This window comes from Acidianus manzaensis, from assembly GCF_002116695.1.
Taxonomy (GTDB): Archaea; Thermoproteota; Thermoprotei_A; order Sulfolobales; family Sulfolobaceae; genus Acidianus; species Acidianus manzaensis.
On sequence record NZ_CP020477.1, the window covers coordinates 2,242,501 to 2,357,843 of the forward strand.

The 115,343-nt window shown below is 30.1% G+C and carries 116 protein-coding genes and 4 tRNA genes (2 of these 120 only partly in view); 65 read left to right on the forward strand and 55 right to left on the reverse strand.

All coding sequences use genetic code 11. The annotated features are described in order from the left end of the window. From B6F84_RS11705 to B6F84_RS11715, 3 genes are all read left to right on the forward strand, one after another. Positions 1 to 293, forward strand: the 3' portion of a protein-coding gene (locus tag B6F84_RS11705; protein WP_148692404.1) for a conjugal transfer protein. 121 nt of this gene lie to the left of the window's left edge; the window shows 293 of its 414 coding nt (coding positions 122-414); its start codon lies beyond the left edge, outside the window; it ends in the stop codon at positions 291 to 293. A 247-nt stretch (positions 294 to 540) separates the two neighbouring features. Continuing rightward, positions 541 to 735, forward strand: coding sequence for a helix-turn-helix domain-containing protein (locus B6F84_RS11710; protein WP_148692405.1), 195 nt, complete (start codon positions 541 to 543; stop codon positions 733 to 735). A gap of 62 nt (positions 736 to 797) precedes the next feature. After that, entirely contained in the window at positions 798 to 1,991 is a 1,194-nt protein-coding gene (locus B6F84_RS11715) for an AAA family ATPase (RefSeq protein ID WP_236748959.1), read from the forward strand. Positions 1,992 to 2,202: 211 nt separating this feature from the next. On the opposite strand, the gene B6F84_RS11720 is transcribed toward B6F84_RS11715, so the two are convergent. Beyond that, positions 2,203 to 3,099 (reverse strand): ABC transporter substrate-binding protein, encoded by an 897-nt coding sequence (locus tag B6F84_RS11720; RefSeq protein WP_148692406.1) that lies wholly within the window; start codon positions 3,097 to 3,099, stop codon positions 2,203 to 2,205. Between the two features lie 192 nt (positions 3,100 to 3,291). Between B6F84_RS11720 and B6F84_RS11725 the strand changes: the two genes are divergently transcribed. Beyond that, positions 3,292 to 4,710 carry an APC family permease gene (locus B6F84_RS11725; RefSeq protein WP_148692407.1) on the forward strand — a complete coding sequence of 473 codons (1,419 nt, stop codon included), beginning with the start codon at positions 3,292 to 3,294 and terminating at the stop codon, positions 4,708 to 4,710. A gap of 24 nt (positions 4,711 to 4,734) precedes the next feature. Here the strand turns inward: B6F84_RS11725 and sdx are convergent, their stop codons facing one another. From sdx to B6F84_RS11740, 3 genes are all read right to left on the reverse strand, one after another. Further along, the gene (sdx, locus tag B6F84_RS11730) at positions 4,735 to 5,064 is read right to left on the reverse strand and encodes a sulredoxin (RefSeq protein WP_148692408.1); all 330 of its coding nucleotides are present in this window, start codon (positions 5,062 to 5,064) and stop codon (positions 4,735 to 4,737) included. Positions 5,065 to 5,512: 448 nt separating this feature from the next. Next, on the reverse strand, positions 5,513 to 6,076 hold the full coding sequence (locus B6F84_RS11735) for a hypothetical protein (protein ID WP_148692409.1): 564 nt from the start codon (positions 6,074 to 6,076) through the stop codon (positions 5,513 to 5,515). A gap of 37 nt (positions 6,077 to 6,113) precedes the next feature. Then, on the reverse strand, positions 6,114 to 6,557 hold the full coding sequence (locus tag B6F84_RS11740; RefSeq protein ID WP_236748960.1) for a hypothetical protein: 444 nt from the start codon (positions 6,555 to 6,557) through the stop codon (positions 6,114 to 6,116). Between the two features lie 491 nt (positions 6,558 to 7,048). On the opposite strand from B6F84_RS11740, the gene B6F84_RS11745 reads away from it, so the two are divergent. Next, positions 7,049 to 8,041: a hypothetical protein gene (locus tag B6F84_RS11745; protein ID WP_148692410.1), complete on the forward strand. Its 993-nt coding sequence runs from the start codon at positions 7,049 to 7,051 to the stop codon at positions 8,039 to 8,041. Positions 8,042 to 8,242: 201 nt separating this feature from the next. On the opposite strand, the gene B6F84_RS11750 is transcribed toward B6F84_RS11745, so the two are convergent. Beyond that, positions 8,243 to 9,052: a DMT family transporter gene (locus B6F84_RS11750; RefSeq protein WP_148692411.1), complete on the reverse strand. Its 810-nt coding sequence runs from the start codon at positions 9,050 to 9,052 to the stop codon at positions 8,243 to 8,245. Positions 9,053 to 9,123: 71 nt separating this feature from the next. On the opposite strand from B6F84_RS11750, the gene B6F84_RS11755 reads away from it, so the two are divergent. Beyond that, entirely contained in the window at positions 9,124 to 9,378 is a 255-nt protein-coding gene (locus tag B6F84_RS11755; protein ID WP_148692412.1) for a hypothetical protein, read from the forward strand. On the opposite strand, the gene B6F84_RS11760 is transcribed toward B6F84_RS11755, so the two are convergent. From B6F84_RS11760 to B6F84_RS11785, 6 genes are read right to left on the reverse strand one after another with little or no spacing between them, the layout of a single operon-like run. After that, the gene (locus B6F84_RS11760) at positions 9,370 to 10,104 is read right to left on the reverse strand and encodes a glycosyltransferase (RefSeq protein WP_148692413.1); all 735 of its coding nucleotides are present in this window, start codon (positions 10,102 to 10,104) and stop codon (positions 9,370 to 9,372) included. The genes B6F84_RS11755 and B6F84_RS11760 overlap by 9 nt on opposite strands. A gap of 49 nt (positions 10,105 to 10,153) precedes the next feature. Beyond that, entirely contained in the window at positions 10,154 to 11,215 is a 1,062-nt protein-coding gene (locus B6F84_RS11765) for a nucleotidyltransferase family protein (RefSeq protein ID WP_148692414.1), read from the reverse strand. Continuing rightward, a complete protein-coding gene (gene glmS, locus B6F84_RS11770) occupies positions 11,212 to 12,981 on the reverse strand; it encodes a glutamine--fructose-6-phosphate transaminase (isomerizing) (RefSeq protein WP_148692415.1) in 1,770 nt (589 codons plus the stop codon). Before glmS ends, B6F84_RS11765 begins: the two co-directional genes overlap by 4 nt. Positions 12,982 to 13,000: 19 nt before the next feature. Beyond that, positions 13,001 to 13,957, reverse strand: a complete 957-nt coding sequence (gene mvk / locus B6F84_RS11775) for a mevalonate kinase (RefSeq protein ID WP_148692416.1) — start codon at positions 13,955 to 13,957, stop codon at positions 13,001 to 13,003. Continuing rightward, positions 13,950 to 15,104, reverse strand: a complete 1,155-nt coding sequence (locus B6F84_RS11780; protein ID WP_148692417.1) for a threonyl-tRNA synthetase editing domain-containing protein — start codon at positions 15,102 to 15,104, stop codon at positions 13,950 to 13,952. The genes mvk and B6F84_RS11780 overlap by 8 nt, the downstream gene beginning before the upstream one ends. Further along, a complete protein-coding gene (locus tag B6F84_RS11785; protein WP_148692418.1) occupies positions 15,101 to 16,366 on the reverse strand; it encodes an MBL fold metallo-hydrolase in 1,266 nt (421 codons plus the stop codon). The genes B6F84_RS11780 and B6F84_RS11785 overlap by 4 nt, the downstream gene beginning before the upstream one ends. A 56-nt stretch (positions 16,367 to 16,422) precedes the next feature. On the opposite strand from B6F84_RS11785, the gene B6F84_RS11790 reads away from it, so the two are divergent. Then, complete coding sequence (locus B6F84_RS11790) at positions 16,423 to 16,776, forward strand: nascent polypeptide-associated complex protein (RefSeq protein ID WP_148692419.1); 354 nt, start codon at positions 16,423 to 16,425, stop codon at positions 16,774 to 16,776. Here B6F84_RS11790 and B6F84_RS11795 read toward each other — a convergent pair. Next, positions 16,748 to 17,461 carry a helix-turn-helix domain-containing protein gene (locus B6F84_RS11795; protein ID WP_148692420.1) on the reverse strand — a complete coding sequence of 238 codons (714 nt, stop codon included), beginning with the start codon at positions 17,459 to 17,461 and terminating at the stop codon, positions 16,748 to 16,750. The two genes, B6F84_RS11790 and B6F84_RS11795, sit on opposite strands and share 29 nt — an antisense overlap. 39 nt (positions 17,462 to 17,500) lie before the next feature. On the opposite strand from B6F84_RS11795, the gene B6F84_RS11800 reads away from it, so the two are divergent. The 4 genes from B6F84_RS11800 (at position 17,501) to B6F84_RS11815 (ending at position 20,569) form a co-directional block, all read left to right on the forward strand. Continuing rightward, positions 17,501 to 17,576 (forward strand) — tRNA-Pro (locus B6F84_RS11800). A 46-nt stretch (positions 17,577 to 17,622) separates the two neighbouring features. Further along, positions 17,623 to 17,695: transfer RNA gene (locus tag B6F84_RS11805), tRNA-Ala, on the forward strand. A 126-nt stretch (positions 17,696 to 17,821) separates the two neighbouring features. Beyond that, positions 17,822 to 18,835, forward strand: a complete 1,014-nt coding sequence (locus B6F84_RS11810; RefSeq protein ID WP_148692421.1) for a pyridoxal-phosphate dependent enzyme — start codon at positions 17,822 to 17,824, stop codon at positions 18,833 to 18,835. A gap of 210 nt (positions 18,836 to 19,045) precedes the next feature. Further along, on the forward strand, positions 19,046 to 20,569 hold the full coding sequence (locus B6F84_RS11815) for an ammonium transporter (protein ID WP_148692422.1): 1,524 nt from the start codon (positions 19,046 to 19,048) through the stop codon (positions 20,567 to 20,569). Between the two features lie 95 nt (positions 20,570 to 20,664). Here B6F84_RS11815 and B6F84_RS11820 read toward each other — a convergent pair. From B6F84_RS11820 to B6F84_RS11835, 4 genes are all read right to left on the reverse strand, one after another. Next, positions 20,665 to 20,738: transfer RNA gene (locus tag B6F84_RS11820), tRNA-Ala, on the reverse strand. A 5-nt stretch (positions 20,739 to 20,743) separates the two neighbouring features. Next, positions 20,744 to 21,226: a phosphate-starvation-inducible PsiE family protein gene (locus tag B6F84_RS11825; RefSeq protein WP_236748961.1), complete on the reverse strand. Its 483-nt coding sequence runs from the start codon at positions 21,224 to 21,226 to the stop codon at positions 20,744 to 20,746. Next, on the reverse strand, positions 21,196 to 22,449 hold the full coding sequence (locus B6F84_RS11830; RefSeq protein ID WP_148692423.1) for an arginine deiminase family protein: 1,254 nt from the start codon (positions 22,447 to 22,449) through the stop codon (positions 21,196 to 21,198). The genes B6F84_RS11825 and B6F84_RS11830 overlap by 31 nt, the downstream gene beginning before the upstream one ends. 57 nt (positions 22,450 to 22,506) lie before the next feature. Then, positions 22,507 to 23,160 (reverse strand): ParA family protein, encoded by a 654-nt coding sequence (locus B6F84_RS11835; RefSeq protein WP_148692424.1) that lies wholly within the window; start codon positions 23,158 to 23,160, stop codon positions 22,507 to 22,509. A 710-nt stretch (positions 23,161 to 23,870) separates the two neighbouring features. On the opposite strand from B6F84_RS11835, the gene B6F84_RS11840 reads away from it, so the two are divergent. Continuing rightward, on the forward strand, positions 23,871 to 24,149 hold the full coding sequence (locus B6F84_RS11840) for a hypothetical protein (RefSeq protein ID WP_148692425.1): 279 nt from the start codon (positions 23,871 to 23,873) through the stop codon (positions 24,147 to 24,149). Here the strand turns inward: B6F84_RS11840 and B6F84_RS11845 are convergent. Beyond that, entirely contained in the window at positions 24,135 to 26,426 is a 2,292-nt protein-coding gene (locus B6F84_RS11845) for an MMPL family transporter (RefSeq protein WP_148692426.1), read from the reverse strand. The genes B6F84_RS11840 and B6F84_RS11845 overlap by 15 nt on opposite strands. Before the next feature lie 209 nt (positions 26,427 to 26,635). Between B6F84_RS11845 and B6F84_RS11850 the strand changes: the two genes are divergently transcribed. The 4 genes from B6F84_RS11850 to B6F84_RS11865 are packed head-to-tail and all read left to right on the forward strand — an operon-like array spanning position 26,636 to position 29,336. Then, on the forward strand, positions 26,636 to 27,949 hold the full coding sequence (locus B6F84_RS11850; protein WP_187152694.1) for a glycosyltransferase family 4 protein: 1,314 nt from the start codon (positions 26,636 to 26,638) through the stop codon (positions 27,947 to 27,949). Positions 27,950 to 27,956: 7 nt separating this feature from the next. After that, entirely contained in the window at positions 27,957 to 28,490 is a 534-nt protein-coding gene (locus tag B6F84_RS11855; protein ID WP_148692428.1) for a hypothetical protein, read from the forward strand. A gap of 45 nt (positions 28,491 to 28,535) precedes the next feature. Beyond that, positions 28,536 to 28,952, forward strand: a complete 417-nt coding sequence (locus tag B6F84_RS11860) for a universal stress protein (protein ID WP_187152695.1) — start codon at positions 28,536 to 28,538, stop codon at positions 28,950 to 28,952. Between the two features lie 30 nt (positions 28,953 to 28,982). Continuing rightward, positions 28,983 to 29,336 (forward strand): hypothetical protein, encoded by a 354-nt coding sequence (locus tag B6F84_RS11865; protein WP_148692430.1) that lies wholly within the window; start codon positions 28,983 to 28,985, stop codon positions 29,334 to 29,336. Between the two features lie 105 nt (positions 29,337 to 29,441). On the opposite strand, the gene B6F84_RS11870 is transcribed toward B6F84_RS11865, so the two are convergent. Continuing rightward, positions 29,442 to 29,531 (reverse strand) — tRNA-Thr (locus B6F84_RS11870). A gap of 86 nt (positions 29,532 to 29,617) precedes the next feature. On the opposite strand from B6F84_RS11870, the gene B6F84_RS11875 reads away from it, so the two are divergent. Beyond that, positions 29,618 to 29,806: a hypothetical protein gene (locus B6F84_RS11875; RefSeq protein WP_148692431.1), complete on the forward strand. Its 189-nt coding sequence runs from the start codon at positions 29,618 to 29,620 to the stop codon at positions 29,804 to 29,806. A gap of 2 nt (positions 29,807 to 29,808) precedes the next feature. Here B6F84_RS11875 and B6F84_RS11880 read toward each other — a convergent pair whose 3' ends face one another. From B6F84_RS11880 to thrS, 3 genes are all read right to left on the reverse strand, one after another. After that, positions 29,809 to 30,495: a nucleotidyltransferase family protein gene (locus B6F84_RS11880; RefSeq protein ID WP_148692432.1), complete on the reverse strand. Its 687-nt coding sequence runs from the start codon at positions 30,493 to 30,495 to the stop codon at positions 29,809 to 29,811. Between the two features lie 188 nt (positions 30,496 to 30,683). After that, complete coding sequence (locus B6F84_RS11885; protein WP_148692433.1) at positions 30,684 to 31,139, reverse strand: methylated-DNA--[protein]-cysteine S-methyltransferase; 456 nt, start codon at positions 31,137 to 31,139, stop codon at positions 30,684 to 30,686. Beyond that, positions 31,136 to 32,767, reverse strand: coding sequence for a threonine--tRNA ligase (gene thrS, locus B6F84_RS11890; protein ID WP_148692434.1), 1,632 nt, complete (start codon positions 32,765 to 32,767; stop codon positions 31,136 to 31,138). The genes B6F84_RS11885 and thrS overlap by 4 nt, the downstream gene beginning before the upstream one ends. 41 nt (positions 32,768 to 32,808) lie before the next feature. On the opposite strand from thrS, the gene B6F84_RS11895 reads away from it, so the two are divergent. From B6F84_RS11895 to sucD, 4 genes are read left to right on the forward strand one after another with little or no spacing between them, the layout of a single operon-like run. Beyond that, entirely contained in the window at positions 32,809 to 33,744 is a 936-nt protein-coding gene (locus B6F84_RS11895) for a UDP-N-acetylglucosamine--N-acetylmuramyl-(pentapeptide) pyrophosphoryl-undecaprenol N-acetylglucosamine transferase (RefSeq protein ID WP_148692435.1), read from the forward strand. After that, the gene (locus tag B6F84_RS11900; protein ID WP_236748962.1) at positions 33,737 to 34,414 is read left to right on the forward strand and encodes an endonuclease III domain-containing protein; all 678 of its coding nucleotides are present in this window, start codon (positions 33,737 to 33,739) and stop codon (positions 34,412 to 34,414) included. Before B6F84_RS11895 ends, B6F84_RS11900 begins: the two co-directional genes overlap by 8 nt. Next, complete coding sequence (locus tag B6F84_RS11905; RefSeq protein WP_148692436.1) at positions 34,401 to 35,414, forward strand: succinate--CoA ligase subunit beta; 1,014 nt, start codon at positions 34,401 to 34,403, stop codon at positions 35,412 to 35,414. The genes B6F84_RS11900 and B6F84_RS11905 overlap by 14 nt, the downstream gene beginning before the upstream one ends. Then, positions 35,411 to 36,250 (forward strand): succinate--CoA ligase subunit alpha, encoded by an 840-nt coding sequence (sucD, locus tag B6F84_RS11910; RefSeq protein WP_148692437.1) that lies wholly within the window; start codon positions 35,411 to 35,413, stop codon positions 36,248 to 36,250. Before B6F84_RS11905 ends, sucD begins: the two co-directional genes overlap by 4 nt. A gap of 6 nt (positions 36,251 to 36,256) precedes the next feature. On the opposite strand, the gene B6F84_RS11915 is transcribed toward sucD, so the two are convergent. Next, positions 36,257 to 36,454, reverse strand: a complete 198-nt coding sequence (locus tag B6F84_RS11915) for a hypothetical protein (protein WP_148692438.1) — start codon at positions 36,452 to 36,454, stop codon at positions 36,257 to 36,259. A 77-nt stretch (positions 36,455 to 36,531) separates the two neighbouring features. After that, positions 36,532 to 37,059 carry a hypothetical protein gene (locus B6F84_RS11920; protein WP_148692439.1) on the reverse strand — a complete coding sequence of 176 codons (528 nt, stop codon included), beginning with the start codon at positions 37,057 to 37,059 and terminating at the stop codon, positions 36,532 to 36,534. A 73-nt stretch (positions 37,060 to 37,132) separates the two neighbouring features. Here B6F84_RS11920 and B6F84_RS11925 point away from each other — a divergent pair, with 73 nt between their 5' ends. Together B6F84_RS11925 and B6F84_RS11930 are read left to right on the forward strand one after the other, a co-directional pair. Beyond that, positions 37,133 to 37,846, forward strand: a complete 714-nt coding sequence (locus B6F84_RS11925) for a purine-nucleoside phosphorylase (protein WP_148692440.1) — start codon at positions 37,133 to 37,135, stop codon at positions 37,844 to 37,846. Between the two features lie 3 nt (positions 37,847 to 37,849). After that, positions 37,850 to 39,088, forward strand: a complete 1,239-nt coding sequence (locus B6F84_RS11930) for an HD domain-containing protein (protein ID WP_148692441.1) — start codon at positions 37,850 to 37,852, stop codon at positions 39,086 to 39,088. On the opposite strand, the gene mvaD is transcribed toward B6F84_RS11930, so the two are convergent. After that, positions 39,061 to 40,038, reverse strand: coding sequence for a diphosphomevalonate decarboxylase (gene mvaD / locus B6F84_RS11935; protein ID WP_148692442.1), 978 nt, complete (start codon positions 40,036 to 40,038; stop codon positions 39,061 to 39,063). The genes B6F84_RS11930 and mvaD overlap by 28 nt on opposite strands. Beyond that, positions 40,028 to 40,984: a phosphomevalonate kinase gene (locus B6F84_RS11940; RefSeq protein WP_148692443.1), complete on the reverse strand. Its 957-nt coding sequence runs from the start codon at positions 40,982 to 40,984 to the stop codon at positions 40,028 to 40,030. Before B6F84_RS11940 ends, mvaD begins: the two co-directional genes overlap by 11 nt. A gap of 37 nt (positions 40,985 to 41,021) precedes the next feature. On the opposite strand from B6F84_RS11940, the gene B6F84_RS11945 reads away from it, so the two are divergent. From B6F84_RS11945 to B6F84_RS11955, 3 genes are read left to right on the forward strand one after another with little or no spacing between them, the layout of a single operon-like run. Beyond that, positions 41,022 to 41,636: a hypothetical protein gene (locus B6F84_RS11945; RefSeq protein ID WP_148692444.1), complete on the forward strand. Its 615-nt coding sequence runs from the start codon at positions 41,022 to 41,024 to the stop codon at positions 41,634 to 41,636. Positions 41,637 to 41,649: 13 nt separating this feature from the next. Continuing rightward, the gene (locus B6F84_RS11950) at positions 41,650 to 41,934 is read left to right on the forward strand and encodes an Sso10a family chromatin protein (protein ID WP_148692445.1); all 285 of its coding nucleotides are present in this window, start codon (positions 41,650 to 41,652) and stop codon (positions 41,932 to 41,934) included. Next, the gene (locus B6F84_RS11955; RefSeq protein WP_148692446.1) at positions 41,934 to 42,464 is read left to right on the forward strand and encodes a hypothetical protein; all 531 of its coding nucleotides are present in this window, start codon (positions 41,934 to 41,936) and stop codon (positions 42,462 to 42,464) included. The genes B6F84_RS11950 and B6F84_RS11955 overlap by 1 nt, the downstream gene beginning before the upstream one ends. A gap of 1 nt (position 42,465) precedes the next feature. Here B6F84_RS11955 and B6F84_RS11960 read toward each other — a convergent pair whose 3' ends face one another. After that, the gene (locus B6F84_RS11960) at positions 42,466 to 43,062 is read right to left on the reverse strand and encodes a 7-cyano-7-deazaguanine synthase (protein ID WP_148692447.1); all 597 of its coding nucleotides are present in this window, start codon (positions 43,060 to 43,062) and stop codon (positions 42,466 to 42,468) included. Positions 43,063 to 43,429: 367 nt separating this feature from the next. Here B6F84_RS11960 and lrs14 (B6F84_RS11965) point away from each other — a divergent pair, with 367 nt between their 5' ends. Both lrs14 (B6F84_RS11965) and B6F84_RS11970 read left to right on the forward strand, forming a co-directional pair. Next, positions 43,430 to 43,813 (forward strand): Lrs14 family HTH-type transcriptional regulator, encoded by a 384-nt coding sequence (gene lrs14, locus B6F84_RS11965; RefSeq protein WP_148692448.1) that lies wholly within the window; start codon positions 43,430 to 43,432, stop codon positions 43,811 to 43,813. A 62-nt stretch (positions 43,814 to 43,875) separates the two neighbouring features. Further along, positions 43,876 to 44,133: a sulfurtransferase TusA family protein gene (locus B6F84_RS11970; RefSeq protein WP_148692449.1), complete on the forward strand. Its 258-nt coding sequence runs from the start codon at positions 43,876 to 43,878 to the stop codon at positions 44,131 to 44,133. Here the strand turns inward: B6F84_RS11970 and lrs14 (B6F84_RS11975) are convergent. The 3 genes from lrs14 (B6F84_RS11975) to B6F84_RS11985 all read right to left on the reverse strand — a co-directional run bounded on the left by lrs14 (B6F84_RS11975) (position 44,116) and on the right by B6F84_RS11985 (position 46,142). After that, on the reverse strand, positions 44,116 to 44,451 hold the full coding sequence (gene lrs14 / locus B6F84_RS11975) for an Lrs14 family HTH-type transcriptional regulator (protein WP_148692450.1): 336 nt from the start codon (positions 44,449 to 44,451) through the stop codon (positions 44,116 to 44,118). The genes B6F84_RS11970 and lrs14 (B6F84_RS11975) overlap by 18 nt on opposite strands. 176 nt (positions 44,452 to 44,627) lie before the next feature. After that, entirely contained in the window at positions 44,628 to 45,170 is a 543-nt protein-coding gene (locus B6F84_RS11980) for a hypothetical protein (protein WP_148692451.1), read from the reverse strand. A 177-nt stretch (positions 45,171 to 45,347) separates the two neighbouring features. Further along, a complete protein-coding gene (locus tag B6F84_RS11985) occupies positions 45,348 to 46,142 on the reverse strand; it encodes a helical membrane plugin domain-containing protein (protein WP_148692452.1) in 795 nt (264 codons plus the stop codon). Positions 46,143 to 46,190: 48 nt separating this feature from the next. Here B6F84_RS11985 and B6F84_RS11990 point away from each other — a divergent pair, with 48 nt between their 5' ends. Continuing rightward, positions 46,191 to 46,508, forward strand: coding sequence for a PIN domain-containing protein (locus B6F84_RS11990; protein ID WP_148692453.1), 318 nt, complete (start codon positions 46,191 to 46,193; stop codon positions 46,506 to 46,508). Here B6F84_RS11990 and B6F84_RS11995 read toward each other — a convergent pair. Beyond that, positions 46,489 to 47,031 carry a thioredoxin family protein gene (locus B6F84_RS11995; protein WP_148692454.1) on the reverse strand — a complete coding sequence of 181 codons (543 nt, stop codon included), beginning with the start codon at positions 47,029 to 47,031 and terminating at the stop codon, positions 46,489 to 46,491. The two genes, B6F84_RS11990 and B6F84_RS11995, sit on opposite strands and share 20 nt — an antisense overlap. 106 nt (positions 47,032 to 47,137) lie before the next feature. Here B6F84_RS11995 and B6F84_RS12000 point away from each other — a divergent pair, with 106 nt between their 5' ends. Next, on the forward strand, positions 47,138 to 47,470 hold the full coding sequence (locus B6F84_RS12000; RefSeq protein WP_148692455.1) for a YidH family protein: 333 nt from the start codon (positions 47,138 to 47,140) through the stop codon (positions 47,468 to 47,470). Here B6F84_RS12000 and B6F84_RS12005 read toward each other — a convergent pair. Next, the gene (locus B6F84_RS12005) at positions 47,467 to 48,390 is read right to left on the reverse strand and encodes a sodium:calcium antiporter (RefSeq protein WP_148692456.1); all 924 of its coding nucleotides are present in this window, start codon (positions 48,388 to 48,390) and stop codon (positions 47,467 to 47,469) included. The two genes, B6F84_RS12000 and B6F84_RS12005, sit on opposite strands and share 4 nt — an antisense overlap. Before the next feature lie 389 nt (positions 48,391 to 48,779). Between B6F84_RS12005 and B6F84_RS12010 the strand changes: the two genes are divergently transcribed. From B6F84_RS12010 to B6F84_RS12020, 3 genes are read left to right on the forward strand one after another with little or no spacing between them, the layout of a single operon-like run. After that, on the forward strand, positions 48,780 to 49,553 hold the full coding sequence (locus B6F84_RS12010) for a winged helix-turn-helix transcriptional regulator (RefSeq protein ID WP_148692457.1): 774 nt from the start codon (positions 48,780 to 48,782) through the stop codon (positions 49,551 to 49,553). 53 nt (positions 49,554 to 49,606) lie between these two features. Next, the gene (locus B6F84_RS12015) at positions 49,607 to 50,458 is read left to right on the forward strand and encodes an SMP-30/gluconolactonase/LRE family protein (RefSeq protein ID WP_236748963.1); all 852 of its coding nucleotides are present in this window, start codon (positions 49,607 to 49,609) and stop codon (positions 50,456 to 50,458) included. A 9-nt stretch (positions 50,459 to 50,467) separates the two neighbouring features. Further along, positions 50,468 to 51,088, forward strand: coding sequence for an ArsR family transcriptional regulator (locus B6F84_RS12020; RefSeq protein WP_148692458.1), 621 nt, complete (start codon positions 50,468 to 50,470; stop codon positions 51,086 to 51,088). Here B6F84_RS12020 and B6F84_RS12025 read toward each other — a convergent pair whose 3' ends face one another. Next, the gene (locus B6F84_RS12025) at positions 51,089 to 51,490 is read right to left on the reverse strand and encodes a PadR family transcriptional regulator (RefSeq protein ID WP_148692459.1); all 402 of its coding nucleotides are present in this window, start codon (positions 51,488 to 51,490) and stop codon (positions 51,089 to 51,091) included. A gap of 854 nt (positions 51,491 to 52,344) precedes the next feature. Here B6F84_RS12025 and B6F84_RS12030 point away from each other — a divergent pair. Further along, entirely contained in the window at positions 52,345 to 52,971 is a 627-nt protein-coding gene (locus B6F84_RS12030) for a hypothetical protein (protein WP_148692460.1), read from the forward strand. A 32-nt stretch (positions 52,972 to 53,003) separates the two neighbouring features. Here the strand turns inward: B6F84_RS12030 and B6F84_RS12035 are convergent, their stop codons facing one another. Both B6F84_RS12035 and B6F84_RS12040 read right to left on the reverse strand, forming a co-directional pair. Then, on the reverse strand, positions 53,004 to 53,273 hold the full coding sequence (locus B6F84_RS12035; protein ID WP_236748964.1) for a hypothetical protein: 270 nt from the start codon (positions 53,271 to 53,273) through the stop codon (positions 53,004 to 53,006). Positions 53,274 to 53,278: 5 nt separating this feature from the next. After that, positions 53,279 to 54,487, reverse strand: a complete 1,209-nt coding sequence (locus B6F84_RS12040; protein WP_148692461.1) for a YeeE/YedE thiosulfate transporter family protein — start codon at positions 54,485 to 54,487, stop codon at positions 53,279 to 53,281. Between the two features lie 277 nt (positions 54,488 to 54,764). Here B6F84_RS12040 and B6F84_RS12045 point away from each other — a divergent pair, with 277 nt between their 5' ends. Beyond that, a complete protein-coding gene (locus B6F84_RS12045; protein ID WP_148692462.1) occupies positions 54,765 to 55,289 on the forward strand; it encodes a hypothetical protein in 525 nt (174 codons plus the stop codon). Here B6F84_RS12045 and B6F84_RS12050 read toward each other — a convergent pair. The 4 genes from B6F84_RS12050 to B6F84_RS12065 all read right to left on the reverse strand — a co-directional run bounded on the left by B6F84_RS12050 (position 55,279) and on the right by B6F84_RS12065 (position 60,687). Beyond that, positions 55,279 to 56,760, reverse strand: a complete 1,482-nt coding sequence (locus tag B6F84_RS12050; protein ID WP_148692463.1) for a thiamine pyrophosphate-binding protein — start codon at positions 56,758 to 56,760, stop codon at positions 55,279 to 55,281. The two genes, B6F84_RS12045 and B6F84_RS12050, sit on opposite strands and share 11 nt — an antisense overlap. 308 nt (positions 56,761 to 57,068) lie before the next feature. After that, a complete protein-coding gene (locus tag B6F84_RS12055) occupies positions 57,069 to 58,259 on the reverse strand; it encodes an MFS transporter (RefSeq protein ID WP_148692464.1) in 1,191 nt (396 codons plus the stop codon). Between the two features lie 360 nt (positions 58,260 to 58,619). Continuing rightward, complete coding sequence (locus B6F84_RS12060) at positions 58,620 to 59,450, reverse strand: DMT family transporter (RefSeq protein WP_236748965.1); 831 nt, start codon at positions 59,448 to 59,450, stop codon at positions 58,620 to 58,622. A 25-nt stretch (positions 59,451 to 59,475) separates the two neighbouring features. Beyond that, positions 59,476 to 60,687, reverse strand: a complete 1,212-nt coding sequence (locus tag B6F84_RS12065; RefSeq protein ID WP_236748966.1) for an MFS transporter — start codon at positions 60,685 to 60,687, stop codon at positions 59,476 to 59,478. Between the two features lie 179 nt (positions 60,688 to 60,866). Here B6F84_RS12065 and B6F84_RS12070 point away from each other — a divergent pair, with 179 nt between their 5' ends. Then, positions 60,867 to 62,315 carry an ABC1 kinase family protein gene (locus B6F84_RS12070; RefSeq protein ID WP_148692465.1) on the forward strand — a complete coding sequence of 483 codons (1,449 nt, stop codon included), beginning with the start codon at positions 60,867 to 60,869 and terminating at the stop codon, positions 62,313 to 62,315. On the opposite strand, the gene hsp14 is transcribed toward B6F84_RS12070, so the two are convergent. Then, complete coding sequence (hsp14, locus tag B6F84_RS12075; RefSeq protein WP_187152696.1) at positions 62,296 to 62,667, reverse strand: archaeal heat shock protein Hsp14; 372 nt, start codon at positions 62,665 to 62,667, stop codon at positions 62,296 to 62,298. The genes B6F84_RS12070 and hsp14 overlap by 20 nt on opposite strands. Before the next feature lie 310 nt (positions 62,668 to 62,977). Here hsp14 and B6F84_RS12080 point away from each other — a divergent pair, with 310 nt between their 5' ends. From B6F84_RS12080 to B6F84_RS12090, 3 genes are all read left to right on the forward strand, one after another. Continuing rightward, positions 62,978 to 64,411, forward strand: a complete 1,434-nt coding sequence (locus B6F84_RS12080) for an MFS transporter (protein WP_148692467.1) — start codon at positions 62,978 to 62,980, stop codon at positions 64,409 to 64,411. 84 nt (positions 64,412 to 64,495) lie between these two features. After that, the gene (locus B6F84_RS12085) at positions 64,496 to 65,938 is read left to right on the forward strand and encodes an MFS transporter (protein ID WP_148692468.1); all 1,443 of its coding nucleotides are present in this window, start codon (positions 64,496 to 64,498) and stop codon (positions 65,936 to 65,938) included. A gap of 181 nt (positions 65,939 to 66,119) precedes the next feature. After that, on the forward strand, positions 66,120 to 67,535 hold the full coding sequence (locus B6F84_RS12090) for an MFS transporter (RefSeq protein WP_148692469.1): 1,416 nt from the start codon (positions 66,120 to 66,122) through the stop codon (positions 67,533 to 67,535). Positions 67,536 to 67,560: 25 nt separating this feature from the next. Here B6F84_RS12090 and B6F84_RS12095 read toward each other — a convergent pair whose 3' ends face one another. Continuing rightward, positions 67,561 to 69,387: a glycoside hydrolase family 15 protein gene (locus B6F84_RS12095; protein ID WP_148692470.1), complete on the reverse strand. Its 1,827-nt coding sequence runs from the start codon at positions 69,385 to 69,387 to the stop codon at positions 67,561 to 67,563. Positions 69,388 to 69,655: 268 nt separating this feature from the next. Between B6F84_RS12095 and B6F84_RS12100 the strand changes: the two genes are divergently transcribed. Next, entirely contained in the window at positions 69,656 to 70,969 is a 1,314-nt protein-coding gene (locus tag B6F84_RS12100) for an ATP-binding protein (protein WP_338025979.1), read from the forward strand. 12 nt (positions 70,970 to 70,981) lie between these two features. Here B6F84_RS12100 and B6F84_RS12105 read toward each other — a convergent pair whose 3' ends face one another. Then, positions 70,982 to 71,422: a PaREP1 family protein gene (locus tag B6F84_RS12105; RefSeq protein ID WP_148692471.1), complete on the reverse strand. Its 441-nt coding sequence runs from the start codon at positions 71,420 to 71,422 to the stop codon at positions 70,982 to 70,984. Between the two features lie 44 nt (positions 71,423 to 71,466). Here B6F84_RS12105 and B6F84_RS12110 point away from each other — a divergent pair, with 44 nt between their 5' ends. Both B6F84_RS12110 and B6F84_RS12115 read left to right on the forward strand, forming a co-directional pair. Further along, positions 71,467 to 72,051, forward strand: coding sequence for an IS607 family transposase (locus B6F84_RS12110; protein ID WP_148692472.1), 585 nt, complete (start codon positions 71,467 to 71,469; stop codon positions 72,049 to 72,051). Continuing rightward, complete coding sequence (locus B6F84_RS12115; protein ID WP_148692473.1) at positions 72,032 to 73,309, forward strand: RNA-guided endonuclease InsQ/TnpB family protein; 1,278 nt, start codon at positions 72,032 to 72,034, stop codon at positions 73,307 to 73,309. The genes B6F84_RS12110 and B6F84_RS12115 overlap by 20 nt, the downstream gene beginning before the upstream one ends. 877 nt (positions 73,310 to 74,186) lie before the next feature. Here B6F84_RS12115 and B6F84_RS12120 read toward each other — a convergent pair. Then, on the reverse strand, positions 74,187 to 75,266 hold the full coding sequence (locus tag B6F84_RS12120) for an AAA family ATPase (RefSeq protein ID WP_148692474.1): 1,080 nt from the start codon (positions 75,264 to 75,266) through the stop codon (positions 74,187 to 74,189). Positions 75,267 to 75,590: 324 nt separating this feature from the next. On the opposite strand from B6F84_RS12120, the gene B6F84_RS12125 reads away from it, so the two are divergent. Further along, positions 75,591 to 76,391 (forward strand): LysO family transporter, encoded by an 801-nt coding sequence (locus tag B6F84_RS12125; RefSeq protein ID WP_148692475.1) that lies wholly within the window; start codon positions 75,591 to 75,593, stop codon positions 76,389 to 76,391. A 140-nt stretch (positions 76,392 to 76,531) separates the two neighbouring features. Here the strand turns inward: B6F84_RS12125 and B6F84_RS12130 are convergent, their stop codons facing one another. After that, positions 76,532 to 77,272: a DUF8196 domain-containing protein gene (locus B6F84_RS12130; RefSeq protein WP_148692476.1), complete on the reverse strand. Its 741-nt coding sequence runs from the start codon at positions 77,270 to 77,272 to the stop codon at positions 76,532 to 76,534. Between the two features lie 115 nt (positions 77,273 to 77,387). On the opposite strand from B6F84_RS12130, the gene B6F84_RS12135 reads away from it, so the two are divergent. The 4 genes from B6F84_RS12135 (at position 77,388) to B6F84_RS12150 (ending at position 81,766) form a co-directional block, all read left to right on the forward strand. Beyond that, complete coding sequence (locus tag B6F84_RS12135; RefSeq protein WP_148692477.1) at positions 77,388 to 78,098, forward strand: 5-formyltetrahydrofolate cyclo-ligase; 711 nt, start codon at positions 77,388 to 77,390, stop codon at positions 78,096 to 78,098. A gap of 213 nt (positions 78,099 to 78,311) precedes the next feature. Then, on the forward strand, positions 78,312 to 78,872 hold the full coding sequence (locus tag B6F84_RS12140; RefSeq protein WP_148692478.1) for a cysteine hydrolase family protein: 561 nt from the start codon (positions 78,312 to 78,314) through the stop codon (positions 78,870 to 78,872). Positions 78,873 to 79,087: 215 nt separating this feature from the next. After that, positions 79,088 to 80,875, forward strand: a complete 1,788-nt coding sequence (locus B6F84_RS12145; protein WP_148692479.1) for a cation:proton antiporter — start codon at positions 79,088 to 79,090, stop codon at positions 80,873 to 80,875. Between the two features lie 258 nt (positions 80,876 to 81,133). Continuing rightward, positions 81,134 to 81,766: an MBL fold metallo-hydrolase gene (locus B6F84_RS12150; RefSeq protein ID WP_148692927.1), complete on the forward strand. Its 633-nt coding sequence runs from the start codon at positions 81,134 to 81,136 to the stop codon at positions 81,764 to 81,766. Here the strand turns inward: B6F84_RS12150 and B6F84_RS12155 are convergent. Continuing rightward, a complete protein-coding gene (locus B6F84_RS12155) occupies positions 81,763 to 82,143 on the reverse strand; it encodes a single stranded DNA-binding domain-containing protein (protein ID WP_148692480.1) in 381 nt (126 codons plus the stop codon). The genes B6F84_RS12150 and B6F84_RS12155 overlap by 4 nt on opposite strands. A 412-nt stretch (positions 82,144 to 82,555) precedes the next feature. Here B6F84_RS12155 and B6F84_RS12160 point away from each other — a divergent pair, with 412 nt between their 5' ends. From B6F84_RS12160 to B6F84_RS12175, 4 genes are all read left to right on the forward strand, one after another. Next, a complete protein-coding gene (locus B6F84_RS12160) occupies positions 82,556 to 82,822 on the forward strand; it encodes an AbrB/MazE/SpoVT family DNA-binding domain-containing protein (protein ID WP_148692481.1) in 267 nt (88 codons plus the stop codon). Next, complete coding sequence (locus B6F84_RS12165) at positions 82,798 to 83,178, forward strand: type II toxin-antitoxin system VapC family toxin (RefSeq protein WP_148692482.1); 381 nt, start codon at positions 82,798 to 82,800, stop codon at positions 83,176 to 83,178. Before B6F84_RS12160 ends, B6F84_RS12165 begins: the two co-directional genes overlap by 25 nt. A gap of 102 nt (positions 83,179 to 83,280) precedes the next feature. Continuing rightward, positions 83,281 to 84,423: an NAD(P)/FAD-dependent oxidoreductase gene (locus B6F84_RS12170; RefSeq protein WP_148692483.1), complete on the forward strand. Its 1,143-nt coding sequence runs from the start codon at positions 83,281 to 83,283 to the stop codon at positions 84,421 to 84,423. A 261-nt stretch (positions 84,424 to 84,684) separates the two neighbouring features. Then, complete coding sequence (locus B6F84_RS12175) at positions 84,685 to 85,701, forward strand: hypothetical protein (protein ID WP_148692484.1); 1,017 nt, start codon at positions 84,685 to 84,687, stop codon at positions 85,699 to 85,701. A 38-nt stretch (positions 85,702 to 85,739) separates the two neighbouring features. Here B6F84_RS12175 and B6F84_RS12180 read toward each other — a convergent pair whose 3' ends face one another. Together B6F84_RS12180 and sor are read right to left on the reverse strand one after the other, a co-directional pair. Continuing rightward, positions 85,740 to 86,705, reverse strand: coding sequence for a zinc ribbon domain-containing protein (locus B6F84_RS12180; RefSeq protein WP_148692485.1), 966 nt, complete (start codon positions 86,703 to 86,705; stop codon positions 85,740 to 85,742). 93 nt (positions 86,706 to 86,798) lie between these two features. Continuing rightward, positions 86,799 to 87,725, reverse strand: a complete 927-nt coding sequence (gene sor, locus B6F84_RS12185; RefSeq protein WP_148692486.1) for a sulfur oxygenase/reductase — start codon at positions 87,723 to 87,725, stop codon at positions 86,799 to 86,801. A 181-nt stretch (positions 87,726 to 87,906) separates the two neighbouring features. Here sor and B6F84_RS12190 point away from each other — a divergent pair, with 181 nt between their 5' ends. Then, the gene (locus B6F84_RS12190) at positions 87,907 to 88,587 is read left to right on the forward strand and encodes a hypothetical protein (RefSeq protein ID WP_148692487.1); all 681 of its coding nucleotides are present in this window, start codon (positions 87,907 to 87,909) and stop codon (positions 88,585 to 88,587) included. A 47-nt stretch (positions 88,588 to 88,634) separates the two neighbouring features. Continuing rightward, a complete protein-coding gene (locus B6F84_RS12195; protein WP_148692488.1) occupies positions 88,635 to 89,321 on the forward strand; it encodes a sugar nucleotide-binding protein in 687 nt (228 codons plus the stop codon). 30 nt (positions 89,322 to 89,351) lie between these two features. Here B6F84_RS12195 and B6F84_RS12200 read toward each other — a convergent pair whose 3' ends face one another. Further along, a complete protein-coding gene (locus B6F84_RS12200) occupies positions 89,352 to 93,221 on the reverse strand; it encodes a protease pro-enzyme activation domain-containing protein (protein ID WP_148692928.1) in 3,870 nt (1,289 codons plus the stop codon). A gap of 823 nt (positions 93,222 to 94,044) precedes the next feature. Between B6F84_RS12200 and B6F84_RS12205 the strand changes: the two genes are divergently transcribed. From B6F84_RS12205 to B6F84_RS12215, 3 genes are all read left to right on the forward strand, one after another. Next, positions 94,045 to 94,293: a VapB-type antitoxin gene (locus B6F84_RS12205; protein ID WP_148692489.1), complete on the forward strand. Its 249-nt coding sequence runs from the start codon at positions 94,045 to 94,047 to the stop codon at positions 94,291 to 94,293. Beyond that, positions 94,290 to 94,673, forward strand: coding sequence for a type II toxin-antitoxin system VapC family toxin (locus B6F84_RS12210; protein ID WP_148692490.1), 384 nt, complete (start codon positions 94,290 to 94,292; stop codon positions 94,671 to 94,673). The genes B6F84_RS12205 and B6F84_RS12210 overlap by 4 nt, the downstream gene beginning before the upstream one ends. Positions 94,674 to 95,334: 661 nt before the next feature. Further along, positions 95,335 to 95,703 carry a hypothetical protein gene (locus tag B6F84_RS12215; protein ID WP_148692491.1) on the forward strand — a complete coding sequence of 123 codons (369 nt, stop codon included), beginning with the start codon at positions 95,335 to 95,337 and terminating at the stop codon, positions 95,701 to 95,703. Here B6F84_RS12215 and B6F84_RS12220 read toward each other — a convergent pair. Next, on the reverse strand, positions 95,686 to 96,333 hold the full coding sequence (locus B6F84_RS12220) for a uracil-DNA glycosylase (protein WP_148692492.1): 648 nt from the start codon (positions 96,331 to 96,333) through the stop codon (positions 95,686 to 95,688). The two genes, B6F84_RS12215 and B6F84_RS12220, sit on opposite strands and share 18 nt — an antisense overlap. Before the next feature lie 154 nt (positions 96,334 to 96,487). Between B6F84_RS12220 and B6F84_RS12225 the strand changes: the two genes are divergently transcribed. Continuing rightward, positions 96,488 to 96,985 carry a hypothetical protein gene (locus B6F84_RS12225; RefSeq protein WP_148692493.1) on the forward strand — a complete coding sequence of 166 codons (498 nt, stop codon included), beginning with the start codon at positions 96,488 to 96,490 and terminating at the stop codon, positions 96,983 to 96,985. 4 nt (positions 96,986 to 96,989) lie between these two features. Here the strand turns inward: B6F84_RS12225 and B6F84_RS12230 are convergent, their stop codons facing one another. Beyond that, positions 96,990 to 98,741, reverse strand: coding sequence for a S9 family peptidase (locus B6F84_RS12230; RefSeq protein ID WP_148692494.1), 1,752 nt, complete (start codon positions 98,739 to 98,741; stop codon positions 96,990 to 96,992). Between the two features lie 144 nt (positions 98,742 to 98,885). Between B6F84_RS12230 and B6F84_RS12235 the strand changes: the two genes are divergently transcribed. The 5 genes from B6F84_RS12235 to B6F84_RS12255 all read left to right on the forward strand — a co-directional run bounded on the left by B6F84_RS12235 (position 98,886) and on the right by B6F84_RS12255 (position 106,506). After that, positions 98,886 to 100,826, forward strand: a complete 1,941-nt coding sequence (locus tag B6F84_RS12235; RefSeq protein WP_148692495.1) for a hydantoinase/oxoprolinase family protein — start codon at positions 98,886 to 98,888, stop codon at positions 100,824 to 100,826. Continuing rightward, entirely contained in the window at positions 100,823 to 102,355 is a 1,533-nt protein-coding gene (locus B6F84_RS12240; RefSeq protein ID WP_148692496.1) for a hydantoinase B/oxoprolinase family protein, read from the forward strand. The genes B6F84_RS12235 and B6F84_RS12240 overlap by 4 nt, the downstream gene beginning before the upstream one ends. Before the next feature lie 158 nt (positions 102,356 to 102,513). Next, positions 102,514 to 103,656 carry an MFS transporter gene (locus tag B6F84_RS12245; RefSeq protein ID WP_148692497.1) on the forward strand — a complete coding sequence of 381 codons (1,143 nt, stop codon included), beginning with the start codon at positions 102,514 to 102,516 and terminating at the stop codon, positions 103,654 to 103,656. A gap of 152 nt (positions 103,657 to 103,808) precedes the next feature. Beyond that, entirely contained in the window at positions 103,809 to 104,933 is a 1,125-nt protein-coding gene (locus B6F84_RS12250; RefSeq protein ID WP_148692498.1) for a hypothetical protein, read from the forward strand. 178 nt (positions 104,934 to 105,111) lie between these two features. After that, entirely contained in the window at positions 105,112 to 106,506 is a 1,395-nt protein-coding gene (locus B6F84_RS12255; protein ID WP_148692499.1) for a PQQ-binding-like beta-propeller repeat protein, read from the forward strand. 32 nt (positions 106,507 to 106,538) lie between these two features. On the opposite strand, the gene B6F84_RS12260 is transcribed toward B6F84_RS12255, so the two are convergent. Genes B6F84_RS12260 through B6F84_RS12275 form a run of 4 tightly spaced genes read right to left on the reverse strand, consistent with a single transcriptional unit; the run spans position 106,539 to position 110,322 of the window. Further along, positions 106,539 to 108,203, reverse strand: a complete 1,665-nt coding sequence (locus B6F84_RS12260; protein WP_148692500.1) for an AMP-binding protein — start codon at positions 108,201 to 108,203, stop codon at positions 106,539 to 106,541. Then, positions 108,193 to 109,173 carry a BadF/BadG/BcrA/BcrD ATPase family protein gene (locus tag B6F84_RS12265; protein ID WP_148692501.1) on the reverse strand — a complete coding sequence of 327 codons (981 nt, stop codon included), beginning with the start codon at positions 109,171 to 109,173 and terminating at the stop codon, positions 108,193 to 108,195. The genes B6F84_RS12260 and B6F84_RS12265 overlap by 11 nt, the downstream gene beginning before the upstream one ends. A 41-nt stretch (positions 109,174 to 109,214) precedes the next feature. After that, complete coding sequence (locus B6F84_RS12270; protein ID WP_148692502.1) at positions 109,215 to 109,754, reverse strand: SLOG cluster 4 domain-containing protein; 540 nt, start codon at positions 109,752 to 109,754, stop codon at positions 109,215 to 109,217. 31 nt (positions 109,755 to 109,785) lie between these two features. Then, complete coding sequence (locus B6F84_RS12275) at positions 109,786 to 110,322, reverse strand: class I SAM-dependent methyltransferase (RefSeq protein ID WP_148692503.1); 537 nt, start codon at positions 110,320 to 110,322, stop codon at positions 109,786 to 109,788. A gap of 439 nt (positions 110,323 to 110,761) precedes the next feature. On the opposite strand from B6F84_RS12275, the gene B6F84_RS12280 reads away from it, so the two are divergent. The 3 genes from B6F84_RS12280 (at position 110,762) to nucS (ending at position 114,836) form a co-directional block, all read left to right on the forward strand. Next, on the forward strand, positions 110,762 to 112,471 hold the full coding sequence (locus B6F84_RS12280) for a hypothetical protein (RefSeq protein ID WP_148692504.1): 1,710 nt from the start codon (positions 110,762 to 110,764) through the stop codon (positions 112,469 to 112,471). A 127-nt stretch (positions 112,472 to 112,598) separates the two neighbouring features. Then, positions 112,599 to 114,083 (forward strand): D-glyceraldehyde dehydrogenase, encoded by a 1,485-nt coding sequence (locus B6F84_RS12285; RefSeq protein ID WP_148692505.1) that lies wholly within the window; start codon positions 112,599 to 112,601, stop codon positions 114,081 to 114,083. Positions 114,084 to 114,119: 36 nt separating this feature from the next. Next, positions 114,120 to 114,836: an endonuclease NucS gene (gene nucS, locus B6F84_RS12290; RefSeq protein WP_148692929.1), complete on the forward strand. Its 717-nt coding sequence runs from the start codon at positions 114,120 to 114,122 to the stop codon at positions 114,834 to 114,836. Here nucS and B6F84_RS12295 read toward each other — a convergent pair. Together B6F84_RS12295 and B6F84_RS12300 are read right to left on the reverse strand one after the other, a co-directional pair. Beyond that, positions 114,817 to 115,170 carry a HEPN domain-containing protein gene (locus B6F84_RS12295; protein ID WP_148692506.1) on the reverse strand — a complete coding sequence of 118 codons (354 nt, stop codon included), beginning with the start codon at positions 115,168 to 115,170 and terminating at the stop codon, positions 114,817 to 114,819. The genes nucS and B6F84_RS12295 overlap by 20 nt on opposite strands. Positions 115,171 to 115,254: 84 nt before the next feature. Further along, on the reverse strand, positions 115,255 to 115,343 hold the end of the coding sequence (locus tag B6F84_RS12300; RefSeq protein WP_148692507.1) for an alpha/beta hydrolase family protein. 1,534 nt of this gene lie beyond the right edge of the window; 89 of the gene's 1,623 nt are visible here — the last part of the coding sequence; its start codon lies off the right edge, out of view; the stop codon is at positions 115,255 to 115,257.

A 115,343-nucleotide genomic window follows, 5' to 3' on the forward strand; every position in this document is an offset into this window, starting at 1 on the left:
TATTTGGTCCTTTTAGTAAGGAATTAGATGAAGTATTGGATTCTTTGGTTGATCAAGGTGTTATTGAAGAGAAAGCTAAACCAATTAAGGATGTGTTAACTGGGTTGGTAATAGGCTATAAGAGAAGCTATATATTAAATGATGATAAAGATTCTCATGTAGAGGCTGAGGTTGAAAAATTCTTCGAAAAATGGGTAGTTAAGGATAGAAAAGAGATATTAAATTATGTCTATAGGAAATATCCACAGTGGACTAGATATTCAGTTATTAGAGATAAGGTATTAAGGGTATAAAATGAGACTTAAATCGATTTTTACGAATTTTATTATTGATGCTGTTGCGGACCTTCAGGCAGCTCGTTGTTTGGAAAATTGTTTATCTGATAATTTATTATTTAAAGATGAAGTAGAAAATAGAAAAATTTTCTTAATGACTGCAGAGAAATTTAGTAAAGCTCTCTATGAATTTTTGGTATTGTAAGGTAATTATGGATAAAAGGGGATAAGAAAAGGAGAGGATATTGTTATTGTAACTAATGAGTTGGATGAGAAGGAGGAGATTGTTTTAGATGCTATTAGGAAAGATGCTCGTACTCTAGGAGGAGTGATGAAGGCGACGGATTTGCCTAAGGTGTCAGCGTATAGGAAAATAAAGAGTCTTATAAGAAAAGGGTATGTTAGGGTAGAAGTTAAAGATGGGAAGAGATTTCTTTATGCAGGAGAAAAAAGAGGATAAAAAAGAACAAAAGTTAGGAGTAAAGGAGGATGTTTTGATATTTAACTTTAGTTTTATAAAAGGTGAAAGAAATTGTTAGATGCGAAAGGTTTATTTTATTGCTGGTACCAGCAATTTGTGGGTACCCGCAATTGTTCATATATGGAGTTCCTACTACGAATCCGTTTGGTAGAGAGAAAGAAATTGGGGTTTTGAGTAATTTTTTGAAGAGTGGTCAGCCAGTGGGGTTAATGGGTGTTAGGAGAGTTGGTAAAACGTCATTGCTTTTAGCTTCTTTGCATAGGGTTTCATTGCCTTATATTTATGTTTCGGCTGAGGAATTTACTTCTGGTAAGTCTTTTGATTTTTATTCCTTTGTTTCAAGTTATGCTGTTTCAGTTACTTCTGTTCTTTATTCTTTTGCTGGGTATAAGGTATTAATAGAAAAGGGAAAATCGGTTGTAAAGCAATTGAGAGATTTGATAGGGGCGGTTAAAGTTACGTTTAATATACCAGAGGTTTCAGCTACGTTGGATGTTACTTTGGATAAGGTTGAAAGGAAAAAGAGGTTAGAGGATGAGTTTCCGAAGATTGTGGATTTGCCTCAAATTATGGCGGAGAAGTTTGGTATCCCTAAGGTTGTTGTTGCTATTGATGAGTTTCAGTATTTAACTTTGGCTAAGCAGTCTATGCCAAATATTTTTCACGTTTTAAGGAGTAAGTGGCAATTTCATACTAGGGTTTCTTATGTTATATCTGGTTCGTTGATTGGTATGATGGATGAGTTACTTAATTCTAAGGATCAACCTTTTTATCAGTTTTTCTATTTGATGAAAGTAGAACCGTTATCGTCGAAGGCTAGTAAGGAGTTTTTAAAGAGAGGTTTTGAGTATTATGGAGTGAGAATTAATGATGAAGAGATTGATGAAATAATTAATTATGTTGATGGTTTGCCTGCGTGGTTGAATCTTGTAGGTTTGAAGATTGTTAATGAAAGGAAGAGCGTTGGTGATGTTCTTAATTCGTTGGTGGAGGATGTGAATGTGGTTAATGCTGTTGAAGGTGATTTAAAGAAGCTTTCTCCAAAGGCTAAGAGTGTTGTTAAGAAGTTGGCAATTTTGGGTGGTGAGGGAAGGCCTAAGGATTTAGGAGATGATAGGTGGGGTGTTATTAGGGCTTTGCAACAGCTTATTCGTTATGGAATTGTTGAGAAAAAGGATAGGGGAATTTATAAAATAATAGATCCTTTACTTGTTCATTATTTGAAAGGGGATTAGTTTGGTTTTAAAGATATTTTTATTGAAAATATTATTTAAATTGAATTGAATAAAAATTATTTTATCTTGTGTACTGTGGTTTTATAATTATTTTCGATTAAAACTACGTTATTTCTCTAAAAGGTGATGTTATATTCATCTATTATTTAGGAATTATAAGTTATGGGAAAATAAATCATAAACTAAAAGGAATAAGCAGTTATTTGGTTTTTTATTCTAATAGTTTTATTCCGTATTTTTTGTATATTTTTTGTTCTGTGTAGATTTGTTTCATTGCTTTTAGGAATTCTAGTGTTCTTTGGGATGCTCTGGCGTATAATGGTTCTACTACGTATACGTTTTTGTTTTTTGTTGCTGATAGGTCTTCAAAGCCTGGTAGTGATGTTATTTTGTCTATTTCTTTTAATGTTCTATCTACAGAGAAACTGCATGGCGATATTATTAAGTAGTCTGGGTTGAATTCTTTTATTGTTTCCCAGTCGTATTTTCCTCCTTGTCCTGCTGGTCTTGTTAGGCTTTTTGTCCCCATGTAGGATATCATGTCTGAGACCCATTTTCCTATAAGGTGTATTGGTTTTATCCATTCTATTACTACTGTTTTTGTTCCTTTTGCTATGTCTTTGCTTTTTTCTAATTCTGTTTGGAAGTTTTGTTGTATTTGTTCTGCTTTGTTTTCTTTTCCTATTGTTTTTGCTATTCTTTTTATTTCTTTTGGTATATCTAAAAATGTTGTGGGATTGTATATTTCTAATTTTGGTGTTAGTCTGAAGTGTTTCGGTGTTTCTTCTTTATTATCTTCTTTATTTGTTATTGATGGTACTGCGCATACTTCGCATAGTGCTTGTCCTATTATTATGTCTGGTTTAAGTTCGTAGATTTTTTCCCATAATGCTTTGTGTAGTGGTTTTCTTTGTTTTATATGCTCTGTTACTATTCTGTCTATTTCTTCTGATGGCATTGAGTTATCTATGTTAATTAACTTTTTGGTTACTTTTGGTTTGTTCTTTACTTCTTCTGGATAATCTGAGTCTTCTGATACTCCTACAATATCATCTGAAAGATAGGATACTATTTCTGTTGTTGCTGGGTCTAGTGTTACTATTCTCATAAATATATGGTTAGTCTATCCACTATTTAAATGCAGATAGGAAATTAAAAGTTGATATAATTTTAGGAGAATAAAGAAATGTTTTTCCTAATTGTAAAATTATTTGATATGTTTTGTTTAGTTATGCTTTTATACTGGATACTCTATACATATAGTACTGGATAGCTTATCCAAGCCTTTAGGTGAAGGTAAATGGGGACGTTTAGTAAAAAAATAGGGTTATTAGAAAAAGATGTGTTGAATTTTTTTGATTTAATAAATTTATCGACTTCTAGTGTTGCTCCTACTTTTAGCATAGCAGCAGCTTATGGTAGTATGGTAGCGATAATGGGTCCTTCAGCTATAACTGCAGTTGTTATTTCTTTTCCATTTTTTCTTTTTGCTTCGATAATATTTAGAAAATTAAATAGATTGTCTCCTCATGCTGGAGCGTCTTATCATTGGGGAGCTAGGTTAATAGGTAAAAAATATGGTGGGTTTCAGTTCTGGATAGTTACATTAGCTTATTTTCTTTCTTTACCACCAATAATAATCCCAGCTGGAGAGTATACTTTGGATTTTTTGTACAGGATAGGGTTGATAAGTAGGGTTATGGAATTAAGCATATTTTGGGATTCGATTGTAGGAATAATTTGGGCTATAATAGCTGCTATACCTTTAATATTAGGAGCTAAGCCTACAGCTAGATTTACTGAGATATTTCTAGTTATAGAATTAATGATATTATTCGCATTTATAATAATTGGGATTTATGAAATGCCTTCTCATATTGTTAATCAGTTTAGTTGGAGTTGGTTTTTCAATGATAGTATGATTAAAAGTAATTTTTTTGATGTAGCAGCTACTATGGTTATTGTTGCGACTATTCTTGATGGATGGGAAATAGATAGTTATTCTTCTGAGGAATCTAAAAAACCTACTAAATGGCCTGGTACTTCTGGCATAATCGGGTTAATTACAGTGTTTGTTATTTATATGATTACAATGCCTATAATGAATATAGAAACACCGATTTCAGCATTATCTTCATCGGTAGATCCTTTAGCTAGATGGGCTTCATACGTTATTCCTCAGTATGTGTGGCTTTTGGATATAGCTGTAATAGCGTCTACTGCTTCGTCATTGTGGTTAACGGCTTTTATATTATCAAGAGCCTGGTATGCTGCTGGGAGAGAGGGATTAATGCCTAAGCCATTTGGCTGGACTAGTGAAAAGTTTAAATCTCCTTGGTTTGCAGTGATTTTTATAACTATTTTGGAAGTTATAGTGCAACTTTTAGAATTGTCTTCACCTAGTGTAGAGTCTTTCTTTGGATTAGTTTTGACTGCTGCAGGTGCGTTTTTGTTAATGGAGTTTAGTGTTGATTCGATTACGGCAAGTATAGCGCTAATAAGGAGAAAAGAGAAAGGTGTATTGAAAATATTGGCTCCGATTACTGCTTTAGGTTTGATAGTAATTATTGCTCTAGGTATAGTTAATGCCGGAGAGGCTTTTGGTTACAGTAGTGTAGATTATGCTGTTACGATTTTCTCTTTGCTTTTTCCGGGTATAATATTTATGTTTAGAAAATATAGGATCATAAATATAATAGAGTCAAAAGAAAATATTTGACGGTATATTTATTTATCTTGTGTTTTATACGTCTACTTCTATCCATCCATTGTTGTCTCTTATTTGATATGTTTTTAATCCTAACTTTTCTTTTGGAGCATCCGGTGCTACAAATGGTGGCTCTAACATTTTTCCTGTTTTTAAATCAAATAGTGCTTGATGGCATGGACATCTTACTGTTAGGTTTTGTTCATCTAAAATGTGTATTATGCATCTAGCATGTGTGCATGCTCCGTCTATTGCGTATAATGTTCCATTTATATTTGCCATGAAAATTACTTTATCTTCAACTTTTACGGGTGCACTTTTTACTTTTTCAAGAATTTTGGCTGAGATTGTTCTTTTCCAGACCATGTGTTCAACTTTCTTTTTTGCTTATAGGTTTTTGTTTATAAGCATTATAATAATTTAGAAAAAGTATATTTTATTGGAAGTTTTATAATGATTGATATTTAACATTTATAGAAATATTTATTATTCTAGGTTATAATCTAAGAGATTAGCTTTTAATTTGACTTTTCGAATCAGCTTGAAAGATTGATAGTTTGTATTAATTTAGTATTTTTTCAGATACAACAGAATATTTTAAAAAGTATTAGTAATGTTAATTATAAGTCAGAATCCTAGCATAGTTACATGATTACTACCTAAATAAGTTGATCAACAAAAATAATCAAATAAGATAGAAAATAGTTGCAATAAATTATTTGAAGCAATATCAATTTCTAATATTCTGAGACTATTATGGGTAGAAGTTACTTCTACTGGTAGAAGTAAAGAAAGGATATGGAGAAAAAATGTTTTAGAAATTATACCACGATCTGCTTCTTACTGATTTTAATCCTTCTTTGAATACTGCATACGTTACTATGAATCCTATTGCTAGACCAAAGCCTATTACTATTATTACATCTATTATTGAAAAGTCGCTTGAATCAATAGCTTTTCTAGCTGCCTTTACATTTGAAAAGAAACTTGTTATGTATTCCCAGGCATCAAATATTGTTGCAAAGGCGTCGTATATTGTGATAAATCCTGAAAGCCAATTTCTGTTTTTTACTGTTGATACGAAGGAATAATATGTTGCTATTACTCCCCAAAAGATTATTGCTAAGCCGAAAAATAGATAGGAGCCTGCGAGTAGGAATACTGCTGATGCAATGCTTATGTAGCCTAAATATGCTAGGATGAAAGTTATTACTATAATAAACACGTAAGACATTGGTAGAAATCCGCCTAAAACGTAAAATATTCTTCCTAATGTTCTTCTATAGCCTGCTATTTTACCTGCATTATAGCTATTCCAAATAGAGATGAAGATATCAATTATTAAAAATATGATATCTAGTAATAAAGTTATATTCATAATCTAAGAGTGTAAAACTAGATAAAATATTTTATCATTAGCTGTTGCTTTTTTCTTCTTTTTGTTGTTCTTTTGTTTCTTTTTGTTGTTCTTCTTGTTTTTGTTCTTTTGTTTGTTTTTTCTCTTCTTTCTTTTCTGTCTTAGGTTTCTTTATTCTTTCAGTTTTTATTTCAAAGTATAATTTTGCATTATTTCCATTACATTCTACTGTCATTAAATTTTCTGATTTGTTTAATTTTCCGCATTTTGCGTCATAATCTTGAGCTAGTCTAGATATAAATTCTCTTACGTTGATTAGTTCTCTAAATTTTAATCCTTCTAATTCTATAGAATTATCGTTAACAGTTAATTTTGGAGAAATTATATTACCATTTTTCTTATATGTAAAAGCTTTTACAAGTCCATTTTTTAGGCTATTCTCTTCTTTTTTAGCGTCCTTGATTTCTACTTTGGCCTTAACGTTATATTTTACAACTTTCATAAGTCAACTTTCTTCTTCCTCATTTTAAAATTGTCTATGCAGATAAAGAAGGATATCTAAAAAACTCGGTACTTAACTTTATTAGTCTTTTATTTAATACAACTTTCAACACCCCAAGTTATTTTTCGTGCACCCCCCACTTTCTTTGACTTTAATTGAATTTTTTGTATGTATTGATCTGTTGACAAATTTATACTTGTAAGTTATAGTATATTTTACTTCTTTACATAATACCTTAAAACTTAAACAAACTATGATATCTAAAACTAAACATAATTTATAATTATGGTTATCTGTGTACTTAAACAAAACACAATGTTTAAGATTTATCGTAAATTGTGAATAGAAAGTTAGAATAGATAACTTTATATATCAGTTTTCAAATAGAAAAATTTTCTGTTATTAGGCTTTAGGCATTTTATGGAAATTATCCGCATTAAATTCTTCTTTATTTTGATGAGTTTTTTATATTGCTGATTATCTTTTATTTTATGCTTAAGTTTCTGTTCTTGGTTGTTTTAGCTGTATCTTTAATTCCTGTTGGAAATTCTCCCTCTGGGATTGTTTATCATCATTATGTATATGTTGCTAATTACAATTCTAGTACTGTATCTGTTATTGATCCTTCCACTGATTCTGTTGTTAGTAATATTCATGTTGGAGAGAAACCAATTGATGCTGTATGTGCTAATGGTTATGTTTTTGTTTCTGACTCTGGTTCTGATCAAGTTTCTGTTATTAAAGGTGAATCAGTTATAAAGAGTATTAATTTGACTTCTTCTCCTTATTCTTTAGCTTATGATAATAAAACTAATGAGGTTTTTGTAACTGAACCTGATACGTATTCTATTGTAGTTATTAATGTTAATAATCTGTCTATTGTAAGGAGTTTTAGTCTGAGTTTTTCACCTGGAGCTATAGTTTATGATTATTTAAGTAATGAGTTGTATGTTGCTCAGTTACCTCTAGGTAAGATAGGGAATGTTTATGTTTTAAATCCTAGTAATGGAAATGTGGTTAATAGTTATTCTATTGGTGGATATCCTGCTAATTTAGGATGTTTTGATGGTAATGTTTTTGTTGCTAGTTGGTATAATAATAAGGTTTTTATAATTAATTCTTCTGGTGTTTATAATTTTGATGGTGGTCTTGCTCCTTTTGGTATAGTTTATGATCCTAATGATGGATATTTGTATGTTTCTGATATTGGTACTAATTCTGTTTTAGTTATGACGACAAGCGGTAAGGTTGTTGATAATATAAGTGTGGGAGATAGGCCTAGTTATATGGTTTATGCTGATGGAAAGATTTTTGTTTCTACTACTTTATCTAATGCTGTTTATGTGATTCCTCAAGTTTCTCCTCCTTCTTTGCCTATAAGTTTATATTTACTTATTGGTGGTTCTATTGCAATTCTCGTTATAGTAGGTTTTATTGCAGTTAGAGTGCAACTTAGAAGTGATGCATCGAGGAAAAGGAGATGATTTATAATTATCTAAAGACTAGGAAGAATTATTTAATACATAGATCTTGGATAATAGGAAATATTTTTCAAGTGGATATAAATTTTTACTTCTTTAATCTTCATATCTAATAGAGTATCATATTCTCAAATATGATATTTATTGTTATGATTCTAAGAAGATTATGTAGCAATTACATGAAAGTTTAGTGATTATTAGGAATTATTTCTTATATATTGTTATTATAATAATTGATAGAATTATAAGTATTGATCCTATAATTTCTTGTATGTTTGGTATTTGTTTGAATAATGGTATTGCTAATAGTGTTGCTACTACTGGTTCTAATAATCCTATTGTTTCTATGTACTGTGGTTTTACTTTTCCTGAGGAATAAATTACTGAGGTATGGCCTATTAAAGTTGGTATGAATATTAAACCTAATAAGGATAATATTGATATTGGATTTATTTGTCCTATTCCTTGATATATGAATAAAGGTAGTGAAAATATTGATGATGATATGTATATCTCTGATGTGAGTTGTAATGGGTTTTCTGTTGACGAGTTTTTGCTTAAAAGTGTTGTATATAATGCTATTGTAAATGCTGATATTAATGCCAGAATGTTTCCTAATAGATATCCAGGAACTATTGGATAGTTCATTATGAGTACTCCTATAAATCCTATTAATGCTACTATGATGTCTATTTTTTCTGTTTTGAATTTTCCTATTGGGGATAATAATATAGCAAAGAAAGGGGATGTTGAGACTAGGACTGTAGCATCTATTATTGTGGTTTTGTATACGCTTTCTATAAATAATATCATATGTATTGATAATAATAATCCGAACGGAGCGTATGTTATTATCTTTTTTATGTTTATTTTACCTAAAGAAAGTATTAATCCTGCGATAAGGAATCTAAATAGGGCTATTGCGCCAGGCGTTAAGTTAGAAAATTTAATGAATATTGCTGCTGTGCCAAATGAAATTCCACCTATAATTAGTATGCTATAGTACTTATTCACGATTTTGATTTCGGTTTTTTATATTAAGTTTTTTCTTTTGTGCTTATTTTTTAGTTTTGCAATTTAATGTTATGAACGTAGAAGATAAGGTAAGGATGTCTGAAATAAAGAAGAAGATAGTTGTTTCTATGTATAAAATGGGTAATGGCGAGAATGTTAGTTTATCTTTTAAGGATATTAAAGATTCTTTGAGTATATCTACTGATGCTTTGAAGTTAAATTTGAATGATTTGGTTTCTGATGGAGTTCTGAAAAAAGCTAAGTCTAAGTATATTTTGACTGAAATTGGCTTAAAAATTGCTAAGGATTTGATTGATTCATCTTAGTTTTTCTAGGATGAAGTTTTGCGCCTTAAGGTATGTTTTTGTATTTAGTACTTTTTTAAATGGTGAGAAGTAGACTCTAAGTTTGATTATAGATAAAAACATTAGTATGATTACTTTGAGTAAGCGTTTAGATATTTTGCTATTGGTTTCATCATGTAAGTAACTTATTTCTATTTCTTTTGTTTTAAAATGATGTTTTCTAAATAAGTATACTAAGTTTACATCAAATAGTAAATCATTTATTATTAGATCGTTTACTATGGTTTTCACTTTATCTTTTTTTAATATTTTTATTCCAGATTGAAAGTCAGAGAAAGAATGTAAGCATGGAAAGAAGATTTTAACTATAATTATAAAGGCTCCGTGAAGAAATCTTCTTTTTAATGGCATTCCTAGTATTTTTCGTTTGGGTATAACTAGATCATAATCATTGCTTTGTTCTATTAGTTTTTCAAGGTCTTCTACTGTTGTAGGAAAATCTGCATCTATTAACATTATTTTGTCTCCAGTTGAAATTTCTAAACCTTTTTTTATTGAAGCTCCTTTTCCTAGTCTTTTTGAATTTTTTATTACTTTTACGTTGAATCTTTTTGCTATTTCTGCTGTTTTATCGTTTCCTTCAAAGACTACTACAATTTCTGAGTTAGGAAAGAGTTTTTTTAGCTCTGCTAGCGTGTTTGCTATTCTTTTTTCTTCATTGTACGCTGGTATTACTATAGATAACATTAAATAGAAATAGCACGTTTCATTTAAAAATTTTATTTTATATAATACATTATTTTTTAAAGTTTGGTCCTATTATTGAGCCATGTGGTATTTCCTCACCAGGAGATATTAGTGCTCCTAGTTTGTTCTCTTTGCTTCTTACAGGGTTTGCTGGGTAACTTACTGTTATTGTTGATGCTCCTATTTTAGTGTTTTTACCTACAACAGAAAATGTTAAATAACTTTTTGATCCTATTTCCGCTTTTTCTCCTATTAGTGAATGTGTTATTTCTGTGTAAGCTCCTATCTTTACGTTTGCTTCTATTGATGTATAATCTCTAATTAAGGAATATGATCCTATATATGCTTCTTTTCCTATATATGCTGGTCCTTTTATTACTGCATAATCGTCTACTATTGCTTTATCATCTATTATTATTCCTTTGCCTATTATTGCTGTTTTTGAAATTTCTGCATTCTCAGAAATTATTGTTTTTTTATCTGATAGTAGTAATTCTATTGCATTTATTAAATCTTCTGGATATCCTATGTCTATCCACTTGCCTGACCATATGAAATATCTTGAGGAGTTTGATAGTGATTTAAAATATTCTAATAAATCTGTGAAATCTCCTTTTGGAATTATATAAGCTCCTGCTAATGCTAGAGTAGTATTTTCTTTAGTTATTTCTATTTTATTATCTATTATTTTTGCTAATCCATATGTTTGCATTCCTTCGTAAACTGGGACTAGTGAGAATACTGCTTTTGAGCTTCCAGTAACATATGAATTCATTAGGCTCATGTAAAATTCTGGAGGGGCTATTATGTCTCCAAATGCTAATAAGAATGTTTCATCGTCTATTTTTTCCATACCGTCTTTTACTGCTCCAGATATTTCTGGAGTTTTTTGATTAACTATTTCGTAAGAAATATCTACGTTAATTTCTAGATCTTTTTTTGTTTGATCATTTGTTACGATAATAGCTTCATTAACTCCTGCCTTTTTTATTCCTTCTAGAGCATATGATATAATTTGCTTTCCCAATATAGAAATCGTTTCTTTTTGTTGATTTTTAGTATATGGATATAATCCTTCTCCTTTTCCTGCTGCTAGAACTAAGGCTTTCATTCTACAGTCACCGTTTTTGCTAGATTTCTAGGTTTATCTGGGTCATTTCCTCTTTTGACTGAAGCGTAATATGCTATTAATTGGATTATAGGAATTATTGCAAATATTGACAACTTTTCATCTGTTGTTAGTAATAATTCCTTATCTGTATTTAATTTTTTATTTACACTTATTCCGTAAGTTATTGCTTTTCTAGCTTTCATTTCTTGTACATTATTCTGTAAGTCTTCTGTCAATTCTCCATCGTTTATAAATATTACTGGGAATCCTTTTTCAACTAGAGCTATTGGACCATGTTTGCTTTCTCCTGCAGGATATGCTTCTGCATGCAAATATGCTATTTCTTTTATTTTTAGTGCTGCTTCCATTGCTAATGGTAGTGATAATCCTCTGCCTAGATAATAAGCGTTATTTTTTGTTGATAATTCTTCACCTATTAGTCTAGCTTCTCCTTGATAATTTAATGCATATCTAATTATTTCTTTTATTTTTGATAAATACGAATAATCTTTTTGAGAAATGAAATTATATAATAGCATAAGTGCAGCTACTTGAGACGTGAATGTTTTTGTTGCTGCTACTCCAATTTCTGGTCCTGCTCTAGTATAAAGTTTAACGTCACTTTCTCTAGCTATTGCGCTTTCTATTATATTGGTTAATGATATTATAGAAGATCCATTTTGTTTAAATTTTTTAATTGCTTGTATTACATCAAGAGTTTCTCCACTTTGGCTTATTGCCAATATGACGTCTTCTTCTGTAGTTTTAAGGTTATAATATTCTGATGCAATAATTGGAAGTGCATTGTACCCTTCTCTTTGGAGTAAGATCGAGAATAATAATCCAGCATGGTAGCTTGTTCCTGCTGCAGTTACTATTATTCTTCTAGCTGAATTTATTAACTTTACACTTTCCTTAATTTTATCAATTTCTGCTATCATTCCTGATATTGTATCTTCTACAGCTATCGGACTTTCATGGATTTCTTTTAGCATATAGTGTTCAAATCCTTCTTTAGATGCTGCTGAAGCATCCCAAGTAATTATTTTTGTTCTATCTTCAATTTTTACTGGTTTTCCAAAGTTTTCTATATATACTTCTTTATTCGTTATATATCCTATATCTCCATCTATTAAGATAATAATTTTATTAGTGTATGGTAAGAAACTTGGTATATCACTTGAAATAAAATTCATTTTATCTGCTATTCCAATAACTAGAGGGTTATCCTTTTTTGCGAAATATATTTTGTTTTCTTCATCTTTTATAATAGCTAGAATTGCATAAGTACCTTGTATTGCTTTTACAGCTGACTGGAAAGCTTCAAAGTTTTTCATTCCTCTTTTTTTGAATTCTTCTATTAAATGTGGAATTATTTCTGTATCTGTCTCACTTTTGAAAGTATGGCCTAAGGAAATTAGTTCTTCTTTTAGTTCGTTAAAGTTTCTTATTGTGCCATTATGAATAACTGCAATGGAATTTGTGCAATCTGTGTGTGGGTGAGCATTATAGTCTGTTGGCTCTCCATGTGTAGCCCATCTAGTGTGGCCTAGGAATGTGTCTCCTGACATTGATAGAATGTTGAGTTTTTTCACTACTTCTTCTAATTTTCCTTTTGCTTTTCTTATTTCTATTTGGTTATTTTTAATCGAAGCTATACCTACGCTGTCATATCCTCTATATTCTAGTCTTTCTAAGCATTGCACTGTTATGCTTGCTAATGCTTCTTTCTTGTCCTTTGCTATTATTCCTATTATTCCGCACACAAGTATATTACTATTTTTTCTAATTTATTTCTGTTATCGTTACTCCATCGTCTATTATATCAGAGTCTATTATTTTTGCTCCTATAGTTGAAAGTAAGATCTTTGCTCTTTCATCTTTTGTGCATATTATTGATCCTCCACCTCCTCCTCCGCTTATTTTGCAACCTAAAATTCCTAGTGTTTTTGCTGTTGATACTAAATTATCTATTGGTGGTAGTGTAACTCCTAATGCCATAAGTAAACCGTGGTTTATGTACATTAGTTCTCCTAATTCTTCTTCATTTTCTTGATATATAGCTTTTTTTGCTTTTTCAACTATTTTTCCTATAGTGGATATTATCTGGTTAAATAGATCTTCATCTTTTTCTCTTATAGATTTTACTCTTTTTAGCGTTTCTGCTGTTGTAGCTATTCTCCTTATATATCCGGCTGTAATGTTGAGTTTTTTATTAATCTTTTCATATCCCTCTTTTGGAGGGAAATACATTATTCCTCCTAATGCTGTAGTATAAGTATCCATTCTACTGCCTAATCCTCCTTGTACACTTTTTTCAATTTTATACGATATTTTAGCTATTTCTTCTTTTTCTAAATCAAGGCCGAGAAGTTTTGAATACCCTGCTACTGTACCAACTACTACTGCTGCGCTAGTTCCTAATCCTACTGACGGTTCTACTGGTGATTCTATTTCTATTAACGCATTTTTTTGTTTTCCTATTTCATCTTTGAAATAATTTATAGTAGAAAGGATGTATGAAAGAATCTTCCCTGTTTCTTCACTTTCTAATTTCATTTCATCTAAATTTACCTTTATTCCTTTTATCGATAGTGAGTTTGATTTTAGTATCATCTTATCGTTTGGTATAATTCTTATTTTCATTTTCTCAGATATTGTTGCAGCTATAGCAGGTTCTCCGTAAACTACTGCATGTTCTCCAAAAAGCGTTATTTTTAGTGGGATTTTGACTTCAATCAAACATTTTCACCGGTAAATTTTGCTTTAAAAGTAGTTTATCTTCATTTTTTATTATGCCTGCAATTTCTTCTATTGTTAAGCTTTTTTGTTCATTTTTGCCTCTTATTCTTACTGTTAGTGCATTTGTTTTTACTTCTCTTTCTCCTACTATTGCTATAAAAGGTATCCAATCCATTCCTGCTCTTCTAATTTTGTTTCCTAGACTGTCTTCTTTATTATCAACTTCAGCTCTTATTTGTTGTGAAATTAGTTGATTAGCGAAATTTATTGCTTGCTCTTCAAATTCTTTTTTAACTGGTAATAATCTTACGTGAATTGGAGCTAACCATAGTGGTAATGAAGGAGTATCGTTTTTCTTTGCGTTAAGTAGGATATAGTACAATAAGTTTCCCAGGTCTATTGATATTCCATTATTTACTTTTTCCCAGATTTTATATGTATTTTTGGAATCACTAAATTCTTCCGGGAAAAAGTCTTCTGGATTCTTTGTTATTATTATTTTTATTTTAGGGTCTTCATTTACGCATGGTAATTGTCTTCCTTCTTGTTTAATGTATTTGATAATCATGATATTTTTATTATTTTGTTCTATTTTGTCTGTATTTCCTATTATTACACTTTCTGGTTTTATTATTTCCTTTATATATTCTATTACAGCTGTTTTCATGAATGACGCTTTAGCTGAGTACGGAAATCCAAATTTTTCGCATATTGCCATTTCTTCCGATTTAGAATATTCTACAGTTTTTGTTATTCTTCTTGACAATTCACTTAAGGGATGTCCGTAACAGGAAATTGAAAATGCCTTATACCATCCAAACGGAGCTCTATATACTTCTACATTATTCAATTTTTTTTCTACTTCCTTCAAAATTTCTATAGCTTTTTTAGGTTCTGCTAAGTTAGAAGAAAGGTGAGCATAGGGATAGATAACTACGCAGGAAGCTTTAACTTTTGAAAAAATATCATTTATATTTTCTATAGCTTTTTTAACTGTTTCATTGTCATCTTCTTTTTCTACTGTTGTAAAAACTACTAAAGCATTATTTTTTTGCAAAGCTGGTAGATAATCTTCTTCAGCATTTTCTATAGCTTTTTCTTTTACTTCGTAAGAAAATTGTGATGCATGAATGAAAAGTTGTATCATAGCTGTATTTCTTGTCCATTTTCTGGTACTAAAACTTCTACTCCTAATTCTTGTTTAACATATTCTGCGAAAACTTGTGCACTATCTGCTGATGAATGTTCAATTATTACTTTTTCTAGGTTTCTTGATGCTTTAAGAATTTGCAATAACTGATCTTTTCCTGCATGGCTAGAAAAGTCAAATAACTGTAATCTGGCTTTTAACAGTGGTGAGTTCTCGTCGAATTTTCCTAGTTCTAATAATTTTCTACCTGGAGTGTTATCAGCTTGATAACTTACTAAGAACAACGCATTTTTTGGGTTTTCTGATAATTTCTTAAAATAATATACTGCTGGTCCACCTTTTAGCATTCCTGCACTTGCAACTATAACACCATTGCTTTTCCAGGCTCTATTTCTATCCTTCCATCCATCAACGTAATGAAATTCGTTGTAAGCTTTCTTTAATGCGTCATAATTGTTAATATACTGTTTATTATTTATCATGATTTCCATTATTTTTTTAACCATTCCATCATAATAAACCGGGTATTCGATATTTCTTTCTGCTAATAATGATAATATTTCTTGACTTCTTGATAAACTAAAAGCTGGTACTAAAACAGTTCCACCTTCTTCCAAAACTTCTATTACTGATTTGTAGAATTCGTCTTCTACACTTTGCCTTTTTGGGTGATTGAATTTTCCGTAAGTAGCTTCGGTAATTATAACTCTAGCGTCTTTCATTATTTCTATTTCTGCTGGTTTCATCAGTTTAGTATTTGCTATGTTAATGTCTCCAGTATAAGCTATGTCACCTTTATCAGATTTAACTACAGTTATAGCGCTACCTGGAATATGTCCTGCACTTGAAGTCACTATTTTGAATGATGCTAAGTCAAATTCTTGACCATAATTTATTGTGTTAAAGTTGTCCATTGTTTTCTTTACTTCAACCCACTCATATGGTACTCGAGCTCCTGAAAGTTTTAGAAAATCTTTTAGAATCAGTTCTCCAATTTCTTTAGTTATTCCAGTTCCAAACAAAGGTTTTGTGGTGGATATTTGATAAATAGGCAAAGCTCCAACGTGATCAAGGTGAGCGTGAGAAACTACGAATCCTTTAACTGCTGAAGGCAATTCCTGCAAAGGAAAATTCGGCGTGTCATCTAAATTAAAATTGACTCCATAATCTAGGATTACGCTTCCATCAGGACCGGCAACTTCAATGGCTGATCTGCCTACTTCTTGTCCGCCACCTAATATTTTGAGATGATAACTCATTTGTTAAAAATTGGACACCGCAAATATTAAGTTTATGTATATTCAATATTTTATTGATGGCAAAGATTAGTCAAAAGGATTTGAAAAATTTGCAAAGAATGGGGATAAAAGCAGAAAATATAGATGCAATAAGAGTTACTATAGAAACTAAAGATGAGTTAATAATAATAGAATCTCCTATAGTAATGAAGACTAGCGTTATGGGTCAAGAGGCAATCCTAGTTTCTGGAGGTCAAACAAGAACAGAAAAGAAAGCTGAAGAAAGCAATAAGGTAGAGATAAAAGAAGAAGATGTAAAGTTCGTGATGGAGCAGACTGGTAAAAGTGAAAGTGAAGTTAGAGAAGCATTAGCTAAGACAAATGGTGATATTGCATCTGCAATTATGCTTTTAACTGGCCAAGGGTCTTGAGCGATTTCAAAAGTTCGTCTTCATCTTTCTTTATAGATACTATTATGTTTATGCCTTCTTTATCAGCTAGGTCTATTGCTAATGGATCCATTCTAAGTGGTTTATGAAAGACAACTATTTTTGGTTTTACTGGAGATATTTTTAACGCTATCATAGGTGATCTACCAGAACTAACTTTAGTAAATATTATTACTTTATTAAATATTAAAGATAGAAATTGATAAAATTCCATTCCACTTAGTGAAGTAATAGCTTCAAGACTATTTACTACTACAAAGCCGTAAATTTTTGACAAATTTATTGTTGTATTTAATGGTATTCCATCAATGGCTATTATTAAATCGTCATAGGTTATTGGAGTTTCAAAATCTCTCATATCTAATATAAAAGGGAAATTTAGAGTGAATGCTTTGCTTAATTCAGTTATTATTTTAAATCCTCTTTTTTCATCGATTTCTATTAATCCTTCTACAAATTTTTTTATAAATCCACTGCCTGGTTGCCTTCTATTATTTTCGTAGTTAGCTATTACTGTTTGTGAAATACCTAGATGAGTAGCTAGTTCTTTTTGTGATATTCCAAACATTTCTCTCCATTTTTTCATTGATAAACCTATATTACTGCTCCATACGATATCTCCTACAATTCTTTTTCCTATAAGCTCTATAACGTAACTGTTACTCATTAAAAATATTAAAGAATAGAGACAATATAAATTAAAAGTGGGCCCGTAGTCTAGCCAGGATGAAGACGCGACGTTCGGGTCGTCGTGATCCCGGGTTCAAATCCCGGCGGGCCCATTAAAAAATTTTAAAAAGGGAAAAGGTAATATAGAAGGAAGTAGATGGGCCGGTGGCTCAGCTGGAAGAGCGTCCGCCTTGCAAGCGGAAGGTCCCGGGTTCAAATCCCGGCCGGTCCATTACCTGAATTCTGCTGATTATATTCTGATAGAAATATTGTGTAAGTCAAGAGGCAAATGGTATTAAAATATTGGATTTAAGATATCCGATAAAATCTTTAAAAAAAGTTGTATAATTAACATAATATGAAAGTAGTCTGCATGCGTTGTGGAAAAGAAAGGGAAGGTTATGAGTTAAGATGTAAAAGATGTGGAGGTCCATTTAAGGTAGATATCGAGGACTTATCTTTTAGCAAGAATTTAAGAGAAAATTTTCCTTATGTAAAGAATTGGATCTCTTTAGGCGAATGGAACACACCTATGATAAAGGGCAATAACTTATTTTTTAAATTGGATTTTCTAAATCCTACTGGCAGTTATAAGGATAGAGGTAGTACAACTTTAATTTCGTATTTAGCTCAAAATGGAATTAAGAAGATTTCTGAGGATTCTTCCGGTAATGCCGGCGCATCTATCGCTGCTTATGGTGCTGTAGCTGGAATGGATGTTTCTGTTTTTGTTCCTTCTAGTTCTAGAGGTACTAAGTTAAAGCAAATTGAAAGTTACGGTGCTAAGGTAGTTAAAGTCAATGGCAGTAGAGAAGATGTTGCCAGTGCGGCTGAAAATTCTGGTTATTATTATGCATCTCATGTTCTTCAGCCTTATTTTAGGGATGGTATAAGATCTTTAGCTTATGAAATAGGTATTTCTATGAATTTTGAATCTGATTTTTCTGTATATTTGCCTACTTCTGCAGGTACTTTACTTCTTGGGGTTTATGAGGGATTTATGCATTTAGTTTCTCAAGGTTTAATGAAGGATATGCCTAGACTAGTATCAGTTCAAACTGAGCAAGTTATGCCTTTATGTGCTAAAGTTAATCACTTAGAATATAAACCTCCAGAAAGAGTCACTTCTATTGCTGATGCTTTAGTTTCTACTAGTCCCTTTTTGTTGAATGAAATGGAAAGCGTTATAAGAAAATATGGAGATTGTATAGTTGTTAATGATAACGAAATTATTGATGCTTGGAAAGATTTAGCTAGAAAAGGTCTTCTAGTAGAATATAGTTCTGCTACTACTTTAGCAGGATATTATAAAGATAAGGCTGAGAAGTCTATATTAATCCTGACTGGTAGTGGGCTTAAATCTATACAATAGAGTATAAGCAAATAATATTTTGCTTATGCGACATTATATCTGATTAATATTTGAAAAGAAATTTGCTTAAAACTTTTTATTTACTTAAGCCTATTTGATAATGAAGAATATCTAAAACGTAAATTTTTTTGCCTATATTTCTAAAAAGTTTATATGCAGATTATGAGAATTGCTTTTATTCAGTTTATACTTTTATGTTTTCGGTAGAGAATGGAAAGAAAAACTTTACTAAAAATATTGTCCATTTCAATATTTGTTATACCAATTTTATTTACTATACATTCGTTTTCTCAGTCAGTAAGTCAATCAATTGCTTCTTTAAATCAATCGATAGCAGCATTAAATAATAGAACTGCAGATTACCCTGCAGCTTCTGTTCCGTCCTGGTTAAGCCTTGGGAGCAATTCTTGGATGTTAACTGCAGCTACTTTTGTTGGTTTACAAAGTGTTCCAGGTGTAGCACTATATTATGCTGGTTTATCTAAGAAAAAATATGCAGTAAATAGTGCATTAATGGTATTCTATGCCTTTGCAGCTGTTTTAATAGTTTGGATGATTGCTGGATATAATTTCGGTTTTGGTAAACCAACTTTGGAGATAAATGGATATGGAATTTTAGGTACTCCTTTACCAGCATGGCCAGGCACTTATGAGGCATCGCAAACTATATATGGTCCATCTAATAGCCCTATTGATATTCCTACATCCACATACATCTTTTTCCAGTTTGTATTTGCAGCTATAACTCCAGTGCTATTAGCAGGTGGAGTTTTAGAGAGGATGAATTTCAAAGCTTGGATGGTTTTCGTTCCTTTCTGGTCTTTACTAGTATATAGTCCAGTAGCGTACTGGCTATTTGCAGGTGGTTGGTTAAATCAATTAGGTGCTGTAGACTTTAGCGGAGGTTATGTAATACATGTAGATGCTGGAGTAGGTGCACTAGCAGCTGCTTTAGCTGTTGGACCTAGGCTAGCATCTGATAGGAAATTAGAGGCTCATAGTCTACCATTAATTTTAGCTGGTGCAGGTCTAATATGGCTAGGCTGGGATGGATTCAATGGAGGTGACCCAGGTGGAGCAACTATAGATGCAGGTATTGCAGTATTAAATACTAACATAGCTACTGCTGCAAGCGCAATAACATGGATGTTAATGGATATGGCATTTTTTAAGAAACCCACTTTAGTTGGTGCTACTTCTGGAGCTATAACTGGTTTAGTAGCTATAACTCCTGCAGCTGGTTATGTTAATGGATTATATTCGATAATAATAGGCATAGCATCTGGAAGTATTCCTTGGTTAGCTCTATATAAGCTAGAACCAAAATTAAAGGTTGATGATACTTTAGGTGTATTTTCTACTCATGGAATAGCTGGCATACTAGGTGGTTTATTAACTGGTATATTTGCTGATCCTGCTGTAACTGTGTATATTGATCCAGGACTACATGGTGCTCTGTATGGAAATTGGTATCAGTTGGGTATACAAGCAGCAGCTGCAGCTGTAGTATTTGTTTATGATTTTGCTATAACTTTTGGTTTGCTTAAACTAATTGGATTATTCATTCCATTGAGAGCCTCGCCAGATACTTTACAAATAGGAGACTATGCTATGCATGGTGAGGTTGCTTATTCTGAGCTATTAGCTACATTACCTACTCAACAAGGTGAGGAAGAGAAAAAAGAAGTAGTTGAAAAGACTCAAAAAGATGATGAGACTAACGAAGGTAAATAAGTCTTTTTTTCCTCTTTTGGTTTTTTCCAATTTCTATTTTTCAGAGCTGCAATGTATCTTCACTAGTCTAGCCGCCCATCGATCATCATTTTATATGGACCGACCGGGATTTGAACCCGGGACCTCCTGGGTGCGAGCCAGGCACTCTTCCAGGCTGAGCTATCGGCCCATTATTTACTTATTCTTCTTTTTGCTTATTACTTTTTCTGTTCTACTTAGTGCATATCTACCAAGTGATATTATTCCTATTACTATTCCTATTCCTATGAGATATGTTAATGTTATTGTTTCTGTGAATACTCCTATTATAATTTCTCTCAATAAGAAAGAAATTGTTGCATCCATTACGTAAATTACGCTTCTTCCTTTTCCTCTAAAGAAGTCTACTACGCTTAGATATATTTCAAAGAATATTATTATTAATAATGAGTTTTCTAATATTATTGTAGCTTCTTCTAATAGGCCTTGTGGAATAGATTGTATTGCTTGAATTATAACGAATATGAAAACTAATGCTAGTCCAACGAATAATAAGGCTTGAACTATTACTGAGGCTATCTTTATTATATTTTCTGGTGTAATTATTTTTCTGATTAGTTTTTTGTACTCGTTCAATTTTTTATTATCTAGTCTTTTTTTATCGGCATTGTCATGCAATGTATTCCACCAAATCCTCCAGTTAGTTCTGAGACATCTATTGTAATGTATTCGATTCCTTCTTCCTTTACTTCTTTTTTAGCTGGGAAGAAATCATTATTAAGTTTTAGTGACGAATACTGAGATTTTATTATATTTTCTAGATCTGTATATTTTTTCATTTCTAAATATTGTATTACATTTTTCATGTTTTTTTCTATATCAGGAGTTATAATTTTTCCGTTATCTATTGTAAGAAAGTTTGAGGAGTATGCTAGCTGTTCAGCTAATGTTATATTGATTATTTTCATTTTTTTATCTTTTGTTAAGTAATCTAGAAGATTTGTTTTTTGTCTTAATACTAAATTATTGTTATTCCTTGTATAAACGTGGATTAGTGTTTTTTTGAGGGTATCTAAATTTCCTACTATTATTCCTTCTTTTGGTGAATTTAAGTACATATCGAGATGCATTGTAAGCATGTAATCGTTAGTATTTTCTATTTCAGGATTGTATGCTATAACTATTTCATTAAAGTCTAATGCATCAGTTATTTGCATTATTCCACTTACAGTCGTTCTTTCTCCTGATCCTATTATAACAAAGTCTTGGAATGGCATATAATCTCCTCCTTCCAAGTAGCCTGGTTCGTTAACCTCCTTTATTATATTTTCTGATAATGCTTTAAATACTAGTTTTATTAGTTCTGTTTCTCTTCTTCTTATTCTTTTGCTCATTCTACCTATTACGGGTCCTTTGTCTGTTATTATTGCTGGATCTCTAACAAAGTATAAGTTTGCTAATGGTTCTTCGTTTAGTACTCTTGGTGTATATTCTGGTATTCCTAATGCTTTATGCGATAGGACAATTGGATTTAAAAGGATTATATTAAATAATGTTTCGGAGTCTATTAATCCTATATCTTTTTTGAATTCTTGCATTTCTTCTTCTATGGCATCTCCTTCGAATCTAATGAAATTCATTGCTGTATTTTCTAGAATGTTTTTAAATTCGGAATTTTTTTCTGTATTTGATATTATTAGATCTTTTAGCTTTAATATTTCTATTCCTAGACTTTTTAATGTTTCTTGGAGTTTTTTATGTTGTTGTACTGCTTTTATTATATTAAATCTTCTCATATAGAGAAAAGTATCTGGATCTAGAATGCCATAGAACATTTCTATTCCAGGCTCATGTAAAAGTAATGATCTAGTCCTTTTCCATTCTGCTGTAATCTTTAGCATTATACTTTATCCGATTATATAATATATAAAAGTAGAAATGGAGTATTTTTATACTTGCTATAAAAGTTTGTTTATTTTATAGTAAATTGGATAAATATCTTTTGGGATTGGAGTGTTCCAAAATCCCTTAAACAACATTTCTCTATAAAATTTTATAATGAATATTTCTCTATAAAATGTTTTTATGTCGTTATCAAAGCTATCTTCTTTGCTTCTATTTATTACTAATCCAAGGATGGAATATGATAAGTCAGAATTTTGTGCTATTAAATTAATATAATTTGGCACAGCGTGTATTATATAATTCATTGGATCAGATATTGGTAGAAGATAGTTAGTAGAGTTTGTTGTCTCTTTAAATATTGTAGATTCTAATTGTATTGCTGGAATGTTTAAGATTGTTGGATATTCTACTAGAATAATATCCTTATCTTTTAGGATATCGGAATACCTATTATAGATTTTTTTTACATTTTTTGGTATATTTTTACTATAAAATGATACTATTGAGATATGATCTTTTTCTGTAAAATAGTCTAGATCGTTATCTATTATGTTTCCTGATATATTAAATAATCTTGATAAAGTCATAGAAGTTGAAAGATCGACAATTAGTACTTTATACTTTTCTTTAAAAAGAAGAGATAAAAAATATATTATGCTAGATTTTCCTACACCACCTTTAGGGCTAAATACTAATATCCTTATCATTATAGTATTAAAGTAGTTTTTTAATATATATTATTTTTTTCAGATTTTCAATTACTATATGCAAAAATCGTTGTTTCAAGTTTAGTGATATTTATTCTATTATATTACTATTTTTTGGAAGCCTTTGCGTTTATTATTCTAGCTTAGTATATTATAAGCAATTAATTTCTACTAATTTAAGTCTTTTGAGGTCAATATTTATTATTCTTCTAAAAACTAAATAATTTTGAAGCTATATGACGAGAATATATTTTATAAATAATATTAATCATTTAGATAATATTTTAATATTAAGGATAGCTAGTTCAAATATTCTTTTTAGATTAACTTTTTAACTAAGTACTTTTATTCAATATACATTATTGTTATAATATTGTCAGTATAAAGTAATTTGTGAAGTTACTATTATATCTTAAACTTATGAGTTAAGTCTCTACGTATAGATAATAGTATTAGAATTTTTATTTGAAGACTATGAAGTTGTAATTAATAATACTTTAATGATTTTTGTATAATAATACTTTGATTGTTGTGTTTTGCTAAGTATAGCCTAGGAAATTTTTGTATTGCACTAACTTTGCTTTGCTAAATGATTTTTGCATGGCACTATTACTAACTTATTTTTAAATAATACTAATCATGTAAATGATAGATAGTAATCCATTCTGCTCTATAAAAAATATTTTTAAGAATTTTGGAGAAGGAATCTTATGGTCAAGCTTATTAATTGGAAAAAAGCATCAAAGGAAGAGAAAAATAATGCAAAAAGTTTATTGAAGGATAATTACGATGTTATTATAATATTGAAGCCAAATAGCTTCATAGAGTATATAAAATCGCATGATTTAGATACTAATGATCAGATAATAATAAGAAGAGAGAAAAAAACATCATTATACAAGGAAATTAACAGGCTCGCTTCAGAAAAATTTACAATAAAGGTAGTAGTTTTAGATGATTATGCAAAAGCACTTTTAAGAATTAGTTGAACTTTTAGTTTTATTTTCTACTTTTAATATTAATTTTAGCAAAGCTGGATATATGAAGATTCTAATTACGAAAGTGTCTAAAAGTGCTGCTATTGCGATGCCAATTCCTAGTTCTGCTATTGGCTTAATTGGGTCTATTGCTAAAACTGCAAATGAGGATGCTAAGATTACTCCTAATGCTGTAACTGCACCTGCAGAAATTGATATTGCTCTTATAATGCTTTCTAAACTTCTTTCATTTTCTATTTCTTCTTTTACTCTAGTTAAAATAAATATACTGTAGTCATTTCCTAATCCCATCATTAAAACAAATATTGTAATTGGTATGAAGAATAATATTCCTTCAGATGATTTGTATAGTGAATAGATTATACTTAGGGACAATACTATACTTAATAGTATAGTAGCTACTGCACCTATGGAAATCTTAATGGATTTTAAAAATGCTGTTAATGATGCTATTAATACTATTGGCAATACTATAATGAGAATTTCATAGTATGGTAATAAGTAATTTAGTGCATCAATAACGGATGCTGTTGTTCCTCCTACATATCCATTATATGGTGAAACTTCTGTTTGAATCTTATTTACGAGATTTTGAGCTTGTGTAGAATAAGGATCATAGTTAGTTATTATTGTGACTAGGAGTGTTTTATTATTTGAACCTACATTAGCCTTTAGATCTGCAAGAACTGTGGGTGTGTATGTTCCGTTGAAATTAGGAGGAACTGGTCCTATTATACTTTTAACTCCTTGTAGTTTAGATATATTCTTTTCTATATTAGCTATTTTTATAAGATAGCTAGTATTTATAACGTGAGAAGAGTTAAATACTATTAATGTAGGATTTACAAAAGAATTTCCAAAAGCGTTTTCTAGAATGTCTAATCCTTTTACTGCTTGTATATTTGGTAACCCAGAAGTAAAGTCTAAGGATAATGGTACGCTTAATACAAAGAATAATGCTAATATGCCTAAAAATGTAGCTATTGCTAATGTTGTTTTTGGTTTTTTCATTGTTATTTCTGCTATTTTTCCTAAGGTTCTATTAGACGTTAATTTTGGTTTTGATGGCCAAAATATTTTTTCTCCTATTTTTCCGTAAATTATTGGTAATAGAGTAACTGCTAATAAAACTGTAATTGGTACTGAGAATCCTATTGTTAAGCCCCAACTATGTAGATAAGGTATAAAAGACAAAGATAAGAATACTAATGTCACTGCGGTTCCGCTTATTAATATAGCTTTTCCAGAAGTTTTTACTGAAGTTCTTGTTGCTATCTCTTTTGAGTTTCCTTTTGCTAGTTCTTCTTTAAATCTACTAAGTAGGAATACGCTATAATCTGCTCCTATTCCTAGGAGTACAGATATCATTGGTTCAATTACTTCAAAATCTACTGGATGATAGAATTTTCCAACTAATGTTACTATTGCTAATCCGAAGATCATAGATAATCCTATTACTCCCATTGAGACTATAGGTGCTATTATGCTTCTGAAGTATATTGCCATGATAACTAATAATACTATGAATACTAGAGCGAAAGTTATGTCTTGTCTTTGGTTTTCACTTTGGCTTAATTCTTGAACTAATGGTGCTGTTCCAGTAAGGTAATATTTTACGTTTATATTGGATGTTTTAAGCTTAGAATTTATTTGTTGTGATATTTCGCCTGCAGGATAGGTTCCATTCTTAAAATTATAATTAGGTCCATATTTAGTATAAACAAATAAGACTGAAACATTTTTGGCTAAATATAATGACGTAAAGTTTGCTGGTGGTTTTATTTGGAAAAATTCTGTTTGATTATTTTCAAGTAATTTGTTTGGTGATATATTAAATAGTGAAGTATAATAAATTGGGATTTTAAGTGTTTTAGATATTTCAATTTTTAGTTCCTCTATACTAATATTTGGCTGTTCTTTTAGGATTGTAAATCCTGTAAGATTTATTATCTTTCCTAGTTGTTCATCATACTGTAAATAAGCTGTTACTATACTTTCTACATTAGTTACTCCTGAAACTTTTGAGATTATTTGCTGAACTTGATAATCCTGCTCTGGTGTTGAATTGATTAAGACTACGTCTATAGTATTATTCTCATTTCCACCGTGAAAATATTCATTTAACAATGTTTGGGCTTTTGCTGAAGGATAATAAGATGGTATTGTAGTATTTTCGTTGTAATTTAAATAATTTGAAGATTGCGATGAAAGTAAAATTCCAATAAGAATTGCTATAGCCCATATAATAACAATTAATTTCTTATTCATCGTGTTCTATATGACTTACATAATTAAAAAATCTTGCACGGTACTCGATTTTAGACCATATTTAAACCAAGAAATTATATAATTTATGTATATAAATGTAAAATAAAGAGTAATATAATTATTTAATTTAATACAAATTTTTAGTATTAAATTCTAGTATAATTAATCTTCTACTTACTTTTTTATCCGTTTTAAGGTATAGTAGAATTATGAAAATAGCTATTAATACTCAAACACCTCCAATCAGATTTAAATTGACTTATAAGGACATCCTAGAGAAATATGGGTACATTGACTTACCCATTAAATTAAGCGATTTAGGTGATGAGGATTACTATATTTCAGTAGGTGGAGTTTCAAAAATGATGCTTGCATATCTTAAAAATTCTATATTTGAAAGCGCTAAATGGGTGGCATTAGGTCCTGGGTATCCTCCATCTGTTACTATGGATAATATAGAAGTTAGCTTTATTGATTTGGATCCAATTACTCTTTCTAAATATACTAAATTTAAGGAAGGTATATATAATGAATCCCATGGAATTTCAAGGTATTCTTTAAAAGGAGAAGAATATATTGCCTATGCTACTTATAATTGGTTGTCAGCTCAAAAATTGCTTGAATATTATTCAGATGTAGATGTATATTTCATTAATGACTTTCAGCAGTTGTTAGTTGGTGGTATAATTGGCCCTTCTGCACCTGCTGTCTTATGGTATCATATTCCGTTCGTTCCAGAAAAAATTAACGATAGATTAAGAGATTTTTTGATTAGATCTTTTGAAGGATTTGATGTAGTAATAATGAGTACTAAAAGAGATTTAGAAGGCCTTGTTAGAAGTGGAGCTAAAATTAATGTAAGGCAGATATATCCTTTTATTGATCCTTCTTCTTTTATTACAGTTAGTGATAATGAAATTGCTAGAGTTGAGGAGAAGTACGGAATTAAAAGAGATGATAAAGTAGTATTAGTAGTAGCTAGAATGGATCCAATAAAGTCTCAAGATGTGGCTATAAAGGCTATTAAAAATATTGATGCAAAGTTGATTTTAGCTGGAGATGGTAGTTTTACTAGTAAAAGTTTAGGTCATGATAAAGCTAGTTTGTGGGCTAGTAAGTTAAAATCATTAGTTAAGGATCTTCATATTGAAGATAAAGTTATATTTACTGGTTATGTATCTGAGGATGATTTAATGTCTTTATATCAGAGGGCTAATGTCGTGGCTCTTCCTTCGAATATTGAAGGATTTGGTTTGACGGTATGTGAAGGTTGGACATATAAAAAGCCGGTAGTTGTTAGTAAAGGTGCAGGTGTGAGTGAATTAGTAATTGAAGGTGGTAATGGATATACTTTTGAGCCAGGAAATTATGAAGAAATGGCTAATGCAATAAATAAGGCTTTAAAAGATGAAGATAAACTAGGAAGCATGGGATTTGAGACTGTTAAAAAATGTTCTGTAAAGTCTGCTTCTGAAAGTTTAAAGGCAGTAATGGAAGAAGCATTAGCTTCGTATAAAAAGTGATTATAAAATGAATAGAGTAGAGCAATTATTGAAAGAGGCTATTGATGAAGCTGAAAAATATGGTTCTATGCTTTCAATGTACTTTTTAGTCAAGAAAGTAGTTTTTGATTATTCTTCAATTTATAGGCAAGAAGAAGAGAAATATGATGTAACTGTTGATGATATTATTCTTCTCAGTTTAAGCCAAAAAGAAGTAACTAAGATTCCATTTTTCTCTATATCATTTCTAATTTACGATTATCTTTCTTCGCATAAATATAAGGTTCAAGATTGTATTTTTTATTTTAGATGGGATAAAAGAATCTTTATATATAGTCCTAGAGTTGAAGCTCATCTTTACTATTTAATTAGGACTGGATATGCTAGTGGTATAAAATATTATAAATTAACTGAAAAGGGAAAATTTGAGGCTAACTTAAAGTTTTCATCATTTTCAGAAAAAGAAAAGAAAGATATTTCATTTATTATCGAGGAAATAATTAATAAAAGGAAAAATAGTGATATTAAGAAATATATTAGAAAACAACTTTTTGGTAAGTAAATTGCATAGTAAATATTTTATACTCCCTCTTGTTAGAGAATTCTGATGTTTAGTAAAATTCTTGTAGCATATGACGGATCTGAGCAAGCTAAAAAAGCATTAGATATAGCTATTGAGTTAGCTAGAAAATATGATTCAGAATTGTATATAATTGAAGTTGTTGATGAGGCAATTTTTGAGAACTCTGGTGTACTTCCACCTTTATCCGCTATAGAAGAATTAAATAAAAAAGCTAAGAAAGATATAGATGAAGCAGTTAAAAAAGCTCAAGGTATTAAAGTAGTAGGAGAAGTATTAAGTGGAGATCCTGGATCTACAATTTTAGAGTATTCTAAAAACAATGGAATAGAATTGATAGTAATGGGAAGTAGAGGATTATCAATATTTAAGAAAATACTGCTGGGTAGTGTGTCTACTGCTGTTCTTCACAATTCTTCTGCTCCAGTACTTATTGTAAAATGATTTTTTATTTTTTATCAACAATATTCTACTATGTTTAATGAGTTAACAAATGCAGTAAATTATTTGAACGAAGGAAAAGTCATAGAAGCTGGAAAATACCTCATTAACATAACCAAAGATGCAACTGAAGAAGAAACAGTAAAAATAGTGTCAGAAATTGAAAAAGAGATAAGAGAGATAGAAGAGGAAAAGTGGTTATATGAAGTTGATACTAAATTTAAGAAAGAACTTATAGACGTAGTAGCACAGAACATAAAATGTAAAGAAGAAAAAATAAGAATGCTATCACTAATTCTTATAGATAAAATTAGTAAAGGTAATGATATAATCATGAATATGGTTAAGAATCCTTTAAGCGAAAGTAAGCCACATACTTTTATCTAAACCATAGCGTTTATAATATATAGTTTAAAGAAGAATTTGTATATGTTATTCACAATCGAGTTTACTATAAAAATATGATTTTTGTAAATTTTATTTCATCTAATAAGCCGCGGCCGGGATTTGAACCCGGGACCTCTGCCTGCCTTGGCTGTAGCATACCAGGGCAGCGCTCCAGCCACGCTGAGCTACCGCGGCATTAATATCTACTTTATCCTAATTGATAAATTTTATCTTTTACTTTTAGACTCCTGCCTCATTTATTTATAAGCTTCTTATAAGATATGAGAAACGAAATCCAGGAATTAAGGGACATTATAAATATATTAAAAGATATGATGCCTGAAGATTGTGCGGAAATTTTGCAGGAAAAATTCGACATATTATTAAAGGATATTAAAGAAAAAGGATTAGATGAAGTTATAAAAGATTGGTATAAAGATTCAGATGTGGAAGTAATTCTTGAAAGTTAATTTTATTTTTTATTTTTAAATATTTCTGGTAGTTCATTTGATGCTTCTTCTACATCTTTTACTGAATCTATTGATCTCCAGTATACGTTTTCGAATTTCTTTCCTTTTAATAGTCCTTTTTCTGCTAGCGTAGGAAAAGTTAATCTTTCTATATCTCCTTTTTCTGGTAAATATTCAAAGATGTCTTGTTTTAGCACGTAAACTCCAGCATTAACCCAGTAATCTTTCAATACAGGTTTTTCTACAAATTTGATTACTTTGTCATCATTAGTTTGTACTACTCCGTATGGACTTCTAAGTGGTACTAATGCTATTGATGCTAAGGCATCTTGTGTTTTTAATTCTCTAATATCTAAGTTTGTTAGTATATCCCCATTTATAGTGATAAATTCTTCATTTAGGAAAGATTTAACTTGGTATATTGCTCCTCCAGTACCTAATGGTTCTTCTTCTGTGCTGAATAAACATTCTATTTCTAATCTATTTTTATTTTTAGATATCCATTCTGTAAGGACTTCCTTTTTATATCCTGTTAATATTATAAATGAATTTATTCCATAATTTTTAAGCCATTCGATTTGCCATTCTATTATAGGTTTTCCTGCTATCTCTATTAATGGTTTTGGTTTATCATCTGTTAATGGTCTTAAGCGTTTCCCATATCCTCCTGCTAGAATTACAGCTTTCATAAATATATGTGATCTAGTGTAATTTTAAAGCTTTTGACTATATCATTACAATATTACATAAATACGATAGAAGTCCTAATGTAGTATTGACTATTTATTATAATTAAAAAATCTAAAAATAACGAATTTTTGCTAGTAGTTTACTTTAGTATAAAAATATAGTTACTGACTACTAATAATTTAAGATGTTAGTCTTTAATTGCTCCTTCTAGTTTTAATAGTTTTCTTTTTAAATCTACACCTCTAGAATATCCTCCTAAACCATTCTCTGATATGACTCTATGACATGGAATTATTAGTAATATTGGATTTTTTGATAAAGAAACTCCTATAGCTCTTGGGGAAGTTTCAAGAATTCTAGCTAATTCTCCGTAGGTTTTTGTTTTTCCCCAAGGGATTTTCATGACTTCCTTAAATACGGATATTCTAAACGAATTTAATGTATTAATATCTACTGGTTCTCGTAAATCTACTGGTTTTCCTTCAAAATATAAATCTAATTTATAGAAAAAATCTGTAAATTGCGAATTATCCATTGAGTCTTTTTCTACACAATTACAAAAATCTAGCATTATGAATCCTTTTTCACTTTTTGCTACTGTTATATCTCCGAAAGGGCTTTTATACAATCCATATATAATCATTGCTTTATCTTCTCTAATGCAGTATTTGTTATATCTCTGTCTAATATTTCTTCTGCTATGCTATTTACACATTTGTCTAAATTAACTCCTTTAATTTCTATGTTACCTCTAGCTCTTAAAGTAACTTTGTTTTCCTGCATTTCTCTTTTTCCTATAATAATAATATAAGGAACTCCATCATCATAAGCTTTCTTAATTCTCTTTGATAATGTTTCTTCTTCAGTGTCTATTTCTGCTCTTATTTTGTATTTCTTAAATTCTCTTAATACTTTTTCTGAATATTCGCTTACGTCAGAACTAATAGGTAATATTCTAACTTGGACTGGAGATAACCATGTTGGAAGTTTTCCTCTAAAGTGCTCTAATAATATTGCCATGAATCTGTCGACAGAACCATATATTGCTCTATGTACCATCACTGGTCTTTTTTTACTTCCGTCTGTATCTACGTATTCTAGCTTGAATCTTTCTGGTAGATTAAAGTCAACTTGAATGGTAGATAATTGCCACCATCTCCCTAAGCTATCTCTAATTTCAAAATCTAATTTTGGACCATAAAATGCTCCTTCTTTATCTTTTATTACGTATTTTAGATTTAGTTTATTTAATGCATTTACTAATGAGCTAGTAGCTTTTTCCCATTGCTCATCAGTACCAATACTTTCATCTGGTCTCGTGCTTAAATTTATTTTTACATCTTCTCCTTTAAATCCTAATTTAGCTAATACTTCTAAAGTTTTTGAAACTAGCATTTTTACTTCATCTTCGAGTTGGTCTTCTCTCAAGAATACGTGTCCATCGTCTTGAGTAAAGCCTCTAACTCTTAATAATCCATATAATTCACCTTTTTTCTCCCATCTATATACATTACCAAATTCTGAGTATCTGATTGGTAAATCCTTATAGCTTCTAGTTTTAGATTTAAAGATTAGAATATGTGCTGGGCAATTCATTGGTTTTATTCCTAGCTCTTCATCTTCGTGATTAAAGATTAGCATTTTATCTTTGTACATATCGTAATGTCCGCTTATCTTCCAAAGAACTGTTCTATAAACGTGAGTAGTATAAACTTCTTGATATCCCATACTATCGTTTATTTCTTTCATGTAGTTTATCAATTCGTTTCTTATTAATTGTCCCTTAGGGTGGTACAGTACTAATCCTGGTCCTGCTTCGTCTGGGAAACTAAATAAATCAAGTTTTTCACCTAAGATTCTATGGTCAGTTTCTGAAGCTTTTTCTAGCCAATTTAGATAATCTTTTAACTGTTCTTCAGTTTCGAACGCTACGCCTCTTATTCTGATGTATTGTTTTTCTGCATTTGGATGATGTACTGATATATTTAGTATTTCAAAATACTTAGGGCATCCAGTAGGAGTTATTCCATCTACATTTAATGCTATCTCGAAATTGTTTGCTTTAATTTTATTGTCTGAAATATTAAATTCGTATTTATTATGCTTAGCATATTTTTTAGCTTCTTCTAAGCTTATAGATGCTGGAGAGTCTACGTCGACGTAAAAGTCTCTTTCTCCTAACCCAACTTCTACTGCTTTTTTTCCATCAGAAAGTAAGTTTAATGCTACAATTATTCCTCCTTTTAGCCATAAGCCTTTATACTCTTCCATAGTAGCCTTTATAATTAAAGGGATTATAATATTTTTATCAAATGCCAGATATCTTGATAATTGCTAGTGGTGGTGGACATACTGGTTTTGCTAGATCTATTGCAGAGTATTTGCCGGAAAAAGTTGATTTTGTAATTCCAAAAGAAGATGAAATAAGCAGGAAAATGATAAAAGAATACGCTAATAAAATCTATCAAATAGAAAAATTTAGATCTCCTAGTAATGGATTTGAGTTTTCTTCTTTTCTTCTTTCAATTTTTCATAGTATTGAAATTAGAAAGTACAAAAAAGTTATTGCTACTGGTTCTAATCATTCTATCTTTCCGTCTTTTTTCCAATTTCTTAAAGGTTCAGAAATTTTTACTATAGAGAGTCAAGATAGGATAATAACTAAAGGTAAGGCTGTTAATATAATATCTAAATATTCGAAAAAGGTTTTTTTGCATTGGGATGAGCAAAAACATCTTTATAGAAATGGAGTAGTTGTAGGTCCTATTGTTGGTAAACCTAAATATGAAATCAAAGATGAAGGATTTATTTTTGTAACTACTGGAAGCGAAGGATTTGAAAGATTATTCAATAAGATTAACGATTTAGGTTTAAAAAACGTTATATTACAAACCGGAAAAGTCAATCCTGAAAAATATAAGTGTTGTAATGCATTTTCTTTTGATCCTGATATAGATAAATACCTATCTTCAGCATCAATAGTAATTACTCATCAAGGTAAAACTGCTATGGAATCTGTAGTATTATATAAAAAACCAACTATAATTGTATATAATAAAGATTGGAAAAATGCAACTACTTATGAAGATGCTAAAAATTACGCTAAAATTTTAGGCGCGAAATTTCTAGATGATCCTTCTGATTGGGTTTCAAATGAAGAGTTTTTAAAGGCTTTAGAAAAGCCTGTTATGCCAAGAGAATATACAATAGGAACTCCAAATTTAGTTAAGGAGATTCTCAATGATTAGTATTATTCTGAAGATACTTAAGGAAAATAAAGATTTTATGAAAGAAATGGGTTGGATAGTTTCTGATGCTAGTTCTTTTGAGTGGTGGGGAGGATTAAAGACTGCTCACGAAATAACTATATCTGCGTTTTTAGTTCAAATGACTAGATGGGAGTCTGTAGTGAAAGTTATAAATAAATTAAGAGAAAAACAATTAAATAAGATAGAAAATTTATCAAAATTAAGTGTAGAAGATCTAGAAAAAGAGATAAGAAGTATAAATTTTTATAAAACTAAAGCCAGGAGATTAAAGGCGTTTGCTGATAAAGTAGCTGAAGAAGGTGGATTAGAAAATTTCTTGAAAATTGAAAAAAGGCCTATTCTTCTTTCAATGGAAGGTATAGGTGAAGAAACCGCTGATTCCTTATTGCTTTTCGCTGGAAATAATGTGATTTTTCCTCAATCAGAGTACTTAAGAAGAGTGATGAGTAGAGTTTTAGGTAAAAAGCTCACTAAGAGTGGAGCAAAGCAAATTGTCGAAGAAAAATTAAATAAAGATTTATTCGAATATAAGTTATTTCATGCAGGAATAGTTTCTATAGGTAAAGCATTTTGTTACACAAATAACCCAAATTGTGATAAATGCTTTCTTAAACCAGTTTGCAGAAAATATAATTATGAAACTCTATGAATACGAAGGAAAAAAACTATTCTCTAGGGTAGGAATACCAATACCTAAAGGTATTCTGACAGAGGATAAAGTAGACTGGTCTGGAAAAGCTGTTGTAAAAGCGCAATTGCTAGAAGGAGGTAGAGGTAAAAGAGGATTAGTAAAAGTTACTGATAATCCTAACGAAGCAATACAAGAAATGAAAAAACTAGGAATTTCGAAATTTCTTGTAGAAGAATTTATACCTCATACCAGAGAAGCCTATATTTCAATAATTTTAAATAGAGATCTAGGAGAGCCTATTTTTACTCTATCTAAAGAAGGAGGAATAAACGTCGAAGAAGCTAAGGATACAAAACAGTTCGTAGTCCCATTAGAAAGAGGTCCTAAACAATACGATATCATTCCTATGGAGAAATATCTTAACGTAAATAACCTATCTTCTATCATAAACGGACTATATAAAATTTTTACAGATTATGATGCAGAATTAGTAGAAATAAATCCTTTAGCCATTACTGAGGATGGAAAAGTCTACGCATTAGATTCTAAAGTTATTCTTGAAGATAATGCCTTATATAAGCATCAAGATCTTCTTAAAGAGCTTAACAGAGAATATTCTTCAGACAATTATGTGGAGTTAGATGGAGATATAGGCATTATAGGTAATGGAGCAGGATTAACAATGGCTACCATGGATTTGGTAAAACTAGCTGGAGGAAATCCTGCAGATTTTATGGATGTTGGAGGAGGAGCCAATAGAGAAAAAGTAAAGGAATGTGTGATTAAAGTAGGCTCAAATCCAAGAGTAAAGAAAATAATTATGAATATATTTGGAGGAATTACTAGATGCGATGAAGTTGCCTTAGGAATAATAGACGCTTATGAGATTATAAAGAAACCTATATTTGTGAGATTAGTAGGTACTAACGAAGAAGAAGGATGGAAATTATTAGAAAGCAAAGGTATAAAATACTATGAAGATCCACTAGTTGCTATAGGTGATGCATTACGTTCATAAATAAGGATACTAAAGTTTTAGTTCAAGGGATAACAGGTAAGGAAGGATCATTCCATACGCAGAGGATGTTAGAATATGGTACTAAAATAGTAGCTGGAGTTACACCAGGAAAAGGAGGCGAATCAATTTATGGTGTGCCAGTATATGACACAGTAAATGATGCAATAAAAGAACACGACATAGATGCTAGTATAATATTTGTTCCAGCACGTTTTGCAGTGGATGCAATATATGAGAGTGCTGATGCTGGAATAAAACTAATAGTAGTAATAACAGAGCATATACCAGTTTTGGATTTAGCAAGGTCATTAAAATATGCTAAAGAGAAAGGAAGTAGGATTATTGGCCCTAATTGTCCTGGTTTGATAGTACCTGAAGAAAGTCTACTTGGAATCATGCCTGCAAGAGCATTTAGAAAAGGAAAAATAGGTATAGTATCAAGATCCGGTACATTAACGTACGAAATAGCAGAAATATTGAAAGATTATGGACAATCTACTGTTATTGGAATAGGTGGGGATCCTATAATAGGAACTAAAATGCAAGACGTGATAAAGATGTTCGATGAAGATGAGAACACAGATGAGATAGTTCTAGTAGGCGAAATAGGCGGAACAATGGAGGAAGAAGTAGCTAAAATGAAGCTAGAAGGTAAGATAAATAAAAAGATAGTAGCTTACATTGCTGGATTAACTGCTCCTAAAGAAAAAAGAATGGGACATGCTGGTGCAGTAGTTTATATGGGTATGGGAACGTATGAAAGTAAAGTAAATGCATTTAAGAAAGCAAATATAGCAGTTGCAAAAACTCCATTTGAAATAAAAGACTTACTTTAAATTTTTTTATTGACTTCTAGGCCTTATCGTTATTGTTCCGCTATCTTCATCTACTTGAAGCGTGTATCTTGTACCGAATTTTTCTACCATTGATTTAGGTATGTAGAGATTTAATGGAAGAGTATAGTATTCGTATTCGTACATCTTTCCTCTTACTAGTTTCTTTCCTATTAGTCTTTTTGCTTCTACTTCTCTCTCTTTCATAAGATAAAGTCTTATTTTACTCTTTTTAAAACTTTTGCATATCCTTCTTTTAAATCTTTCATTATATTTAAATTTCTTTAAATAAGTTTAAATTTTTGGTGTAGATGATAGAAGATTAATTCATTAACAAAGTTTAACAAAGTAATTTTATATAACATAGGTTCCATAAGATTTTCTGTTATTCTTATTTTTAGAAAGTATATAAAATCATTTAGGCGTATTAAGGCAGTATAGACGCAATCATTATATTCACAATCTGGGCCATGACTTATCGCTATTCTAGAATTATTTATAGTACTTACTATAGCCTGAACTCCCCAGTCTATTATTGTTTCTATTTTTATTGAATCTTCGAATTTCATATTAAGCACTATTCCTAGTCTTGTATATTCTGTCTTCTTATCTATTATTTTTACTTCAGTTTTTTTCATATTTGTTAGTAATCTTAATAATTCAAAATAATCAATATCTATTAATAATTTTTCTCTTTCTATATATAAGTACAATTTATTATTGATATAAGGAGAAATGTAAATTCCATTAGCCGAAACTACAGCTTCTATAGAATTAAAGAATGCTCTATCTCCTTCTTTTTTAAACTCCATTAAAATATCTTTAATTTATTACAGTAATAAATTAGAACGATAAAGTCAAATATGACTTTTTATTTTTATCTTTATGAATCCCGTACATATTTTAGCTAAAAAAGGAGAAGTAGCAGAACGAGTACTAATAGCAGGAGATCCAGGTAGAGTAAAGCTACTTTCCGCATTACTAGAAGATCCTAAGTTAGTTAATGAGAATAGAAGCTTCTTAGTTTACACTGGAAAATATAAGGGCAAAGAAGTGTCATTAGCTACGCATGGAATTGGAGGTCCTTCTATAGCTATAGTATTAGAAGAACTAATGATGCTAGGAGGAAAAACCTTCATTAGATATGGAACGACTGGAGCATTAATACCAGAAATTGAACTAGGTGAATATGTTATACCTAGTGGGGCATCCTATAATAAGGGAGGAACATTATATCAATACTTAAGGGACGATGCATGTATAGCTGCTACACCAGATTTTGAATTACTTAGTCTATTAGTAAAGAATTTTTCTGAAAATAATCTAAAATATTATGTAAATAATGTGTTTAGCAGTGATGCGTTTTATGCTGAAGATGAAGATTTTGTCAAAAGATGGTCTTCCAGGGGGAATATAGCTGTAGAAATGGAATGCGCTACATTATTTTCACTTGGAAAGATGAGAAATGCAAGAACTGCAGCTGTATTAGTAGTTAGCGATAATCTGGCGAAAGGTGGTAAATGGATAAGTAAAGAAGAATTAGAAGATAGAGTAATGAAAGGTGCAAAAATAATTTTAGATACACTAATAAGTTTTTAAGAAATGAAACTCATAAGAGACCCAATATATGGTTATATTGAAGTTTCAGATGAATTTCTAAAGATTATTTCTACTCCTATTTTTCAAAGATTAAGGCAAATCAAACAGACTGCAATGGCTTATACAGTATATCCTGGAATGAACCATACTAGGTTTGAACACAGCTTAGGGGTTATGCATTTATCTAGGGAACTTGCTAAATATATAATTAGTAATTCTGGCCTAAAGTATGATGATTCATTTATAAATATGATTTCCTTAGCTGGTTTACTTCATGATGTAGGTCATGTTGCTTTTTCTCATACGTTTGAAAATTTCTTAATGCTTTTGAAAAAAGTGTATGGTGTACCTATTGACGAAAAAGGTAAGAAAACTCATGTGGAATATGGAATAAAGATTATTTCAGATTTTCTGGGTGATATAATAGATAAGGAGTTTTCAAAATATTTTTCAGATCCAGTAAATTTTCTTGTACATATACTGGATGAGGATCCTAAAAATACTGATGAAAGAATTGCTTTAAGTTTGATTTCTAATTATATTGATGCAGACAGATGCGATTATTTGCTTAGAGATTCATATTATGCCGGCGTAGGATATGGAAGATTTGACATTGAAAGATTAAAGAGATTCCTTGTTTTTATCGATAATAAATTAGCAATATACAAAAAAGCTATACCAATTGTAGAGCAATTTTTATTGTCTAGAATGTATATGTACGAGAATGTATACTTTCATAGTGTAGTAGGCCTTTATAACGCTGTGTTGTCGCACGCTATGGTAGATTTATATTCTAGAAATATTTTTTCTTTACCAGAAAAATATGAGGATTATCTGAAGCTAGTTGATTATTTTATCTATTACAATTTATATAACAGCAAAGAAGAATTCAAAAATAGTATTCTATTTAGATCTAAATTAATACGAATAAAAAAAGACATTTATGGCGACTGTCTAAAAATTTTTGAAAATATGAAGAGCCAAATTTATGAAGATATGAAAAATAGTAATGGAGATTTTATTTATCATGAATTTAATGATGTTCCGTATTATGAGGAAAAAGATGATGCAGTATATGTATTTGATGGAGATAATATTACTAAGTTAACTACAGTATCGCCTATAATTAGATCTCTTAGTGAAGTGAAAAAAGCTACAATTGGTTATTTTCCTTCAGCTGAAAAAATAGCTAAAAAATATGAGGAAATTATAACTCAGGAATGTAAAACTTTAGGACCATGACCTGGACCAGAAATTATATATTTTATATTATTATTTTCTAGAAAATTGATGACTTCGTTTACATGTTTTTTTGTAGTAAAAATATGAGCATTTGGTCCTGCATCAAAAGTGTACCCTGCATTACCAAAATCTTGCACCCATTTCATTATCTTAAACGACACATCGTTTAAATAAAAGAATGATGGCCAAGAATCTAGAATTACGGCATGCATGCTATTACTATGCCTCATAGTTAGTTCGTAGAATTTTTTCTCATCTTTCCTCTTTATACTATCGATAATATCATTAAAAGTCTCGTCTATGAACTTTAACCTACAGTTTAGCAAGTACGAGGAATTTACAGTTGTCTCCATTCCTTCTCTCGAGGAAATATCCTTTTTTCCTTCACTAACTAAAGCTATTATATCTATGAGGTCTTCCCAATAATCTTCTGGAAATATTTGATAACAATACGAATCTTCTCCATCATCTTTCTCACCTTTATTCCATACTACAAAACCTCCAAATGCACTTCTGCAAGCACTACCTGAACCTATTCTGGCTATTTTAGATAGAATTTTAGGATCTAAATTTAGTGAAAATGCATCATTTATTGCGTAAACTAATGCTGCTATTCCTGCAGCAGATGAAGCCAATCCAGCCGAACTAGGAAAATTAGTTTCAGAAATTACTTTTGCATATATTTTTTTCTTTATATAATTCTCTCTGAATATTTTTAATATTCTCCCTGAGTATTTACTAGATTCTTCATCGCTTAATCTTTTTCCATTTATTTCAACTATGTCTTTATCTAACGAAGTATCGAAGATAACTTTAGTTTTTGCATACAAATTATTCAAACTAATTGAAATAGAAGAATTTAAAGGTAAATTTAATTCCTTGTTTCTTTTTCCCCAGTATTTTATAATAGCTATATTTGATGGAGCTATAGCTTCTCCTTCAATTTTCAACTTTTAGACCCTCATTTTCCTTAATAGGTATAATTTTCAATCCTTTATCTTCCCAAACTTTTATTAATTTTTTTAGATCTTCGCCTAAAGCAAATATTACATCTCCTCCTCCTGCTCCTGGCATTAAAGAAACTAGAGCTCCATTATCTTCAGCTAATCTCATAAGTTCTTTATCTTTTTCATTTTCCAATTCTATTCCTATGACTTCTTTTGAAAGTAAATTTAGGTATTTCCTAGCAAATTTTATGTGAAGGCTTGCTTCATCAATCTTTTTTAGTTTAAGAAGTTCTATGGCGGTTGAATTTTCAATTTCTATTTCATTCATGTATTCTATGAATTTTTTATCGTTTTGTTTTTTCATAAATTCTCTAACTAAAGAAGTAGTTTCTGAACTTCTTCCAGTAAATCCCAAAACCATTTCATATTTTTCTCCTAAATTGAGTTTTTCATGATATGCGTCCATTTTTTCTAAATTAGAAAATTTTCTGTATATTATGCTTCCGTATACTGCTGATGCAATATCGAATCCGCTTCCTATTCCTTTTTGTCTTATGAAATTAGCTTTTTGGGCAAGTTTATGTATTTCGTCCAGGTCTATTTTTTTCTTTATTTCTTCGTACAAGCATGCTGTTAAAGCTACTGTTGATGCTGATGAACTTCCTAATCCAGTTTTCTTTCCATTAATCTGAAAATCTGGATCATTAATAAGTCTAATTTTTAGTTTAGGTATTTCCTCTCCTAATTCTTTTCTTATTACATTTAATACGCTTTCTATTAGTTCGTTTCCTCTTTCGTAGAACGTACCATAAGACGTTTCAAAAACTAGTTTATCTGAATTTATTTTTTCGCATTTTACTCTTTTATCTATAGCTATTACATGTGATATTCCTCCAAAAACTACTGAATAACTTCCAATCCATAATACTTTACCTGGTGCACTAATCATTGATCTTTAATAAACCTTAATGATTATAAAATATCTAATGGAGTTCCTAGATAAGAAAAAAAGGATTTTATTAATAGGTATAGCTCAGAAAGGCCCATCTGGAATGACTTATGAGGACTTATTATCTACATTTTCATATTTTATGTCAAGAGATAGTATACAACGAGAAGTAGAAGAATTGTATTTCTCTGGAGAATTAAACATTTTAAAAGATGAAGGCGAAGTAAGATATATAGCTAATAGCAAAGTTAGAAATTCATTAATAGTCTTAGAATTACAGAAGTATAAGATAACAAAATTTTTAGAAAAAATTAAGACTAAGTTACCTGAATTAACTCAGATTCAAGATAAGAATACTCAGCTTCAAGAATTGGAAAAAATAGGTAAAGAAGGCTTAGAAACTATATCTGCAGGAGTAATTTCATTATTAAAAGAATTCCCTGAATTAACTATTCCAGAATATCTTGAAATTGTTGAAGCTCTAAATAATGAATTTTTTGATAAAATATCGTCTATAGTAATTCCTAAAATGACAGAAGACGAGACTCAACAATTCCTAAGTTTAGTAGCCAAATATCGTGGCGAAAAAGACGTAGAGTCTATCAAGAAAATTATTGATGTATTTAAAACTAAAGCTTATAAAGAAAAGTGACATAGAATTACTTATGAGAAATAAGAGAGACCAGCTCGAAATAATTATCGATATGATGGAGGTTATTAACAAAGGTTACAATAGTAAGTCCGCTGTAATGAAATATGCTAACTTAAGCAATACATTACTAGAGAAATATATAGACGTGCTAGTATCAAAAGGCCTTATTGAATATTCTGGAGGATATTATAAATTAACCGATAGAGGTTTACAATTACTCGAAAAATTGAGGAAAATTAGAGAATTAAACTTAAGACTAGCAGAACTTATAAACTCTGTTGCAAATGATTTATATTAATGCAATCAATTTTTGCTGTTGGCTTGTCTACAATTTTATTCGTAGAGGCTATAGTACTATATTTCATTATAACTAGTAAGTATGAGAAAATTGTGTACAATTGGGGAGAATATAAAGATAAATATTTACTTGATGTATTTTCTTCTTTAATTGATTTTATAAGTTCAGATGAAATTATTGAACAGAGTTTAATTAACTCAACCTTAGATTTAAAATCAGATAATTTTAAGGAGTTTTTAGAAACTAAGATAAAAGAAGAAAAAGATAAAATATTAAAAATAAGTAAATCAATAGAAAATATAGAGAATATCGAAAAAGACATTTCTAAAATTTTATCTCATATACAGAGTTCTAAATACTTAAATATTGCAATTATCCCTTTGCTTATCAGTTTTTTATTAGTTCCATATGATGAGATTTCAAATCTGTTATTGGGCATTTCTTTAGGTCTAGAGTTAATATCGATTTATTTCTCTTTATACTCATATTTTATTTATAAATTAGATCTAAAAAGGTTAAAATGTTGTTAATTTATGAAATATAGATTGTAGGATCATTAATATTTAGATTCTTAAAAGCCATTTTCCTCAATTCACATTGACTACACTTACCACAATGTTTGGGATGACCTAGTAGACAAGAATAAGTGTACTCTGGTTTTAGACCATTTTTTATTCCGATTTGTAATACTATGGACTTACTTAGATTTATGAAAGGCATTCTTAACTTTATGTCATATACATTAGCTAGATCTCTCATCACTTTTAGAATTAAAGGTTTATTAGTTTCATATTTACAATCCTCATTAATAGTAGCAAAAATTAACTCTTTATATCCTTTCTCTTTAGCAAAAGTTAGGCCTATACTTAGAAGTATTACATTTCTGTGAACTATAGGTTCATGTGGTCGTAAAGTTTCTCCCTCATAGAACGATTTTCCTAAATTAGGTATTCTAATATCTATTAGTTTTTTTCCTAAAATATCGCAGTTTAGTTTCGCAAATTTTCTTTCCATTTTAGCTGATTTTTGTCCATAATCTAAGAACAAGCAATCTGATATTTCATTTTTTAAATAATAAAGAGCTGAAGTAGAATCTAATCCTCCAGATAATAGCAATAAGGATCTCATAAATATTTTATAAAGTAAATCTTATTTAAATAAATAATGTAATGTATCTTGTCTTATATAGTTTAGGAAAGCTTTCCTACCTATATAGCTAACACTATTCTAGGAAATATCTTATTTTTATGCAATATTTACTTGACTTACTAAATTCAAGAGATATAAGTAAATTTATTATTAATTTTCTTATTTATTGCTTGATACTAATACATTTTTAAAGATAAAGAATTAAATTAAAAAATTTTAGAATTTAATAAAATTATCATTTATTATATATAAATGGTACATCTCTAAATTTGAAGAGAATTAGATTTTTGCTAAATTAAGCAAAGATTTATATATTCGTTTTTACTATATATATCACGAGATTAGCATGGAAGTACAAAAATTAAAAGTTAGATTGCCGTCAGGAAAAGAAGTAGGGCTAGTAGAAGCATTAAGCTTCTGCTATGACATCTCTGATACAGATTTTCAAGTCTTATTAGCCTTGGTGAATTATGGAGAGAAAACAGAAGATGATCTAGCTTCAAGTTTAAGGCTAAGTAAGGCGTCAGTAAATAGGTCAGTAAATAAGCTAATTTCAACAGGATTTATAGAAAGAGTAAAAGATCAAAACTCTAAAGGAGGAAGGCCCAGATATATTTATAGAGCTTTAGATGCCGATACTCTAGCTTCCAAGATAGCTAAAGATTTTGAGTATTGTGCTAAACTGTTTGGAGAAATAACTCCAGCAGAAATAAAGAAATCAACTCATTAATTTTTGTTTGAACTGATATCATTAAAAATAAGCTTTTTTACTTTTTTGTCATTAACTAGTTTATGGAAGAACTCAATTTAGTAAATTCTGAATGTCCTGAGCCATTTCTTAAAGCCTCAGCAAAGTTAATGTCAATGAAAGCAGGATCATTAAAGATTATTTTTAATGATCCAAAATGCGATGACATGATAATGGAAGTTTTGAAGCTAATGGATTGCAAAATTTTAGAGCATTCACAAAATAATGGTACTTTTATTATTGTAGTAGAAAAAGGAGAAGAAAGTACTTCAAAAAAAGTTGAATTAAGCGGAGGCTGCTGATAGAATTCTGTTCGCACAACTTCTAAGGTCTTTGCTAATTTTTTCCCAAATATTTTCAATAACTTTGTATGTAAACTTTGGCCTACCTATCTTTTTCTCCTCGATTTTGATTCTGCTTATTAAACCAGAATCAATTAATTTCTTTAAGCTACTCTCTGCAGTAGTTTTACTAAAACCCATTATTTCTGCTAATTCATTAGAGGTAATAGGTTTGCTTATTTCGATAAGTTTTAATAGACAATTTACATCAGTATCAGATAGCTTATAACAACATTTTATGCTATCTTTCTTATTCTTTATAGTCTCTTCAGTTTCCATATTTAAAAAATTGTAAATCAAAAATAAAAACTTTATCTATTTTTCTTTCTTCTAACTTTACAAATCGAGTGAAATTAAAGTAAAAACTTCTAAATTATTAATCTACTTAATAGGAATAGAGAATCTTACTATTTAAATAATGATAATTATATGTTTAAGCATTATTCTATGAAATCTTATAGTATTTCTACAATAGAGATCGAAAAGAAAATTATTGTAACTAACGAGATAATTATATTGGCTAATTTAGAAAATCTGTTTGGAATATACTTTAATAACGACAGAGCAATAATAGATATAGTAGAAGTCAAGATAAATAATGAAAGTATAAAAATAGAATTAATAAAACTGTCCACTGTAATAGCTAAGACTACTGTGAGTAACTTTGAAGGTGTTACCACTAGAGCTCCTTGTACTATTCCCATGCTTTTTGGTTCTAATTCAAATTCTTTATTTATTAGAACTGATATCATTAAAATCATTCCTATTATTATTCCTATAACATCAGCTGATATTTGTAATATAAAAGTATTTATTTTAATAAGAATAAGAATTATGGATAAAGGAATAGCCAATAATACAAAGCCTAGACTATGTGATAATGCGAATATGACTACTTTTCTAAATTTCTTAAGCATCTTTGCTGTAGTTATGTGATCTGGATCAAAACCATGTGTAAGCCCTAGTAGTGCTACTATCAGTATATCTTGAATAAACATAATGGACTCTCTATATTTAGTTTTTTATTTCTTATTGATACTATTATTTTTACCAATTGCTAATATTGCTATTACTACTTTATATCAATTATGCTAGTAATATATTTAAATTATATAGAAATTGAAACAAAATCTTAAAGCTTAAACTACAAATAAAAAAGAAAAAAATTTTAATTTTTACTCTTTAAATGCTTTTCCAGTTGCCTTAAGTAATGACGTCATAATACCTAATGCGTACGCAGTATCTTTATCTGACGTCATTCTTAATAATCCCATAGTACCTACTGGTTTTACATTAGGCAAATCAGCACTCCATATCTTTATTGCCTTAGCCATTTTTTCCATCATAGCCGTCATTGTATCCATTAATTGAGCATCTGACATAATATCCATAAGCTTTATCATCCTGTCTAATGCTCCACTTCTTTGTAATTCAGACAATTTACCCATCATGTTTATCATAGAGTCAATATCGAGTTGTGTAAAAGTTTTAACGACTTTTTCATCTGTTAGCTTCTTTAATAAAGGCATTGAAGCTTCCATTGTATTTAATAAACTCTCTATATCTAATTGTTGCATAAGTTTTATTGCCTTATCACTAGTCATTTTTTGTAATACTGGAGTCATAGCTTCTAATGCGTTAAAAGTCGCATCTAAATCTATTTTTTGTAATAAGTTTAATGTTCTATCGCTTGTTAGTTTTTCTATAATTGGCCATACTGCCTGAATTTTTGGAAGCTGATCCATTCCAAAACTAATTAGTGTATTAACTAGGTCTGCTTTCTGTACTGCATCTAAAATTGACATTGTTTGATCTAGTAAATTAAGCATAAAGTCTACTTGGCCTTTCTTATCCATATCCACTATCTTTTCTGTTAGTTTTTCAATAGTAGGCAAAGCATCGGCTAATTTAGTAAGTTTATCTAAATTTTCTGGTTTTAATAAAACTTCTAGTGGGTCCTGTTCTGACATATATATCTATTATATACTTTTATTAGTTTTAGTTAAATATTTTTATGAATGTATGCTGTTATCTCTCCAAGTGCATACAAAAACATAGATAAAATAATCAAAGATTTTAATGGAAAGTATAAATTATATGTAACAACCTATGGTATCTCTTTTGCCATAAAAAACGGAATAGATATAGACAAGGCTTTAGATGCAGGAGTAAAAGTCAGAGCGTATTCACATATCTTATATCCTATAGAAGGCTTATCAATGGAAGAAACAGAAGCTATACTTCTAGCTAAGGACCTTGATTCCATTTTAATCGTAAGCGATGAAAAAATAAAGAAAATAGCGGAAGAAAATGGAGTTAAGACGTTGATGATTTAGCTAGCATCTTAAGCAATATGTGAGGAGGAAATCCGCCTGGGAACTCCTTCTCGTTAAGTATAATTTTTGGAGTTGACAAGACCCTATATTTATCTACATACTCATTATACTCTTCAATATCTATAATTTCAAGATTTACTTTATCATTAAGTATTGAAACTTGATATAGCAATTCTGCTGCTATTGGACATTTAGTACATTCTGGCGTTACGAATAGTTTTAAGTTCCCGGATATCTGAGTAGCTAAATTTTTTTCCTCCTCGTCTAGATTTATTACATTATTGCTAATTCTTGTTAAAGCGTTAAGAAATGGCCATAATTCATTTACTGCAGGTATACCATAATACGTGAAAAATGTTCTATCTCCCTTTTTTACTTTTATAAATGGTTTACCACAGTTTGCATTTATTATTGAATTATTTTCTGATAAATTATTTATTATATCTTCTGATTGTTTACACTGTTCTATAGATAAACCAAAAATGCTCTTAGAATACTGTTTTATTATATAATCATAGCTCATAATTATTCATCTAATAATATTGTCTTATTTCTTCATTAAATTTTCTTATAAAGTATAACGAATCATTAAACTAAAATATAAATGGGAAAGAAGATATGAAGTAAAAATGGCACCATCAGATCATTTTGCCAATGAAAGAACATTTCTAGCATGGGTAAGAACTGGGATAGCATTAATAGGCTTTGGTTTTGTTATAGCTAAGTTTGCAATATTTATATCTATTTTAAAAAATGAGAAATCTCTTTCCTCTAGTTCAGTAACTTATGGTGAAATAATGATAATAATGGGAGGTATTGTAATAGCTTATGGCTTATTTACATATATTAGAAATGAGAAAATGCTAAAGGAAAACAGTTACACTCCAGCTTTACTTCCTAATACTTTATTTGTAGCAATTATACTTATTATAGCGCTAGTTCTAGCATTATTGATAATTTAGAAAATAAATGATAAAACTATAATACCAAAATAAATGCCCATTAAACCTATAGATTCATATTTACTAACTTTTCTGTTATATAAAGAGAAAATACCTATAATATTAGCAATTATAGCTGCTAAATATTCTGGTAAAGTTGAATATACATTAAAACTTGTAAAAATTCCAATAATCCCAAGTAATAAACTAGCATTTTCTATCTTACTTCCTACAAAGCTCATAAATGCTAGTGATGCACCATCTTCCCTTCTCATTGCTAGTCTTATACCACTTATTTTTTCCTCTAGCTCTGCAGCTATTGGCGTTAATACTAAAGATAACCATACTGCAGGAACATGCAAAGATTCTGAAATAATTGTTAAATAATTAACGAAATAACTTGATATGCCTAGTATCATTGAAGCTCCTAGAGTTAGCTCTATTATGCTAAGTTTATAATTTATTTTTTCCTTTTTATCATTTTTATATTCTCTATTTCGTATTCTATAATATACATAATAAATATATATAAAGATTAAAACTGATCCAGAAAATAAATCTAGTTTTCTATATATGAGAATAATTAACATTATTATTGAAATAATTATCAAGAATCTATTTTCTACCTTATATTCTGAAGTAATGGTAGCGTCTTTCTTCCAAGTAAAAAAATATACTAAACCTATCAAGCCTATTCCAAAAGTAAATAAAATTACATTCCCACCTATAGCAGAGCCAAATGCAATTTCATATTTGCCTTCTACTAGTGCAAATACTGTAATTACAGTTTCAGGCAAGGCTGTAATTAAACCTAAGATAATACTCCCTGCTATACCTTGACCTAAGGAGTCTTCAAGCTTTTCTGTTCCTCTAGCTAAAAGTTCAGCTGCTATTCCTAGAAAAATAATGGAAAGAATAAAACTAATTATTGTAATAATCATCTTCGATTAAATATAGAGATTATCCTTATAAGCTAAACCAAGAAACATCCAAAATTAGTTAGGTATACTAGAATATTTATTGAAATTCTACTATTGTATAGATTTTTATATAAGTCTTATTAGAAGTTTTTCCTTGAAATCAAGATAAAGTTTCAAGAGCTAATTATGAATTTAGATTTTAAGACTATTAGTGGAGGAAAATCCTCCATAACCTCTTTCGAACTCAAAAGAAGAGTGAAACACTGGAGATCTAAGATTACTAAAAATAAGAAATCCTTGTTGTGACATCTAGATATTCTAACGTAAATAGAATACTTAACGAATATAATTATTCCAATATTGACGAAGCTTCAATAAAACATAATAATCTGTAAGGTATGATATTCTTAATGGATGATATAGATAAGGAAATACTCTTTTATTTATTTAAAGATGGGAGAATATCATTTAGGAGCATTGCAGAATTACTTAATTTAACTCCTCCTTCAGTTATATATAGGTTAAAGAAATTAGAGGAAGAAGAAATATTAAAAGGATATGCTATATTTGTAAATCCTAATTTTTATGGTAAATATTATTCTTTTGTAGCATTTAAAAATATTAGAGACTTTGAGGAAAATTATATTTTCCTAAAATTTAAATGTGTTGAATGGTTAAATGTTTATGGAATTACAGGCAATAGTATTGATGAAATTAATATTAAAATAAACAATATGGAAGAAACATTAGGTTTACCTACTATGAAGTATACGCCAAATCAAAATCCAATTCAACCAAAAGAATTAGATGAAAAAATTATTGGAGTATTAAAAGAGAATCCTCGATATACTAGTGCTGAGATATCTAAAATTTTAGGTATAGAAAGCAAAATAATATCCAAGAGATTAGATATAATGAAAAAGAGAGGATATTTTACAGTTTTGCCTGTGGTCGATATACCAAAGAGTAATTCAGTATTATTCTCCATTTTTTCCAATAAAGTAAATTCAATAAAAAACATATTAGATAGCTGTAGAATTATGGAAATAATAGATGGAAATACCGGTATACAGGTCTGTTTCGGTAAAAGTATTGATGTAGTAAGAAAATATATAAATTCAGTAAGAAATTTAGATTCTGAAGCGGATGTTATGATTATTTATGATTATTATATTAATATTTAAAAAAGTGTCTAGTAGCAAGATAGTTTTTATTGTATAGTTTATTATATACTATGATGGAGATAATTTCACCTTATTCCGGAGATCTATATGAAGGACCTATATGGCATCCAGAAGAAAAAGTATTATATTGGATTAACATTTTAGCAGGAACAATTCATAGATTAGATATAAAGAAGCAAATATATCAAGAAATTAAATTAAAGGATTACGTTAGCGCTATATCTCCTTCTATTAGTGGTGGTTTAATTGCTGCTTCAGGTAAAAGTATATATTCTGTAACGCTGGACGGTAATGTAAAAGAAATTTATACTGTTGAAAATTGGGATTCAAGAAATAGATTTAATGATGGGAAATGCGATGCTTTAGGCAGATTTTGGATAGGAACTATGAATTTAGAAGAGAAATATCCTACTGCAGGGTTTTATGTTTTAGATACTAATTTAAAATTTAAGCAAGTACTAGATGATGTAACAATTTCCAATGGTTTAGCTTGGAATGAAGAAAACACAATACTTTACTATATTGATACTCCAACAAAGAAAATATTTTCTTTTGATTTTGATCTAGAAAAAGGTAAAATAGATAACAGAAAAGTAGTTATAGATCTTTCATCACAACAAGGAAGTCCAGATGGAATGACTATAGATTCAAAAGGAAATTTATGGGTAGCTATGTTTGGAGGTGCAAAAGTACTCCATATAGACCCAAAAAACGGAGATATAATAGATTATCTAGAAGTTCCAACACCTAATGTTACATCAGTAATGTTTGGCGGAGATAATTTATCTACTCTTTATATTACTACTGCAAAAATACACTTAGAAAATCCAGATAAAAATGCAGGATATGTCTACGCTGAAAAAACGTCAACAAGTGGAACTAAGATTAATTTTTGTGGATTTTAAATATTAATAATGATTCTACTTACAACCTATGATTCTGATGAAAAATTTCAAATAAAATCAGTTCTAGGGTTAGGTAAAAAATTAGAAAAAGTAATCATAATAAACGATGCAAAGGAATCAGATAAAAATAAAAAATCATTATCATCTTTTATACAATTCTTAGACGGCTTATCAATAAGTTATGAAATTATAAAAATAGACTCATTAAATTTTATTAATTCCGTATCTAAAATACTTAGTTCTTTAGACGTAGATAAAGAAATTATAGCAAACCTTAGCGGAGGAGATAAAATACTGATGATAGAAACATTAATAGCGTTAGCATTAAGTGGAAAAGATATTCCAATAGAAATAGAGAGCGATAAGTATGATACAAAAATCACTTTTAGTATATCAGATCTAATTAGAGGCGACATAAACGCTGATCATATAAAAATCTTAGTAGAAATAATGAGAGGCAGTAGAACAATCTATAAAATTTCTAAATCTACCAGAATGTCTACATCATCAGTAAGCAGAAAATTAAAAAAACTACTGGAATATAAATATATAATAAAAGAAAATACAGAATATTCTCTCACGTATAAGGGAATGATTTTAGCATTAATGCAAGATTTAAAACAACAATAATTATTCAAAAGCATTATTTAATTTTTCTAAAATCTTCTTTAAGGTTTCTTTATCTTCTTTACTAAGCTTATCCCAGTTATCGAGAACATAATCTACTAAAGAATCCAACTCAGTTATAGTCTGGCTTATTCTCTTCTCCTTTGGTTCTGCTCCAATTAATTCTCTTCCTTTATCGCTTAACTCATAAAATTTTTTAGTTCCTTCTATTTTTGCAACCTTAATTAGTCCTTCATCTTCTAAAACTTTTATCATAGGATATACTGAACCTGGCGATGGCCTCCACATACCCATACTTTCCTCTTCAACTTTTTCCATAATTTCAGCTCCAGTAAGAGGTCCTTCACTTGCCAGAAGATGAAGAATAATGTGCCTTAATCCTCTTCCATGTGAGTGAAAGTGCACAAATTAAAATATGGATCAAAACTTAAATATCTTCTTAATATAGTCGTACAAATTAAACCGCGTAATTATATAATATCTCTTAATATCTATATCCTGTACTAATATACTTACAGTAGCTGTTACTTAGAATGAAAGTTATTTACTATTTAACACTTCTAAACTTTCATAATTTTAATACGCTTACTAAATTACTTTTTGTTATTAGCTTCCGTCTTTCTAATATCAACTTTTAATAATTTATTCCTTCTTTAATAAGAATATTTTAACAATAATCATCTGTTTATAGAAATTTAAACCTTCTCTTTGTAAAGATTAACGTTAGCTACGTTTATATTACCTAGAAATGGAAAATTCTATATATAAAGAAAATGAAAAAGAATTTAGAATAAACTAGGCTTTAGATGTAAAGTAGTCATTTATTATTCCTACTATATTATATACTAAAAATAAGATGGCGTTATCTGATTACGTAAATATTAAGTTCATTTTATGTTAATAATTTTTATAAGCAATTTACATGCTTATATGAACTCAGACCACAAATGGCAAAGAAAGGCGGAAAGAAGCAAGGTCAACAACAAGGCGGAGAAAAGAAACAACAATAAAAAAAACTCTAGAAAGGCAATTTAATTTAAGTTAAAATCTTTTTTAAAGTTTTCTCTAATTCATTCTTAGCCCTTATAAACTATATAGATAATTAAGATTTTATTAAGAATTAAAAGATTATATTTATATTATTATATATAGTCTATTTCATTAAATGAATATAATCTTTTAATTGGAAAATAAAGCGTATAATGATCAAAATAATGAGAAATCAATAAATTTATTTTTTATATATATTAACCTACTACATGGATTTCGCTATACTTTTAGCAGCACTAGGTATAAGTTTATTAGAACTTTCAGAAGCTACAGCTGTAGCCATAATTTTTAGCGGAATATATAAAAATAATAAACCTTATCTTTATGCTATTTTAGGAATATTAGTAATCTTTATCCCTGTTTTTACTGTTGGTAAATATATTGTTTTACTGCCAATTACCTATGTTCTTCTTGGAGCATCTATAATCTTAGCCTATTTTGGTTATAGACTTATAAGAAGCGCAAGACGAAGCTTTAAAAAACTTTTAAGACCTAAACAAGAGGAAAAAGAAGAAGGAATAACTACAGTATTTGTTGTAGGAGCTACTGAAGCTTTAGAAGCAGGGCTAGTACTATTAGCGTTAATTCCACAAAGTTACATATCATCATTACTAGGTGCCGTCCTATCAGTAGTCATTCTAATACCATTAGCAATAGCTCTAAAATCAAGGCTAATGAAAATAAGAGTACCACAATTAAAGTTTGTACTATCAGCTCTTTTATTTAGCCTTGCAACATTATTCATTGGAGAAGCAACACTAGGTATAGATGAGATTTTCCTTCCTTTATTCTTTATAATATATCTAGGAATAAATTATGCGATTATCAAAATTTAAGAAAAATAATATTTAAAGAAAAAATATTAAATTTAAACTTTTTGCTCTTCTTTTTGAGCTTCTTTAACTGGTTTTCCTAGTACTGAATATGGAAATTGCTCGTAAATTAATGTTGCAATAACTAGAAGCAATATAGCTATTATTCCTACTGCAGCTACTTGACTTCCCGTTAAAGGTTTAGTCGCAGTATTTCCAGTTACTAAGATAGCAACTATGACCATCAATGCGAAGCCTAGTATGAAGATTACTTTGAAAGCTTTATCCATATTTTCTAGCCTTTTATCTTCTGATTGTGTAGCCATTCTTTTCACCTCTTTCTATATACGAAATGTGCAGTGATTAGCATAGCAGCAAATACTGCTGCAGTAAATTCTAATCCACTTATTGCCATCTGTAAGTCACCACTTAATATATGTCCGCTTGCGCATCCATCAGCCATTCTAGCTCCGAATAACATTAAATATGCACCACCAAAAGATCCTAAGAATCTTATGGCTTCATTATTTCCGAACCTCATTGCCCAGCTAGGAGGTATTATATTTCTGAATGACGTAAATCTTCTAGTTAAGAAGACAGCAGAGAAGAATGCACCCATTAATGTTCCAATATCACTAAATGGCTCCCATCCAATGCCTTTGAATACAATTTGACTGTATTTGAAGTTAGGTAAGAATAATTGTCCAGCTATCCATGAGTCAGTAGTAGATTCTCCGAAAATTTGATGCAAGAACATTTCTAGAACTACAGTTAACCCTACAATACCTGCTACTGATACCATAAACCATCTAGTTACATTGCTTTCTGTCGCATAGTATTCATTCATTTTCTTTGCAATACTTTTATCATTATAAGGTAACCCTCCATCAGTTAGATATCTTGCAGTATCCATATGCTTCTGAATTTCTATCGGAGTACTTCTTCTTTCAATATTTTCTCTTAAACAACTTCTGGCTCCTCCTTTATATCTAGGAGTATAATATGCTACAAGGAACATTGCAATAGCATAAACTATTGAAATTCCAAATAAATCAATTGGTGTAAGACCACTGAATGGTTGTATAATAAACGTGTCAACATGCTTTCCACCTAAAACTAGACTACCAAAATTAAGAGTGTTAACTAACCACTGACCAGCAGGTGTTTGATATAGAACTGTCCAGGTAGCAGCACCTAATATAGCACCAAATACAGCATATACAGCATCTCTTCTTCCTTCACCAAGAGCCATCCATATAGAACCTGGGAAATATCCAGAGATTGCTAAACCGGCACCAAATAGTAATCCTCCTATTCCAACACCTATAACATATAATGGCTTAGGACTAAAATGAAATCCAACTCCAGCAGCATATAATCCATATAATACTGGTGTAGATATTGCTAATCCTAATGTAATACATGCTACAAACAGTCTATCTTCCCACTTTGCTAACCTTATTAACGTTTCAGGATTCGCTATACCCCATGCTTCTGCAGCAGCACCTATAATAAAACCTATAAATAATCCAACCCACATTGGGGCTGTATATGTTATCGTTTCAATTCACCAAATATTACTTTTATATCACGTAAGATATAAGAATTTTTTATTAAAAAAACTTAAAAAACCATTAACAAAGTTAATTATTTACAACTATAAAATGAAAGCTAGATTCTGTTGAGTTTCTCATAAAAGTGAAGATATTAAATGTGATGCTATCTAGTCAAGATATTAAGGAACTAAGCTAGTTTTTGTTTAGTTGTTCAAAAGATTTTAACGCTTTTTTAAATATTTACCAAAAGAATTGAAGGTTATGTACAAGTGTTGTGATAAAGAATTTCAAGATGAGAAATCTTTCAAGAAACACATTAGTTCTAGCTATACACATTATTTAACTTCTTCAGATGTCGTAAAACTTAACTTACCTTCATCTTATATTGAAGATATTATACTAAATAAGGAAAAAGTATGTAGATTATTAGGACTTATTTATCTTGGAAATTATGCTATTATTCCATTAAAACTATCTAAAGTCGATAAACCCCTAGGAGGAATATTAAAGAGATCATTATTAGCTAAAATTAATGGGCCAACATTAGATTCTGGCTTAATAAACTACGAATTCAATTCCAAAAGTATAAAGTATAAAGTAAGTTTTAGATTGACTAGAATAGGAGATACTTCTAGGCTAAATATTATAGTAAGTTTCGAAGCCACATTGAATTATCTTGGAAAAATATTTCCTGGATTAGTAATAAAATCTATTAGCAATCTATTATCTCCTGAAGAATTAGTAGAAAGAATAAATCTCTTATCTGATCAGAAAGTCATAGCCTAATTTCAGCCAATTTTTGTGTATCGTCAGACATTAACCAATCTATAGCTTTTTTATGGTCATCGAATTCTTTTCCTTCGAAGTTATAGCTTGAAGCTAATTTCCATGGGCTAGTATTAGGAGATAATAACTCATAATTTATATTATTATTCCAGTGTCTAAGTGAATTGTATCCTTGATTATTTATAACTAGCACTTTCATTTTTCCACCGTATTTGCTAGCACTCCATAAAGCTTGAAAACTATAGTTAAAACTACCATCTCCCACTATCGCTAAACTCTTTTTACCGTAACTTGAATATCCAAAAGATGCTGGTATAGCCCATCCTATAAATCCTGCTCTATTAGAGTATAGAGATCCTTTCTTATAACCTAAAATATTTCTCACGATTTCTCTATATGAAGGCACTTCATCAAATACTGTATAATTTCTAAGGTTAGGATATAGAGTTTTTAGAATCTCTTCGACTTTATCATTTCTTGGATAAACAACTTTTTTTATTTCTCCATAGTGTGGTTTTGCATATTTTATAGCTTTAACTAAAAAATCCTTAGGATTACAAACTAAAGTTCTCCACGGCCTTTTACTTGCCTCTATCCAATCATATGTTACTTCTATTACTTTTTTAGATCCTAAAAGTTCTTCGTCAGGGAATAAAACATTGTTTACACTACCTCCAATAATTAATATGACATCATAATTATCCAGAACCTTATTTATTTCACTACTTCTTCTTGGTAAATCACCTGCAAAAAGTTTATGCGAAGAAATAAATGGAGGCCTAGAAGCAAAAGGTTCAGCATAAACTGGAGAATTTAATTTTTCAGCAAAGCTAGTAATTTCGTTAAAGGCATCAAAGGCATCAATTTCGTAACCAGATATTATAGCTACATTACCAGAATTAGCAATCTCCATTATTTCTTTTATATCATCTTCATTACAACATAGATTTACTTTATGATAAAATGGGTCAATATTGTACTTTATATCTTTACTTTCTAAATCTTCTGGAATAGATACGAATGTAGGACCATAAGGAGGAGTTAAGGCTAACTTTATAGCTCTATTTAAATACCTTATAGCCTCATATGTATTTTTAGCTTCAAAAGAAGCCTTAACTAAAGGCTTAGAGATATTACTTAAATCTCCATAAAGTCTCGGTTCATCAGTAAGATAACTCGAAGTTTGTTGCCCTCCTATTATAAGTAAAGGAACTCTATCAGTCAAAGCTGTATAAATAAAACCTAAAGCATTAGATAATCCTGGTGCAGCGTGTAAGTTAGCTATTGCTAATTTATTGCTTGCTAAATAATAACCTTCAGCCATGCCTACTGCAACGCCATCTTGAAGAGCTAAATAATATTTGAAGTCAGAGGGAAGGTATTTTATAAAACTTAGTTCTGTAGTGCCAGGATTTCCATATACTCTATCGCTAAATTGTTTAAGCAATTCGAAAATTTTATCTCCAAGCATGTATAGTATATGCTACAAAACTAGTATAAAAGAAAATATGAAACTAAATAAAATTAAACTAAAAATTTATACATTAGGATAATAGTTTAAATCTAAGATGCAAACTAAGATCGATAACACTAGGTCTTCAATAGCATAATTTAGGTAAGGCTTTACAAAAAAGTTGATTTAACTAACTTTGTTTAAAAGAATAATTGAAATGCTAACACTTTAGATTTTATTCAGTTAAGGTTTCATTCAATATTCGTTTTTAGTAAAAAATTTTGATTATTAAGTTTTACAAGAAAATATGAAAATAGAAAAGAGATTTAATTTCCTATTTTTCCTCTAGGTATTAAAGGAATTAGTATAGCAGAAACTATTGCTAATCCTAGCATTATATAGAACGAGATTAATAAGCTAAAATTTAATCCTACTAATGCAGTTATCATTGCATTCCCAGCAGCTCCACCTACAGTAACTCCAATTCCCCATATATATGAATTTGCTACGGTGAAGAAACTTCTAGGAAAAGTTTGGCTAACATATCCTAACAATACAGGAAATGAACTAAAAGCAGCAAAAGTAAATAGCGTATAAAATAATGATGCTAAAATCAAACTCTTATCGAATAATAGAAATCCTAAGAAAAATATAATTGATAAAACGCTTGTTAAAGCAAAAGTAAATCTACCTCCTTTCTTTTCTGTCAAATACCCGAATGCTGGTTGTCCAAAGACTGAACCAATGAAACCAACTGTTAAGAATATTCCAGATAAAGTCTTAGAAAGATATACGTCATATATAAATTGTCCAGTAAAAGTTGTAGTTCCAGTTATAAACATGCTCCTTATAAAAACTATTATGCCTAAAATCAGTAAGAATTTGTAAAAAGCTTTGTCAAGTTTCTCCTTCTTATTTCTTACACCTTCTTGAGGATCTTTTTTGTAAAACGATAAGCCGAAGAATATTATTAGAGTTACAGCAATCATGTAAATTGATAAAGTTATTAAACCAGTTACTTCTCCTAGAATAACGATAAATAAGGTAACTATAGAAGGCATTATTGATCTTCCTATACTCCCCATAGAACCATTTATTCCTAAAGCTCTACCAGCTTGACTCTTAAAACTCCTTGAAATCATAGCTCCTCCAATAGGATGATAAAAAGCTTGGCCAACTCCTAAAGAAATACTTGCTATTATTGTCAAGTAATATACTAAAGAACTTGAAAGGAAGGAAAGTCCAAAAAGTAGGAATGATATGGCTTCTAAGAATATACCAAGACTCATTAATTTAGAATCTAGATCATGCTTATCAGCAAAATCACCAATAAATGGAGAAAGCAAACCTGAGAGTAAAGTATAAATTATTGATAATGATCCTAAAAAAACTAGACTAATGTTATAAATTGAATGATAATACACTATCAGCAAAGGAAATATTAGAAAAGTTCCATCATTAGCAAAATGTGCTAACGATGTAATTCCTAGAATTCTTCCTTTTCTCACTGGCTCCATAAAATAGGTATATTTGTTACCTATTATATAAACCTTTCATTCAATCCTATTTAAAATCTGTTTTTATAAATTTAAAGAAACGCGGAATACATAAAGCAATTTTAGTTTAAACTAAATTATATTCGGTATTTTATATTAGAGAAGATTTACTATTTCTTCTCTATGACTCAACGAAAGGAATTCTAGAAGATAGATCTTTATAAAGAATTGATTGTTTGCTAGCGTTAAACAGTTTAAGATACAGCAAATGTCTGCATTAGTAAAATAGAAGGTCATAAAACATAAAAATTAAGCTCTAATTTCTTCTTCTAGTGATGAGCGCGCTCTATACAGATAAGTGAAGAAGACCACCGAAGCTGATTACATTTTTCTATTTTTTATTCTAGAATACTGAGAAATGAAAACACCTATCAGAGCGAGAGAAGATCCAAGCAATTCAAAAAGAGTCGGCAATTTTCCTAAAAGTAAAAAAGTAAATAAATAAGCAGAAGCAGGAACTAAAATAACTACGCTAGAAGCTACTGAAGGGCCTAATTGACTAACCCCATTAAACCAGAAAATGAAACCTAAAGCTTGAGCTATTACTCCAACTAATATAGCTAAAAATAATCCTTTATAATTAAAAACAAAATAATTTGAGAAAGGTACGATAGGTATAATAAATAGTGAAGAAAATAATGACATAAATGCATTTAATTTTATAATATTTCTAACTTTTAGCTTAGAATAGTAGATAGTTCCTAGAGCCCAAAGAATAGATGCTACAATAGCTATTAAAGAGCCTAAATCAAAATTAACGCTGTTTACTGAAATAAATATTCCAGCAAAAGCTACTATAACTCCAATAACTTGTTCAAGTCTGATAACATCTCCAAATAATCTAGCAAAAATTATTACAAATATTGGTTGAGTATAAATCAAAACTGAAGCTAAAGCAGGATTAGATGAGAAATTTATGGCTATATTTAGTAAAATAACAAAAATAGCCATATTGAGAATTGCATTTATTGCTTCTTTCTTTCCATATTCTAAACCTTTAGCATAAATAGAAAGAATAACTCCACCTACTAAAAAACGTATTAAAGTTAAGACAAATGGTGACATAAAATTCAATGCTAATTTAGATAAAGGAAATGATAATCCCCAAAATATTATTACTCCTATTAAATATCCATAACCTCTAAATGCCACAAGAACAAAACTCAAAAATAAGTATTTAAAGTGGACGTTTATTTTCCTCCTTATCTATAACTTTCTTTTCTTCTTTTCTTTTCCTAAGTAACCTCATATAAGTGAATCCACCTATTGCTTGAATTATACCTCCAACTTCTTCTGGCAGAGGTAAGGCAACTTCCATTAAATATCCACCTATTCCAGAACTTAACTGAGAAAATCTAGTAGCTACACCTTGAAGACTAGATGCAGTACCATAATCCTCAGATGAGATTCCTCTTATATTTACTGCAGTCCTATTTGGCGCACCAAGTCCAGCATTAAATCCTCTTATTACATAAATTAAAGCAGAAACTACTGAAAAAGGTGATAAAGCCATCAATATAAGAAAAACTCCATTTAGTATTCTAGTTATAGATGCTACTTTTAACGTTTCAAATGAGACTCTAGTAGCTAAGAAAGAACCTAAAGAAGTGGAAATATATGATGCAGTAAATATTAATCCTATCTCACTAGACGGCATATGAAAACGTAAAGAAAACCATAGAGGTAATAAAGGAATAGCTATACCTATTCCAAAACCTGCTAAGGAGTTAGATGCAATAACCTTAAGCGAATACGAGAGACTAGATCTCTTTAGAATTTTAGTAGTCTTTTTAGGTCTAGGTCTTTCTTTCAAGAAAAAGAGATTAATTTGAGACACTAAAAGCATCAAGAAAGATACAAAGAACAGAATTCTGTAACTCTCGATTGGACTTACAGGTAAATAAGAATGAAAAGTCAACATTAAACTGCCTCCTACAGAAGATATTGAAGCAACTGAAGTTAACACAGCTATCCTAGTTACTCTTTCTCTTTCTTCTGGCCAATTACTCATAACCAATGCAGTCAATCCAGTTGAGAAAAGTCCTCTCATGCCTCCAGCTGAACCAGAAATTCCAGAAATAATTAAGGCTAATATTATAAAAGATGGATTGCTTGTAATTGCTAATAAAAGAACGCCTATGACAGCAAAAGAGTCTCCTATAATTAGTATCTTTTTATAACCTATTCTATCTCCAAGAAAACCTAAACCTAAAGAGATAGAAGAGGAAAAAGCTATTACTCCAGCGAATATTAATCCTATTAAAGCAGGAGAAAAGTGAAGTAATGAAAGATATAATGAAGAGGATAACGTTATAAATATTAAACCTATACTTCTTAATATTCTGGAGATAATTAAATATTTGAAACCCATTTGATCAAAAAAACCCATAATCTCACCAAAAACAATTATCACATATCGTTACATCTTTTAAGTTTTTCTACTAAATGTTGATAATGACAATATATTTTTACTTTAACAGTTTCATATCTAATTTCTAATTACAGTACACTAGATAATGCACCAGTACATAGACTAATAATATTATTAACATTTAACTCAATATCTTTGTGAATACTTTTACAAGGACAATTACTATAGTGAGGACACTAGCACCAAGAATAATAAAATACAGAAATATAAGAGAAAGAATCCTAAAAGGTGAAGAAATAGATCAAAAAGAACTACAAAAAGAAGCAAAACTGTTTACTGATGCTCTAATCTACCTAGGTCCTACATTTATAAAATTTGGTCAAATCCTCTCAGTTAGAGGAGATATACTACCAGAGGCATATCTTAATGAGTTACAAAGACTTCAAGACGAAGTACCCCCAGCACCAAAAGAAGAAATACTAAAAATAGTGACAAAATACGTAAATAATATTGAAGTAGGTGACGTAATAGCTGCAGCTAGTTTAGGCCAAGTACATATAGGAAAATATGAAGGAAAGGAAGTAGCAATTAAAGTAAATAGACCAAACGTTGAGGAGATATTAAGAACTGATATAAAAATTATGAAGCGACTTCTTCCTTACTTACGATTACTTTTTGACTCCTCCTTTCTTGAGTCGATAAAAATAGTAGTAGATCTATTTTCAAAAAGAGTATTTGATGAATTAGACTATACAAAAGAAGCTCAAAATTTAGAGAAGATAAAAGATGAATTAAAGGACTTTGATATTGTTATTCCAAGAGTAATTAAAGCAACAAAACAAGTAATGATAATGGAATATATTAGAGGATATAAAATAACTTCAGAAGATGCTCTAAAAACAGTAGATAGAAGAATGTTATCCTGGAGAGTATTCAAAACATTTATGTATCCTTTACTTACCGGAAGAATATTTCATGCTGATCCTCACCCTGGAAATATATCCTTAACAAATGATGGAAGGCTTATCCTATATGATTTTGGAATGATTGGGAGAATAGATCCAGAAACAAGAGTAAAACTAATCAGACTTTACCTTAGCCTAAGTAGAGGAGATGCGATAATGGTAGTAAGCTTATTAGATCAATTAGGTGCAGTTCAGCCTTTCGCTGACAGAAAAGTTCTCATAAAAGGATTTCAACTTCTTATAGAAAGTGCAAGAAGAGAGTTAGAGGAAATAGAATTACAAGATTTTAATAAACTTGCATCAGAAGCATTTTATAAATTCCCATTAAGATTACCAGAGAGGTTAGCAGCATATCTAAGAATGTCTGCAGTATTAGAAGGTACTTGTAAGCTTATTGATCCAGATTTTGATTTTATAGATAATTTAATTAGATTAATTCAAGACCTAGGATTAACTAGAGTAGCACTTTTAGACGAAGCCAAAGACTACTATACAGTTTTTTCTAACAAAATAAAAATGGAACTTATTCCTCAATCGGAAAAAACCAAGAAAAGAAGTAAAAAATGGATTGGAAGTGCTATCATTGCTGCTAGCATTATAGCTTACGTACTTTTAGGAAATTTCTATATTGCAATACTTATCGCTATATTTGGACTTTCTATTACTCTATCTTTACCTTAGCAACTCCTTCTATTGGAATATTTAACGTTAATACTCCATTTTCATATTTTCCTTGGACTTCTGCATCTTTAGGGACTCTTACTGGTAGTTTAATGTCTTTTCTTATTTTTTCTGGTCTTTGATTCAAATGCTTTATTCCTGCCATTTCTATCTGTCTTGTAGCTTCTATATGTAAAACTCCATCACTAGTTATTCTGACGCTTATTTTATTCTTATCGAAACCGGGCAAATCAGCTACTACTATTAGAGTATTTCCATCTTCGTAAATATCTACAGGAGGCATTACTCTTTCATAAAACTCTTTATTCAAGTTAGATAATTGCTTATTTAATTCGTTTAATAGTATTTCCATGAATGTAATATTTGGTTTATCTTAATAAAAAATCTTATTCTCTTATTCTTATTTTCTAAATCTCTTGAACATTTTCCATAGTCTATAAATTAAATATAGCCTTAACAACTTCATATTCTCGCCAATTTAATACTTAGTAAATCTCATTTAAATCATTTTCATAAACAGTGGGCTATTATGGTTATTTGAATAATTATCTATCCTTCTACTTTATTTTTATAATTATAAATTTATGATAAAAATTAACGCAAAATCACGTTAAAAAGATATATCGAAAAATTTTTAACTTCTATTATGAACACAATAACTCATGGATATTAGGTCAAGAACTTTAGTTCTACTTGCTTCAATGTTACTTATAGTAAACTACGTTGAAACTATGGTAATTCCAGCATTACCAACAATAGAAAGTGATTTTTCAGTATCGGCTACATTAGTCAGCTGGGTAACATCAGCTTATATGATAGTAGCAGCAGCTACATCACCATTAATGGGAAAACTAGCAGATACTTATGGTAAAAAGAAAATGTACACTATTGCAATAGGATTTTATATTGTAGCAGTAGCAATGGCAGGATTTTCTCCAAATATATGGTTTTTACTTACTGCAAGGGCAATTCAAGGAGTAGGATTTTCAATGTTTCCAATAGCTATTGCAATAATAACTGATCTATTTCCTAGGGAGAAAGTAGCTTTTGCTCAAGCAATACTTAGCGCAATGATGGGGATAGGGCCAGCTATAGGTTTACTCTTAGGATCATACATTGTCCAAGATTTAGGTTGGCCTTACGCATTCCATACTGCGGCAATATTATCCTTAATTCTCTTCGTTTTATCTGAAAAATATTTACCTCATACTGGACATAGAAAACAACAAAAGGTAGATTATATAGGAGCGTCATTAATAGGGTTAGCAACAGTTTTAGTTTTAGTATATGTTACTGAAGGTCCAACACTAGGATGGACTTCTTTAGATAATTTAGACTTCTTAATTTCCGGAATAATATTATATGGAGTTTTCTTTGCAGTAGAAAGAAAAATAAAAGAACCGTTACTTAAACTAAGTTTATTTAAGATAAGGAATTTCGCAGTAGCTAACATAACAGGACTTGTTTCTGGAGTAGGAATGTTTACAGTTTTCATTTTCCTAGTGTACTATGCTCAACTTCCCTCACCTTATGGATTAGGCTTAACTATAATACAGTCTGGTTTACTAATGTCTCCAGTAGCTCTAGGGATGGTAATCTTTGGTCCAATATTTGGAAGACTTATGCCGAAAGTAGGGCCAAGACCAATTCTAATAATAGGAAGTATATTATCAGCATTAGCTTATCTTTCACTACTATTCTATAGATCTACAATACCAGAAGTATTATTTGGAGCACTATTGTCATCTGTAGGATTAGTGGCAGTAATTATACCACTAGTTAATATGGTAGCATTAGCATTGCCAGATGAAGCTAGAACAACAGGAATGGGAATGAATACGTTGTTAAGAACTATAGGAGGAGCTGCTGGACCAGTAGTAGCAACATCTTTAATGGATACTTATCAACAACCAATAATAATGATGTATAATAATCAACCTTTAGTTTTAGGACTTGTACCATCATCTACAGCATTTGATTACATTTCTATATTTGGTTTTATAATGATGATATTAACTCTCATAGCTTCTCTATGGACTAAGAACTATACATTTAGAGCTAGAAAAGTAGAAACAGAAGTGGAAGAAGCTAAGTAAAAGGCTATTTTTCTTCTTTGATATGTAAGTATTTTAAAAGTTAGATACCAAATCTTTTTAAAGTAAAGTTTAACAAATAAATTTATGAATAAAATATCCCTCGTTACTATTGTAGTAGTTCTAGGTACAATGATGGCAGCAGTAGATTCGACAATAGTAATCTTAGCATTGCCAACGATAGTCCAATCATTGCATACAAATTTGTTCACAATAATTTGGGTAATTCTTATTTACTTATTAATAGCAGCAGTATTAACTACACAGGTAGGTAGATTAGGAGATAATTATGGTAGAGCTAAAATTTACAACATAGGATTTTTAGTATTTACTATAGGTTCAGCATTATGTGGTGCATCTCCTGCAGCATCGTTATTAATAGGATTTAGAGGTCTTCAAGCAATAGGAGCATCAATGTTGCAAGCAAATAGCGGAGCAATAATAGCTGATTATTATCCTCCTAATATGAGGGGAAAAGCTTATGGTTATACATCAGTAGGCTGGAATGTAGGAGCAGTTTTAGGTATTGTATTAGGCGGTATTATAACTACTTTTATCGGTTGGAGGTATATTTTCTATATTAACGTACCAATAGGAATAGTGGCTGTAATTTTTGGATTTAGGGAAATTAAAGATGTAAATATTGTGAAAAGAAAATTTGATATTCCTGGAGTAGTGCTTTTGGGCTTAGCCTTATCATTAATCACGTATGGTGCTGCTGAAACAGCTGGAGTAGGTTTAACTAGGCTCAATATGTCATTAATAATTGCTGGTGCATTACTATTAATTCCTTTTGCATTAGTGGAAAGAAAAATACAATTTCCAGTAATAGATTTCAGAGCATTTAAGAATAGAGTATTATCAGCGTCTTTATTTGCATCATTCTTACAAAGTGCAGGATATTTAGCTACTGCGTTTATCCTTATAATGTATTTGCAAGGTATAAGAGGGCTTTCACCATTTAATGCTTCATTATTGTTGGTTCCAGGTTATGTATTAGCTAGTATGTTAGGGCCTATAGCTGGAAGATTATCGGATAGAATAGGAGCTAGAATTCCTGCAACATTAGGTATAGCTTTTATGATGATAACAGCATTTATATACACTAGATTAACTCTAACGACTCCTTATATTGATATAATTCTAGCCTCAATTATAGGAGGTATTGGTACATCAATGTTTTATCCAGCAAATAATAGTGCAGTTATGGCTAATGCTCCTAAGCAACTTTACGGTGGAATATCAGGAATCTTAAGGACATTAGCAAATACTGGAATATTAATAAGCTACGTTATAGCCATATCAGTTGCGTCATTAACAATTCCTAGATATGTAGCTTTTGAAGTGTTCCTCGGGACATCACATTTAATTGGAGGAGTAGGTGCAAAATTCTTAGTAGGAGTTCATTCGGCTTTCTTCGCATCAATAACTATATTGGCAATAGCATTAGTATTGTCAGCAATTAGAGGTAAAGAACAGAGAGCATCAGCAGGTCAACAAGAAATACTACAACAAAAAATTTCAAAATAATTAATTTTTATATCTACATAAATATTTTAGTTTAATTACTTGGTGGTTAGGAACCATATAATTAATTATAAAATATTTTCACTCCATCTAAATAAGTTATATTAAATAATTATTCTAAAATCCTCTGAAAATAAACACTGATAAAGATAGTTTTAATTATATAATTACATCCTAACATCTTATGAACATTAAATTAATACTAATAGTTCTTACTTTAGGAACTTTAATGGCCGCAGTAGATACTACAATAGTTCTTTTAGCATTACCAACTATGACAATTAGTCTCCATACTGATCTTTATCTATCAATATGGGTTTTATTAGCATATCTAATTGTGCTAGCTATTCTCTCTACACAATCTGGTAGAATAGGAGACATTGCTGGAAGATCAAAAGTATATAATATAGGATTTGTAATTTTTACTATAGCCTCAGCACTTTGTGGGTTATCTCCAGACGTGTACTTACTTATATCATTTAGAGTACTTCAGGCAATAGGTGGAGCACTACTTACAGCAAACAGTTATGCTATAATAGCTGATGTATTTCCACCAAATAAAAGAGGGCAAGCTTATGGGATAACTTCCTTAGGCTGGAATGTAGGAGCATTACTTGGAATAGTACTAGGTGGTATTATAACTACTTTTATCGGTTGGAGGTATATTTTCTATATTAACGTACCAATAGGAATAATATCTGCAATCATTGGATTTAGGGAAATCAAAACAATAAACAAAGTAAATACAAAGTTAGATATAAGTGGGGCAATAATACTAGGCATATCAATAACATTAATCTCTATAGGTGCAATGCTTACTGCAAGTTCAGGACTTACAACAGAATATATAGCAGAAATAGTTGCAGGTTTACTTTTGGTTCCAGTATTTTTATTCAATGAAATGAAAGTAAAGGCACCAATAATAAATGTTAACGTATTTAAAATAAGGATTCTTTCATTTTCTTTAATGGCTAGCTTTCTTCAAGGAATAGGAGCATTAGCATTGACGTTCTTACTTATAATGTATTTGCAAGGAGTAAGAGGGCTTTCACCATTAGATTCCTCACTACTGTTAACTCCAGGCTACGTAATAGCAAGTATATTAGCCCCATTCATGGGGAGAATAGCTGATAGAGGAAAACCTGGGATACTGGCTGGAATAGGATTACTTCTAACATTTATTTCTTTGATGCTCTATTATTTTATATTAACTCCAACAACTTCTTTTTATTATATTTTAGGAATAACAGCAATTACTGGAGCGGGCTCATCAATGTTTTGGCCATCTAATGCAGCAGCAGTTATGTTTAGTGCACCAAGAGAATATTATGGTGCAGTATCTGGAATCTCCAGAACGCTTGGAAGTATAGGAACTGCATTAAGCTACGTATTAAGTATAACAGTTGCAACATTAGTAATCCCTAGATATGTAGCATTTGAAATATTTTTGGGAGTTCATTCTCTAGATGGGAACATTAGCAATAGTTTTGTTTCTGGATTACACTTTGCTTTCCTAGTTTCAGCAGCAATAATTGTAGCAGCAGCTATACTCTCTGTATTAGGAGGAAATACAACACAAAAAATTCCTAGAAAAGGATAAATTTAATTTTTTATGGACTAATTGTTTATCCTCTATTAATCATTAAATAAGTTTTAAGATATTCGCTATGAGACCATAATAAAGGAATAACAGATAAGGGAGACCCATCAAATGGGCTGATTTGTTCTGGTAATAATCCTGAAATTGCATGAGAGTTAGCCCAGGCTAGTAATTCTTTAGTTTTATTTATATCTCCTTTTTTAGCAAAATATTGAGCTAACCACATTGTAGTTATTATCCACACATTACCCGGTATTCCATTGTAATTTCCATTAACTCTCTGATAATAATCATTTCCATATCTTGCTAATCCTCCTATATTCTTAACCCAAAGTTTATCCATAACTTGTTTTACATTACTTTCAACTATTGGGTCATTAATGTCAAAAACATCAAAAATGATAATACCTAAAGTGCTAGATTCTATAGTTTTATCTACTGAAGTAATTTTTCCATCATCTATATTTACATATTTATAAAATACTCCTCTTTCCTTGTCAAACATATATTCTCTTAAAGAATTCTTAACTTCCTCTGCTGTATCGTTCCATTTTTTCTTATTTTCTTCATCGCCTACCATGTTTGCAAAATTGCTTGCAGCTTTTAATCCAGCATATACTGAAGCTACAGTATAAGTATGTACTCCTAATTTTTCCTCCCATAAATCGTAAGACTCCAAAGGTAATTTTAGCTTTTCATCCCTAAAATCAGTCATAAAGTTTGCAGCGTTTCTAATTACATGATAAACATCCTTTAACATAGCATAATCTCTACTTTTTAAGAAATAATTCCAGAAAGCCCAGATTACAGTAGCAGTTTCATCTTCTTGAATATTCAATGAATTCTTACTCCTTACTGTCCATGGATGCCACGTACTTCCAAAAGTTCCATCTGGATTATATTTTTGAAATAAATATCCTTTGTCCAAAAATAATTTATGAAAAACTAGATCATAGAAATTCCTTGTAAATGAGAAATATCCAGCATTATCTAGAACATTTGCAGTTAATGCTGAATCTCTAGGCCAAATATAAGCATAAGTATCTAAATTAAACTTCAAAATATCAGTATCTAAAGAAGCCGGTATCGCTCCGTTATCGCCTACATGACCTAACATAATTGCAAGGCTTATCTTGGCTAAATTATCAGACAAAGAAGAAGTAATAGAATCCCAGTAGAATTTATTCTTCTCATAATGGAATTTAGGATTCTCTTTAATTTCATTAAAGATTTTTGTTACATGATCAAAACTTTCTCCAGCTATTATGAAATAATAGAAGGAAGGATATGCAATAGATATAGCAGAAGCTACAGATCCTTGAGCTATTGGATTCTTATTAAGTTTTCCATCTTCACAATCGCTCAAAACTTCATTCTTATCTCTTCTTCCAGTAGTATATTCATAGATATTATGCGATGAGCCAATTAAGAACCAAGTATTATCCTTATAATGTAAAACTGCATCTAATTCAGGATTATAAAATGCAGTATCTCCTATTTCATATCCATTCAATTTAAAATCATGATAAAAAATAAATCTAACAAATCCTGGTCCTTCTACGTTTACTCTTCTCATTATTACGCTATGAGAGAAAACTGCAACGTCGCTAAGATATATTTTTAAATTATCCCATTTAATTTCAGTATTTACAGTCAAATTATCCATTGTAATCCTTTTATCTTTTATATTATCCAACCAAGTGAATTTTCCATCATGCCATACCCCTATTTTAAAATATCCTGCTACAGAATGATTATATTGCCCTAGATAAGGATAATATAAAGATCTTATGTAAAAATTCTCGTCATACAATGCTGCTATTTTTCCATTAGAGACGAAACCATATATCATTAACAATATTTTGAACACTAGTTTAAATATTCTATTTGCATTAACGCTTTAATAAAAGACTATTTACTCAACTTTCTGACTTATAAGATAGATCTAGAAGCTTTATTTAATCTTCATTGATTTTTTATTTAATTGTAATATTTTTTCTTCTGAAAAGCTAGTGTTAATAGAATTGTGTAGTAACTTTCTTTGAGTCTAATATTTTGACTCACTAAGAGAGTCAAGTTTTAATTATTTTGACTCACTAAGAGAGTCAAGTTTAAGAAGATTGATAGCAAATGACTTTGTGGACAGAGAATTATTGCTAAAGGCTTTGATAGACTGGAATTTCTGGTATAAAGATCAATATTCTGGTTTTCCAAGGCAATATTCTGAAAAGATTATACGAATCTTGCTTTCAGGATTGTTAGTAGATGTAGTAGGTGTAAAGAGATCAGGTAAATCTACAATATTTAACCAAGTAATTCAGAAATTAATAAAAAATGGTACTGATCCCCTTAATACTCTTATAATTAATTTTGAAGATCCAAGATTTAACGAAATCACAGATGCTAATTCATTATTTCAACTTTACGAAATATATCAAGAGATAAGAAAAGATAAAAAATCCAAACCTTTTATATTCCTAGATGAGGTACAAAAGGTAAAAAATTGGGAAAATTTTGCCAGATCATTAATAGATAGAAAAGAAGCCTATATAGCTGTATCTGGATCTACAAGTGCAATTACAAAAGGAAAATTAAGAGAAACGTTATCCGGAAGACATATTTCTGTTGAAGTATATCCTCTTTCATTCAAAGAATTTTTACAATTTAAAGGAGTAGAATTGAAATCAGAACTAGATATATTAGCAAATGAGACAAAAATAAAATCTCTATTTTTAGAATATTTAAAATTTGGCGGATTTCCACTAGTTGCAATAAACGAAATGAAAGAAAACATACTATTAAATCTCTATGAAGATATATTAAGTAAAGACGTTGTAAAGTGTTGCAAAATAAAGAATGAAAACCAGGTTAAGAACTTAAGCTTATATTACATTACAAATGTAGGTAATAGGATCTCTTTGAGAAGAATTTCAAGAACATTGCAAATTCCAATCAGAAATGTAGAAAGATATACCCAATGCCTTCTTAATTCATACCTCATATTTTTTGTAAATCCATTAAGCTCAAAATTAACGCAAATGGTAAGAGCAGAGAAAAAAGTATACGTCATAGACCAAGGAATTTCAAACGTGATAGGATATAAACTAAACGAAACTCTAGGTCCATTATTAGAAAACGCAGTTTTTATAGAACTTTTGAGAAGATATGGATCTAGAAATATATTTTACTATAGAGGTAAAAACGAAGTAGACTTTCTAATTTTAGAAAATAATAAGATAAAAGAAATGTATCAAGTAACTTATTCCCTTAACGATCTTGATAGAGAAATTAAGGGAATAATAGAGATTAGTAAAAAAGATAAAGACGTAAAAGCTACTATACTTACTTTTGATGAAGAGAAAGAAATAAAGATTAACGATGAAACAATTCCTGTAATAAAAACATGGAAATGGATGTTAGATTTTAAGCAATAACAGATTTTTCACTTATTCTTTTACTCCTTCCTCCTTTAGTATCTCGTTAATAATGTCCAGTAATTTAACAATATCAGCTTTAGCTGACTCATCATTAATATAAGGACTTAATATTCCTTGAGAGTCTGGTCCATTGTACTGATAAGAATGAATTAGTAATGCTAAGTTAGTATAAACATCTATTTTACCTCCAATAGTCTGGGCAACTATCTTTAATACAGTACTTGGCATTACAGCTATTATCCAATCAACCTTCTCTACTTTTTTGCCCCCTTTAATTCTTACTTTTCCTTGGAATAAACTTTTTAGTTTTTCTCTATTTTTAGAAGCAAAAGCTGCAACTAAGGCCTTCCATGATTGATAAGTTTTTCCGGCAGAATTTCGTATTAAATTTTCTTCTAAAAATTTTCTTGCTATTTCCTCTTCAAATTTAGCCGTGGAAAACTGTTTCAGTTAGAGCGTAAAGTTTTTATAATTTGTATACGAACTTATTTACAATGCTAAGACCAAAAGAAGTATGCCAAAGACTAGGAATATCATACAGAACATTACAAGATTACGTTAAGAAGGGAATAATAACACCAGTAAAACTACCATCTGGAAAAACAAGATTCAAAGAAGAAGACATAGAAAAACTAGAAGGAATAATAAGAAAAAAGAAAGTAGTGTTATATGCAAGAGTACCATCAAACACACAAAAAGATGACCTTGTAAACCAATTGAACTACCTGCAAAGTAAAGTACAACAATACGACTTAGTAATCTCCGATGTAAGTTCTGGATTAAACATGAAAAGAAAAGGATTCCAAAAACTACTTAGAATGATACTAAACAACGAAGTAAGCAAAATTGTAGTTACATACAAGGACAGACTAGTAAGATTTGGTTACGAGATACTAGAAGAAGTATGCAAAGCACACAACTGTGAAATAGTAGTGTTAGAAGCAGAGGATAAAACACCAGAACAAGAATTAATTGAAGACTTAATCAGCATCTTAGTCTCATTCTCTGGAAAGTTGTATGGAATGAGGAGTCATAAGTATGAAAAGGTGAAGAAATGCATTGAAGAACTTAAGAATTAAAACATTCCAACCACAAACTCAATACCTACACATAACATACATAATAAAAAACAACCAAGAAAAAAGCAAAGAACTAATAAAAGCATACACAAAATTACTAAACAAAGGAATACAATACTTATTCAAAAAAATAACAATAATACACGTCAAGAAAACTAATAAAATACTACTACCAAAAAACAAAAACACATACAAAGAACTAAGAAAATACCTAATCAACCAAAACAACTACAACCTAGCAAAACACTACATAGACCAAGCAATACACGACACATACTCAATCCTTGAGTCATGGAAAAGAAAATACGAGAAGAAAAAAGCCAAATTCAAACCACCACTAGTAAAGAAAGGTTACGTGAGAGTAAAAACCACACTAAGAAAAGTTGAAGGAAAAAGCGTTAGAATCACTGTAAAACCTTATGAATACATCACTTACTCTTGGGATAAAACGTGGTTTTCAAAAAGAGTAGAAGATTTTGAACTAACAGAACCAATCATCAAGGAGGATAAAGTGCACTTAGTTTTTAGAAAAGAATTACCAACTACTACACCTCTCGAGGTTGTTGCATTTGATTCAAATCTTTTCTCCCTAGACGGTTATGATGGCGAGAAGTTTGTGATGGTGTCAACGAAGCAACTTTATAGTTTGAAGTTTATTATGCAGGAGAAGAGGAGTAGGGTTCAGTCTTTAGCGTCTAAGAAGTTTAGGGTTGGGAGGAGGTTGTTGAATAAGTATTCTCATCGTGAGAGGAATAGGGTTAATGATTTGGTTCATAAGTTGGCTAATCTTATCCTTAGCCTTTACAATAATCATGTTTTGGTTTTTGAGAAGCTTAATAAGGAGGGTATGTTTAAAGATGGTAGTGATTCTTTATCAAGAAAATTGTCGAGGACTGTTTGGAGGAAGTTGGTTGGTGTGTTGAGGTATAAGGCTTTTTTCTATAATTGTAGGGTTGTTGAGGTAGATCCGTATCTTACGTCTAGGTCTTGCCCCAGATGTGGATGGGTTGGTTCCCGAATGGTTGGCAGGACTTTTAGGTGTGGGAGGTGTGGTTTCGCTTTGGATAGGCAATTTAGTGCGTCATTAAATATTTTCAAGAGGTATTTGAAGAATTTTAACCTCAGAATGTGGGGGTTTTCTCATCCTGAGAGGGTGAGTGGGGTTATTCCCCTAATGGGAGGAAGAGGGATGAGTGTTCGTGACTTCGGTGAACTCCAAGGGTCGAGAATTGAATACAAAATATATGAAATTCAATGAGACCCAAACCCCTCTAATAATCTAGTCTTTCTATATTCTTCTATGTTGAACCAAGGTTTTGGTAATTCTTGTATTATACAGAAAATCTGTCTAAGAATTAAAATGGTTTGCATAACAGAAAGAGTACTTATAATATGATTTTGAATTTCTTAAAACAAGATTATTCCTGAAATTAGAATTTAAAGTATATTAATCCTAGGGATAACGAAGAAATAAGGAATTAGAAGTTTTACTTTGATTTTTCCTAGTAGGTCTAATAAAAATGTTTCTAAGATTAGAAAAAAATACTATAATCTTTATTACTAATAAGGATTAAAAATACTATTTAATTTCCTCTAGACTCTACTTGCGTTATTTTTGACGTTTTATTCTCGTTAGAATAGAGTATAATCCAATGTTACTCTAAATTCGTGTCTTTAATTTTTTAATTCTTATATTTTTGGAGTATAAACAAATATTTCTCTCTATTATTAAGATTTTTACTTTATGCATATGAAATAGTCTAGTCCTAGTTTTTCCCTTAGAAGTAAGGTTTTTATGGTTTTGCCTAGAAGTTTTAGGTTAGAAAACTTTATGCTCAAAATGTCAAGTTAATCTGAAGTTAATTATACTCTGTATTATGAAATTCTAATATAGAGAATGAAAAACACGTAAAATCCACAAGAAGCAAAGGTAAAAAGAAACAAATCACAAATTGAAAGTAATACGTTAATCGATAATACCAGCTAAAAAAGAAGCAGAATAGCTATATCAAACTAACAAAGTCTAAAAACATATAATATTACGAATAAGATAAAATTAACTATGTAGAGAAAGATTTTTAGAGTAAATAGTGCATTTATAAAAATATTATTAATTGAATATATTTGCTATCAAATTAGGTGAACGTATATCCTATAAGAGGCTCAGATGGACAATACATTTCATTATTTTTAACTATCCAAGAATGCTTCGTAAGTTGTGATAAGTAATTATAAACCTCAGAATCGCTAATTTCAATTCCTTCTTCAGCTTCCAAAGCCCTTTTAACATCACTCCATCTACCGCATCTGCTTATCACTTTCATAATTATATAATATCTCTTCTTAGCAGTATATCTAGCTGAGATAAAACTATCGAACTCTTTCTTTATTAAGAGTTTTGCATAATCTAAAGTTCTGTTTATACTCTCTTCATAATTTCTTGATTCCAAATAAGTAAATCCAAAATATGTTAACCATCCAGGTATGCCTCCTAGTTTTTCATATGTTTCCTCCTCCTTATTGAAAGGAATCTTTAGTTCTTCAAAACCCTTTCTTAAAAACTCCATAGCTTCTTCCTTACTGAATGGCTTTAATTCTACTGTGGAAAATGCCCTGCCATAAAGAGGGCTTTTAGCATCGTTAATTCTAAGAAAATCATAAAGTAAGCCAATTTCAGATCCGCTTATTATGATCTTCACTTTTTTTAAATTATCGTAAGCATAAGCTAAACTAGGTAAAATATTCAATCCTCTCATCTTTAGTAATTCTTGTGCTTCATCCAAAACTATTACAACTTTATTATCACTTCCCTCTTCTAATGCATCAAGCAAAGAAGAAAATTGAAGCCTATCTTCTTTATTCCAGCTGAGTCTAATCTCATTACCAGCAATTGAGACTCCTTCTATCTTTTTAAGTGAATCTATAATCTTTGAAAATCTCTTTAGTTTATTTATCTCACTCTGTAATTGAAGGAGAAATTCACGATATGAAAAATAATTTTTCTCTTCAAATTTTCTTAAATCTATATAAATTGTTATTGTTCCTTTTTCGTGCTCAAGTTCTTTCGTTGAAATTTTTATCAAAGAAGATTTCCCTGTTCTTCTAAGGCCTAAAACTAGAATTAAAGGAGTCCTTAATTCTTTCAATTGTTCCATCTCTTTTTCTTTGTCAAAGAAATCCTTTCTTTCATCCTTAGGTGTTGGATTAAAGAGCAACTTCTACCCCTAGAAGTTACTTCTACCCCTAGAAGTTAAAAAAGTATGCAAAAAAAGTTTACAAAAGTGATAGAAAAATCGCTTATATAGAGCTCTCAACTTTATAAAACGCAAAGATAGAATCGATGAACTACTTGATCCTTATCTTATATACAGAATTGATTAGGAGATCTTGCCGTCAATGAAGAGTAAGTTGAATTATCCCATTAATTTTTTATATTCTATACATAAATTTCACTAGCATTGAACTTTACCGTTACCTTTATCTTAGTTTATGCAATTTCATTACTCTTAGGCAATAAAATAATTAAAAAGAGTCCTTCTATGCTCTCTGACTTAGTGGTTTTACTCTTAATTTTTACTATAGCGTATTGGGGAGGCGTACAGCTATCTTCTCAAGCCATAGAAAGAATATTATATCTTTCAATTATATCGTCAATAGCAATTGTCGCTATAACGTACTTTTTAGGTTCATTTATAACTATAGACGTAGAAAAAAGAGGGGATAAAAGAAGACAGATAAAAGTATCGCTAAGAACTCAGCTTAAGTATATTATTCCTTTACTAGCAGGTTTTATTTCTGGTTTTATACTTAAATTTAATTTACCTTTTAATTCTATAATAGATTATGAACTTTACATCTTGGCATTTGTTATAGGAATTGCAGTAGGAAAAGATATAAACAAAGAAATCCTCAGAAGAATTTCCAGAGTAGCAATATCTTCTATCCTCATAGTAATATTAGGTGGAGTAATTTCTTCAATAGTTTTATTTATTCTTGGAATAAAACCGTTTAATTTGGCTTTATCTATTTCCTTGGGCTCAGGTTGGTATTCTTACACAGGGCCAATAGTAGCTAAATATTATGGTCCAATATATGGAGTAATAGGATTTTTAGTAAATTTTTTGAGAGAACAACTTACTTTTTCTTTACTCCCATTTTTACTTAAAACCAGATCTTCACCAATTGGAGCTATAGCAGTAGGTGGAGCAACATCAATGGATGTAACTTTAGGTTTTTATGTTGATGTTTTAGGAAATGAATACGGTGTAGGAGCTTTAATAAATGGTGTTATACTTACCTTACTTGTCCCGATAATTTTACCCATCATGCTATCTATTTAGTAAAATGTGATTTGTGAAATAGTGTATATCATTTTAAAACTATACGAGAATTCTATGAATAGTTCTAATAAAGAGAATAACCTTAATTCTCAGATGCTCCGCAAACTATTTGCGAAAACCATTAATGTGAGCCTCTCTCTTTATGGAAGTTTTAATTCTGTAAAGTCTCTATATCCATTAGTTAAGTATATTCCTTTTTCTCTGCAAGAATCAACTAGTTCTTTTGTTACTACTGGAGCATAGATAATTAAGATAAGTTTTTTATTATTTATTTCAGGTTTTGCTTGTTTAATTATTTTTAGATGTTTTTCAAATTGTTTTAATGTACTTATTCCTCCTCTAGTTTTTACTTCTCCAATTACTACATAATCCTTGTTTTCTCCATAAATATCTATTTCTATATTTTTAATTTCTAATCTGTAAAGATCTACTTCCATGTTAAACTTATTTTTCAGCATATACATTACGTGTTCCATTGCTTCTTGCTCTAACGATGTAGTCATGTTAGCTATTGTTCTTAGCGTTTGGTCATTTTGTTTCTCAAGTTTTCTAATTGATTTTAACATGGCGTCGAACTTTTCGTCTCTTTTTTTGAATTCTTCTTTCATTTCTTTTATTGTTGAGTCTAGTTTTTCGTCTCTTTTTTTGAATTCTTCTTTCATTTCTTCAAGTAATTTATAGAACTTTCTATCATTTTCATCAAATTTTTCCCAAATAAGCTTATGTTCGTCACTAAAATCTTGCATTTTCTTATTAATATCTGCCAAGATAGCTTTCATTTCTTTTATTTCTTTTATTACAATCTTATCAGCTATTTCATTGGCAACTTTGTTGATAAACTCATCATTATTTATTAAACTCTTCACTATCTCTTCAGTCATAATCCTCTGTTTTTATTTTATACATGAAGTTTATAAAAGTTAGAACTAAAGTATTTTCTACACGTCTAATGGATAGTTTTTAACTTTTAAAATAAAAGATCTTTCATAAACTAGCATGAATAAGCAAGAGATAAGACAACTCGTTTGGAAAACATTAGAAGAGAAAAACATAGCATCATTCCCTAGACCAGTTTATGGAAGAATACCAAATTTTAAAGGATCAGAAAAAGCAGCCAAAATATTAACAGAAACAAAAGAATTCAAACAAGCCAGCATAATAAAAATAAATCCTGACTCTCCGCAGAGAAAAGTAAGAGAAATAGCCCTAAGAGAAGGAAAGAAAATCCTAACTCCAACACCAAGATTAAGGGGACAATTCTTTCTCTTAGATGGTAAGAGAATATCAGATCCCAGAAAAGCATCTTCAATCTCAGGTTTTACCTCAGAAGGAGAAAAAATAGACTTTGATAAAATTCCTAAAATAGACATGATTATTGTAGGTTCAGTAGCAGTAACAAGAACAGGAGATAGAGTAGGAAAAGGTGAAGGCTACAGCGAATTAGAATACGCAATACTAAGAGAACAAGGAAAAATAGATGAAAACACTCCAGTAGCTACTACAGTACATAGTATACAGATAGTTGACAAAATACCGACAGAAATATTCGACGTCCCAGTAGACATTATAGCTACAGAAAAAGAATTAATTATAACTCAAAATAAAAGAGAAAAACCAAAAGGGCTCTACTTAGATTATCTATCTAAAGAAAAAATAGAAGACACACCATATTTAAAATATTATTTAAAAGTTACAAAAAGAATATAAGAAAACTGACACATTCACAAGAATCAATTTACTATTCTGATGCATCACTCAACATCAGTAAATCCACAACAGAAGATCCTTAATAAAAAATAGATTTATTTCTCTACACTAATTTTATTACATTCATACGAATTCGTTAAAGCTTTGTCTAATAAATTTGATACCAAAAAATTGAGTATAAAATCTTTTTTATTTAGTTTACCTTACATACATATGGCTTGGTTTAATTTAGACGAGTTAAAAAAACACATAAGAAAAGACAATTCAGTTCTAGTAGTATGGGATGTACAAGAAGCATTAGTAAACAACATATTTAATAAGAGTGAGTTTATTCCAAAACTTCAAGAACTTATTGACAGTGCTAGAAAAAATAATGTGCCAATAGTCTACACAAAAATAACACCATTACCAGAAAGATTCCAACCACCTTACATGAGAAGATCATTTAACCCTGGAGACATAGTAAAAGAAGTATATCCCAAAGAAGGAGACGTAATATTAAACAAAAACACTGCAGATATTTTTGTAGGAACAAACTTTGAATTAATGCTAAGAAATATAGGAATAACAACTATTGTATTTACAGGAATAGCAACAGATATAGGTGTAGAGACTTCAGCAAGACATGCACAAGCATTAGGATTTTTACCAGTGATTGCAAAAGAAGCAGTATCATCAGGAGATAAAGACGCACATGAAAGATCATTAGCAAACTTACAAAGACTAATGTTAGTTCTTCCAAACTCAGAAATAATAAACAGATGGAATTCTTAAGAAATTTCAATCCTTTTTGTTTAGCCTGTAACTCTATTTCAAAATTCTGAGTAAGGCTATTTAGCATCTTTTTAAAGACATAATAGGAATTCCTTATCTTAAAACGAAAATGAATAACAACCTTAGTGTAATATCTAATCTTTAGTACTTTTTGCTAACTTAACAATTGGTTTTAAGAATATTTAATATCCTTATCATCTAAAACTTTTCTGAGCATGAATTATGAAAATCTTGGACTTATATTGCTTCTAGCGCTAGGTTTAGCATTCATTTTATCTAAACTCAAAATCTCTCCAATAATAGCGTATTTATTGGCGGGAGTAATCGGTACATCCTATTTAGGAATAAACTTCAATTCTCCATACTTCTCTTTGATAACTTCCTTAGCATTAAACTTGATAGCCTTTGAAATTGGATCAGGATTTGATATTTCTAAAGCCAGAGAACTATTTACTAGAGCATTAACTATAGCCTTAGTAGAAATGACACTAATAGTTATGATCTCTTACTATACCGGAATCTTTATACTTCACTTAGGAACAATAGGGTCAGCCTTTCTAATCCTAGCTTCGATAGATACTAGCACATCAATAATCTATAAACTAACTGGAGGAAATAAAAAATTTGATTTATTAATTGCAGTAGCATCAATAGAAGATATAGAAGTATTCTTCATATATTCTATACTCGTTGCCTTAGGCGGTTCTTTTTCTCTAACTAAAATAATCTCTATCGTACTACAAGTAGTAATTGCTTCCTTCATGATTTATGTCTTTGCTAAATTCTTCTTGAATAGAGTACTCTTCAAACCGTCTAGAATAGAAGACGAAAGCATTCTAACGTTATTACCAATAGCTCTAGTCTTTATCTTTGCAGCTATATCTCAAATTACTGGAGTACCTGAAACTTTAACCATGATATTAGCTGGTATAGCTTTTTCATCAGTTAGTGGAAGCGGGAAAGTAATACAATATATTTCTCCAATAAGAGAATTTGCTCTTATTTTCTTCTTTCTATCCGTAGGAGGATTATTAAAAATAAACATAAGCATTACTACTTTTATGTTAATCTCATTCCTGATTATATTAATTAAGTATTTTTCCTTTAGTACAGCTAATTGGATCACTGGTTCTAGATTTGTAGATTCGTTCGTCGATGGAATTTATATGATTCCATTGAGTGAGTTTGGAATAATAACCAGTTTAGATGCCATTCAACAAGGTATAAACATATATGCAGTTTATATTATTTCAATAGTTGTAGTGATTTTATCTTCTATACTAGCTAGCGTTATCATACCTAGAGTAGACAGAATACGTAAGTTACTTAATAGAACGTATAGTAACTCTAAAGTTCTTTTACAAATGGATTTAGCAATATCTTGGTTCAACAAAACCGTAGTAAAAAATATAACGCCAATAAGCAAGTCGACACTACTGAAAAGTTTTATTCAAATCACGTTTTATATAATTGTTCCTTTCTTTTTGTTTCCTACATTATATAGATTTGAAGATGCGATATTATCTCCTCTACGTATTTCATGGTTATTCTATCCGTTCTTTGCGTTTAGTGTATTTTTAGCCATAGTACTTCTATTAAGGTTTACTATAGAAATGGTAAGAGTATATTATACTCTACTCGGAGAAATTATAATTAGAGCGCATAATCTAAAGAGTAAACTAATAAGGGAGTTTTGGAACGGAATAGTAGATATAGCAGGACATGGAGTTACATTTTATATATTAGTAGTAATGCTTTTCTATGTTGCATTGGAGCTTCCAGTAGTAGTAGAGCATATTCCATCCTTTATTGTTGGTCCAGGTATATTAGTAGGTTTTATAGGTTCTATGATTTATATAAGAAGAATTAGATTTAAAACGATTACAAAATTTTATCTATTCTCAAAAAGAAAGCCTAATCAAAAAAGTATTATAAAACTAACTAAAAATGTTATCTTAAAAATGAAGAAAAATAAAGAAAGGATAATAGCACCGAATGAATGAGAAATATTGAACGAATATTCTTACTTTTTCTTGAAATATCACGGTAATAACTCATGAATCTTTTTTAGGTGGGAAATAGGAAAAGAATATAGCTGAAAAATCTAAGAGACTTATGACAGAGATCAATGTACTAGTCAATGTACTAGTATACTATAAAAGTTTCTAACTTATTAATGTAAATACTATCTAACTTATGAAATAGTTTTTATATTTAAGATCGTATTAAACTAAAGGAAATGAGAGTTTATGACTAAAGTTATAAAGATTCATGAGATACCTTTACGATTTGTAAAATCATTTCTTATTGAAATGGAAGGAAATAGAGGAATAATAGTTGATGCAGGTACTCCCGGAAGTGGGAATAAAATACTGAATTATGTTAACTCTGTAGGAGTTAAGAAAATTGATTACGTTATATTTACTCATTCGCATCAAGATCATATAGGAGGAGCTCATGAGTTAAGAATTAATTTAGATTCAAAATTTTGCATAGATGAGAATGGAAAAGATTATCTGGAAAAAGGTCTAGTAAGAGAGCCTGTACTTCATTCTACTTTTTTGAAATTTGTTTTTTCTATAGGCAAACCTTTCTTCTTTAAGAGAACTGAAGGAGTTAATCCGGATATGATTTTAAAAGAAGGCGAAATTGAAGAAGGAATAGAGATAATAAAGACTCCAGGTCATACTTCAGATTCGATAAGCATTTTCTTAAGAGATCTTAATGCTGTAATTGTAGGAGATACTTTACAAGGTACTAGACAAGGTTTAAGATACCCTAGCATTTACGAAAAATTTGATGAATTAAAGAAAAGTGTAGAAAAAATAAAATCCTTATCTTCTTCAATGATTTACGTGTCACATGGAGTAAGTTCAAATAAATTTTTAGTTTAGAATCTTCTACTATTAAATCTTCTAGGTCTATAATTATCTTCTACTTGTTTATTAGAAAGATTGTTTTCAGTATTTACATTATCTATAGTTTTATCAGTCTTTTCCATTTTTCCTTGCCTACCTAATGTTAACCTCATTGATCCTCTAACTACTGTAACGTATCCGTCAGTAACGTCTATGACGTCTCCTTCTGATACATTGTCTATGTTATCATCCCATACACTAAATAATATGCTTCCAGTTTCATCTCCTACTAGAACGTCTGCAACTTTGTGAGAAGATCCATCTTTGCTCATAACTTGCTTAGCTTCTCCTTTGTTAACTACTTTTACTGTAACTGTTGCGTTTTTCCTTGGTTGCAACTCGTTTACTTTCATTTTTATGCGCTTAGGTATTGTGAGGTTATAATATATTAAAGCTAACTCAAACTCATATTTTTGTCATCTAAACTATAATAAATCCAATAGTCTTATGAGAAAAATACTAAAATCTGTTTATTAAAGATTCATATTATATTTATAATATTAAATTAAGATATGACCTAACATGATGTTGGGTTTATGCGTAAATAGTATTACTAAAATACAAAGTTAATAATTATTCAAGAAATTTGCTAAGTCATTATACTATCTAGTATGTAAGGTGTCTTAAAAATTCCTTTCATTAGATCAATGGGAAATGTTAAGATCAAGTATTCAAGATCATAGCTTAAATCTCTCACATACTGTTTACATTTGAGAGTTATCAAAATTTAGGAAGATTTATATTAGTGGGAATTAAAGTGTACTTATGGAATATGAAGTTAGGGTAGATGAAAAAGGAAGAATATTAATTCCTAAAGAGGTTAGAGAAAAATTGAACATAACTAATGTAGTAAAGCTAAAAGTAGAGAATAATATGATAATAATCCAGAGTAAAGATAAATATAAGATTTTGGATAAGTATGCCGGATATTTTAACGTTAATTGGAGCGAATTTACTCAAGATGTAGATGAATTACTTAATGAAGCTATAGATGAGAGGAGCAAAAAATGGTTAAAAGATATTTCGACGTGAATGTTTTTATCTATTTTCTTACAAAACATCCCAAATATTTTGAAAGATCTAAGAATTGGTTTGAGACAACTGATGAAATTTATACTAGTGAATTGACTATATTTGAGATTATAATTCTTTTAAGTAAGCTAACTAAAGAAAAGCCTGAGGAAGTTTTTGTTCATGTAATGAGCTTTTTTAATGATCTAGGAATTAGGTTTGTTCATTTAGAGACAAACGAATTAATGAAAATAGTAGAAGTTGAAAGCAAGTATAAATTAGATTTTGAGGATTCTTTTCATTTTTATTTAGCAGAAAAGGTAGGAGAATTGATAAGTAATGATAAAAAGTTAATGAAATTAGGAGCTAAATTTTAATGTTAGATCTATTGATATTTTTTCGAAATATTTATTCAACTAAAGGTCTGTATGCTCAATCTATTATTAAATCTTAAATTTTCTAAAATGTAGTTAAACCCCGTGAAAGTTTTAATCTTAGGTTCTGGATATGCAGGTTTAACAGTAGCTCATAGGATAAGAGAGCATTCTAAAGATATAGATATACAAATTGTTTCTAAATCTAGCCTAGTTAGGGAAAATACTATTTTCCCTCTCCTCCTTACTGACGAAGTTAAGGTAGAGGATACTGAATTTAATGCAAAAGACGTTATGGAGAAAAAAGGCGTAAATTTTGTTGAAGCTGAAGTAGAAGGTATATCTTTAAATTCTAATGAAGTAAAGACTTCTAAAGGTACTTTTGATTATGATTATTTATTCATAGCATTAGGTGGAGGTTATGAAGAGAATTTTGAGAAAATTCCAGGACATGAGTTTGCTTTTATGCACCATACTTTAGACGGTTTTTTGGGTTTAAAAAAAGCATTATATGAAGCTGAAGATGGTGTTAAGGTATTTGTAGGTAATGCTCAGGCCAGTCCTATTGAAGGTCCTTCATATCAAGTTGCTTTGATTGCGGAGTATATTTTGAGGAAAAGAAATAAAGACAGAGAAATTTATCTTTCTACTCAGAGTCCTAAAGGTGTTTTTGGCATTTTGCCTTTTGATTGGGTATCAGAAAAAGCAAATAAATATTTTGAGAAGAGAGGTATAAAGATATTAAAAGGTAAATATGTGAAGGAAGTTAAAAAAGATAAAGTTGTATTGAATGATGGAACTGAAGTTTATGCGGATATTAAGAGCGTTTTACCTACTCTTTCAGCTCCTGAGGTTGTAAGAAATAGCGGATTGGAACTAGCTAACAATTTCGTTAAAGTGGAATTACCTACTTTTAAAGCATATAAGAATGTCTATGCTTTAGGTGATTCAGCTATAGGTATGGTCCCAGCTAAAACTGCAAGATCAGCTATGGTTTCTGCTGAAAATGCTGTATCGTCATTTCTAAGGGAGACTAAAGGCATTTATTTACCTATGTATTCTCAAGGTGTTTTATGTATTATGGAAGGTGGAGATGATGGTGGAATATTAAGGTTTGACAAGAATTCTAGAGATACTAAAGTAGTATTCGATATTAACAGAAATTATGTAATGTTTAAGAAGATGTACAGTAGGCTTCTAGTTAATTCAGCTTTTAATGTGAAGTTTCACGCATCTTTAACTATTTAAAAATTTAACTACAATAAATACGTATATTTTTTCTTAACATTTTTTATTTTGTTGTCTACTTCTAGATTTATTTATTAGTATAAGCTAAGTGAGTAGTACCGCTTAGTAAACAGTATTTAAAGTTATCTTTAAATACAATAATAGAGAGTAGAGTATATGCAACAGTTAATTGTTAAGGAAATAGAAAAAGAAGAGAAAAAAGAAATGGAGGATAAAGTAGTAGACGTAACTACGGTAAATAGGGTGAGAGGTCTAGATTAAATGGAGTGCAAAGAGGTCTTAGACCAAACTATAGAGAAGAAGATTAGTATAGACGAATTGCAGACATATTTTGACTGTTTTTTAAGTCTTCAACATTTTTTACGATTTAATACTGCATTTAACTTAAATAGAAAAATAGTTAAGGCTGGAAGTTATGTTTATTTTGATTTAGGTTACGAAAGGCCAGCAAGTTATGTTGCTGGAATAGATGAAACTACACAAAAAATTTTCTGCATGCCAGTTAGAACTTGTTATCTTTACTACGATTCAGAATCAGAAATAAGAAAATGCATGGGCTTTAATTATCATTATTATGAAAAATTCAATTTTGTTGATGGATTAACAATTAGGTTGCAAGGAGACTTAACTATGGAAGTTGTAAGAGCTTATAATAAAACTGAAGATTTATTAGAATTTATTGATCAAAGAAGAGAAGAATTTAGAGACCTTTGGGAAAATTTTGTTAGAACTAAGTTATCTAAGGATGAAGAAATGCAAAAAGCTGAAATCTTAATAGGTTCCTATCAAGAACTTAGGGATTTTGCACTAAATATAAGAATATACCGTGAGGAAGATAAGGTTGATATAGTAAAAGTTATAAAGTTAGCTAGAAAAATAGAGCCAGAAATAAAAGCTTTAGCTAAGAAATATAATATTCATCTTCTTAATTTATTTGAAAAACCTAGAGCAACTGACGAAAGAAGATATAAGTGTATAAGATTTATTGATATAGAAGACTTTGGAAGAAAACTTAGACAAAATAAAATATCTCAATTAGGTAACTTTAAAGACTTTATTTTAGAGAATGAGAAAAAAATTACGTTAAGGATTGGACATTATACAACCCCCCATGAACTTAAACTAGTAGGTGTCCTAGTTAATGCTATAGAAGGCAGAAGAGTAGAAGTAGCTATCTTAAGGCCACAAACTATAGAGATAAAACATCCAGAGCATGGAATTACAACTTTTAATATACCTAAGCCAACTTATGCCATATTTAGACTAATGGGATTATAAAGAGAAATAAACTAAGAAATGTATTATTTATTAATAAATTATTTACTTTCTTGAACTAATAAATTATTTCCACAGTTTGAGCAGAATTTTGCCCCTGGATTATTTACGTATCCGCATTTAGGACATTTTACTGGACTCAAGGACGCTCCGCAGTTTGAGCAGAATTTTGATCCTTCTGGGTTTTCTTCTCCACACTTCCAACATTTAATTGTTTTAGATTGTTGTACTGTTTGTTTTGGAGTTGATGTTGCTTGTTGTGTGGGTGTTTGTTGCTGTGGTGCCTGTACTGGGGGTTGTTGAGGCTGAGGATATTGTTGTGCGTATGGTTGAGGATATGCTTGAGTTCCATATTGTGGTTGTCCATATGGTTGTGGATATGCAGGCTGTGGATATCCAGGCTGTGTTGGCTGCGGGTATCCTGGTGGAGGAGGTGCAGATGTAACTAACATCATTATTGTGCTCATTAATTGCTCTTCATTACTAAATTCTTGGTACATATGGTATAAATCAAGTGCAGATGCTCCTCCTCCTGCTAATTCTGCTAATTTGCTATGCAATAGGTCATCCCCAATAAGATAAGTTCCTCCTGCAGTAGCACCTACTGTTAATAAATCCTGCATTAAGTTTGCTATTCCTGTTTCTACCATTACATATCCTTGTCCTTCACATATCCTTATAGTATAGGATTTATTTCCTGCTGTTAGATCTCCTAATAAACTAGAATGTTGGGCTTGAATAACAGCCATATTTTGACCTACCATTGGATATGCTTGCATACCTTGGCTCATTAGGTACATTGTAGCTTGTTGTGCTACGTATTGTAAATCAATTGGATGTTGTATTGGTATTGTCATTTGTTTTCCGCCCAATCCAATTGGTTGAGCACACATCATCATATTAAATGCTGAATTTTGTTGGTATGGTTGTCCATAAGGTTGCCCATATGGTTGTCCGTATGGCTGACCGTAAGGGTTATTTGGATAATTACCGTAGGGATATCCCATACTTACTTATTCAGCAATTCTAGTATTTAAAAATATTCATTGAATATGAGAAAATAATACAAAAAATAGTTAAAAAGCTATTTAAAAAATAGTTTATTCGTTTAAGTATTCTCTCCAGAATGTTCCTTCCATTACTGGATTTAATATTCTTATGTATGGTCCGTATATTAATGTGTCTAAAGCTTCATCATGTACTGCTCTGTATTCTGGGCTTATTAGTACTCTACCCATACCGAACTGTAATGCGTCTGGTCCAGACCATTCTACGTGGACTATGTAGTTTGGTGGTGTTGGTTTAGCTTCTGGTGCTTCGAATACTGTATTGTTTGGATCTGGTACATTGCTTCCATCAGTTTCTAATGCTTCATGGAATGCTTTAGCTCCAAATTGTAAGCTTCCTAATGGAGATACGCCTATTTCTTTAAGTACCATAGCTCCTAAGAATCCTGGTGCTCTCTTGAACATTTCTAGTGTTTTGATTATTGCATCTTCAAATTGTTTTTCTTTACCTGGTTTTACAATATGTTCAGCAAATGCTACTGATCTTTTTCCGAACGGTTGAGATATTGGTGGGATTTCCATTGGTTTTCCTTCTGCGAATTTTCTTCCTACTACTGTAGTGAAGTCTGTCATTTCAGTATTTATTGGCATGTTTGCGTATACTATTTCGTATAGTGGTTCCCAAGGTCCCCATACTATTTGGGATGAGCATGAGTAGCATAGTTTAAATATGTATGACCAATTTTGTTTGTGCATTTCTTCGTGGTCTTTCCAATCTTTCCAGAATGTGTACTGATATACTCCTACTGTGCTTTGTTCTTTTGTCATGTCTGGTTTTGCTCCGCCGTATCTAGTTCCGAATGGAACTACTCCTACTTGTATGTGGTTTTGGAATCCTACAAATCCTGGATGTCTTGCTGTTACCATGCATACTTTTGGTCCTATTGATCCGAACATATCGAATGTTTTAGGTTCATTTCTTAATAATGCCATGTTTATTGCTAAATATGGTTTGGGCATTTGTGGTCAAATATACATTTCTCACCATACTTATTAAACTTTGTTTAGTATAATCTAGATAAAGTATAAAGACACTTTTATCTTTAATTAGTATAAATGATATTTAAATAAATAACTTTTTTGATTTTTCTTGAAATAAAGAAGAATAGTTTTATTTGATATTAGCGCGAGGTATTAAAGTATGGTAGACTATATAAAACTTCTTTCTGCTGAAAACCCTTACGATAGACTAGATGCTTGGTTTAAAGTCGAATGGTTACTAAGTAATAATATTGTTTCTATCGATCAATTGAAGAATTTGAAAGTAAAATTTATAGAATTATTAAATTATGAAGATGAAACAGTAAGACTTCATGCCTGGAAATTGCTTCCTCAAGTTATGAAAGAGAATATAATTGAATTAAAGGAAGTAGATAAGGAAAAGTTTCTTTCTACTTTAAATTCTCCAGAGGGATGGCTTTTGGTTACTGAATTAGTAAATTTAAATGTAATAACTTTAGATGATATTATGAAATACAAAAATGATTTTTTACATTTTCTAGAAGGTAATGAGTTAGATAGAATTGCTGGATGGTCTTTAGTTGGACAAATGATAAAGTTAGGTCTTATAAGTAAGAATGACGTTGAAAGTAGAAAAAATTATTTATTATCTTTACTAAAGTTTAGTGATAAGCATATTAGATTTAACGTATTATTTTTAGTATCAGATTTATACAAGCTAGGAATACTTAATTCTAACGAAATTATGGAATATAAGAATGAAATTATAAGTATTGTAAATGATGATCAGTTTAATTTTCTCTTGAACGCTTATGAAAAGAATTTAGAAGATATTGAAGCAATACTTCAAATTGTTAAATAGCAAATTCTAACTAATGTTTATTATTATGTATTTATTATATCATGCTTATGATTGGAGTGACTGATGAAGGTGATATTGCAAAGGCTATTGCGCAAGCTTTTGACGATGAAGAATTCATATTGATAGATTCTCCTAAAAAAGTATATTCTGAAAAGCCTGATATTATAATTCATACTTTAGAGACAACATATGATAATCGTTCTATGTGGAATTTTAATACTTGGTTCGCAATTAATATTGCTAGAGCAGCAAATAAAATTGGTGCATTAAATGTATATTTCTCAACATATATGATTTTTGATGGTAAAAAAGGCTATTATTCAGAAACGTCTGTTCCATCTCCTCTAAATTATTACGGTTTAACTAAACTAGTCGGAGAAAGCAGTATAGCCTCTCTTGGAAATTATTTAATATTAAGATTAGGCCAACTAATCAACCGAGGATTTCTTAATTTTTTTATAAAAACTTTAATAAAAAAGAGAATTATAAGATGTAACTCTAATCTTTACCTTTCTCCTCTAACTTTAAGGGATTTAGGCTATGTTGTTACTACTTTAATTAAAAAGGATGCCAGAGGTATAATAAACGTTGCAGGCAAGAGACAATCAGAATACGAGATATGTGAAAAATTAGCTGATATGTTTGATGGAAAAGCAATTCCCTTTGAAGGCAAGTTTTATGATTTTTCTTTGGATACTTGGCTACTGAAAACTTTTAAAATAAAAATAGATTAACAAATTATAGAAAAAAAGAATATAGATTTATTATTTTCTTCTTATTAGGGCTACGATTGCAATGATTATTGCTATTATTGCTATAGCTAAACTTACATAATTTATGGTACTAACACTACTAATTTTAGAGTTTTCTGAAGATATACTATGATTTATACTAGATAAGGAAGATGATATAGAAGAGTTTAACGTAGATATCGTTGAGCTTAAGTTCTTCTCATTGGAATTTAATTTGATAATAGAATTCTGGAATGTCAAACTTGTTGATATATTACTAACAATATTATCATTTTGTATTGCAACTATCTGTAATTTATAGGTTCCATCTGGATACACTGAAGTATTAAGCATATACGTTAATGTTCCATTAATTGTATAGGTTTTTATTACTTCGCCATTTAGCATAAGTTCTACTTCTTTTATATCTTGCCCAATTACGTTAAATTCTATTTTAATTATTCCAGTTAAATTATTAGTCTGTGAAGTAGTAGGTGATATTAATTCTATTTTTGCGGGTGATGGAGAAATATTAGTTACTACTGAGTCTTGTGTAGTAATCTGAGAGTTTTCTAATGAAATTCCATAATTTGTAGTATCTATAAGACTAATATTTGAATTTATTGCTTTTATGTCATAAGCTTTTGACGAAATTATCGTGACTTGAGAATTTGTGAAAGTTACGTTAGTTACGTTACTATTTGTTATAATAACATTTCCTTCTATTGTATCATTTATTAGAATATCATTAGCTAAGGTTCCATTAAATATTATTTTATCATTAATTAATGCTACATCATAAGTTTGAGGATCAGTTATAGTTTGTCCTTCTATTTCAGTATATGGCAAAATGTAAAATGTGAACTCATTAGATAAAGAAGTAGAAGTAACATATCCGTTTGAAGACTCTCCAGTAATCAATATTTCAAATGGAGCACCATAATATTCTAAACCTTCAAGATATGTAAGATTGCCAGCAGAATATGTAGATGGTAAAGTAATGTTACCGTACCATAAACCTAATTTTGCATTGTACCATAATGGTAACTCAACTTCTATACTAATATCAGTGTATTCTGACGATAACGATCTAGGATATACTGTAGCTGAGAACATTCCGTATTTAACCTCAGTTCCATTCTGATACGTTATATTAGCATATATCTGTAGAGTCTCTCCCTCGTATGCATATGAAATAGGCTTTATGCTTACAATATTAGGCTTACCAACATAAATTTGTCCATAAAAGCTTCCATTAATATACTGTGATAATGTTATTGAATTATAGCTAGAATATAGCATGATAGTATATAATCCTGGTGTAGCATTAGTTGGAACTGGTAGATATCCAAAATATTCCCCTAAACTTGAAGAATAGAAAATCTGAGCAGAACTAACTACTACTCCTTGCTGATTTACCAACTCTGCAGTAAGATTAGAGCCTTCCATTAAGTTCGTCGTTAACGAATCTCCCGTTGCTTCTGACATAATGCCAGATAATGATGGAGGTGGAACAGGCAAACCTTCGATAATTATTGATTGTCCTCCATAAACTACTCCAGGTTCAGAAATAACTTGTGGTAAAATGAATAGGCTTTGCAACTCTACTCCATATGTGAACGCTACATAGCCGAACACGTTATTGGCTATTATAAGATAATCACCTGGTTGTAATTGTGGCATTTGGACGTACCAAGCACCTATTAATGGCGAAAAAGTAGCATTTATGGTAGTTACTGGACTATATGTATTGGTAGAAATATTATAATAATAAATGGTTACAGAAATATTTCTATAATTAGCTAATTCTCCAGAAGAATTGGTAGCACACAATACAATGTTACTATTAAATGCTGGAACAAAAGTTTGTGGAGATATAAATTCAGCAAAATATCCAGAAAACATTTCATCAAATCCATATCCTGAAGTCCCATTATATTTGCCATAAACATTGACGTCTAAAATTCCATTAGCATTGGAAGGTAAAGTTATATTAACTGTCCACTGTTTTAATGCAGGATTATAAACTAGTCTAGCAGTAGATATGTTTCCTTCTATACTACTTATCACAGTATTAAATACGCCAGATGTTACTTCTGTTCCATTATATGTAATATTGGCTAGTATTTCAATTGTCTCATCTGGATATGTTTGTATTGGAGTTTCTCCAGTAGAATTTAATACGGTTACTTCAATACTTAATGTTTTTTGACTAATTATTTGATTATAGTAGTATGCAAAATTTCCTATGTTTAATGTTCCCCAGCCTGTTACAAGGTTATATCCATAAGATGCTGTCCAAGGTATGTTATATCCAAACGTTATTGGATTAAATACTTTAGGATATATTGTGGAGTTCTCTCCAAATTCATCTAGAATCGGATTTATTAATCCTAATCTGGAATGAACATAATTCATTACTAGAGTTAATAAGCCAGCAGTTAATGGCGATGCTTCGCTTGTTCCTCCAGTTATACAAGTAATATTATCAGGGCATATAATATAGATTCCAGGATATACATTAGCATTTGCTGAAATCTGTGGTACTTCTTTTCCTGAAGGATATGTATTAGGTGTTGCAAGACTCCATTGATACCATGGTTTTGGTTCTATTATGCTTATTCCTCCTGTTGATCCTCCATAATTTATATCGTCTGGCACGAATCCGTAGTTTGACCATGCTGTCTGAGAAGAATTGCCTGGAAATTGGATGTAAGTGGTTGTTCCTCCTAAGGAGGTAACGAATGGTGAAGTAGCTGGATATCCTGGTGTTCCTACTGGTCCATTACTATATCCTGCGCCTCCTGCATCTCCGCTAGATGCCAAGAAAGTTATTCCTTCAGCTGATCCTAATGCATAATAGACGTCGGATTCGTATATACAAGAGTAAAATAGCTCTCCAGAGAATTGTGATATTAAAGATTCTGGTATGCTGAAACTTTGAGATAGTACATCTACTTGGTCTAATTGATCTATACAGGCTATATCACTTGAAAGTGGTAACGCACCATTAGCTATGTATAATGTAATATTTGCCTTTGGAGCCATTGTGTGTGAAATTTCTACATCTAAGCTTATTTCTCCAGCCCATCCAGTTAATATTCCTAGTTCTGGGTCATATGGCCCTATTGGAACTACAGTAAAGTTAGTATTAGGTAATCCTGTTATCTTGTCATAATATGCTAGCTGTTGGAATATATAAGGATCTCCGTAAAAGTCTAATATTCCTATATTATATCCTTGTCCTTCATCTCCTATTTTGTACAAGCTAGTAGCATTATATACTTTTTGTAATGCTGTTCCCCAGTAAGCTTCTTTGGGAGATGTAGCATTAATTTGACCTAGCTTTTTATCTAGATTTTTAATTTCTTTTTGAGTTATCAATGTATTTGGATGTGATAGGTAGATTTGTGTGAGATTTTGAGCTATTACTGTTATTCCAGATATCTTTGGTGTTCCTTCTGAGATATAATAGGATGTGCTTCCATTAGAATATAACTGTATATTAATTCCTAACGCTTGCTGTATTTGAGATACTGATCCTTCTGCTACAATTACTGAATCTAATGCTGTAGATATTATTTTAAGATTATTTTCCTTTAAATACTGTAGGACTTGTTCATATTTTTGAGCTGGAAGGAATTGTTGTAATTGGTTCTTTGTCAAGAATTTATGATATAATGGTGATGAAGGATTAGAAACTGCTTGAGCATAGTAGAATATTTCGTTAGTGTTCTTTAATGGTATATAAATCGTAAATATAACATTTTTATTACTGGGCATTTTTCCAATATAGTGAAATCCATTAATTTCTCTGGTTGTATTTGATATTGCTGGAGTTGACGAATATACTGGCAGAAGAATTATCTGTAGTACACCTAGTATAATTATTGTTAAAACGATTAGAGAATATTTGGTTTCCATAATTTTGTTTACCAATACGAATTATTTAAATATAAGTTCTTTTTTCTGAATGTATGATATAGTTTTTCTTTTCTTATTTTTGATCAGATAAAATATTTTAATTCTTTGTATATTAAAATCTTTATGTGTTTTGTTTAATTTTTACGTGAGTGTATTTATAGTGTCGCCAGATAGGTAAAAATAATTTTTAGGGTTTTCCAGTACATTAGTTTCAAGTTCTCTTGATAAAGAGAAATTATATATGTAAAATTTTTAACTACATTCCGACACTATACTCAATACTATCTTTTAAGTATATTATAATAGTTGCTAAATGAATACTAATGTTAGCAGTTGCATTTTTACATGAATTGACTTTTTGGATATTAGTTACCAATTTTCATAATTGTATTCTAAACACTACTATACTAGCAAATTCCATAATTTTCTCTGAGTTCACATTTAGGATACCAATAGTAGACGTACGATATCTTAAGTTGAATAATTGTATTACATTATACGATATTACGTTTTATTGTCAATATAAGTTCTTTACGAATTTTAATTCATTTGGCTATAAGATAGTATTAACTGTGTTCAAATAATTATTATCTTTTTGTTAAATCGAGAAAAAAATTCATTTATCTTGGGCTTAGTATATCATATTATCACGAAATTAAATTATGCATAGATATGTGCATGCTATTACATAAGTAAGTTATTATGATAACTTATGTAAAAGATTAGTGCTATAATTTCATCTCGACTTGCTGACTACATTAATTATAGTAATATTTAAGTAATAGGATAGTAATATTGACACATGAAAACTGTAACAATTAAGGTTAAAGATGAGATTTTTGAAATAGCTGAAGAAATGGTAAAAGAAGGAATTGCATCCTCTAGAAATGAGGCTTTTAATATAATTATGGAGATTGGATTAAATGAGGCTAAAAAAAGGCTAGAAAAGAAAAAGAAAATTGATGAATTAGTAAACAAATGGTTAAAAGAAGGATTACCAAAAGATCTAGATTTACCAACTTCAGAAGAAGTGATCAGTGAAAGAGAATGAAATATTACGTTGATACGAGTGTAATTATTGCTTACGTTATTGATAGTGATCCTAATCATGAAAAAGCTGTAGAAGTTCTTCTTGATAAGGGTGATAGAATTATAAGCCAATTAACTGTTACTGAACTTTATTCAGTATTTTCTCGTAGGGTAAAAGATGAAATTGTCGTAGAATCCCTTGTTAATTATTCTATTAAGAAAGTCGGAGTAAAGGTTGAAAGAATTGACTTTAACGAAGTATTTAAGAAAGTTAGTGAAATTGCACCAAAAGTTAAGTTGAAAACGTTAGACTTACTTCATTTAATAATTAGTATTATACTTAATTCTGAGATTTTAACTTTAGATAAGGAACTTGAAGAAGCTTATAAGAAAATGAACTAATTAATAAATACGTAGAGAGTGAAGTCATGAAAATTAGTATGTAATACACAAAAATTAGAAACGTAAAGAAATTGTATTCGGAAATACTACTCAATGTAAATATACAGTACTCTCACTATATTTATTCAAAATAATAAGAAGATTATATGGATTACAATTACCTTATATTACTGTAATCTACACTTTCAATTTAACACTTCCAAGTGCTAATAAGGAAAAGATTGATAAAATCAATCTTTAAAATTCTTATTCTGGGTTTAAGTCATTATTCTCAATTCTTGTTCTTTGAATTGTTATAATACCATTTATACAAGAAATATTTTCATTCTTCAAATGTTTAACTAAAACTTCTATTCCTTATAAGAAATTTGTATTGCTGTAACTAAACCATAAAAGAAGAGAATGGAGAAGACTGCCGAGAGTATAGGAAGGTAATCTAATATGCTAAGTAGTGTTTTAATCCTACTATATACCAATTAACACTCCTATTATAAGAAGAAAGAACTTTTAATGTAAGATTTTTTAACTGCATGATGACAGTATGAATACATTCTTTTTACGTAATGATAACTTATTTTTAAGTACGCATATCGATATATCATGAAATAAAATTAGTATCTTATAATTAGATTTTTATACATACTAATTAATGATTATATGGATGTATGTGATAAGTGAAGTAATTAGATCATTAATTTTCTTCATTATAGAGTGGATTATAATTTCAATTCCAGTTTGGTTAGCGTCTAAATTTTTCAGTAAAGACTCATCATTTTTGCGTGCTATGGTAGCTACGCTAGGTGGTATAATAGTTTTTGGAATTATTATTTTTATTTTAGATTTTATAGGTATTCCTTTGTTAGGTTTGGTTTTAGGTTTCATAGGTATTTTATTTGTTTTTAAAAGTATTTTTGATGTTGGTTGGCTGGGAGCTTTAGGAATAGCAATTTTAGCTTTTGTTTTTGCAATTATTATAGAAATAATATTAACCGTGATAGGGTTGTCTATTCCTTTAATCTTCCATATTTAGCATTGTTATTGCTTTTCTGAAGATATCAATCCATGAATCCCAGGTTAATCTTTTTGTCTTAGTATTTTGCGCACTTGGATGATAGCTAGCAATTAATTTTACTCCATTAATATCATAAATTTGACCGTGAGCAAATTTTAGTTTTACATTATAAGCTAAGCATATTGAGTCGAAGGCTATTTTACCTAGAGCTATTATAACTTTTAAATTCTTTAAATAATTTATTTCTTTTCTTAGAAATAAATTGCAATTTAAGATTTCCTCTTTAGTAGGTTTATTTTTCGGCGGGGCACATTTTACTGCATTAGTAAGATAAACATCTCTAAGAACTAAATTTTCATCTCTATTCGTAGAGTATTCCAAGTTAGATAAGCCAAACTCGTATAATGCTTTTATTACCCATTTTCCTGATTCGTCTCCAGTAAATACTCTACCAGTTCTATTTCCTCCATGAGCTGCAGCAGCTAAACCTACTATAAGTATTTTAGCATTTTCGTCTCCATAGCCTGGTAATGGCTTTCCCCAATAGCTCCAGTCTTTGAATTTTTTAGTTTTAATTTTAGCTATATTTTCTGAATACTCGCGTAATCTAGGGCACTTGTCGCACGATATAATTTCTTTGTCTAGCATATATATTTGAATAAGTTAATAGAATAATAACTTTTATATACCTAATTATTAGATTTTGCTCATTACTAAATAAAAACTAATATTTTTGAAATATTCAACTAATATACTATGAATAATTTTTTAGACTAGAAAAGTGTAATTAAATTGTGATAAAATGCATACACTAACTAAAGTAGGAATAATTCTGCTTGTGATTGGTATTGTTTTAGCTGTTATTGGTATTTATGCTTTGTCATCAACTACGTCTTTATTGCTTAATGCAGAAAAGCTATCTACTGCAAAAGTAATTACTATTTCTCCTCATCATACTTTTAATGTGTCTTACTCTATTACGTCTGTACCATCAATAGCAGTTTTTGCTTACAATTATACTTCTCCTATATCTGTTAGTATGCCTACTGGATTTTCGCATCTTCTTTCAACTAATGATGAGAACTCGTATATTTTAACTGCTGCAACAGCTCAAAGTGGGATTATACAATTAAATAATAATGATAGTACTCCAGTTATTGTACATTATGAATTTATGGCTGAACATATAACTTCTTTACTTACGATAGGAAGTATATTATTAGTACCTGGAATCTTTTTAGGAATTATAGGCCTTATATTAGCAGTAGTTGGTGTATTTTTAGGGAGAAGAAAAAGCTAGAGAATTATTTAAGGTATTTGTTAAACCATTCTAATTTTCTTTGAAGTCTATCTCTCATATTATTAGGCTTTCCTCTTCTGGCATGTTCATGGCTATCTCCTTGATATCTAACTAAAACTGTTGGTATACCGTTCATTTTTAATGCAGTATAGTATTGTTCTGCTTGCTCTATTGGGCATCTATAATCCTCTTCTCCATGTATGAACATTGTAGGAGTCTTGACATTTTTTACGTAATAAATTGGAGATATCTTCATTAGTTTTAAGATATTTTCTTGCGTCCACGGATCATCTATACCAGATTCTATAGCATTGAACCAGAATCCTATATCGCTAGTTCCACACATGCTTACTAGATTAGATATACTTCTTTCACTTATAGCTGCAGAAAACATATTTGTTTTAGTTATTATCCAGTTTGTCATAAATCCTCCATAAGATCCTCCAGTTACCCCTATTTTTCCAGATAGATTATATTTTTCTATTACTTTTTTCGTAAAGCTTAGTATATCTTCCATATCTTTCCCACCCCAATCTCCTACACATGCTTTCGCAAAATCTTCTCCATATCCTTGGCTCCCTCTAGGATTGCAATATATTACGTTATATCCGTTATTTGCAAAAAATTGGAATTCTATAAAATATGAATAGCCGTAAGCAGTATGAGGACCTCCATGAATAAATAGAATTATTGGATTATTCTTTCCAGTTATTATAGCCCATCCTTCAATTTCTCCATTATTAATTTCTTCTGGAGTCTTTCCTTTTACGTTGGGATTTGGATCATATATCTCATTATTATAATATAATAGGGAAGGTTTTTCTGGAGTTGTATAATAATAAGCTAATTTTCCATTTGTGTAATCAAATCCTTTCACTACTATTTTTCCTTCTGTAATTTGCTCTGCTTTGTTATCTGAGATCTTATATAGATTTGTTGACCCTTTTGTTTGTCCTTCTGATATAACTTCATCTTTTTCAAAAACTATCTTGTCTTTTGATCCGTCAAATAGGTCAGATAAAACGTTATTTCCACATGTATTTCCACATATTACGCTTTTTCCTTCTTCTGGAAAGATTATTTCTTTAGTTGCCCAAGGCTGTTTTCCTTTTCTATGACCTAGATAAGCTATTTGTCCTTGTTCGTTCATAGCTATTGCGTCTACTTCGCCTTCTCCTTCTGTTATTCTCTTAAGTTCTCCATTATCTAGATTTACTTCGAATATATCTGATAGATTGTAATCATCTCCACTCATAGTTGATGATATAATTACTCTTTTTCCATTAGTCGCTACTGCAGTTACGTCAAAATTTCCGCTTACTATTTTTCTTAATTCTTTTCCATCAAAGAGATAGAGACTTCTTCTTGATCTTAATAAGCCTCTACTGTCAAATCTATATTTTATTGTATTGGCTTCGAAAGGAAGTTTTTTATCAGCTTTTTCTTCACCTATAATTAAAATTCCTTTTACATGAAAAGTATAATCAATTATCTTTCCTAAAGAGAATAAGCTTACTTTACTTCCATATTCTCCTTGCTTTATTAATGAGTTAGTTTTCTCTCCTTCTACAAAATATAAATAATCATCTTTGAATATAGGATGTGAAACGCTACCGGATAATAATTCCTTTTTATTTAAAAAAATAGAGGATTTATATTTATTATTTTCAATATAAGTTTCTACATGTAGTAATCCTTTTTCAGTTAATCTAACATCTGATAAAATTTTTATAGAGTATGCATCTTCTGGTTCCATGTTAAATAGTTATCTGATATATTTTTATAATTTTATATATACTGTTTCCTGTATGAAAAATCTTGAATATTTATACGATAAAATTCTAAACTTTTTAACACTTTTAATTTTATATTTATATTCTATTAAGCCCTTTTATTTTCTATGATCGTAGCAGTAGACGTAGGCGGTACATTCACTGATTTCATAGGAATTGATAGTAGTGGAAATATTTCTGTATATAAAGATCTTACTACTCCAAAATCGCCCGAAATAGGAGTTAAAAAAGGGTTAGAAAAATTTACTCAGATTCAAGAAATAATTCATGCTACAACTATAGCTACAAACAGTCTCTTAGGTCAAATGAATCTAGAATTGCCAAAAGTAGCTCTGCTAACTACAAAAGGATTTAAGGATATAATTGAAATTGGAAGGCAAAACAGACCAGAACTATATAATCCATTTTTCAAAAAACCAAATCCTCTTGTTCCAAGAGATTTAAGAATTGAAATAAGTGAAAGAACTGATAAAGATGGTAATATCGTTGTTAAAGTAGATGAAAAAGAAGTAGAAGAGAAAATTAAAGGATTAGATATAGATTCTCTAGCAATATCTTTTTTACACTCATATTTGAATCCATACAACGAAAAAATTGCAGGCAATATAGCTAAAAAGTATTTCAAGTATGTTTCAATTTCTTCTGAAATAGCTCCAGAGCCTAGAGAATATGAAAGAACATCCACAACTGTTATAAATGCTTTACTTATGCCAATAGTTAGCAAATATTTGGAATCTCTTTCTTCAAGCTTATCTTCAATAGGAAATCCGCCATTATTTATTATGGCTAGTTCTGGCGGTCTAATTAGTTCGGAAGAAGCTATGAAAAGACCAGTCCAAATAATTGAATCTGGACCTGCTGCTGGAGTAGTTGGAGTTGCTTCATTTGCTAAAGAGTTAGGAATTAAAAATGCTATCAGTTTCGATATGGGAGGAACAACAGCTAAAGCTGGAACAGTAGTCGATTATGAGATTGAGATTACCACTGAGTATGAAGTAGGTGGTAGAACCCATTACGGTAGAGTAGTGAAAGGATCAGGTTATCCGGTAAGGTTTCCATTTGTTGATTTAGCTGAAGTTTCTGCAGGTGGAGGTACAATAATTTGGAGAGATGAGGCTAAAGCTTTAAGAGTAGGTCCGATAAGTGCTGGTGCAGATCCTGGTCCTATTTGTTACGGTAAAGGAGGAAAAGATCCTACATTAACAGATGCAAATCTAGCACTTGGCAGGATTGGAGAAAAATTGCTTTCAGGAGATTTGCCTTTAGATAAGAATTCAGCCTTAAAAGGACTAGAAAAACTAGGAGATGTTATTGAAATATCAGACCAAGCTATTAAGCTGGCAAATCTAGAAATGTCTAGAGCTATAAGATTAGTTACTGTTGAAAGAGGATATGATCCTTCTAATTTTTCTCTCTTTGCCTATGGTGGAGCAGGTCCCCAATATGCTTTAGATTTAGCAGATGAATTGAACATTACACAAGTTATCATTCCTCCTTATCCAGGATTATTTTCAGCTTTAGGGATGCTCTATGCTGATAAAAAATACGAGGCTAGAAAATCTTATCCTAAAGATTTAGAAAAAGATTTTGAGGAATTAGAAAAATCTCTAAGCAAAAGAGAAGAAGGTACTTTCTTCCTTAGATACGCTGATGTTAGATATAATGGACAAGGATGGGAATTAACAATTCCTGTAAAAGATATAAAGACTATCAAAGAGGATTTTGAAAGTACTCATAAATCAATATATGGATTTACATTAGATAGAGATATAGAAATAGTTACAATTAGAGTCTTTAAAGTAACTCCATCAATTAGACCTAAGATTCCTTGCCCTAAAGAATCCGGAAATCCTAAAGTAAGTTATAGAAAAGTATTTTTCGACGGGGAATGGATAGACACTCCAGTGTATAGAAGAGAAGATTTACCGCTAGGTTATGAAGTTGAAGGTCCAGCTATAATAGAAGAATATAGTTCTACAATAGTTATAAAACCAAATTGGAAAGGCATAGTAGAAAAAATGGGATTTCTAAAGGTGAGTAAGAAATGAAAGGCTGGGAAATTACTCATAAGGCAACAATTTACATAGCAGAAGAAATGGGAGTTTATCTAAAGAAATCAGCTTTATCTCCTAACATTAGAGAAAGAATGGATCATAGCTGTGCTATAGTTTCAGCAGATGGCAAAATAGTTGCGCAAGCTGAACACATTCCAGTGCACTTAGGATCGTTTAAAATTGGTGTAGATAACGTATTAAACTATCTAGAAAAAGAAGGCATGGAATTAGAAGATGGAGATGCTATAATATTTAATGATCCTTATATTTCCGGAACGCATTTAAATGACGTAGGTATTCTTTCTCCTATTTTTTATAATTCAAAATTAATAGGATATGCGATAAATAAAGCTCATCATGTTGATGTAGGTGGGCCTTTGCCAGCATCTTTGAATCCTAATGCTAAAACGCTATATGAAGAAGGAATAGTAATTCCACCTACTAAAATAGTAAAAAAAGGAGAACTTAATCGTGAAATTATCAGTATTATAAAAAATAATTTTAAAGTACCTGAAGTATCATTAGGTGATTTAAAGGCACAAATTTCTGCAAATTCATTAGGAATAAAAAGGATAAAACAGTTAATAGAAAAGGATAATAATGCAATAAATGCATGGAAAGAATCAATATCCTATTCAAAAAATCTAACATTAAATAAAATAAAATCGTGGAAAAGAGGAACATATCAAGCAGAAGATTACTTAGAGTGGAAAGACAATAATTTGATAAAATTAAAATTAAATCTAGAAATAAAAGAAGACGAAATAATTGCGGATTTTTCTGGAACAGATAAACAAATTGATGGACCTTTAAATGCAGTTTTAGGAGTTACTTACTCTGCTGCATCTTTTGCTATCAGATCAATGATTTCAGATGTTCCTACAAATGATGGATTTTATCAAATAATAAAAATAAATGCTCCAGAAGGTAGTATATTAAATCCTGTGAAGCCTGCAGCTGTAGGAGGAGGAAACGTAGAAACTTCGCAAAGAGTAGCAGATGTAACATTTTTAGCTTTGTCGAAATTTTTAGATGTTCCTGCTGCCAGTTCTGGCACTATGATGAACGTTATGTTAGGCGGAATATACAGAGGAAAATATTGGTCTTATTACGAAACTATAGGCGGAGGGAGTGGTGCTAGACCATTTGAAGATGGAGTTTCTGCAGTTCAAAATAACATGACTAATACCTTAAATACTCCAATAGAAATAGCAGAAAGACAATATCCTATATTCTTTACTAGATATCAAATAAGGGAAAAAAGTGGAGGTAATGGAAAATACAAGGGAGGAGATGGAATAGTTAGAGGTTTTAAATTACTATCTGATGGGACTTTATCAATTCTAGCTGATAGATTTAAAATAGGACCTTGGGGTTTAAAAGGAGGAGATAATGGTAAAACTGCTAAAATATCGATAGCAGGTAAAGAAATTAAAGATAGTAAATTTAGTACTACAATAAATGAAGGTGAAGAGGTTATTATAGAAACTCCAGGCGGTGGCGGTTATGGAAGTCCTGAGTAATTTTATGGAAAAAGTATATAAAAGCAAGACTTAAATATTTATAGTTGTTTTCTAAGTTAATTATTCTTTCTTTACTCTATTTCCAAATATAATCCTTGTAAATCTTCACAGTTAGCGTTAAAAACTAGGTTATAATAGTTACCATTAAGTTAGTATCTATGAAACCGTTGAGAACTTATATTTTAATTAAGAATTTCTCATTAAATCTTGTTCAACCTTTCATATCGTTCGTTAGTACTGCAAGTGGAATTTTGGGAGAACAATTAGGTTTAATTTCGTCATCAGGTACGGTTCTACCAGCAATTATACAATTTTTCTTATCTTACACAAATTTAAACGCGAAAAAACTAGTTGCCTTAGGTACATTTTTAACAGGCATTTTGTGGATAATTCTTTCAATTATTCCATTTAATATCCTTTTTACTGGAATGTATCTAACTTTGGATGCTTTTATGGGTATTTCATTATATGGTTGGTATTTAATAATGGATAAAGTTAGTTACACTTCTAGGGGGAAGATATTAGCTCAGTACTCTTTTTATTCTACTTTAGGTGGATTAATAGCTACTTTAATAACGGGTTTTATTGTAGGAGATGATTTCTCTTTAGTAAGAGAGTTCTTTATCATCACTGGAATACTTACTTTAACTGACGGATACATAGCAATTAATTTTGACGTAGATTCTGACCCAAGCTCTATAAAAATTGGAAAAATATCTCGAGAGCTTAAAAATTATCTTTTAATAACTTTTTTCTTTAGTATAGTATGGTCTTTAGCATGGCCACTTTTTCCTATGGCTCAAGTTTATGTATATCATATGAATTTTATGGAAATAGCAATAATTAGTGTAATATCTGGAATTTCCACATTAATTTTGCAAAGAAAGATTGGTTATCTGGTAGATAATCATAGAAAGATTATGATGTTCACTGGAAGATTACTTTTAGCTACTTTTCCTTTAGCCTACGCTCTTTCAACTACTATTTATGAGATTTATTTAGCTAATATAGTAGCTGGATTCACTAATTCAGTTAACTCTACAGCTTATCTATCCTATCTGTACGATTCTTCTTCAAACGCTAGAAAATCAGTAGGAATATATAATGCTATTGAAGGATTAGGATACTTAGTAGGAGCAAGTATTGGCTCAATAATTGCTGAATACTTTTTCTCTATTATTGGGGTTTACGCAATTAGATTATTACTATTTGCAGTAGCAATGCTTAGAGTTTTTGTTGCTCTACTATTTTTGAAATTGCCTGAGCCTAAGCCATTCAAACCTAAAATAGTCGTAAAATAATCTATTTATAATTTCTTTTTAGATTTTTAATTCTTCATATGGAGATAATATAGATACTGTTGAAAATATATTTTATAGAGTGTAATATAGTCTACTAAATTTTTAGTAGATATATAGATAATATTTAAAAATAAGATAATATAGCAGTAAATATGGAGAATACAAAAATATATGGGATAATAGGTTTTGGTATAGTAGTAATTTTATTGTTAGCTATGGTTTTTATTGGCCCATCATTAGAAAAACCAGTTTCTGCTGGTGTTTCAAAATTCAAAGTAGTCAATGCAACACTATATAACTTAAATGGAGATTCTGTAATTAAAGCAACAATTCAAGCATCTGGAATACCTTCTAAAGTTCATGATAATCTTTATGAAGTAATTGTAAATAAGACTACTTACTATGCGTTTTATAAGCAAAGTTCAGATGGACAAGTTGTATGGTATTATAATGGAACGGACTCTTATACAATTTACTTATCAACATTAAACTCTACTTATTCACCTGCACATTTATCTAATGGAATATATAAAGCAGAATTTGTTTCTCAGCAAGGATCTAGTACTATAACAATTAGCTTTGGAATAGCTCCTAAACCGTCATTAAACATAATTTCTGCTCAATTATTTAACGTTAGTGGATATTATGAAATATACGCAAAAGTTAACGCCAATATACCTTTGGGAAGAATATATTTCTATTCTATATTCTTAAATGACTCGGAATATTACATATTCTATCATCCATCAGGAAGTAAATTTGAACCAACATATTATATAGACAAATCTGGAACATACAATATTTCATTATACGTATTTCCTAGAAATTATACTAGTGAAGTTCAAATAAATCCAAATAACTTTACATTACTACCTGGAGAATATAATGCAATAATAGTTACCTCTATAGGTAACTATTCTATGAAATTAACTTTAACTACGGTAAAAGCTAAGCCAGAATTTCAAGTTGAAAATACTGCTGTAGAAGGAGAATATAATTCCACAATAGGTTATATTAATGTTACAATAACGGCAACTACACCTTTAGGTGGGCATATATCTTTAAACGAAATTAACTTAAATGGAACAAATTACACTGTATATTATGAACCTGAAATCTTACCATCAGCAATCGCTGTTTACGTTTATTCTGGTACAAGTCAATATACGCTGTACATAGATAAACTGGTAACTCCAGGTATTTACGAAGTTACTTTCTTCTATTCATATAAAGGAGTGAATTATTCCTTTGAAGAAATAATAAAGATTTCAAGCTAATTATTTTTCTAATAAATATTTTTCTATAGAGTGAAACTCTTATGATATTATTATATATTTCTAAAATAATTATTTGATAATATATTATGCCATTTCTACTTTTGTTAGACTAAAAAATTGCTAATTTAATTTAAATATTTCGGTAAAGTATATAAACTAGTTAGTTAACCAAACTATAATGAATAAGAACCAAATAATAGGGCTCGCGATTATAATAAGTGTATTAGTTGGTGTATCAAGTTTTACGCTATATGAAAATCATAAGCTTCCTATCTCTGGTTTAAATATTTTAAGGCATACATCCACTTATTCTAGCTCTCTAATTCCTAATTCTGCTCCAGTAAATATTTCTCCAAAAGTAACCGTAATACAGAGTATTCCAGAAAATTCAAAACTATATAATGAGAATATAGAAGTATTTGAGAATTCTCCATCTCACGTTTATTTCCTTCCAGTAACTACTGGCTATTTTTTATTAAATGTAACGGGAGCAATTATAGAACCTCCTTCCATATATGGTAATTTAATGATTATAACAACTTCTGGTCCTATGATTAATAATTCACTAATGTACAATTTAGGTTGTGTTTATGCTATAAATGATAGCTCTGGCAAAATAGTATGGTATGAAGAATTTCAAAATCAAATAATGACGCAGCCAATAATAGTTAATGGAATACTAATTATAGGATTAGGCAATAATATGTTTCAAAATTCCTCTATTAGAGGAACAGGATACAATGCCATAATTGCGTTAAATGTTAGCAATGGTAAAGTACTCTGGACGTACCAAACTTTAGGAGAAGATATGCCTACTCCAGCTTACTATAAAGGTATGGTAATAGAAGCTAATGGAAATGATGAAGTTTTTGCACTAAATATAACTAGTGGAAAATTAGTTTGGAACACATATTTAGGAAGCTATGTTAGTATGTCATCCATGTTACTAGTGGGTAACATAGTGTATTTTGGTTCTGCAAATCCTTATGTTTTCTGGGCTATAAACGCTAACAACGGAAAAGTTATATGGGAAGATAATTTCACTAATGATTTTTCAGGATATTGTTTAGGAGGACTTGACGATTCTTCTCCTTCCTATTCTAATGGGATAGTGGTTACATCATTTACTATAAGATTTACATTTAATAATAGTATAGATGAATATTTGGTTGCAATGAACTCTAAAAACGGAGATGTATTATGGTTAATAAATGAAGGTTATACTAGCATGCCTCCAAATTTAGAATCTCCTCCGCCAGTAATATATAAAGGAATTGTGTTCCATGATTCTCCAGTAGGTATTTTATATGCTGTAAATTTAACTTCCGGCAAAGTTTTATGGACTTTCAATACTGGTTTTACTACAAGTAATGTAGACATAGCTTATGGTAAAGTACTGATACAAAATAGAACTGGTACCTTATTTGTTTTATCGTTAAACGGTTCATTAATAAAAGAAATTCAAACTCCAGTCTCCCCGGGACCTGGAAATATACTCGTTACTTATAATTCTATCATACTAGTAGGAGTTAATGGTATAATAGATGTTCTACCTATTCAAGCTATCAGATAGCTAGATAATAAATTTTTTATCTTTTCATAAATTTATTTTTTATTATATATTATATCTTTAATTTCTCTTAGCACTTCTGGGTCCTCAAGTAATGTAGAGTCAAATGACTTACCTAATAATAAATCTCTTAATGCTCTCCTAACTATTTTTCCACTTCTTGATTTAGGTAATCTGGTAACAATGTATACTTTATCTATAACGTATATTGCACCTAGTTCTTCTCTTACTTTCTCTTTGACTATATTTTCATTTGTATTTCCTACTATGAAAACTATTAACTTTTCGCCTTTTATTTCATCTGGGATGCCAACTGCAGCTACTTCAATTACTCCAGGTATTTCAGATATTACACTTTCAACTTCTCCGCTAGTTATTCTGTGTCCTGCAATTTTTATCATATCATCAGCTCTACCAACTATTTTGACGTATCCATTAACTATTATTGCTAAATCTCCAGTATCATGATAACCAAATTTAAAATAATCTCTATATTTCTTTTCATTATTTAAAACTCCTATAAATTGAGTTGGAAATTTAGTTTTTGCCACTAGATATCCTACGTTGTCAGTGTGTTTTCCTTGTTCGTCTAAAGTATCTAGAACAGCTCCAGGGAATGGTACGCCAGCATATCCTTTTCTCGGTTCTACTCCTAAAGCAAAAGGTATACCTACAACGTATCCTAGTTCAGTTTGTCCATAGACGTCTGTAAATTTCTCTGCATAACTAGTATAATTCCATGTTTCTTCATCCATTATTTCTCCTGCTGTAGCAGAGTATTCTACTTTAGGTATTTTTACTTCAAGTTTTCTTAATAATCTAAGTAATGTAGGTGATGTAAAGAATAATTTTGGATTTGTTTCTTCTATTATTTTAGGTATTCTATCTTTTGGAAAATCTGGAGCACCTTCCATAAAAACTAGAGTTCCACCATGTAAAAGTGTAGCGTACATTATTCTTGAAAACGTAATCCAGCCAATGTCAGCTGTAGTAAATACTATATCTTTTGGCTTTAAAGAGAACATTATATCAAAAACTGTGTAATCTCCTACCATCCAAGCTCCATGAGGTAATATGATTCCTTTTGGCTTTCCTGTTGTTCCGGAAGTGTACATTACCTTTAGTGCTTCATTACTTTCTATTTTTTCATAACTATTATCTTTTTCTTCAAAATCAAACTCTTCATCTCTATTAAATTCTATGTCTCCCTTAAAATACAGTGGTATGCTTTTTCCTCTCCTATAAGTGTGTGAAGCTTTTATCAAAATTTTGGGTTTAAAGTCATCTAGTCTGCTTTTAATTGCTTCTTCTCCTAATCCTGCAAATATTAAAGTATATACTACTCCTAATCTTGCGCAAGCTAAAACTGAGGCAATTGTCTCCACCATATTTGGCATATAAATTGCTACTCTATCACCCCTATTAACCCCTAAACTTTTCAGTTTTCCTGCGATTCTGCTCGATAAATTATTTAATTCTGCATAAGTTATTTCTTTACTTTTTCCGTTTTCGCCGTACCAAATTAAGGCTTTTCCTGAATGGTTTAAAGAATTTAATGCAATGTTAGTTTCTCCGTTGATAAACCATCCATTGCCTAATGCTTTGTCCCAATTTCTAAACCATTCTAGTCTAGAAGAGAATGACCCCCAATATTTATCTGGATTTTCTATAGCTAGCTCATAAGCTGTTTTATAATCCATGTAATATCTCCTCTTTATTTTCTATAAATAGGAATTTCTTTAATCTTTCATCTGGTTCTTTATAGAGTTTATTGTTAAATTGCTTAACTAGATTATCTCTTATGTCTTCATCATTAATTTTTTCTAAAGTTATTATACCTCCTATTGCTGCATGATATCCATAGAATATTCTATTCACTTCATTTTGTAAATCTTGACTTATTTTAGAAGATCTCATAACTCCACCTAACAATGCTACTTTGGTTTTATCATTGTTAAATTCTCTTTTTAGTCTTCTCACCATAGATAAAATATACTGAGATGCTAAATTAATTACCTTCAGAGATAAGGAATCATTCTTTGAAAGTTCGTCAACCTTCACTGCAAAGCTAGCAATTAATCTTTTATTCTGCTCTTTTGATAATTTCATTACTACCTCTCTAAATTCTCCTCCAAAAAATTTTTCAATTTCTTCTGGTAGCTTGCTTTCTTCTTCTATTTTATCTATACTTCTTATCGCATAAGTTATTGCAGTTCTGCTTATCCAAGATGCTGATCCTTCATCTCCAAAAAACCATCCCCATCCTCCAATTCTTTGAATAATTCCATTTTTTTGTATATACCCTACACTTCCTGTACCTGGAGCGAAAACTCCACCATCATTAAGCATATTAGTAGCTCTTAATGCTCCTACTCCGTCATTTATAACTACTGCATTTTTGAATATACTCTTAGCTATATTCTCTCCTATTTCAGTAAATTTTTTAGAGTCGCCTATTCCTGCTAGGGAAAAAATTGCTCTATCTATTTCTTTCATTGATACAGAGGCATTTGTTAATGCTTCATTTATTGCATCCAATATGTTATTTTTAGCTTCTACTTCCCCTACTTCAGTATAATTACCTGATGAAGAAATTCCGATGCCTAGTATTTCATCTTTATAAACTATTGCAACTGTTTTAGTAGCTCCTCCATCAACAGATAATATCATAATAGAATAACATGTAAATTAATATATATTAATCACTCAGACTAACCTACGTCAATAATTCTTCCTTCTTCTTTTCTTTCTCCACAGCATAATTTGTTCAAAAGCTCGTCAACAGTTTTAACATAAGTAACTTTAGTGGCTTTTCTATTATCTAAATACTCAGGGTATGCTTCTTTTAATTTATCTGTACTATATCCTGTATCAATAAGAATGTAAACTGGTTTTCCCATAGCATATGCCATAAGTATTTCTATATGAGTACCTGCCTCTCCACCTAATGCTATTAAGATATCACTAGATCTTACCAAAGGAACTGATCTAGCTCTATATTCCATTCCAGAATTAATTTTTATTACTTTTTCAGGAATATTAGAGCTCTCATTTTCGATAGGCAAAACTAATACTACTGGGATATCTAAGGATACTGCTTGATCTACAACTTCTTTCATTAAACCCCAATATCCTCCTAAGATTAGTACTGGATTTTTACATTTTTCTTTTATTCCGGAAACTAACTCTTTTGCATTTTTTCTCATTTTTTCTGTATATTCTCCGCTATGAGCTGCTATTCCTATTTGCATGTTTCACAAAAACGAGGAGATAATAAAAAGTCTACTTTTTGAGTATTGATATAAAAACTCCTTGATTAGTTGTAAAATAGTCTTCTTTAAATCCTTCGGAAATGAAATCTTTCCTCATTCCTCTCATAGCTTCTACATCCATCAAGATGAATTTTCCATTATTTCTTAATGTTCTTTGGATATCCTTAATATAATCCTTTCTTTTACTTTTTGGTACATTATAAAAATATAATACGGAATAAATAACATCAAAAGAAGACTCTCTAAAAGGTAATGGAAATAAATTTTGGATTAAATTTAATTTACACATTCCTTTATATTTTTTTATTTCATTGATACTCATTTCTTCGTTCCAATTCTCTATAGAGAAGACATTTAATCCTTTTTCCTTTAGATATCTGCTAATTAGGCAATTTCCACAACCAATTTCTAGTATTATTTTATCTTTATCATTTTCCAATAAGTTATCAATAAGTTTAGCAAAATATATTTCTTCATCTATAGTAACGCCCATTCTTCTAAACGGTTTATATTGCCAAGCATTTATACTGTCAAAAATGGATGACATAAAATAATGTTGCTTAAATTAATAAAAACCTTTTTGAAAAGATGATATTATATGTTTTATACTTATTTTATTATATGTGTATACCCATTATTTATGTATTTTACAGAAATAATAAATATTTAAAGAATTTAACTTCTTTATTATATAAATATGTACGACAACCATAAGGACTTTAACGAAGTAACTACAACGAGAAGATATGTTATGTGTCTCCTATATTATAGAATGATATTCTATAATTGTAATGAAATATTATTGAGTAGACAATAAAATTGATTTATATTTAATAATTTATAATATTAGAGTTTTTTAAGTATTAGATATAGAAACAAAAATAATTATTTTTTAATAGATAAAATGACGAAATTTATTAATTTACTTATTTCAAACAATAAATGATAGGATAAAGGTTTTAATTAACATATTAATAACTGCATGTATGAGAAGTATAGTTATACTTGGATTTATTATACTTTTTACTACTTTGATATCTCCTATAACACTAGTTAATAGTTTATCTAATTCTGTAAATATTTCAGGAAAAGTTTCGCTAAATTATCCACTAATTAGCAATAGTTTACAATATGATGGTCATTATTTAGAATTCTTCATAAAAATGAATCTTAGACTTAATGGAACTGAGAGTATAACTGGTTCAAATAATCTTAGTATAACTATTATTTCGTCTAAATTATATTATATATATGATAATAAAAATTATCAATTATTCAGTAAGATGAATGTATCTTCTATATCAACTGCGATATATGACGGGAAAGTTTTACTTGTTTTTATTGCTTCATCTCCTAATTCATCTGGTCTATATTATTCGTTATTTAATGGTACTTCATGGACTTTACCTACACAATTAGCTTCAGGATATTTTTATTCAGTTATGACAAATGGAAGTTATATTTTGGCATTATTCAAACAAAGTGGATTTTCGTCTCTTAATATTTTAGTTTTTCGTGATTTTCAATTTATAGAGAATATTAATATTTCAAATAAATCTCTCGATATATCTTCAGGATCTATAGTTGCTTTTGGAGAAAATTGTATTGCAATACAAAATATAAGTTCCAATGAACTTTTGCGTGAAATTAATTCTATAGATGGCTTATCAAGTAATACTTTCACTGATTATATTTATATATTTAATTTTGATGGGAAATTAATTAATAAAATTGGTCCTATCACTTCAGCTTTAAGCATAAGCAATTCTACCGATTATTTCATTACAATTCTTGATATTCAAGTAAGTAACTTAACATTTTCTGAAGTATCATTATATTATGTTAATGGAAAAATCTTACATAGTTGGAAGATTAATGCAGTAGTGATTTCTGCTTATATGGATTATCCTAATATAATTGGTATTGAATATGCATACAATTTAAATCAATTATCTGGAAGTAATTATATGTTTACATTAATACAAGTAAAGAAAAATGGATTATGGTATAATTATACAGAGCTAATTAATCCAAGTATTAAAGAGGAAGATTTGTCACAAGGAAAAATTATACTAAATCTTCCAATATTTATAGGTATTTATAGTAATCAAATTATATTTGAAAATACTACATTAGAAAAGAATATTAATTTTAATTTAGGCCAGGAAGATTTAACGGTATCTGGTAATCCAGTTACTAAAAACGTAGATTTTTCGAAGCCTCCTGAACCTAACGTAACTGTATCTACTATTCAATTTAATGGATATACTCTATTAGACATTTCATATTCCATAGAGAATTATTCGTATTATGGTATAAGTGATGTATATGTGATTATAAATAAAAGCATAATATCAACAAGTAATTTACCATTTAATACTGTTTCTTATAGTATAACTTCAAATGGTACTTACAAAGTTTCTGTAATAGCAGAAAATATATTCGGTAATTCTACAACTAGTAAAACGATAGAAATAACTGTAAAGCCGACAGCAGTTTCGCATTCCAACGTAACTTCTACTTACAAAGAGAATACATCTAGTATGCCAAATACTTCAAGTAAAATATCAACTAAAATATCATCTGAAAGCTCAGTTTCTCCCATTACTAAATTTTCATTTTATATAGGCTATGTAATAGTTGCAGGAATTCTAATATCCATTTTAGTTATTCTAATAGCAAGAAAGAGTAAATAATAAGATACTATTTTAATTCATAATTTTTGTAATATAATTCAAACACTTCTCTTAATCCTCTAAGTTTTTATAAAACTATTTATAAATCATTAAGCTTTATTAGTAAATTTCCATAAAATATATACTTATGGAGAAGATTCAAGAATTATTCATAAACGGAGAATGGGTAAAGCCTTCTTCTGAAGAGTATCTAACAAAATATAATCCTAGTACTGGAGAAATTTACGGTAAGTTCGCTGCTGCATCTAGAGATGACGCAGATAGAATTATAGATGCAGCATACGATGCTCAGAAGAAATGGGAAAAATTAACGTCAGTTGAAAGAAGTAAATACTTATATAAATTAATAGATTTGATTAGACAAGATAGAGAATCGTTAGAAGAACTATTAATGGATGAGGTAGGTAAGCCAAAAAGAGAAGCAGTTCAAGAAGTCGATGGAGTTTTAGATCAGTTGCAGTTTTATGCTGAATTTGCAAGAAAAATAAATGGAGATGTTGTTGAAGGAACTAAGAGTGAAAGAATAATTTATCAGTATAAGGTTCCCTATGGCGTAGTCTTAGCTATAACTCCATGGAATTTTCCAGCAGCAATGGTTGCTAGAAAAATAGGTCCTGCTTTAATAACTGGAAATACAGTAGTAGTAAAGCCCAGTTCAGATACTCCATTTACTGCAGGATGGATAGTAGAAAAAGCTAGGCAAGCTGGATTTCCACCAGGAACAATAAATTTAATCACAGGTAAAGGAAGTGTTGTAGGAGATTATTTAACATCACATAAAAAAGTTTCAGTAATAACATTAACTGGAGAATCAAAAACTGGACAACAAGTAATGAAATCATCATCTTCAATTATGGCTAAACTAATCTTAGAATTAGGTGGAAAAGCTCCTTTTATAGTATGGAAAGATGCAGACCTAGAACTAGCAGCTAAAGTTTTAATGTGGGCAAAGTATTGGAATGCAGGACAATCCTGCATAGCTGCAGAAAGATTATATATACATGAAGATGTTTACGACAAATTCTTGAACTTATTCTTAGAAAAAACTAAAACATTGAAAATAGGAGATCCAAGAAATTCTGATATGGGTCCATTAATAAATAATCAAGCAGTAAACAAAGTATCTGGATTCGTTGAGAACGCAATTTCTCAAGGAGCAAAAGTAATATATGGTGGAGGAAAACCTGAATTGTCAGATAGGCTTTCTAAAGGATTCTTCTATATGCCTACAATAATTACCGATGTGAAACAAAATATGGAAATATTTAGAGAAGAAATATTTGGTCCAGTAATTGGCGCAATGAAAGTTTCGGATGATTTCAACGAAGTAATAGAATTAGCTAATGATTCAGATTATGGATTAGCATCATATTTATTTACAAAAGATTTATCATTAGCGATGAAGGCTTCTAGAGAAATTAAGTTTGGTGAATTATACATTAATATGCCTGGTCCAGAAGCTTCGCAAGGGTATCATACTGGGTTTAGATTATCTGGTCAAGCAGGAGAAAACTCTAAGTACGGTATAGAAGAATATGTTAAAGTTAAGAACATATACATAGATTATAGTAAAGATCCAACAAAAGATGAGGTAATACCACCATATACATAAGTTTAAAACTTTCGGCTCGGTATTACTTTTTATATGATGTTTTCTATACTGCAAGAGCCGGATTTTTCTCAAGCTTATCAATTTCTCAGTAATTCTATTTATAATAGATTAATTACAGTATTTGCAGATTGTGATATAATATATGAAGGTAGAGCATCATCTATTGCTACGCTCGCTCCTAGATTAATAATCATTAAGCTTGACGGTAGTCTTATAGTTCATGAAAATGTAAAGAGAGAACCATTAAATTGGCAACCTCCCGGAACTAAAATACTTATAATTAAAGAACCTTTTACTATACTAGGAATAAGAAGAAAACCAAAAGAAGAGTTAAGAATTCGTTTACATAACATTTACTATATCACTTCAGCCTTGGTTAAAGATGGAGAGTTTAAACTAGAAGGAGATGAAATAGATTTTGTCAACGCAGTAATCAAAAACCCTAACTTGATTGAAAATGGATTAAAAATTATTCAAAGAGAATATAGAACACCTTATGGAATAGTTGACTTATTAGGGGAAGACTCTAATGGAATAAAGGTAATTATGGAGTTTAAGAGAAGGAGAGCTTCTTTACAAGCAGTATCTCAGTTACATAGATATGTAATTTATGGGCATAAGCAATTTGGTAAATGTAGAGGTTTGCTAGTAGCTCCTAGTATAACTGAAAACGCTTTAAATTTACTAAGAAATCTAAACTTAGAATTTAAACAACTTAATATTAAAGCCAAGATTACTCAATTTGTTTCATAAAATTGTCAGCGAAATCTATTAGCTTTCTAATTTTTTCTTTATCTAATTCTAATGGTATAGAATATCCTAGTTTTATCCTTATTTCATTTAACATTTTTATTATTTCCTTATCATTGACTTTGATCGTGGAATATTTTGATAATATTCGAAACAATCCTTCAAAATCTAAATACCAAGGGATATTAACACCTAAATCTAATAGCTTCGCATTTAATACCATATAAAGCGCTTCTTCTACTGCGATTGCTGAAAGATCATAAAATTCTTTATCATAATTAAATTCTGAAGCTAGAAGAAATTCCTTAGCTCTTTGATAAAGATAATCTGTTTTCATATGTTTTAATGAATAATTATCACTTATAAATAAAAGTTAAAATGAGAAGAAAATGAACATTAATAAAAATAAAGTTAGCAAAAGCTATTTACAATGTTCCTTTATAAATTCTACAGTTTCTTTAATCGAATCTACATAATTTTCTATCTGTTGAAATCCATGTCCTTCATCCT

Coding starts and splice junctions, on each gene's coding strand:
- B6F84_RS12230 (WP_148692494.1), bottom strand. CDS start 98,741: ATGGAACCAGAAGATGCATACTCTATAAAAATTTTATCAGATGTTAGA.
- B6F84_RS11720 (WP_148692406.1), bottom strand. CDS start 3,099: ATGAGAATAGTAACACTAGACCCAGCAACAACAGAAATAGTATCCTAT.
- B6F84_RS11995 (WP_148692454.1), bottom strand. CDS start 47,031: ATGAGCTATGATTATATAATAAAACAGTATTCTAAGAGCATTTTTGGT.
- B6F84_RS12030 (WP_148692460.1), top strand. CDS start 52,345: ATGGATTTCGCTATACTTTTAGCAGCACTAGGTATAAGTTTATTAGAA.
- B6F84_RS11900 (WP_236748962.1), top strand. CDS start 33,737: ATGATTAGTATTATTCTGAAGATACTTAAGGAAAATAAAGATTTTATG.
- B6F84_RS11905 (WP_148692436.1), top strand. CDS start 34,401: ATGAAACTCTATGAATACGAAGGAAAAAAACTATTCTCTAGGGTAGGA.
- B6F84_RS12240 (WP_148692496.1), top strand. CDS start 100,823: ATGAAAGGCTGGGAAATTACTCATAAGGCAACAATTTACATAGCAGAA.
- lrs14 (WP_148692450.1), bottom strand. CDS start 44,451: ATGGAAACTGAAGAGACTATAAAGAATAAGAAAGATAGCATAAAATGT.
- B6F84_RS11885 (WP_148692433.1), bottom strand. CDS start 31,139: ATGATTATATATGGATTGTATAAAAGCCCTTTCGGAGATATAACAGTA.
- B6F84_RS12055 (WP_148692464.1), bottom strand. CDS start 58,259: ATGGAGCCAGTGAGAAAAGGAAGAATTCTAGGAATTACATCGTTAGCA.
- B6F84_RS12005 (WP_148692456.1), bottom strand. CDS start 48,390: ATGATTATTACAATAATTAGTTTTATTCTTTCCATTATTTTTCTAGGA.
- B6F84_RS11940 (WP_148692443.1), bottom strand. CDS start 40,984: ATGATTAGTGCACCAGGTAAAGTATTATGGATTGGAAGTTATTCAGTA.
- B6F84_RS12140 (WP_148692478.1), top strand. CDS start 78,312: ATGGCTTGGTTTAATTTAGACGAGTTAAAAAAACACATAAGAAAAGAC.
- B6F84_RS12020 (WP_148692458.1), top strand. CDS start 50,468: ATGATTCTACTTACAACCTATGATTCTGATGAAAAATTTCAAATAAAA.
- B6F84_RS11795 (WP_148692420.1), bottom strand. CDS start 17,461: ATGAGTAACAGTTACGTTATAGAGCTTATAGGAAAAAGAATTGTAGGA.
- B6F84_RS12130 (WP_148692476.1), bottom strand. CDS start 77,272: ATGACTGAAGAGATAGTGAAGAGTTTAATAAATAATGATGAGTTTATC.
- B6F84_RS11925 (WP_148692440.1), top strand. CDS start 37,133: ATGAATCCCGTACATATTTTAGCTAAAAAAGGAGAAGTAGCAGAACGA.
- B6F84_RS12135 (WP_148692477.1), top strand. CDS start 77,388: ATGAATAAGCAAGAGATAAGACAACTCGTTTGGAAAACATTAGAAGAG.
- B6F84_RS11815 (WP_148692422.1), top strand. CDS start 19,046: ATGGAAAGAAAAACTTTACTAAAAATATTGTCCATTTCAATATTTGTT.
- B6F84_RS12285 (WP_148692505.1), top strand. CDS start 112,599: ATGGAGAAGATTCAAGAATTATTCATAAACGGAGAATGGGTAAAGCCT.
- B6F84_RS11840 (WP_148692425.1), top strand. CDS start 23,871: ATGGTCAAGCTTATTAATTGGAAAAAAGCATCAAAGGAAGAGAAAAAT.
- B6F84_RS11810 (WP_148692421.1), top strand. CDS start 17,822: ATGAAAGTAGTCTGCATGCGTTGTGGAAAAGAAAGGGAAGGTTATGAG.
- B6F84_RS12095 (WP_148692470.1), bottom strand. CDS start 69,387: ATGATATATGGTTTCGTCTCTAATGGAAAAATAGCAGCATTGTATGAC.
- B6F84_RS12270 (WP_148692502.1), bottom strand. CDS start 109,754: ATGCAAATAGGAATAGCAGCTCATAGCGGAGAATATACAGAAAAAATG.
- B6F84_RS11845 (WP_148692426.1), bottom strand. CDS start 26,426: ATGAATAAGAAATTAATTGTTATTATATGGGCTATAGCAATTCTTATT.
- B6F84_RS12145 (WP_148692479.1), top strand. CDS start 79,088: ATGAATTATGAAAATCTTGGACTTATATTGCTTCTAGCGCTAGGTTTA.
- B6F84_RS12195 (WP_148692488.1), top strand. CDS start 88,635: ATGATTGGAGTGACTGATGAAGGTGATATTGCAAAGGCTATTGCGCAA.
- B6F84_RS11760 (WP_148692413.1), bottom strand. CDS start 10,104: ATGTTATCTATAGTAATACCAGCGTACAATGAAGAAAAAAGAATAGCA.
- B6F84_RS11950 (WP_148692445.1), top strand. CDS start 41,650: ATGAGAAATAAGAGAGACCAGCTCGAAATAATTATCGATATGATGGAG.
- B6F84_RS11930 (WP_148692441.1), top strand. CDS start 37,850: ATGAAACTCATAAGAGACCCAATATATGGTTATATTGAAGTTTCAGAT.
- hsp14 (WP_187152696.1), bottom strand. CDS start 62,667: ATGGAAATACTATTAAACGAATTAAATAAGCAATTATCTAACTTGAAT.
- B6F84_RS12080 (WP_148692467.1), top strand. CDS start 62,978: ATGGATATTAGGTCAAGAACTTTAGTTCTACTTGCTTCAATGTTACTT.
- B6F84_RS11850 (WP_187152694.1), top strand. CDS start 26,636: ATGAAAATAGCTATTAATACTCAAACACCTCCAATCAGATTTAAATTG.
- B6F84_RS12125 (WP_148692475.1), top strand. CDS start 75,591: ATGCTCTCTGACTTAGTGGTTTTACTCTTAATTTTTACTATAGCGTAT.
- B6F84_RS11990 (WP_148692453.1), top strand. CDS start 46,191: ATGTATGCTGTTATCTCTCCAAGTGCATACAAAAACATAGATAAAATA.
- B6F84_RS12275 (WP_148692503.1), bottom strand. CDS start 110,322: ATGTCATCCATTTTTGACAGTATAAATGCTTGGCAATATAAACCGTTT.
- B6F84_RS11985 (WP_148692452.1), bottom strand. CDS start 46,142: ATGTCAGAACAGGACCCACTAGAAGTTTTATTAAAACCAGAAAATTTA.
- B6F84_RS12245 (WP_148692497.1), top strand. CDS start 102,514: ATGAAACCGTTGAGAACTTATATTTTAATTAAGAATTTCTCATTAAAT.
- B6F84_RS12065 (WP_236748966.1), bottom strand. CDS start 60,687: ATGGGTTTTTTTGATCAAATGGGTTTCAAATATTTAATTATCTCCAGA.
- B6F84_RS11735 (WP_148692409.1), bottom strand. CDS start 6,076: ATGAATATAACTTTATTACTAGATATCATATTTTTAATAATTGATATC.
- B6F84_RS12235 (WP_148692495.1), top strand. CDS start 98,886: ATGATCGTAGCAGTAGACGTAGGCGGTACATTCACTGATTTCATAGGA.
- B6F84_RS12280 (WP_148692504.1), top strand. CDS start 110,762: ATGAGAAGTATAGTTATACTTGGATTTATTATACTTTTTACTACTTTG.
- B6F84_RS11980 (WP_148692451.1), bottom strand. CDS start 45,170: ATGTTTATTCAAGATATACTGATAGTAGCACTACTAGGGCTTACACAT.
- sdx (WP_148692408.1), bottom strand. CDS start 5,064: ATGGTCTGGAAAAGAACAATCTCAGCCAAAATTCTTGAAAAAGTAAAA.
- B6F84_RS11945 (WP_148692444.1), top strand. CDS start 41,022: ATGGAGTTCCTAGATAAGAAAAAAAGGATTTTATTAATAGGTATAGCT.
- sor (WP_148692486.1), bottom strand. CDS start 87,725: ATGCCCAAACCATATTTAGCAATAAACATGGCATTATTAAGAAATGAA.
- B6F84_RS12085 (WP_148692468.1), top strand. CDS start 64,496: ATGAATAAAATATCCCTCGTTACTATTGTAGTAGTTCTAGGTACAATG.
- B6F84_RS11970 (WP_148692449.1), top strand. CDS start 43,876: ATGGAAGAACTCAATTTAGTAAATTCTGAATGTCCTGAGCCATTTCTT.
- B6F84_RS11835 (WP_148692424.1), bottom strand. CDS start 23,160: ATGATAAGGATATTAGTATTTAGCCCTAAAGGTGGTGTAGGAAAATCT.
- B6F84_RS12255 (WP_148692499.1), top strand. CDS start 105,112: ATGAATAAGAACCAAATAATAGGGCTCGCGATTATAATAAGTGTATTA.
- B6F84_RS11725 (WP_148692407.1), top strand. CDS start 3,292: ATGGGGACGTTTAGTAAAAAAATAGGGTTATTAGAAAAAGATGTGTTG.
- B6F84_RS11755 (WP_148692412.1), top strand. CDS start 9,124: ATGAACGTAGAAGATAAGGTAAGGATGTCTGAAATAAAGAAGAAGATA.
- B6F84_RS12210 (WP_148692490.1), top strand. CDS start 94,290: ATGAAATATTACGTTGATACGAGTGTAATTATTGCTTACGTTATTGAT.
- B6F84_RS11955 (WP_148692446.1), top strand. CDS start 41,934: ATGCAATCAATTTTTGCTGTTGGCTTGTCTACAATTTTATTCGTAGAG.
- B6F84_RS11920 (WP_148692439.1), bottom strand. CDS start 37,059: ATGGAGTTTAAAAAAGAAGGAGATAGAGCATTCTTTAATTCTATAGAA.
- B6F84_RS11880 (WP_148692432.1), bottom strand. CDS start 30,495: ATGAAAGCTGTAATTCTAGCAGGAGGATATGGGAAACGCTTAAGACCA.
- B6F84_RS12260 (WP_148692500.1), bottom strand. CDS start 108,203: ATGGATTATAAAACAGCTTATGAGCTAGCTATAGAAAATCCAGATAAA.
- B6F84_RS12265 (WP_148692501.1), bottom strand. CDS start 109,173: ATGATATTATCTGTTGATGGAGGAGCTACTAAAACAGTTGCAATAGTT.
- B6F84_RS11895 (WP_148692435.1), top strand. CDS start 32,809: ATGCCAGATATCTTGATAATTGCTAGTGGTGGTGGACATACTGGTTTT.
- B6F84_RS12215 (WP_148692491.1), top strand. CDS start 95,335: ATGTATGTGATAAGTGAAGTAATTAGATCATTAATTTTCTTCATTATA.
- B6F84_RS12035 (WP_236748964.1), bottom strand. CDS start 53,273: ATGGCTACACAATCAGAAGATAAAAGGCTAGAAAATATGGATAAAGCT.
- B6F84_RS12000 (WP_148692455.1), top strand. CDS start 47,138: ATGGCACCATCAGATCATTTTGCCAATGAAAGAACATTTCTAGCATGG.
- B6F84_RS12175 (WP_148692484.1), top strand. CDS start 84,685: ATGGAGTGCAAAGAGGTCTTAGACCAAACTATAGAGAAGAAGATTAGT.
- B6F84_RS12050 (WP_148692463.1), bottom strand. CDS start 56,760: ATGCTTGGAGATAAAATTTTCGAATTGCTTAAACAATTTAGCGATAGA.
- B6F84_RS11860 (WP_187152695.1), top strand. CDS start 28,536: ATGTTTAGTAAAATTCTTGTAGCATATGACGGATCTGAGCAAGCTAAA.
- B6F84_RS11780 (WP_148692417.1), bottom strand. CDS start 15,104: ATGATACAACTTTTCATTCATGCATCACAATTTTCTTACGAAGTAAAA.
- B6F84_RS12015 (WP_236748963.1), top strand. CDS start 49,607: ATGGAGATAATTTCACCTTATTCCGGAGATCTATATGAAGGACCTATA.
- B6F84_RS12205 (WP_148692489.1), top strand. CDS start 94,045: ATGAAAACTGTAACAATTAAGGTTAAAGATGAGATTTTTGAAATAGCT.
- B6F84_RS11915 (WP_148692438.1), bottom strand. CDS start 36,454: ATGAAAGAGAGAGAAGTAGAAGCAAAAAGACTAATAGGAAAGAAACTA.
- B6F84_RS12250 (WP_148692498.1), top strand. CDS start 103,809: ATGGAGAATACAAAAATATATGGGATAATAGGTTTTGGTATAGTAGTA.
- B6F84_RS12220 (WP_148692492.1), bottom strand. CDS start 96,333: ATGCTAGACAAAGAAATTATATCGTGCGACAAGTGCCCTAGATTACGC.
- B6F84_RS11865 (WP_148692430.1), top strand. CDS start 28,983: ATGTTTAATGAGTTAACAAATGCAGTAAATTATTTGAACGAAGGAAAA.
- thrS (WP_148692434.1), bottom strand. CDS start 32,767: ATGGAAGAGTATAAAGGCTTATGGCTAAAAGGAGGAATAATTGTAGCA.
- B6F84_RS12155 (WP_148692480.1), bottom strand. CDS start 82,143: ATGAAAGTAAACGAGTTGCAACCAAGGAAAAACGCAACAGTTACAGTA.
- B6F84_RS11740 (WP_236748960.1), bottom strand. CDS start 6,557: ATGAAAGTTGTAAAATATAACGTTAAGGCCAAAGTAGAAATCAAGGAC.
- B6F84_RS12225 (WP_148692493.1), top strand. CDS start 96,488: ATGCATACACTAACTAAAGTAGGAATAATTCTGCTTGTGATTGGTATT.
- B6F84_RS12190 (WP_148692487.1), top strand. CDS start 87,907: ATGGTAGACTATATAAAACTTCTTTCTGCTGAAAACCCTTACGATAGA.
- B6F84_RS12040 (WP_148692461.1), bottom strand. CDS start 54,487: ATGTGGGTTGGATTATTTATAGGTTTTATTATAGGTGCTGCTGCAGAA.
- B6F84_RS11785 (WP_148692418.1), bottom strand. CDS start 16,366: ATGAGTTATCATCTCAAAATATTAGGTGGCGGACAAGAAGTAGGCAGA.
- B6F84_RS12165 (WP_148692482.1), top strand. CDS start 82,798: ATGGTTAAAAGATATTTCGACGTGAATGTTTTTATCTATTTTCTTACA.
- B6F84_RS12160 (WP_148692481.1), top strand. CDS start 82,556: ATGGAATATGAAGTTAGGGTAGATGAAAAAGGAAGAATATTAATTCCT.
- lrs14 (WP_148692448.1), top strand. CDS start 43,430: ATGGAAGTACAAAAATTAAAAGTTAGATTGCCGTCAGGAAAAGAAGTA.
- B6F84_RS12180 (WP_148692485.1), bottom strand. CDS start 86,705: ATGGGATATCCCTACGGTAATTATCCAAATAACCCTTACGGTCAGCCA.
- B6F84_RS11745 (WP_148692410.1), top strand. CDS start 7,049: ATGCTTAAGTTTCTGTTCTTGGTTGTTTTAGCTGTATCTTTAATTCCT.
- B6F84_RS11855 (WP_148692428.1), top strand. CDS start 27,957: ATGAATAGAGTAGAGCAATTATTGAAAGAGGCTATTGATGAAGCTGAA.
- B6F84_RS12295 (WP_148692506.1), bottom strand. CDS start 115,170: ATGAAAACAGATTATCTTTATCAAAGAGCTAAGGAATTTCTTCTAGCT.
- B6F84_RS12110 (WP_148692472.1), top strand. CDS start 71,467: ATGCTAAGACCAAAAGAAGTATGCCAAAGACTAGGAATATCATACAGA.
- nucS (WP_148692929.1), top strand. CDS start 114,120: ATGTTTTCTATACTGCAAGAGCCGGATTTTTCTCAAGCTTATCAATTT.
- B6F84_RS12045 (WP_148692462.1), top strand. CDS start 54,765: ATGTACAAGTGTTGTGATAAAGAATTTCAAGATGAGAAATCTTTCAAG.
- B6F84_RS12010 (WP_148692457.1), top strand. CDS start 48,780: ATGGATGATATAGATAAGGAAATACTCTTTTATTTATTTAAAGATGGG.
- B6F84_RS11960 (WP_148692447.1), bottom strand. CDS start 43,062: ATGAGATCCTTATTGCTATTATCTGGAGGATTAGATTCTACTTCAGCT.
- B6F84_RS11875 (WP_148692431.1), top strand. CDS start 29,618: ATGAGAAACGAAATCCAGGAATTAAGGGACATTATAAATATATTAAAA.
- B6F84_RS11765 (WP_148692414.1), bottom strand. CDS start 11,215: ATGAAAGCCTTAGTTCTAGCAGCAGGAAAAGGAGAAGGATTATATCCA.
- B6F84_RS12090 (WP_148692469.1), top strand. CDS start 66,120: ATGAACATTAAATTAATACTAATAGTTCTTACTTTAGGAACTTTAATG.
- B6F84_RS11830 (WP_148692423.1), bottom strand. CDS start 22,449: ATGCTAAAGATTACAGCAGAATGGAAAAGGACTAGATCATTACTTTTA.
- B6F84_RS11790 (WP_148692419.1), top strand. CDS start 16,423: ATGGCAAAGATTAGTCAAAAGGATTTGAAAAATTTGCAAAGAATGGGG.